Consider the following 114,821-nt stretch of genomic DNA (forward strand, 5'->3'; position numbering starts at 1 on the left):
CCACACGCCTGTCATCGACGCGCGGCTTGCCGTGGGGCTTCGGGAAGAAGGGCTCCAGACGCGCCATTTGCGCATCCGTAAGCCAGAAGAGGTCAGACTTGTTCACCGCTCGTTTTTGAACCGTGAATCACGCCGCAAAACGGAAATCCCAGGCTACGGATCTGACTGACGAATACGGCAAGATAAAAACACGACTGATCGCTCACTGCATATAGGATTAGCGTGATTTTGAGCCAACAGTGATAAATTTGGCTATGACGGCACGGCTGCCATTCTGCCAGATCGCGGTCAGCCATGAGGCGAAAGTCGCGGAAAAGTTTGTGCCGCTACGAAATGCTCCGTTGTACTGGTGTTGGTCGAGCCAAAGCTCTGGTTCTGCTTTGGACGCCAACGCTGTTTTTCGTAGGCTCTCCCATTGGGGGTCATTGGGCGCGATTTCAGATCCATCCTCTCGAACACCCGCACACATCCGGCACCAGAACGCTTCTGCCAACGCGAGTCCGTTTGCGGAAGAGCCAGACGAAAGTGCATCACCCAGCGACGGCAGCAGAAATCCAGGATGCCGAGCCGACCCGTCGAAAGCGACCCTGCGCGTCGTATCATGGATTGACGTGTTCGCAAATCGCCTCTCAACCAACTCAAGGTAATCTTTGGCCGTCGTTCCGGGGACGGCTTTGACATGAGGGAGAATTTCTTCAGCCTGAACTTTTCTGAAAAAAGCGAAGATGTCCTGGTCCTGCATACAATCCGAAATCGTCGGGACGTTCAGAATTTCCCCGACATTTGCGAGCAGTTGGTGCCCGCCGTTCAAAATGCGCAGTTTCATTGTCTCGTAGCTATGCACGTCGTGAGTCAGGGTTACTCCGACCTTGTCGAGCGGCGGCCGCCCGGCGCAGAAATCATCCTCGATCACCCATTGGCGAAAATTTTCATGCGAAACGGGCGCTCGGTCATCGATGCCAAGGGTTCGGCATTGCGAGAGTAATTGATCAGTTGTCGCGGGCACGATGCAATCGACCATCGAGTTGGGGAATGCCCCGTTCTCGTCAATCCAGTCGGCCAGATCAGGGTCGGACAGCCGCGCCAAGCCAACAACGCAGTTTCGCAGGATTGTCCCGTTGCCCTGCAGGTTGTCGCAGCTCAGCACAGTAAAGGGTTCTACTCCATTCCCCCGGCGCTGGCTAAGCGCGGAAACAATGGCGCCAAAAACCGTGCGAGGCTGGTTGGGGAATTCCGCATCATGGCGGATATCTTCGTGATCGATGTTGAAGGCGCCGGTGTTGGCATCGAGAAAATACCCTCCCTCAGTGACCGTAAGCGACACAATCCGAATGGATGGGTCGGCCATCTTGAGGATCAGCGCTGCGTTGCCCGCTTCTATTGGCAGATAGTCGATCATCGGGCCGATCACCTCGGCGGATGTCCCTTTCGGATCCAGTTCGACTAACGTAGTCAGGCAGTCCTGCGAAAGAAGCCTCTCTCGCATCGCGGCGTCATAGTTTCGTACACCGGCTCCGATGATCGCCCAGTCGTGGGCCTGACCCTGCTGCATCAGCTGGTGAAGATACCAAGCCTGATGCGCACGGTGAAAGTTGCCAAGTCCGATATGGACGATGCCCGGCGTCAGATCCGAACGCTGGTACACCGGAGTTCTGATAGTCGCTGGTAGGTTTGATAGGTTACTCAGCCGTAACCGTACCGGAGGGTTTGCATTCACGACAGGATCCATCAGCTCATCCAGTTTCCGCCGTCAACATTGTAGGTTTGTGCGACGATGTACTTGGCCTCATCGGAAGCCAGAAAAACCGCCATCCCGGTCAGATCTTCGGCACGGCCCATCCGGCCGTAGGGGACGGCAGCAGCCACTTCGCGTTTCTTCTGACCGAGTGGTTTGCCTTCATGTTTTGCAAAGAAGGCATCAACGCCGTCCCAGTGTTCGCCGTCGACAACACCCGGAGCAATTGCGTTCACGTTGATGCCATGAGAGATCAGGTTCAGCCCCGCCGATTGAGTTAGAGAGATAATTGCGGCTTTGCTGGCACAGTACACGCTGACCAAAGGCTCACCCCTGCGCCCGGCCTGAGACGCCATGTTGATGATCCGGCCATTGGTCCCGTGTTCGATCATGTGACGCGCGACGGCCTGCATCGTGAAAAGTGTACCCGCCACGTTGATGTCGAAGACGCGGGTATAGTCGGCGCGCTCGATCTCGACAATTGGGGCGGCGGTGAAGATGGCCGCATTGTTGATCAGAATGTCTATGGGACCGAAATAGGCCGCCGTTCGCGCGACGGCTTCATCTACGCTGCTCTGATTGGTTACGTCCATTTCGACGGCCATAGCGGCGTCCCCGATTTCGGTCGCTTCCACTTGCGCCCGAAGGCCGTCGATGTCGGCTATCGCGACACGCGCGCCTTCAGCAACATACGCCTTGGCAAAGGCCAACCCTATGCCACGCGCGGCCCCGGTGATGAGGGCGGTTTTGCCAGCCAGTCGGTTCATTCGACCCGCAGCCCTTGTGCGTCAAACCGGTGAATGACATCGGCGCGTGGGGTTAGGTGGACACGATCGCCGTGGCGGAATCCTACTTCTCCATCCGCACGGACGGTAATGGTTTCGGCCAAGCCGGTTTCGTGGATATGGAAAAACGTGTCCGATCCCAGATGTTCCGACACGCCGACGACACCGGACCATGCCCCATCGCTATCGGATACCGTGATATGTTCAGGTCGCACTCCGATGGTGTGGGCGCCGTGTTTTTTTGCCTCTGCGCCTTCTATGAAGTTCATCTTGGGTGAGCCGATGAACCCCGCAACAAACAGGTTACGCGGCGTACGGTAAAGCTCCAACGGGCTGCCGACCTGTTCTATAACACCGGCCTGAAGAACGACGATCTTGTCGGCCATCGTCATGGCCTCGACCTGATCATGGGTTACGTAGATCATCGTTGTGGCGAGGCGTTCGTGCAACTCGCTGATCTCCAACCGCATGCCGACCCGCAACGCTGCATCAAGGTTTGAAAGCGGTTCGTCGAACAGGAAAGCGGCTGGCTCACGGACAATCGCACGCCCGATGGCGACCCGTTGACGTTGACCCCCGGACAACTGACCTGGGCGGCGGTCCAGATAGTCGGTCAGGTTCAGGACGCTCGCCGCGCCTTCGACGCGCTTGTCGATCTCCGCTTGATCCAGCTTCGCCATACGCAGTGGAAAGGCGATGTTCTTGCGCACCGTCATGTGTGGGTAGAGCGCATAGGATTGGAACACCATCGCCAATCCCCGTTTCGCGGGCGGCACGTCGGTGGCATCCGCGCCGTCAATGTCGATGGAACCGGAGGTGATGTCCTCCAACCCCGCAATCAAACGCAAAAGGGTGGATTTACCGCAACCCGAGGGGCCAACGAAAACTGTGAACTCACCATCCCCGATGGTCAGGTCCAGCGGAGGAATGACCTGTACGTCGCCGAAGCTTTTGGTCACGGATTTGAGTTGAATGCGTCCCATACGGAGGGCTCCTTATTTCACAGCGCCGAAGGTCAGGCCGCGGACAAGTTGTTTCTGGCTGAACCAGCCAAGGATCAGGATTGGTGCGATTGCCATGGTCGAGGCTGCGCTGAGTTTGGCAAAGAACAAGCCTTCCGGGCTAGAATAGCTGGCGATGAAGGCAGTGAGCGGGGCCGCGTCGACGGCTGTCAGGTTGAGGGTCCAGAATGCCTCGTTCCACGCCAGGATGAAGTTCAGCAGCACGGTCGAGGCGATGCCGGGAATGGCCATAGGTGTCAGGACATAGAGGATTTCCTCTTTCAGCGTCGCCCCGTCCATCCGCGCAGCTTCCAGAATTTCACCGGGAATTTCGCGGAAATAGGTGTACAGCATCCAGACGATGATCGGCAGGTTGATTAGCATCAACACGACGACCAATCCCCCACGAGTGTCGAGTAGCCCAAGCCGAATGAACAGCAGGTAGATCGGGTACAGCACGCCCACTGCAGGCAGCATTTTGGTGGACAGCATCCAAAGCAGGATGTCCTTGGTGCGCTTTGAGGGCACAAAGGCCATCGCCCAAGCGGCAGGCACCGCAATGATTACGCCCAGAATAGTTGATCCGCCTGCGATGATAACCGAATTCCACAGGAACCGCATGTAGTCAGAGCGCTCCTGCACGATGGCGTAGTTTTCCAGTGTCCAGTCGAAGTTCAGGAACAGGGGCGGGCTCGCAATTGCCTGTGCTTCGGTTTTGAAGCTGGTCAGGATGGTCCAGAGGATCGGGAAAAAGATCAGTAATCCAACTGCCCAGGCAAGGGCAGTGTTCAGCGATTTGCGGCGGGTTGTGACGGCGCGGGTCATGGTTGTTCCTCCTCACGCGTCCAGGTTCTTGCCGACGATGCGCATCAGGAAGATGGCAACAATGTTGGCAAGGATGATGGCGTAGACACCTCCGGCGGATCCAAGGCCGACATTCTGGCTTTCCAGCACGCGCTGGAAGATCAGATAGGTGAGTGTGCGGGTGCCGAATGCGCCGCCGGTGGTTACAAAGATTTCGGCGAAAATCGACAGCAAAAAGATTGTCTGGATCAGGATTACGATCGTGATTGCGCGGCTCAGGTGTGGCAGGATGATATGGTAGAAGCGTTTCAGGACTGGTGCACCGTCCATCTCGGCGGCTTCCAACTGCTCACTGTCCAGCGATTGAATTGCGGTGAGCAGGATCAGCGTTGCGAAAGGCAGCCACTGCCACGACACGATCATGATGATTGAGGTCATCGACGCCTCGGATAGCCATGAAATCGGTTCGGCTCCAAAGAAACGCCATAGATGGGCCAGCAAACCGTTCACCGGATCCATGAACATGTTCTTCCAGACCAACGCGGAGACCGTAGGCATGACGAAGAATGGCGCGATCACCAGAATGCGGACAACACCTTGTCCCCACATCGGCTGATCCAGCAGCATCGCCAGAAGGATGCCCAGCACCACCGTTATCACCAGCACGCCGCCGACAATCACCAGTGTCGCCTGTACAGCGGGCCAGAAAGAGCTGGAAGATACGAAGCGGACATAATTGTCGAACCCAACCCAACCCAGATCACCGCCACGCAGGGGCAGGTATTTCTTGAAAGAAAAGTACAGCGTCATCGTCAGCGGTACGAGCATCCAGCCAAGCAGCAGGACCACTGCGGGTGCCATCATCAGGCGAGCAACGGATCGGGAATGTTGGGTTGCCATGACGCAAGACCTCTCTGTTCAGGCGTGTGCCAGCCTGCGAGAAAAAAACGGGTTGTGGAAGGGGAAGGCGGGGGGCAGTAGATTGCCCACCCGCGGGGAGAAGCCCTCAGTACCCTGCGGCTTCCATCTCTTCAGCGGTGAAGGCCTGCGCTTTCTCAAGCGCCTCTTCAACCGATTGCTGTCCGGCATAGACCGCCGAGAACTCCTGGCTCACCTGTGTGGCGATACCTGCGAACTCCGGGATCGCTGCAAACTGGATGCCAACATAGGGCACCGGTTTCACGGTAGGGTTGTTCGGATCCGCGGACAGGATCGAGTCCAGAGTCATCTTGGCAAACGGCACTTTCTGATACTCGGGGTTCTCATATAGCGAGGTGCGCGCGCCCGGCGGGACGTTGGCCCAGCCTTCGTTTTCCGCTACTAACTCAATGTAGTCTTTGGATGTCGCCCATTCGATGAACTGTTTCGCGGCATCTTCCTGCTGAGTACCCGCCGGGATGGCCAGCGCCCATGCCCAGAGCCAATTGGATCGTTTGTCGACACCGTCCGAGTTCGGCGCCAAAGCAAAACCGACCTTGTCCGCGACAGTCGAATCTTCCGGATTTGTTACAAATGACGCCGCAACGGTGGCGTCGATCCACATGCCACATTTACCCTGCTGGAATAGCGAGAGATTCTCGTTAAAGCCGTTTGTCGCATAGCCCGCAGGTCCGGATTCCGCCATCATGTCGACGAAGAAGGTCAGCGCCTCATTCCATTCGGGCTGATCGAACTGAGGCTTCCATTCCTCGTCAAACCAGCGCGCACCAAAAGAGTTCCCGGTCACGGTGATGAACGCTCCGCCTTCACCCCAGCCAGCTTTGCCGCGCAGGCAGATACCGTTGATATCATTGTCGCGGTCCGTCATCGCTGCCGCAGCTTCGCGGATGAATTGCCAGGTAGGTGCGTCAGGCATTTCCAGCCCGGCTTTTTCCATCAGGTCTGTGCGGTACATCACCATCGAGCTCTCGCCGTAGAACGGAGCTGCGAAAAGTGTGCCCTCATGGCTCAGCCCGTTACGCATGGCGGGCAAAATATCATCGACATCATATTCTGCAGACATGCCTTCCAGCGGCACCAGCCAGCCATTTGCACCCCAGATCGGCGTTTCGTACATGCCGATGGTCATGATGTCGAACTGACCGCCTTTGGTCGTGATGTCGGTGGTTACGCGCTGACGCAGCACGTTTTCTTCCAATGTCACCCACTCGACATCGATGCCAGTCGCTTCGGTGAATTTGTCGGTATAGCCCTGCATCCGGATCATGTCACCGTTGTTCACAGTGGCGATTGTAATGGATTGCGCGTGGGCTGCTGCCGTGGCGACGAATGTCAGTGCAGTCGCCGCACGAAGTGCGTGCTTCAGATACATCCCTGTCCTCCCTGAGCTTGGATGTCGTGCAGAGAGCGTAGGTCAAAAATTGTCGCGGCGTCAATAAAAACTTTACGCGCGTTAAAAAGCGGGGTTATGCAGAGTCCCTCAAAACAAGTCGCGCGGGGAAAAGTGTCTCTGTTCGAGAAGTAAACCTTCCCCCGTTTTCAATGAGTTCAAACAAGGTTTCGACACTTCGCCCGGCCACGTTGTCATAGTCATGCGCAGCCGTTGTCAGCGAGGGGCACGTAAACTTTGCGAATGGATGATCGTCATTTGAGGCCACGCGCAGCGTGCAACGCTCCTTTCGGCCAACCCGAATCCCCTGTTCGAAACAAGCGGCAAGAAAACCAATGGCAAGCCGATCATTGCTGCACAAAACCGAATCCGTCCTCAATCCACGCTCTTCCAGAACTTTCAGCGCGCCCCTGTGCCCGATCTCTTCAAACGCCCAGCCTTTACCATCGACTTTGATGATATGCGGCTCGAACCCGAGGCGCTCCATCACTTCAACATAGGCTGTTCTTCGCTTGTTGGCGTTCGGGTTCGCAGGCGTGCGCATTTCGAAGAAAGAAGGCGGCTCGCCTGTCCGGGTCATGTACTCCACGGTCTGAGACACAAAGCTGAAATTGTCTGAACCAACAAAGGCTGCACCCAGACCATCAAGATTACTGTCAAACAGAACAGTCGGCACATTTGCACAGAACTTCTCAATCGCGGATCTGTCTGAAACACGTCCCAAAGGTGCCAACAGAACCCCGGCGGGTTTCATGGATTGCAGGCCATCCAGAATTTCGTTTTCCAGCTTTTGTTCGCCGTGAGAGCTAAACAGGGAAGGGCGATACCCGGCCGCGATACAGCTTTGCTCCAGATAGCGCGCAATTTCGGCAAAGAACGGATCGGCCAGATAGGGCACGACGATGCCGATATTCTTGGTCAATTTCCGGTTCTGGTTCACAGCATAGATATTCGGGCGATAGTCGAACCGTTCGAGCGCCTCTTCGATGCGAGCCCTTGTCGTCGGACGAACGCTATCGGGATCGTGGAAATATTTGGACACCGTGGGTCGCGAGATGCCGCTGAGGGCTGCGAACTCTTCCATATTCTTAATTTTGGTCATGCCAGTCTGCCTGCGGATGTTAGCGGCCTTGATCTTATCATATTTTTACATATTCTTTGCGCGCGCTAAAAATCAATAGCCAGACAAGTTCCGCGTATCTGTGCAGGCAAGGGGTTTGAATGTATCTCGGGATCGATATCGGAACGTCAGCGGTCAAGCTTGTCTGTGCGGACACCGATCGAATTCTTGCGTCGTCTTCCGTCGGAATCCAGACCTCCTCGCCACAGCCTGGCTGGTCAGAGCAACACCCCGAGCTCTGGTGGCAGGCGACGCGTGATGCGCTGACCCAGCTTGCCGGGCAAATCACGCTCTCGGAGATCAAAGCCATCGGGTTGTCCGGCCAAATGCACGGCGCTGTTTTGCTGGATCGCGGTCTGCGCCCGATCCGTTCAGCAATCCTGTGGAATGACAGTAGGGCAGTACAGGAATGTGAGGACCTGCGCGCGGCCCAGCCGGAAATTGGCCATATTGCAGGCGTCATTCCCTTGCCGGGCTTTACCGCGCCCAAGATTGCTTGGTTGAAAAAACACGAGCCCGCCAACTATGCACAGCTTTCCCATATTCTCCTGCCCAAGGACTACATTGGGTTGTGCCTGCATGGAGAATTGGCAACCGACGCGTCCGATGCCGCCGGGACACTGTGGCTGGATCAGGCGTCGCGCAACTGGCATGCCGGAATTGCTGAGGCTTCTGACGTGGCACGCGATTGGCTGCCGCAGATTTTCGACGGCCACAGTGTCGTTGGCACTGTGACGGCACGGGCCGCAGCTGAGACGGGATTGAGACCTGATGTGCCCGTCGTGGCCGGAGGAGGGGACGCGGCAACCGGGGCGGTGTCTTTGGGTGCAACCGAACCGGGTCGAGGCTTCATCTCTTTAGGGACGTCCGGCCAGTTGTTCGTGGCGGATCGCGCTTACAAACCCAACCCCGAACGTTATGTACATGCTTTTGCGCACACGGTGCCGGGTCGTTGGTATCAAATGGCGGCGATGCTGAATGGCGCAAGGCCGATTTCGTGGATAGGTGGACAGCTTGGGCTTTCCGCAGCTGAAGTTGTTGCCCTTGCCGAAACGGTCAGCGGGGATCGCGTGCCGATTTTTCTGCCGTATTTGACTGGTGAACGCAGCCCCCTCGGCGATCCGCATATCCGGGCCTGCTTCTTTGGTCTTGAGGATTCGACAACACGTGCTGACATTTGCCGTTCCGTATTGGAGGCCATTGCGTTTAGCTTTGCCGATGCAGCGCAGAGTTTCGGCGACACTATGGATAAATTGCCGGAATTGGCTGCCATCGGAGGAGGCAGCCAATCAGATTTTCTGCTGAAGTTGATCGCGACGGTGATTGGGAAACCCGTAGTGCGCTCGGAAGGAGCCGATACTGGCCCGGCCTTTGGTGCGGCGCGGCTGGCAGCTTATAGCGACGATGTGATCACCGGAGCCGATCTCGCGTTTCAGCTGCCAACTGCAGATAGGTTCGAGCCAGCTGAAATGACAGTGCTCTTCGAGCGGTTGACACAGTTTCGCCGGCTTTATGCTGCCATCAAGAACGTTAACTAGCAGCCACCAACCAACCCTTCGCAACTCAAACTGCTTCCTGAGTGTGATGGAGGAGTTTTGTGCAGCAATTGGTAAACTGTGCGTCGCTCGACATTCCTGTAGAACGTCAAGTGCATCTTGCCTAACCGCCATAGTTGGAACGAGAAAAAGGTGAAAACCGAAATCGGAATGCGCCCCAAAATTTGGAGCAGTCTCCATAGACGGACGAATTCGAGTCCTGTGTTACGTGCGCACTGGTGTATGGGTTGCCGCAGTTCTGTTTGAAATTCAGGCCGTCGTGCGATGTGTCAAGCATCCGCCTTTATCAAATCGCTGGCCTTTTCGCCGATCATGATCGCTGGGGCGTTAGTATTGCCACTGACGATCTCCGGCATGATCGAGCAATCTGCCACTCGCAGGTTAGATATGCCGTGTACCTTTAGTTTTGCGTCGACAACGGACATCTTACTGCTTCCCATCGCGCAAGTACCGGTTGGGTGATAGATTGATGTGGAGTTGGATCTGGCCCAATCCAGCGTGCCTTCATAATCGTCGTGGCTCAGCTCAGCTGTCGGTCGAAATTCCTCTGAAATCTTTGAGGCCAGAGGGTTCTGTTCAGCAATTTTGCGCGCGATGTTCACACCGTCGACGATGGTTCGGCAATCCGTTTCCGTGGAAAGGTAGTTCGGGATGATTTTGATATATTTGGACGGATCCGGACCATTCAGGCGCAATTCGCCTCGGCTTTCCGGGCGCAGCTGACAGACCGACATCGTAAAGGCCGAGAAGGGATGTACACCTTCACCGGGGCTGTCGGCAGACCAGGGTTGGACGTGGAACTGAATGTCGGGCGTCTCTACATCCGGGCGGGTTTTCATGAATCCGGTGGCTAGGCTGGCGGCCATCGTCATAGGACCTGCACGAAACAACGCGTATTTTAGGGCGATGCGCGCCTGATTGAAATAGCTGCGCACTTCATCATTCAGCGTCGGCTCATTGCATTTGAACACCAGCCGCGCCTGCAAGTGGTCCTGCAAACCCTTCCCAACTCCGGGCAGGGCATGTTGGGGTTCGATGCCATTTTCCTTTAGATGATCCGGGTCACCGATTCCCGACAGCATCAGGATTTGGGGCGAGTTGATCGCCCCGCCTGAAAGGATGATCTCTCGTCGAACTTTCAGGGTTTGTTCGGCCCCGGTGCGATCCCGGTAAACCAGACCAGTTGCTTTTTTCCCGTCCAGAACCACGCGTGTCACCAGTGCGTTGGTGATGATGTTCAGGTTGTGACGTCCCCGGATGGGCTTGAGATAAGCCACGGCAGCGCTGCACCGGCGACCATTGCGGGTGGTTAGTTGGAAGTAACCCACGCCCTCTTGTTCGGCGCCGTTGTAATCTGGGTTGAATGGATAACCGGCGGTCTGCGCTGCGGCCACCCAGGCATCGCAGATAGGTCGTTGAATGCGCATATTGGACACAGACAAAGGCCCGCCGACCCCGTGATATTCGTCTTCGCCCCGCTCCTGATCTTCACAGCGCTTAAACAGGGGAAGGACATCATCCCAGCCCCAACCTTCATTCCCCATTTGCCGCCAGCGGTCATAATCCTCTTTCTGACCGCGCACATACAACAACCCGTTCAGCGAGGATGAGCCGCCCAGGACCTTGCCCCGTGGCCAGTCGATTGACCGCCCGTTCAACCCCGGATCGGGCTCGGTGCGATAGCACCAATCAACAGAAGGGTTATGCATGGTTTTGAAATAGCCGACCGGGATATGAATCCAGGGGTTTGTGTCACGGCCACCCGCTTCAAGCAAAGCAACGGTTGTATTGGGATCGGTGCTCAGCCGGTTGGCAATGACACAGCCCGAAGATCCCGCGCCAACAACTGCATAATCCACCTCCATGATCGCCTCCTTCCAACGTCGTTGAAAAAAACTCTATGCAGGATGCAAGAATTATACTAGCATTTTTTGATACAAAACGTCTCAATAATTGCGATCAGGGAGGTAAGCAATGGAGATCGGTAAGAAACTAAGTGGCATTTCCCGGCGGGATTTTTTTCGTGTGGCAGGGCGCTATGGCATGAGTTCGACTCTGCTGGCCGCAGGTGGCTTCGGTGGCGCGATGAGTCTGGCGAATCTGGCGCAGGCAGCCGAATCAACCTACGAAAAGCGCTTTTCGAAAGAACCGAAGCACACGCTGAAATTTGGCGCATCGGGGTTCAACACCCGCAATCTTCTGATCGAACGCGCGGGCGCGATCGAATTTGCGCGGGACTTGGAAGAACGCACGGACGGTGAGATTCGGATCGAATTCATTGGCGACAACCAGATCTGCGGCCAGTTGAGCTGTGTTGAAAAAACCCAGCAGGGGATTGTCGATATTTATGCGGCCTCAACGCAGAACTCGGCCGGTGGCGCGCCTTATCTGAACGTGCTGGACTATGCCTATATGTTCCCCAGCCGTGCGGCGCAGTATCACTTCTTCTATAGCCCCGCGAGCCAGCGTATCCTGCGCGAACCGCTGGAGAAACGGCACGGGCTGAAGTTCCTGTTTACCCATTGTGAGTTGCGCGGTTTGCAAATGGGATCGACTTTTGCGGACAAACCAACTGTCACCAAGCTGGAAGAATTGTTCGGTACCAAGAACCGTGTGACGGGTACGCAGTTGGGCAGAATTGCAATGCAGCTGTTGAACTTGAACCCGGTGCCGGTGGCTTGGGAAGAAACGCTGGATGCGCTCAAGACTGGTCTGATCGACGGGGCGGAAACCTGGGCGTCGGCCGTGGCTTACGCCAATATGGCACCTGTGGTTTCGCAGTCGGTCAACCTGAAATTCTTCTGTGGCACTGAACACACATCCATGTCGGCCAAGGTCTTTGACGGTCTGGGCGGAGAGTTGCAGGATGCTGTGATGGAATCCTCATATTTCACGCAAGCCTTGATCCAAGGCGCGAACGAGGCGGCGCTGCTGAACACTGTGGGCTTCTCGGACCCGCAATTGCCCAACACGATCTTTGCCGAAAACGGAGTGCGTCCGGCTTTCCTGGCGGACGATCAGATCAAATTAGCGGAAGAAATGTGCGCCCCGAACTACAACCCTGAACCTTGGGCGCAGTGGCGCGAACGCCTTAACAAATGGGCCGGCGGCATCGATACCTATCAGGAAATCTACGACATCGCGCGTGAGATCCCAGCGGACACGCTGCCCGAGAATGTCGAGCCGCGCCGTTGGTGGATGGGCCAGGCCTGATAAACTCACAGACCTGGCCTGGTACCGGGCCAGGTCAACCAATTACCGACTGGGAGGACGGGGTTCATGTCGTTTTGGGCAGACACAGGTGCGATCTTCAGCGCCTTTCTCAGCCAGGATTCGTTCGAGATTCAATCCGCGTTGGAATCCGATGCCACGTGGGTTTGGGGCGCGATTGTGTCGGCCCTCGGCGGGTTCGTGATCATGCTGATCTATCGGGCGGTGCCCTTCGTCGAACGGCATCTGGAACGCTCGGTGATGGTGTATTCCTACCTCGCGATTGCTTTGATTATCTTTTGGGGCGTGATCGACCGATTTGTGTTCAACGACCAAGAGCCGTGGTCAACCACCATTCCGCCTCTTCTGTTCATGGTCATGGCGTGGTTCGGAGCGTCCTACAACGTACGCCTGCGCACACATCTGAGTTTCAGCGAGTTTCGCACGGCCATGCCGCGCGGCGGGCAATTGGCTTGTCTTATCCTTGACGCGGTTCTGTGGTTCATCTTTGCGGTGATCGTCATTGTGACCACGACCCGGTTGGTGGCGCTGTCGGCGTCTAACTTTCAGATCGTTCTGGGCACCGACAATATCATGCAGTGGTGGTTCCTTCTGGCTGCGCCTCTATCCTTCTTTCTGATGGTCGGACGGGTATTTCAGAACCTTGCCGATGATTTGCACAACTGGAAAACAGGCGAGCCGCTGATCAAGCAGGCCGTGATCGGAGCAGACTAATGACAGACGGAACCATGGTCACACTGATCTCGCTTGGGGTCACTTTTCTATTCATGTTGGGCGTACCCGTCCTGCTGGTCATCGGCTATTGGGTCATCGGTTGTTCCTTTGTCCTTGGCCTGACGCTGGACAACATGGGGGCCGAACTTTTGAACGTGTTCAACAAAGGGTTCGCCCTGCTGGCGATGCCGCTTTTCATCCTGACCGGAGACCTGATCAACAAATCAGGCATCGCGAGACGGCTCAGCGATTTTGCGTATGCCTGTCTGGGTTGGATACGCGGCGGGCTGGCGATGGCGTCGCTGGGCGCTTGCGGATTGTTCGCCGCAATCTCGGGGTCGAACTCGGCGACAACCGCGACCATCGGTTCGATGCTGCACCCTGAGATGGTCAAAGGCGGCTACGACGAGCGGTTCAGCGCTGCGACCGCAGCGGCGGGCGGCACAGTGGGGATCATAATTCCTCCGTCGATTATTTTCATCGTCTACGGCTTCCTGATGAACCTGCCGATTTCCGAACTGTTCGTAGCAGGTATCCTTCCGGGCGCGCTGATGGTGTTTGGCATGCAATTTGCGTGCTGGATCATCTGCCGTATGAACGGATGGGGTCATCTGATTCCGCTGCAACTGAATCGGGTGCTAAAAACCGCGTTCGGAGCGTGGTTGGGTTTCTTCGCCATCGGACTGGTGCTTTGGGGCATCTATACAGGCAAGTTTTCTCCGACCGAGGCGGCGGGCGTGACGGTCGGCTTCTGCGTGATCGCAGGTTTGGTCAGCTATCCGATCAACCGGATCATGGGCGCAAGGAACGACATTTCACCCACCGAGAAGACCTTTGCCGAGATGTTCGTGGTCGAAGGCTTCACAATCCCTGAAATCCCGTCAATCGTGATCCGCTCGGCACAGATCACCGGCATCCTCGCGCCGCTGATTGCAATTTCTGTGGTGATGCAGCAAATCCTGTCGCTGCTTGGGGCGCAAGAAACCATTGGGAACTTTGTGACCTCGATGGGCGGTTACCACGCGGTTCTGTTTACCTCGATGGTTATCGTCTTCTTCTCAGGCATGGTGCTGGAAAGCCTTCCGGTCACGATCATTCTGGCCCCGATCCTGGCGCCGATTGCGGCCTCGGTCGGGATCGATCCGATCCATTTCTCGGTAATCTTCCTTGTGGGCGCATCCATCGGGTTCATCACACCGCCATACGGGTTGAACCTCTATGTGGCGTCAGGTGTGACCGGCGTGCCCTATTTCCGGCTGCTACGCTATACGGTGCCTTATCTGGTGGCCCTGTTGTCTGTCTGGATTTTAGTATCGCTGGTACCCGATCTGGCCTTGATCCTGCTGCCAAATAACTAGACTGTCACGTTATGGTTGAGACGGATACACAGGACAAGGAAACTCAGATTCCGACCAATTTGCGCCTCCTTCTCATCCTTGAGGAGGTGGCGCGAAGAGGAATTGCCGTCAAACCATCAGACCTTGTCGAAACACTGGGTTTGGCCAAACCAACCGTTCACCGCCTGCTGCAGACCGCAGAATCCGAAGGTTTCCTGCAGCGCGACCTTGATGGGCGCTCGTATGGCCCTGGGCATCGGCTACGGCTGCTTTCGGTTAATACGATGTCTTCCGAGCACCTGCGTACGGCGCGTTTGGCAATCTTGCGCAGCGTAGCAGAAGAGGTTGGTGAAACTTGCAATCTCGCCGTCCCGGACCGAGAGGGAATGATCTATCTGGACCGGGTGGAAACGAAGTGGCCGCTGCGAATTCAACTGCCGGTGGGTACACAGGTACCTTTTCATTGTACCGCCAGTGGTAAGATGTATCTCTCGACACTGCGGCAAAAAACGCTGGATGGATTTCTTGCAGCGGGTAACCTGAAACCGCAGACTGAACGATCTCTGACTGATCCCAAGGTATTGCGGGTGGAAATCCAAAACATCGCCAAGAACCGGTTTTCCACCGACGATGAGGAATTCATGGCTGGAATGACGGCCCTTGCTGTGCCCGTTTTGGATGGGCAGGGCAGGTTGGTGGCCACGCTGTCGGTGCACGCCCCGACACAACGTCACGACGTCAAAAGCCTAATGTCGTTTCTGGGAATACTGCAAAAAGCGGCGGACGAACTTTCGTCTCTTTTGAACGAGTGAATTGCGTCTGAGGTTGCCGTCAAACGTGAGCTTTTCCCACCAGCTGCTACGTCAATCATCGACTGGTTTTGGCGAGTTCTGGACCAAAGCTGACGAGAGCGTGATCAAGGTTCGGTATGGGCGTTTGCTAAACTTTGCAAAGTCGAAATTCTGTGCAGCGAGGCCTTAGGTGGGTAACGCAGCATTCGACACATTGAGCGCTTTTTGTGCCGTAGTCGCAGCGAGAGGTATGACCGAAAGTCAGATCGAGAGATACCGCAGGGATGGGTTCATTGTCCTCGAGCGAAGGGTCTCAGACGCAATCATCAGTTCCATTCATACCGAGACCGACTGTTTCACGAACATGGCCCGCGGGATGACGGCCTCGGATGAGCGGCTGGATCTGGAAGACTGCCATACGCCACAAAGCCCGCGCATCCGCCGGGTGAAACTGCCCCATACTCAGTCGAAGGTGATCGACGATCTGATGCGCTCGGACCATATTCTGGCGCCGGTTCGGGATTTGATCGGTCCGGACTTGCGGCTGCGGACGACCAAGCTGAACATGAAGTCTGCAGGTTTCGGTGCGGCGGATGAATGACATCAGGACTGGACGTTTTACCCCTACACCGATGACGACGTTCTGGCCGTCGGCATCATGATCGACGATATGCAGGACGGATACGGCCCGCTGCGGGTGTTCCCCGGTTCCCACAGAGGGCCGGTCTATTCACACCATCACTAAGGGGTCTTTGCTGGTAGAATGGATCTGGAAGCTTTTGGGCTGGACAGCGGCAACTCGGTGCAGCTGATGGGCCCCGCCGGTTCGATCTCAATCCATAACGCACGCATCATTTATAGCTTGGATCTTAACACCTCACCCAAGGATTGGCGGGTGATCTTTTATGAGACGATGGCGGCGGATGCTTTTCCGATTGTAGGCGGTTGCGGAACTTGGGAAGGAATTGAAGAGTTTGACCAGCGTTTGCTGTGCGGTCAGTCGACGCTGGAGCCGCGCATGGAATCCAGTTCACTGAGCGTAGCAGCGCCGGATGCTCCTACCCAAGGCTCGATCTATGAAGTCCAAAAGGCCATGGGAAAACGCGCTTTCACCATTGCTAATAGAAAAATGAAAATGTCCAACCGGCAACGCTTCTTTGCCTGTTTGGTACGTTGAAACGTGAATTCGCTCGCTGATCTTATCTATTGCGGATGGATGCACTTCTCACGTTGGCCGCGTGAGCAAGAGCCGAATAATTTTGAAGTATCCCGAAGCGGTAGGGCCTGAAGATCGTTGCAACTCCCGCCTGATACGCAAGTTGGGTGTGCAACAGTTTTTTGGTTAAACTCAAATCAATTCACTAAATGCTATTTATATATGAATTGCTTGGTATGGTGGCCTTATGAACTCACTAACCAGAATTACGCGAGGTGTAGGCGTCGCCTTTAAAGATGGCAGGGTGAAGGGCCTTCTTGCCTTCACAGCTGGTATGATCCTATGGGCGTCGGCGTTTTACCATTATGTCGAAGGGTGGAGTTGGCTCGATTCCATCTACTTTTCTGTCGTGACAATTTCGACTGTGGGGTTTGGCGACTTTTCTCCTGAAACCGCGGCAGGGAAGATCTTTACGATGTTTTACATCATCGTGGGCCTTGGCATCTTTGTGACTGCGGCTACCACGGTGGCGGATACAATTTTGTCTCAGGATGACAAAAAAGAGGACAATTAGGTTTTGCCCCTTTGAGCCAATGCGAGTTCATACGCAGGCATTAGTTTGACCAAACAGCGCTGTCCCAAACAGGTTTTACTGTGGTTTATAAGCAGCGGTAGGATCCTCAAAAGTTTAAACAATATACATATTACTTTTTTTGAGTGTATCGTTCAGCAAACTGATAACGGAGGGATGGTATGGAAAAGACCCAGGACGCGAAGATTGTCGATCTCGCGATAAGATTGCTGTTTCTTGGACTATTCCTCTACAGCGCTTTGGTAATGGTCGCTCCACTGGCAAGCGTGGTTATTTGGGCGACGATCCTGTGCGTCGCGCTCTATCCGGTTTTCGATTGGCTGCAATCTAAGTTGGGTGGACGGAAGAAACTTGCCACGACAATCTTAGTTTTGTTGGGCCTTGTTTTGACCTTGGGGCCGGTCGCAACGGCAGTATCCGGAGCTGCCGAACTTGGATCTGAATTTGCGGAACAAGCGGATAAGGGCGAGCTAAAAATCCCACCAGCACCCGAGGGCCTCAGTGAACTGCCGCTGGTCGGAAACAAGTTTGCCGAAGTCTGGGGCTTGTTTGAACGAAACTTGGATGGCGCACTCGCCAAATATGGCGCGCAGATTCTGGAGATCACCAAGTCACTGTTCGGAAGGGTGTTGAGCATCGGACTTGGGCTTTTAGCGCTGGCTCTGTCCGTGTTGATCATGGGCGCCTTGTTCAGCCCCGGGCCAAGTTTGGTGCAAGGCCTTCAGCGCTTTGCCAACCGAGTCTTTGCACCCCGTGGCGGCGAGTTCGTGACCCTGGCCGGCGCTACGATCCGCAATGTGACGAAGGGTGTGATCGGCGTGGCTGCCATTCAGGCGGTTGTCGTTTGGATATTGTTGGCGCTGTTCGGAATTGGCTCGGCCGCCACACTAGCGTTTATTTGCCTGATCCTCTCGATTATCCAAATCGGGCCCGGCTTGGTTCTTTTGCCGGTAATCATCTATGCCTGGAGCACGATGTCCGGTGGAACCGCGTTGATCTTCACCATACTGGCTATACCTGTCGCGATAATGGACAGTTTCCTAAGGCCTGTATTCATCTCGAAAGGGCTTGAGACCCCGATGCTGGTCATTCTGATCGGTGTTCTTGGTGGCATGATGGCGTACGGATTGATCGGCATCTTTATGGGTCCCGTCCTGTTCGCTGTCTTTTACGAGCTGTTCAAAGTTTGGATTGACGCGCCGGCAGAATCCGAAAGCGCCGCTGAAGGAACGGCGAAATGAGAAAGACCATATGGACCACTCTGGCCGTCATTCTTGTCTTTCTGGTCTGGTACCTTGTCGCTGACCGAAAAACGCCGTTTACCGGGAACGCCCGCGTAAAAGCTATCGCTACCCAGATCGTTCCACAGGTCACCGGAACAGTGACCGAGGTTCTTGTTGAAAACGGTCAAGTTGTCTCGGCCGGTGATGTTCTGGTTCGGATCGATTCCAGACCCTACGAAATTGAACGCGACAAGGCGGAAGCTGATCTTGAAGCAGCCACGCAGGAGGTGGGCGCGTCCTCGGCTGAGGTGAGGGCCGCACAAGCCAAACTGGCACGGGCCCAGAGTGATCTGGACACGATGCGCATTCAGACCGAGCGTGTTTTTACACTGGAAAAAAAGGGATTGATCGCTGTCTCAAAGGCCGATGATGCCCGAGGTCAATTGGCAGAGTCTGAGGCAAATTATGAAAACGCCAAGGCGGATCTGGAAAAAGCAAAGCAACGGCTGGGAGACGACGGGATTGAAAATCCGAAAATCCAACGCGCCCTGGCTGCCTTGGCGGATGCAGAGCTAAATCTTGAATGGACCGAACTGCGTGCTCCGGCAACGGGCGTCATTTCCAATCTGTTGATCGCTCCCGGAACTTATGCGCGATCCGGTCAGGATCTTTTGACGTTTCTGGATGCAACCGACGTATGGATCGAAGCGTATTTCACCGAAAACAACCTCGGCAGGGCTGTGGTGGGATCTCCTGTCGATGTCGTGCTGGATATGCATCCGGGCCAGATTGTTCCGGGCGTGATCGAAAGCTTCAGCTCGGCTGTATCCCTGAGTGGCGGAGATGAACCAGGCCAACTGGCGAGCCCGCCAAGCACCAAAGGGTTTCTGCGCGAACCAGAACGGTTCCCAGTTCGGATCGTGCTACCGGGATATGAGGCCGGAAGCGCCGAAGACGATCTGCGCTTCCAACTCAACGGGCAGGCCGATGTGATCATGTACCTGAGCGACAATTCCCTGTTGAACGTGGTTGGTCGAACCTATATCCGTTTGGTCTCAATACTGTCTTATGCCTATTGAGGATCGAAAATCCGTTCTTCGGCTCGCGCTGGGTGTAACCGGCGTTTTCGCCTTGGGTTTGTTTCTGGGGTGGCCATTGGCGGTTGTGGGGGCAGTTTTCACCGCTTTGTTCCTACAGGCCCCAGCCGCGCTGCCTTTGGCGGCATTCGCCAAGCTGTTTGTTTTCTCAATAGGATTGATGTCCATCTCATTCCTGTTGTCTTCAGTCTTCGCGCCCTACCCCGTGGTATTCCTTATTCTGGTGGCCATCGGGATCATCCTGTCCTTCATGTGGTCAGTTTCAGGGGCCGGTGTTTTACCCGGTGTCATAGCGCTTATGGGGGCGTTGATGATCCCGAACCTTGTTTTGCAATCGCAGGATCTGGCGTTGGTGCTCGTGTTTTGGATACCGATGAACCTACTCTTTGCCGGTTTCGTCGCGACGCTGATGTTTGTGCTGATACCAGCGGAACCTCAGACAACCGCTCAGAAGAAAGCTGACGCGCCACCAGACTTTGACCGCTACCGGCGGATCGTCAGAATGTCGCTAGTGACGGTTCCATTTGCCATGGCGTTTTTTTTGTCCGGCGCCTCAGCTTTGTTGGTTCTGTTCTTTGTTGCCCTTCTGAGCCAACAACTGGCGGCAATGCCGTCAATGGGCAAAGCCGTCGCCAAAGCCATGCTTACGGCAAACCTGCTTGGGGCAGCGGTGTCGATCATTTGCTATGAGGTAAACGTAATCGCACCGACTATTGTGACACCTGTTTTATTGTGTTTGGGCTTCTGCTTCGCACTCGGAGCGCTTGGAAAATCTCAGGTCCCGCTAGCAGCAGCAGCCGGTTCAGCATTGACAACGGTTCTGATCGTTTACGGAGGGTCGATTGCGCCCTTTTCGGACGAGGCTGACGTCAAAAGTATCACTCGCGTATTGCAAGTCGCCGGGGCCGCCTTCTTCGTGATTGTCGCTTACGTCATAGTAGACGAGTTCTGGCCGGAAAGGAAAAAGCAGGTTTCTTGAAGTGCCTGAAGTAAAGTGCCTGGTTGTCCATACCAGCAACAAATAAGCGGCATGTTTGCGCTTAGAAATCGTTGCTGCAATCCAAGCAAGCATCGACGATTGAGGCTACCGCCCCTCGGGGTATCACGATGCTGTTCGGACCGGCCGTCGGAGGTATCTTTGCCGAGTTTGGTATGTGGCGCATGGGATTTGGAGTCATGTTGCCTATCACTGTTTTGTTTGTTGCGTTGACCTTGAAGTTGCTGCCCCGCAGCGAACAAGACCACAAATCGACCGCACCCATTGCTTTCGGGCAGTTGGCGTTACTTGCCGGGTCGGTATTGGCGGTTTCCCTTGGCAGTATCGCCCCGTCTGTTGCGTTGGCAGCTGCTGCAGTACTTGCGTCTGTTTTTCTGCTTCTGACGCTGATGCGTCGTGAACAGACTGAGGCGGTGCGGTTGTTTCCCCGCGGAGCTACCGTTCCCGGGTCGCCGCTGTTTCTGGCCATATCGGTCATGGCGCTTTTGATATTCTGTATCAATGCCGAGTTCTTCATGCCGTTTTATCTGCAAAGACTGCATGAGCTCAGCCCGTTAATGGCAGGCTACGTGGCGGCGTTGGTCTCGATTGGATGGGCGGTGTCCGAAGTTTACTCCGCACGCTTTACAGGTCGACAGATGCACAAAGCGGTTCTGGCAGGGCCAAAGGTGATTTGAGGACCAGTGTGGAAACCCTGAGCATACCTTCCCAAGAGCTTGAGGCGCGTCCCGGCGGCATGATGGTCCACACCACAGAGACATCTGTATGACAGATTGCAACCCATGACCGCGATGGGAAAGGTATGCCGCCTGCCGGTTCGGCCCATGGCCATACGGGCAAAGGGCCAGCCGGAAAAACGAACCTGTGTCAAATGATCCGAAACACCTATGATGTTGAATGCCGCCTCCCGCCTCATGGGCAAGCGGATATCGCACTCGATGAGCGATGGCACCCTGACGGTTCGGGGTACGGTATTGCGGGCTGCAAGTGTCACGACTTACGGCGACCAAACCTCTGAGTTTTTCGGTTGCCCTGCCAAAGTAACAAGCTGCAGCGCGTTCAACCATACTGCTCGGCAGGAATCGCATGGCCCGCGCTTTCATTCATATTGTTTTTAAGTTGGGCGCAAGCAAGGCCGGGGTTTGAATTGTCGGAATGAACCGCCGGAATTTTGAACCCAACCGATCGACGTTAACTCCCTTTTGCAAGACTCGTGCCTGCCCGAAACTGAGTCGGTGTCATGCCCGTCTGACCTCGAAAAAACCGGGTGAAGTGGGACTTGTCTGAGTATCCCAGCAGAAGGCCGATTTCGGCGACGGTTTTTCGGTTCTGTTTCAGGTGTTCTTTGGCCACATCTATCTTCAGGCGTTTGATTTCACGGGGCAGTGTCGTGCCTTGTTGCTGCAGCACTTTCAAAAACCGATCCGTCTGTATGCCCAGCAGGCCGGAAACGATATGTGGCCCCAGATCCGCTTCATCCAGTTTGTCGCGCAGTACGGATCGTATGGCCGCGACTACAGTGATCTCTTCTTCGGGTTGGGCGGTGGTCGGGGGATTGGCTGTCACCCCGGGCGCCTGAGCCTTGAACAACCAGTCCACAGGAAAGCTGATCTGCATTCCGGGTGAGGTCCCGAGGCTAACCTCAATCCCTTTGTATCCAACAGGAACGCCGTTGATATAGCGGCTTTCCCATCGCACGACCGACGGGTCCCAGGCCTGTCCTACAACGGTTTGCAGCAACCTCACGTAAATCGCGGCCCCAAATCCAGTAACCTGCACAGGTGGCACGGCCGGTTCCTGCTGTCGTTCAATCTGGTAGGTCGCTTTGTCCGCGTCGACGATCAGCCGGTGCCGAACCGAGCTGGATTCTTGCGGGACAATTTGCACAAAGCGGGCAAAGAACTCAAAGAGCGACTTTGAGGACTGCCGGGCCTGAGCAAATGGCGGCCATGCCTGCAGATCGAATGTCTCTCCGACATGAAGGCCAAGGAAGCGGTCACTGGCCAGATCCGAAAAGGCGTTAATAAGCCCGAAGACCAGTTCGGAATGCACGTAAACGGATGGGTCGGACAAAAGCTCGGCGTGAAGACCGACTTGATCCAAAGCTGGTCGTGGGTCAATTTGGCGCTCGGTGAGGTATCGCAAAAACGGTGCCGCCAGGGCGAGCCGAATGAACCCTTCGCTTTGGCCTTGCTGGATCGTGTTGAGGGGCACGGGTAAATACCTCCGGTTCAGGCAATCTGTCTGGTGATGTTGCCACTTTTTGCTCCACATTCGAACATCCGAATAAAAATGTGGCAACCCGGTTGAGGGATTTCGAACTAGAATTACAACATCTGAATTTAATGAGGTTACCCATGACCGGATTTCGCAATGCTCGGCTTTCGGCCGCCTTCTTCGCAGTAGCGTATTGTTTTGGCTCGCCTGTGCTAGCACAGGATGCGGAGCCGCCTCAAACCTTGTTTACCAATGTGCATGTGTTTGACGGAGTGAATGAGCAGCGCATTGAAAATGCAAATGTGCTGGTCGAAGGCAACCTGATCAAGGCAGTTTCAACGGAAGCCATTGATGCGCCGGAAGCCACGATAATTGACGGCGGGGGGCGCACGCTGTCACCGGGCTTTATCGAGCTTCACGCGCACCTGATGCTGATGGGGCCGTCTCTTCCAGCCATGGAAGCCAACACGACCTGGGAAGATTTTGCGATCCATGGCGCACGGATGGCTGAGATGTATCTTATGCAGGGTTTCACCACGGTGCGGGACGCGGGTGGCGCAAACGGCGGACTGCGTAGAGCGATTGATGCGGGTCAAATTGCCGGACCTCGGCACTATGCTTCCGGAGCGTTTCTTGGAACCCGAGGCGGTCATGCAGACTTTGCCAATTTCACCGCGCCGCCGGGTTCCGAAACGAATATGGGTCGTCTGAATCTGGCTCAGGAAGTGGACAGTGTCGCCGACGTTCAGAAATTCGGCCGAAACAACTTTCGGATGGGCGCTACTCAACTGAAATACATGCAGTCCGGTGGTGTTGTCTCGGCATTTGACCCGTGGCAGTTGCTGGCTGGATCCCCGGAAGAAATTGAAGCTGCGGTGCAGGTCGCCAACGAATACGGTAGTTATGTGATGGCACATTCCTATCGCAAAGAAGCGATCCTGAATGCGTTGGAGGCCGGTGTGATGTCGATTGAGCACGGGTTCTCGTTTGACTGCGAAATCGCCGAGGTGATGAAAGAAAAGGGGGCGTATATAACGACGAACCTAACGGCTTTCGACCCGGGCTTGCTTGAAATCCCTGCCGTAGCAAATGTGCCGGCTAGCCTGGCCAAGGCAAAGTCGGCCTCGGCCACTTTTGCGGGTTATATCGACAACATGAAGGAATGCCCGGTCAAGCGCGGGTTCCAGACAGACTGTGTTGGATCGGTCGAAGCCTGCAACATACAGATCGCTTATGAAAAGCACCTCAATAATGAGTTCTTTGGACCCTACACGTCCATGGTGACCCTGACCTCGGTGGGTGGTGAGGTCGTCGCGCTTTCCGGTGATTTCATGAACCCCTACACCGCAGGCAAGCTCGGCGTGATCGAAGAAGGGGCATATGCAGATATCCTGCTGATCGATGGCAACCCGCTCGAGGATTTCTCGGTCGTGGGTACTGGAGATCAGTGGTTTGGCGCAGACCCAAGGCCCGATAGTCCCGAAACTATTCGACTGATCATGAAAGACGGTGTGATATACAAAAATACGCTGAACTAAATTAAGGTGGCTATACCGCATCGGGCAATGCGACGGAGGGCGCGGATGAGAACCATGTACGGGATTGTCGCTGTTATTGCGCTGGCTTTGGCCGGGTCTTCTGTGGATGCGGCCCCCGGCATGGCTGTTGACTGGTCCGATCTGCCGGACCCTTCTGTTCAGATTTTTGAAGATCCCTATCGCGATCTTAGCCCCGAACAGTTTGATGATGTGCTTTTTGTCGTGCGATTGCGTGGAAGGTTGCAACAGGACGGCGGCAACGCTGAAGAACGTCAGAAATGGCAGGAACTTCTGACCGAGACTGAAGACGCCCTGGCCGCAGGCGGTATCGATATCGACTGGCTGCTTGACCAGCGGCAAGTTGTGACCGAACGACGGAAGAAAGCTGGCACAGCCGGCAATCCGCAGTTCGACGGTCAGACAGTGACGTTGGCCGGTTTTGCTATCCCGGCTCCGGCAGATGCGGATGGTCGTCCTGTCGCTTATCTGGTGCCGGAAAGGGGGATGTGCAGCCACCTGCCTCCGCCCCCGCCAAATCAGATGATCCGGGTGCGGCTGAATGGTGACTGGGTGCCCAGCTATTTCCACGAGCCCGTGCGCCTGACCGGGAAACTGACCATTGATCCGTCGGATCAAAGAATGATGGTCGTTGATGGCCTGATGCCCATGCGCGCAACATTCACGCTGGACACCGACAGTGTCGAGACATTGGAAACTCGGGAAGACCGGTTGGAATGGACGCAGAGCGTGGCTGACCGCATTCGTGCCGCGGGCCACCGCAAGACGGGTGGAGCCAAGGCGTCAGAATGATACGTCTACTGATTGCTGTTCTTGTGCTGGCCTGTGCAGACATTGCGTCGGCGCAAGGCCTGTCCGGGCCTTCATCTGTTCAGGCTGAACTCGAACCCGGAGATGGCCTGACCGACCCGCAGTACCGCTCGGACTTCCCGCGCAACATCGCCCCCCGATGGTTTGCCTGGAAGGACCGATTGGCCGAAGACGGGTTTCGGTTCAATTTCGATTATCTGGCACTTGGCCAATCCACAAATGCCGATCTGGGACCCGGCGAAGCTGCCAGTGGGATCGCCCGTTTCTATGGCAACTGGCAGGCGACTGAACGCGGCTCTCTGACTTTCAAAGTTGAGCATCGTCACAGCTATACGGATGTCGCCCCTCAATTCCTTGGTCTCGATAGCGGTGCGCTGTCCATCACGGGAACGGCTTTCAACGACAGCGGCTTGCTGCTGACCAACCTGTTCTGGACGCAAAGGGCAGATGATGGCGCGTGGACTTTGCAAATTGGCCAGATCGACGTCACCGATTTCGTCGATGTGTATGGTCTGGTCAGCCCGTATAGCGGCTTCCAGAACCTTTCTTTCAATACTAACCCGACGATCAATGCGCCAAACCCGGGACTAGGGATTGCCGGAGGGCTTAAGCTAAGCAGCAACTTGTATGCTGTGGCCAGCTTGGCCGATGCAAACGCGGACCCAGCGGACCCGAATTTTGACGTGTTCAGCGATGGCAATCTGTTCAAATCGTTGGAGCTTGGGTACACATCCAGCTTTGACCGCATCTATTTTGACAACGTTCACCTTACTCTCTGGCACGCAGATGCGGCCGATGATGGCAGCCGCGCCGAGGACTACGGAGCGGCCTTTTCCGCCGCCTGGTTTGTGAACAACACATGGATGCCGTTCTTTCGAGCCGGAGCCGCGAAGGGAACAGCTGCGCTTTACGACCGGTCCGTCTCGGCCGGTATCGGCTATTATGGGCGTAACACGGACCTTGCCGGATTGGGTCTGAACTGGTCCGAAGCGCGTGGCATCAACGGTGATCAGTTCACTTTGGAAGCCTTCTATCGGTTCTCGATTTCACCGGGCCTTCAGATCACGCCGTCTGTGCAGTTCATTGAGAACCCATTGTTGAACCCGATGCAATCCAGCGTCACTTTAGTCGGCCTGCGAACGCGGATCGTGTTTTGATGCTGCGGGCGCGCGAAGGGTGCGCAAATCAGATGATCGTTGTGTTCGCTTGTTCGCGGGACGCGCTGGGCTGCGGTGCCATTTGACTAGTGAGCTGGTTCAAACAGGCAAACAGGAAGTATCGCATTGACGCTTTACGGAGGGGCGGCTTTTGACTAGGTGTCCGTGCATACGGTGCCGCTCCAGTTTTTGCCCAAATTGACGTCGGGCGAAATTCACGGTTAACCATTTGCCGGCAATCATATTTTGAGAGCGGCAAGCCAGAAATTTACAAAAAACTTGAATATTTGTTCATTTGTTTACACAACATTCTTTCATTTTTAACAGGTTATTGAGAATTTTTCAGAACCCCCTCCATACTCAAGATGCGCAGAACTGCGTTTTTTTCGTCCAGCGGAAGAGGAGCCAATGGACGAGAATTGGGAAATGGGAGGAATTAATGACTAATAAATCTGTCACACGCCGCGGCGTGTTGAAGTCTGGTGCCGTCGCGGGCACGGGTCTGGCCCTGCCAACGATCTTTACGGCTTCGTCGGCCGCCGCGTTCACCAATGAACCCACCGGGTCCTCGGTTGTATTGGGCTTCAACGTCCCGCAGACCGGACCGTATGCCGAAGAAGGGAATGACGAGCTTCTGGCGCAACAGCTGGCCGTCGAGCATCTGAATGGCGAAGGCGACGGTGGTTGCCTGAACACGTTCTCGTCCAAAGCGCTTCAGGGCAACGGTATCCTCGGCAAGAAGGTCGAGTTTGTTACCGGCGACACTCAGACCAAATCTGACGCGGCGCGCGCATCGGCCAAGTCGATGATCGAGAAAGACGGCGCGATCATGATCAACGGTGGTTCGTCCTCGGGCGTGGCCGTCGCGGTTCAGGGCCTGTGTCAGGAGGCGGGTGTGATTTTCATGGCCGGTCTGACCCACGCCAACGACACCACGGGCAAGGACAAGAAGGCCAATGGGTTCCGCCATTTCTTCAACGCTTACATGTCGGGTGCCGCGCTGGCGCCGGTGCTGGCAGCTGAGATGGGCAACGAGCGCCGCGCCTATCACCTGACCGCCGACTATAACTGGGGCTGGACTCAGGAAGAGTCGATCGTCGCTTCGACCGAAGCCTTGGGATGGGAAACGGTCAACACGGTCAAGACACCGCTCGCGTCAACGGACTTCTCGTCTTACATCGCGCCGGTTCTGAACTCGGGCGCGGACGTTCTGGTTCTGAACCACTATGGCGGCAACATGGTGAACTCGCTGACCAACGCGATCCAGTTCGGGCTGCTCGACAAGGTTGCCAACGGCAAGGACTTCAAGATCGTCGTGCCGCTGTATTCCGAACTGATGGCTGCAGGTGCCGGCGAGAACATCAAGGGCGTGCTGGGTTCGATGAACTGGAACTGGCAACTGCAGGATGAGGGTACCAAGGCCTTCGTGAAATCCTTTGGTGAGAAGTACGGCAAACCGCCGTCAAACTCGGCCCAGACCTGCTATGCGCAGACACTGCTCTATGCTGACGCCGTTGAGCGTGCGGGTACCTTCAACCCATGCGGTGTTGTCGAAGCTCTGGAAGATTTCGAGTTCGACGGGCTGGGCAACGGTCCGACCTGGTATCGCGGCGCGGACCACCAGTGCTTCAAAGACGTGCTGGTTGTGAGGGGCAACGAGAACCCGACCAACGAGTATGACACGCTTGAAATCGTCGAGATCACGCCGCGTGCTCAGGTCGAGTACGATCCCGAGCACCCTATGTTCGCCGGTGGCGAATTGGGCAAGTGCAATCCGGGTGCGTAAGCCCATTGGTTGACGTCTGACCGCCGGTCTCGGCGGCCAGACACCCTGTGGCCGGGGTCTCGGTCCCGGTCATATCCACACAATTCACGCTGACCAACCCTGAGGTGGGGCTAATGGACGCCATCCTACTGCAAATTCTCAACGGTCTGGACAAGGGCTCGGCCTATGCGCTGATCGCACTGGGCCTGACGCTGATCTTCGGGACGCTCGGCGTCGTGAACTTTGCCCACGGGGCATTGTTCATGATCGGTGCGTTCTGCGCCGTTACTTTGCAAAAGCTGCTGAACCTGAGTTTCGAAACTCTGGATGAAACCCAAAAGGACTTTCTGGGCAACCCGCTGAAAGTCGAAACCCCTTATGTCGAGGCCTGGTTCGGCCCCGAGGTCGGCGCAACCATCATCGACTGGTCGGTACCACTGGCCATCCTCTTCGCGATCCCGATCATGCTGTTGGTCGGCTATGTGATGGAGCGCGGGCTGATCAAGCATTTCTACAAGCGTCCCCACGCGGATCAGATCCTCGTGACGTTTGGTCTGGCCATCGTATTGCAGGAAGTGGTCAAGTACTTCTTCGGTGCAAACCCGATCCAGACGCCGCCACCGGACGCGCTGAGCGGATCTGTCGATCTGGGCACGATGATCGGCTTTGATCCCAACGCAATCATCTATCCGATCTGGCGACTGGTTTACTTCGGCTTTGCTGTGGCGATCATCGGAGCGGTGTTTTCATTCCTGCAATTCACCACATTCGGCATGGTCGTGCGTGCCGGAATGGCGGATAGGGAAACCGTCGGTCTGCTGGGCATCAATATTGACCGCCGCTTTACAATCATGTTCGGCATTGCAGCCGCAGTCGCCGGACTTGCCGGAGTGATGTACGGGCCGCTCAATCCGCCCAACTATCACATGGGGATGGACTTTCTGGTCCTCAGCTTCGTTGTGGTTGTTGTCGGCGGTATGGGCTCTTTGCCCGGAGCTGTGCTGGCCGGCTTCCTACTAGGCATTCTCGAAAGCTTTGCCTCGACGACCTGGGCTACGACAACGATCCCGGGCATCAACCAGATCATCATCTACCTAGTCGCCATCATCGTGCTGCTGACGCGTCCGCGCGGATTGATGGGACGCAAAGGCGTGATGGAGGAATAATCAATGTTGGGACTGAACAAAAAAGACACCAGCCTGCTGATCATCGTCGCGCTTCTGACTTTGCTGGCCCCCTTCATCCTGAATCCATTCCCCGAGGGCAGCGCCATGGCGCAGTTCAACGCGGGTTATCCGGATCTGATGCAACGCTTTGTGATTTTTGGCATCTTTGCCATCGGGTTTAACATACTGTTCGGTTTGACCGGATACCTGTCCTTTGGCCACGCGGCCTTTCTGGGTGTAGGTTCCTATTCCGCGGTGTGGATGTTCAAGCTGCTCAGCTACAACGTCATCCCCGCAATCGCGCTCAGCGTTGTGGTGGCGGGCCTGTTCTCACTGTTGATCGGGTTCATCAGCCTGCGGCGTTCGGGAATCTATTTCTCGATCCTGACTCTGGCCTTCGCGCAGATGAGCTTTGCACTGGCCTATTCGGTGCTGTCGAACCCCAAGTTCAACCTGACCAATGGCGAAACCGGCCTGCAGGTCTATGCCGACGATCCGCAAATTCTGCAGGGTGCGAACTCGCCAGACCTGCCGCACCTGTTTGGATTGCCCATGCGCGCGACTTACACGATGGATGTCGGCGCGTGGAGTTTTGACTTTAACGCAGGCTACTACTTGTGTGCGGTGATCATGATGGCGGTGTTCTACCTCGCCATTCGCATCTTCCGCTCGCCCTTTGGCATGATGCTGCGGGCAGTGAAGTCGAACCAGCAGCGGATGAACTATACCGGCCTGAACTCCAAGCCGTACACACTGGCGGCCTTCGTGATCTCAGGCATGTACGCAGGTCTGGCTGGAGGTCTGATGGCGGCAATGGACCCGCTGGCGGGGGCCGAACGGATGCAATGGACGGCTTCGGGTGAAGTTGTTCTGATGACCATCCTGGGCGGCACCGGCACATTGATCGGTCCGGTTCTGGGTGCCGGTTTCATCAAATATTTTGAGAACATCTTCTCGAAAATCAACGACAACGTTCTGCATAGCTGGTTTGCATTCCTGCCCGACGGGTTGGAGGACGCGGTCGTGTTCCTGATCCACCCCTTCATCGGCAAAGGTTGGCACCTGACGCTGGGCATCCTGTTCATGCTGGTCGTCATCTATCTGCCGGGTGGCCTTGTCGAAGGCGGTCAGCGGTTGCTGAACTGGTTCAAACGCAAAAAAACAGGCACCGACGACGCACCGTCGGGCAAAACAGAACCGGCGGAGTAAGGGGCACGACCATGGCAATTCTGAGAGTCAAAGACGTCAGCAAACGCTTCGGGGGCCTCAAGGCTCTGACCGATGTGAACCTGAGCGTCGAGGAAAACTCGGTTCACGCGATCATCGGGCCAAACGGGGCAGGAAAGTCGACCCTGCTGAACTGTCTGGTGGGCAAACTTATGCCAGATACCGGGTCGGTGTTGTTCGACAATAACTCGGTTTTGGGGCTTGAGCCGTATCAGATCAACCAGATGGGCATCAGCCGCGTGTTCCAGACGCCCGAGATTTTTGGCGAACTGACGGTGATGGAGAACATGTTGATTCCCATCTTCGCGATGCGGGACGGTGCGTTTCGGATGCACGCCTATGAGACCATTGCCAACGAAAAGGCCGTGGTCGAACAGGCCGAGGCGATGCTGGAAGAGATGAACATGGCTGACAAGCGCGAGATGCAGTCCGCCTCGCTGTCGCGTGGTGACAAGCGGCGGTTAGAGATCGGAATGTGCCTTAGCCAGAATCCGCGTCTGTTGCTGCTGGACGAACCCACCGCCGGGATGGCGCGAGCCGATACAAACAACACGATTGATCTGTTGAAACAGATCAAGGAAGAGCGTGACATCACCATCGCCATCATCGAGCACGACATGCATGTGGTGTTCAGCCTGGCCGAGCGGATCACCGTTCTGGCGCAGGGGACGCCGCTGGTCGAAGACACTCCGGAAAACATCCGTGGAAACCCCAAGGTCCGTGAGGCCTATCTGGGCGAGGCTGCGTAAGGAAAAGCTATGAACGAGAAACCTGACTTTTCAAAAAACGCCAACATGGCCAGCACCGCGCCCGCGTTTCTGTCAGTGTGGGATATGCATTCCTACTACGGCGAAAGCTACATCGTGCAGGGCGTCAGCTTTAACGTGCACGAAGGCGAAATTCTTGCCCTGCTAGGCCGCAACGGGGCGGGCAAAACATCGACTCTGCGGTCCATTGCCCGCGTCGCGGAGCCCGAGGTGCGCCATGGCGAGATTTGGTTGGATCACCAGCCGCTGCACAAAATGACGAGCTATGAGGCCGCTGCCGCAGGGTTGGGGCTGGTGCCCGAGGACCGGCGGATCATTCCCGGTCTGACCGTCGAGGAAAACCTGCAGCTCGCTCAGATAGCGCCGCCGGTCGGCTGGTCGCTTGAGCGGATATATGAGTTGTTCCCAAGACTGGGCGAACGCCGCAAGCAGGAGGGCGTGACGCTTTCAGGCGGCGAACAGCAGATGCTGTCGATTGCCCGTGCGCTGGCGCGGGATATCAAGGTGCTGTTGCTGGATGAACCTTATGAGGGCTTGGCGCCGGTGATTGTGGACGAGATCGAAAAGACGCTGATTCACGTCAAGCAGCAGGGCATGACAACCATTATCGTCGAGCAGAACGCCGTTCGCGCGCTTGAACTGGCCGATCGCGCGATCATCCTTGATACCGGGAGTATCGTATTCGACGGCTCGGCCAGCGAAGTGCTGGATAACGCGCAGCTGCGCGAAGAGTATCTGGCGATCTGATACCCGATCGGGAGGTCGATCGAAGGCGCAGTTCTGGAATGCAGATATGCGGGGTGGATTTTCCACCCCGTTTTTTCATCTGTAGGCTCCCGAAGTTCCTCGGCTATCCGAGCCGGTTGGCAGATTTTCCGCTGAAATTTCAAAAAAAGTAAAAAAAATGAACCCAATTTCAATTGGTTCGCTAGGTCTACGGGAAACCCCCAATTCCTAAAATCGAGGCGGTTCGTTAACTTTGAATCATCCAAGGAATTACCGCGGACAATACCACTTTTCCCCGATGAGGGGCTGGCTACTTACCCCCTCGGCCGGCCCCTCAATAACCGGCCCCCTCTTAACAGTTTGATCGTCCCGAAGGCCCTCAGGGTTCCGATACCAATCTCTGCACGGCCTGGATGACAAGTGCAGGCAGATTTCGCGTGTCATAATAGGTGAACATGCGCGGAATTTCTTTGATCGGTGTTTTTCGATAGCCCTCGGAAAACAGCAGGAAAGGAACATTTGCTCGCTGTGCTGTTTCGGCATCCACTTCGCTGTCTCCAACAAACAGGCGTGGTCCGGAAGGCGTGACCGCTTGGAAACTGGCCTCCAGATGCGCCGGGTCGGGCTTGCGTTTGGCCAGCGTATCACCGCCAATCACCGCATCGAAGTAGTGCGACAGGTCCAGCGCCTCCAAAACGTGCCGTGCCGGGGCCTCGGGTTTGTTTGTGCAAATGCCAAGAACGCAGCCCATTTCGCGCAGCTGAGTCAGCGCCTGCGGAACGCCGGGGTAGGGAATCGTTTTGTCGCTGGACGCGGCTGAGTAATGGGCCAGGGTCAGCTTGGTCAGTTCCCCGTGGCGCTCAATCGGCAGGTCATGATGACGGATCACGCGTTCGACAAGCTTTGGTAGGCCATTGCCGACAAACTGTTTGATCGTGCTTTCCGGCAAGGGGGCGATGCCGATATCCAGCAGTGTCCTGTTCGCGGCTGCAGCGATATCCGGAAGGCTGTCTACAAGGGTTCCGTCCAGATCGAACATGATGGTTGCCGTCATTGCGTTCCTCGTAGGTAGGTGATCATGAGCCAGACCTAACGCGCTTGATTTCCCGGCGCAATCACGCGGTTCGGGGGTGTTGCAGGAAGAGGGCTTGACATACCTGAGTAATTTAATCAGATTAACGCCAAGACCCCCTCAGCCAACCCAATTCGGGCTAGCCAGATCGTCGAAAACGCAAGCAGATTAAGGCCTTTCGCCCGAGAACCCACTGGAGTTGTCCTGATGAACGTGCAGAACCCGAATCCCAGCCAATCCTACGCGGTGTCCATGCTACCGTCCCACAAGGCTGAAGACCTGACCAAAGGCGGCAACCTGGCTCATATCGAATTGGGCGACCAACTCTACACCCTGCGTATCACGCGCGCAGGTAAGCTCATCCTGACGAAATGAGCACGCGACCCTCACGCGGCGGGGCGACTGTCGGGCGATTGTCCGACCTCAGCCCGATCGAAGCCGGCGCTGTGATGTACCTGCGTTTGTGGAACGAAAGCACTCAGGCCCGGTCGGACGCGGCCAGCGACTTTGAAATCGCGTTGGGCCTAGAGCAGGGATGTGCAGCGATGCTGACGCTGGATCGTCTGTGCGGGCTTTGCGCCAATCATGGCCGCCGCCCTTTGATCCGGCACGGACTGGGCTGTTCCTGCCTTGGCGCGGATGAGAATTGCTTTGCGCAAATGATCGCTGCAGCCTCAGAAGGCGCGCGCGAAGACGCCATGATGATGGCATCGCTGATCGTGCGGCCTGATTACGCCCCCGCTCTGGCGTCGTTGTCAGAAGAGCTTGGCATGGTGTTGCGCCGCATGACCGCTTCGGTGCCTTTGCCAACGACCGGGCATCAATCCCCCTCTGCCGTGCTGCACTAGGCAGCCAGCAGGCTTCAAAACCCCGGTTCCTTCGAACCGGGGTTTTGTCATTTCAGCAGCACCCGCAGCCTGCGTGGTGATGATCGTGATCGCAAATCGGGGCAGGGGTAAAGTCGCCGACCTCGGAAAGCACATCCCGCAGGGCCCATAGGATCATGTCGACATCTTCGGCTTCGATAGTCAAAGGCGGGCGAATTTTCAGGATGTTGTCCTTTGGACCTTCACTGCCGATCAATATGCGGTGGTCCCGCATCCGGTTCTTGACGTATTTGCAGATCTCGGTGCCCTCGGACTCATCCGGGTTGATCAGTTCCACGCCCAGGAAAAGGCCCATGCCGCGCACGTCTCCGACGCATGCAAAGTCGGCTTCGATCTGACGCAACCCATCCATCAACCGCGCACCCATGATGCGGGCATTGTCCTGCAAACCCTCATCATCGACGATGTCCAGGACCTCTTTGCCGATCCGACAGGACAGGGTCGAGCCGCCGAAGGTCGAGAAGAACTCGATCCCGTTGTTGAAGCTCTCCGCGATGGCTTTGGTTGTGACCAGCACGCCCAGCGGATGGCCGTTGCCGATTGGCTTGCCCATGACCACGATATCCGGCAGCGCGCCCTGATGCTCAAAGCCGAAATAGTAATCACCTAGGCGACCGAGGCCGGTCTGCACTTCATCCGCAATGCAAACACCGCCTGCGGCGCGGATTTTCTCATAGACGGCAGGCAGATATCCTTTGGGCGGAATGATCTGGCCGCCCACGGATGGGAAGGTTTCGGCAATGAACCCGGCCAGCCCTTGGCCCTTGTCCTGTAGCGCGGCAATAGCCGGATCAACCAGATCGGCGAACTTCTGCGCCCGATCAGGATCGTCGCGCTGGAACGAACCGCGATAGTCGTCGGCGACTTCAACCAGTTCAACCCAATCGGCCTGACCGATCCCGCCCGGCTTGTTGAACTTGTAAGCCGAGATCGCCACGGCTGCGTTCGTATTTCCGTGATAGCCATGATCCGGCGTCACAATGCCCTTGGCTCCGGTATGAGCCCGGGCCAGCCGCAGCGCCAGTTCGTTTGCCTCGGTGCCCGAGTTTACAAAGAAGCAGACCTCGAAACGATCGGGCAGCTTGGACAGGATCTTGTCGGCAAACGCTGTTTGCGCCGGATGAAGGTAGCGGGTGTTCGAGTTCATCCGCTTCAACTGATCCGCTGCCACGGCTTGTATGCGCGGATGCGCATGGCCTACATGCGGGACGTTGTTATAGGCGTCCAGGTAAGGGCGACCCCATTCGTCGAACAGGTGATGTTTCCAGCCGCGGACCAACATGACCGGGTCGTCATAAGTCAGACTCAGGTTCCCGCCGAAATGGTCGTGCCGCCCTTGCAGGATCGCCTGCTTGTCGGTCGGGCGATAGAACACCTTGTCGTCCGGCAGGTTCAGAAGGGCCGCAGGGTTCGGGCAGACGGCGTGCCACAACTCCATCTCATCCGGGCCACCGACACCGGGCCAGTCGTTCTGCATGCCGTCAGTTGTCAGAGCCAGTTGGAAGTGCACATGCGGGGCCCAGCCGCCGTTTTGCGTGGCATCCCCCAGCCGCGCGAAGGCTGCGCCCTGCGCTACAGGATCGCCGGGTTTAAGCCTGTCGCAGACTTCGGGGTCCAGATGGCCGTACAGCGTATAAAACGGATCGCCTTCGGGTGTTTCGTGGTGCAGGATTACCACGCCGCCATAGTCCAGATGCGCGTCCCGGTTTTCGACCGCCTCGACCCGGCCGCTCATTGGTGCATGCAGGATGCTCCCCGCCGGTGCGAATACATCCACAGCCAAATGCACCGTCCGCCGGTCAGAGGCCTTCCACGGCCCCTTGCGGAACGCAGGCTCGGCATAGATCAGGCGGGGTTCGTTGTAATAGCCCAGCCAGAAGCCTTCCCCAAACTCCCCACCGACGCGCGCGGCTTCGTCCAACGGCATGTGGAACGGGTTCTGAGGCCAGGTCGAGTTCTCGACTGACAGTGATCCCATCGGAACGTCGCTCAGGTCCTGACCAAACATCTCGGCGAACTGACCGCGATGTTCGGACAGATAGGCGTGGATGCGTTCCGCTCCGTCCGTCACCGGTAGTCCGCAGGCCGCGCGCAACCGAGCGGACATCAGGCCGCCATTGACCGCATCGCCCTCAAGGAACCGCCATGCGGGTGCCTGGCTGATTGTCACGTAAGAATCATCCGGATTTTCGGCGGCCATCAGGGTCGAGTTCACCACGGACACCGCGAGACGCATCCGCAGCAGCGGCCAGATCAGATCAACCTCGTCAGCACGCAACCGGTTGGCGGCATGATAACCGCGGACCAGCGCCGTCAGCGCGCGTTCGGGTTTTGGATGGTCCAGAACGATGTATGCGGCGGCAATCGCCAGATCACAGATGCGCGGAGCAGCGCACATATCGCCCAAGTCAATCAGACCCGAGACAGTCTGGCGCTGCCCCAACTCGCCCTCGACCAGGATGTTATAGTCGTTGGCGTCATTGTGGATTGCCTGTTTTGGCAGGCCAGCCAGACGGTCCGAGATCGCATCGAAATCCGTGCAGATCTCTGTCAACAGGGACTGCCGCGCTGGATCGACGATGGCGTCCAGCTTGTCCGCGATCCAGTCCGCCTGCGTGAGGTCCCATTTGAAATCCGGGCGGTGCAATCCATTGTGGGCAAACCGCTCCAATGCCCGGTCGGTTGCGCCCAGAACGCGGCCCAGCTTCATGATTAGTTCTTCGGATTTTGGCGCGGCCTTGGCATAGCATTGGCCCGGCAGGCATTCGAGCAGCCAAGCCAGCCGGAGTTGGCCGTCCTGATCCGCGATTTCGGGCAGAAGCGCGCCACTGATATCCGCGATTACACCGGGAAAGGGCAGCCCGGGTGCTTCGGCGGCGATGTGTTCCAGCGCCTTGACCTGCAGGTCGATGAACTCGGCTTCGCAGCCTGCGCGCATCACCTTGAGCACATAGTCCTGACCATTGGTGGCCTTGACCAGAAAGTTGAGGTCATATTCGCCGTCCAGCCGGGTCAATTTGGCCTCAAGCCCCCAGTGGGTGCGCAGGGAACGAGCCCAGAAATCCGTCAATTCAGCCATGTGTGCGAACCTTAGTCCTGTGCGCGAAGACGTTTGAACAGTGCAGATGTATCCCAGCGCCCGCCGCCCAGTTTCTGAACGTCCTTGTAGAACTGGTCGACCAGCGCAGTGACCGGAAGCGAGGCGCCGGTTTCATTGGCCGTATCCAGACAGATGCCCAGATCCTTGCGCATCCAGTCTACCGCAAACCCGTGGTCGAAATGGTCGTCCAGCATGGTTTCGTACCGGTTCGCCATCTGCCAGCTGCCTGCCGCGCCCTGACTGATCACTTCGACGACGGAACGCCCGTCCAGCCCCGCTTTCTCGGCAAAGTGCAGCGCTTCACTGAGGCCCTGAACCAGACCGGCAATAGCAATCTGGTTGCACATCTTGGTCATCTGACCGGCGCCGCTGTCACCGATACGGCGGCAGATTTTTGAGTAGACCTGCATCACCGGTTCAGCTGCGTCATAGGCCGCCTGATCTCCGCCGCACATGATCGACAAAACGCCGTTCTCTGCCCCTGCCTGTCCACCCGAAATCGGTGCATCCACAAACGCGGTACCTGCAGCCTTGCCAGCCTCATAAAGCTCACTGGTCACTTTGGCGGAAACAGTCGTGTGATCGACAAAAATCGCGCCGTCGGACATGCCGTGGAAAGCGCCATCTTCGCCGGTGCAGACCATGCGCAGGTCGTCGTCATTCCCAACACATGCCATGACGAACTCTGCCCCCTTGGCAGCCTCGCGCGGCGTGGTCGCCATTGCGCCACCGTGTTCGGCAACCCAGGCTTCGGCCTTGGCCGCGGTGCGGTTGTAGACAGTGACGTCGTGACCCGCGGCTTTTAGATGGCCAGCCATGGGATAGCCCATGACGCCCAGGCCCAGGAAAGCAATATTTGCCATTTGGTGATCCTCTCTGCTGTCCGGCGCCCGTCTGGTTCAGCAGGCCGGAATGTTTAGCAGAGACAAAGCAAAGCTGCGCCCAAAGGGCAACCCCGCGTCACGCCTTGCCGCCTAAATCCTGCAGGATCGGGCAATCGGGCCGGTCATCTCCCGCACAGGCGTCAATAAGGTGGCCAAGCGTGTCTCGCATCGCATTGAGATCGGCAATCTTGGCTTCGATTTGGGCCATATGCGCGCGTGCCACCTTTTTGACATCGGCGCTGGCGCGGGTTTCATCCTCGTAAAGCGCCATCAGGGTGCGGCAATCTTCGATGGTAAACCCCAGCGCGCGTGCCCGACCCAGAAAGTTCAGCTTGTGCACATCCTGGCTGCGGAACCTGCGGTACCCATTGTCATCGCGCAGGGGTTTGACCAATCCGATATCTTCATAATACCGGATCGTCTTAGCCGGCAGGCCGGTCTGAATTGCCACATCTCCGATATTCATGACGTCACCATTTGGGTTGAGTGGCCGTCCGTGCCCTCCGGCAAGGTGGCCCGAACGCGGCGCAGGCGCAGCGCGTTCGAGACGACAAAGACGCTGGACAGGGCCATTGCACCGGCGGCGAGGGCCGGGGACAGAAGATGTCCACTGAAGGGGTAGAGAACACCGGCGGCAACAGGGATCAGCAGAATGTTATAGCCAAAGGCCCAGCCGAGGTTCTGCTTGATGTTGCGCATGGTCCTGCGGCTGATTTCGACGGCATTGGCCACACCGCGCAAATCGCCGGACATCAGCACCACATCAGCGGTCTCAATTGCCACGTCGGTTCCGGTCCCGATTGCGATACCGACATCCGCTGCCGCCAACGCCGGGGCGTCGTTTATGCCATCCCCGACAAAGGCAAGCGTACCAAACTGTTCGCGCAAATCATTGATCGCAGCCAGCTTGCCATCCGGCAGCACCTCTGCCGTGACATGGTCGATGCCCAGCTTGTCGGCCAGAGCCTGCGCCGTGCGGGCATTGTCACCAGTTACCATTGCCAGCGCCAGTCCCATTGCGTGCAAGCGTTCCAGCGCCTGTTCCGTGCCGGGTTTGATCGGATCGGAGACTGCTAGCATCGCTGCGGCTTGTCCATCGATTGCGACGAACAATGGGGTTGCGCCTTCGGCTGCGCGTTGGTCGGCATCGGCAGACAGATCTGTCAGGTCGACGCCTTTTTGTTCCATCAAGCGGGGCGACCCGATCAGGACTTTGCGTCCCTCGACAACGGCGCGAACGCCCAATCCGGTCAGGGATTCAAAATCCGATAACTCTGGCAGCTCTGTCGGCCCCGCGCGAGTGATTGCCGTGGCAATTGGATGCTCCGAGCGAGACTCAACCGCCGCAGCCAGACGTAGAACATCGTTGTGGTCAAACCCGTTTGTCGTAGTCACGTGCTCCAATTCTGGTCGTCCCAGAGTCAGCGTTCCGGTCTTGTCCAGCGCAACAACCTGAGCCTGCTGCAATTGCTGCAAGGCATCGCCTTTGCGGAACAGCACTCCCAACTCTGCTGCGCGGCCGGTCCCCACCATGATCGAAGTCGGCGTGGCCAAACCCATGGCACAGGGGCAGGCAATAATCAGGACCGAGACGCCGGTGACCAGTGCCAGCGGCAAAGCCGGATCCGGGCCAAAGATCAGCCATATAGCGATAGTCAGCAAGGCCACGAAAATCACAGTTGGGACGAACTTTGCGGTTATCCGGTCGACCAGTCCCTGGATCGGCAGCTTTGCTCCTTGCGCCTGTTCGACCATATGAATGACCTGGGCCAGAACCGTGTCTGCCCCAACGCGTGTCGCACGGACACGCAACGCGCCAGTGCCGTTCACGGTGCCGCCAACAACCTGATCCGAGGGCGACTTGCCAACCGGCACAGGCTCCCCGGTGATCATGCTTTCATCTACATAAGACGTACCATCCAGCACCTCGGCATCTACCGGAACGCGCTCACCCGGGCGGATTTGCAGAACATCTCCCACAACAATGTCGGCGATCGGGCGGTCAATGAATGTGCCGTCCTGCTCGACCCGCGCCGTTTTCGGCTGTAGTCCGACCAGTTTGCGAATTGCGGCTCCGGTCCGGCCTTTGGCGCGCGCCTCCATGACGCGGCCCAAAAGGATGAGGACGACAATGACCGATGCAGCCTCGTAATACACATTGGCGCTTCCTTGCGGCAGGACCTGCGGCGCAAAAGTTGCGATCAGCGAAAATAAGTAAGCCGCTCCGGTCCCCAGCGCGACCAGAGCGTTCATGTCCGGCGAACCACGCAACAGAGAAGGAATGCCCTTGAGGTAAAACACGCGCCCAGGGCCAAACAGAATGACCGAGGTCAGCGCGAATTGGATCAGATAGCTGGTTTGCGTGCCGATCGTGGCATGAACCCAGTGGTGGAAGGCCGGGATCATGTGCCCGCCCATTTCCAGAATGAATACAGGCAGGGCAAGAACTGCAGCAAAGATCGTCGCGCGTGTCAGGGCATGCGCCTCTTCGGTTTTGGCATGATCCGCTTGATCTTCGGCAACGCCGCTTGCCACACGCGCCGGGTATCCAGCCTGATTGGACAATTCCGCCAGCTTCTGGGGATCCGTCGCACCGTCGATAAACGTAACAACTGCGCTTTCGGTGGCAAGGTTGACCTTGGCATCGATGACAGCGGGGTCCGCGGTCAGCGCCTTTTCGATCTTCGCCACACACGAAGCGCAGTTCATCCCACCGATTTTCAGGGTCGTCTGCTTGCTTGCTGCCGGATACCCCGCGTTGATCAGGGCGTCGGTCAGCGCGTTAACCGACCCCGCATGCGTAACCTGCGCAGTTTCCGTCGCGAAATTGACCGATGCATCGGCCACTCCGGGAACGGAGCGCAACGCAGTTTCCACCCGTCCCACACAGGACGCACAGGACATGCCCGAAATTTTCAATTGAGTTGTGATCGGCCCAGTCATTCGACTCACCCTAATGTGTCTTCTGCCCTTCAAATGGGGGTTCCAGTCACGGGAAGGTCAAGGGGCATCGTGAGTTTTCTTTAAAGTACCCTTAGAGGCTGTCATCTGTTCGCAAGTTTTTCCAGCAACAGTACGTTGTGGACAGTGGGTGAAGTTCTAACCGCTTGGGGTGAGGCGAAAAAACCAAGCGTAAAGGCAGTTATCGTAAGCGCAAAGCCGATGAGGATATAGCTGGCGACACTCAAAGTGGAACGCTTCATTGAGAATATCCTTGTTCACAACTGTTCATCCGTCACCGGCCGGGTGGGATCAGGACAGTCTTGCCAGCTTTTGCTTTAACTTTTCGTTTTCAGCCTGAAGTTGGGCCAATTGCTGTCCCAGCGTGTTGAGATGGGGGCGCAGTTCCGCTTCGGTAAAGCGAGGTGTGATGTGGCGCGGGCAATTCCAGTCCAACCCCTCGACCCGGATGATGACGGCGCGTTCGGCTGGGGCTTCGGCGCCTTCAGGGTAAAGACTGGCCGCGGCGGTCTCACCTTCTGTGAACTCGACCCGGCCCAGAATTTTCAGACGACGCTGATTGGCGTAATCCATCAGGATCATCGCGATCCGGTCATTTCCGTCCAAATTCCCGCGCGAGATGTATTGTTTGTTGCCTGAAAAATCGGCGTACCCGATTGTTTTCGGCCCCAGAACCTTGAGAAAGCCTACCGGGCCACCGCGATACTGAACATAGGGCCAGCCGGTCTCAGAAACGGTAGATTGGTAAAACCCGTCCCGCGCTTGGATAAACGCCTTTTCGGCTTCACCGATTTCATGACCCTGCTGCGGGCCTCCCTCAATGAATTTGGCGTAGGTATTGGCCGATCCCATCCGTTCCTGATGCGCGCGAACGGTGGGGGTGAATGTCAGTTCGGAAAAGGCGCGGGGCATGAGATGTCCTTTCAAAGTCCCAGTTCGGACAAGCCGGGGTGGTCGTCGGGGCGGGGGCCTTGGGGCCAGAAAAACAGGCGTTCGTCTTCGGATATCGGCAAGTCGTTCAATGACGCGTGCCGTTCAGCCATTCGGCCGTCTTCGGCAAACTTCCAGTTTTCGTTGCCATAGGATCGGAACCACTGACCGCTGTCGTCGCGCCATTCATAGGCATAACGTACCGCGATGCGGTCACCTGAATGGGCCCACAACTCCTTGATGAGCCGATAGTCCAGTTCCTTGCGCCATTTGCGTGTCAGAAATGCGTGGATGTCTTCGTGCCCGCTCAGAAATTCGGCCCGATTTCGCCACTGACTGTCGTCGGTATAGGCCGGGGTCACGACATCCGCGTTGCGGCTATTCCAGGCGTTTTCCGCCATGCGCACTTTCTGTGTTGCGGTTTCCAGCGTGAATGGGGGCAGAGGAGGGCGGTTCATTTGCGGGTCTTTCACGTCAATGAGGCTGCAATCAGGGCGATGGTCAAAAGCAAGGGGACGTACTGAGATGGAAAGGGTCTGGCGCGGCGTCGCATATGATTGCTCCGGGGTTTACTGATCGGTACATCTTTGCACATATGTGTACTGAACGGTAAACTTTTTCAAGTGCCAAACTGAAGATATTTGGCCTCTCAGTTGATGGATCTTCGGATGGTACAGCAAAAACAAAAGGTTGAGCCGACAGTGTTGCAGAAGCCGCTAAAGCACATTATGTACCGATCAGTACGCGTAGGAGCCAGAAAATGCGCCCAAACAAACGTGACGAGCTGGTCCGAAAGGCTCTGCAGGTCTTTTATCGTGACGGGTTTCACGCCACCGGTATGGACAAGCTGGTGGCTGAGACAGGCGTGTCCAAAACGTCGATGTACAAGCACTTTCGTACCAAGGAAGAACTAATCTTGGCCGCCTTGCGTCTGCGAGATGAGAATTTCCGCAACTGGTTTCTTCGCCGGGTCGAAGAGCTTGCGGATTCCCCGGCCGAGCAGCTGATTGCCAGTTTTGATGCGCTTGGCGAATGGTTTGAGGAGGACGGCTTTCGCGGTTGCATGTTCATTAAGGCCGGAGCCGAATACCAGGACAAGGATCACCCGATCCATGCGCAGGCGGCTGAACACAAGCGAGTGCTGCTGGAGTTTTTCACCGATTTGGCTCGTAAGGCGGGCGCGCGTGACCCCAATACACTGGGGTGCCAGTTGTTGTTGTTGCAAGAGGGCGCGATCGTCACCGCGGTTCTGGTCAAAAGTTGTGATCCAGCGCAAGACGCCAAGGCAGCGGCGCGGATTTTGGTGGAAAACGCCTTGGCTCGGTAAGGTTACAGCCTGCAAAATCTGGAATCCGGGCGGAAAAGACGTTGCGTTGCAATCCGTTGGATGGGTTGGTTTGCGGGGTGTCCAAAGTTACCCTGACCGAAATCTGAGTCGGGAGAAACCTACATGTCGCTTTTCACCTCCACAGCCAATTGGGTCACCGAGGAACACCAGATGTTCGCCGAAATGGCGAACCGGTTCATGGACGACGAGCTTGTGCCCAATATCGAGCGTTGGAACGAGAATGGCGTGGTCGACCGCGAGTTCTGGAACAAGGCCGGCGACATGGGGCTGATGGCTGGCGCAATCCCTGAGGAATATGGCGGCGTAGGCGGTGGGATCGGTTTCGACGCGGTCACGCTGTACGAGCAATCCGCGCGTGGGGACTCGGGCTGGGGTTTTGGGATTCAATCGATCGTTGTCCACTACTTGACCGCCTATGGTAGCGAGGACCAGAAACAGAAGTGGTTACCCCGTCTGGCATCAGGAGAACTGGTTGGCGCGTTGGCCATGACCGAACCGGGGACCGGATCTGACGTGCAGTCCATTCGCACGACGGCAGACAAAGATGGGAATTCCTATCGTCTGAACGGGTCCAAGATCTTCATCACCAACGGGCAGTCTGCAGACCTAATTCTGGTGGCTGCCAAGACCGACAAAACGATGGGGTCCAAGGGCGTGTCCCTGATCGCCGTCGAAACCGAGGGAGCGGAAGGATTCCGCCGCGGGCGCAACCTCAAGAAACTCGGCATGAAAGCCAATGACACGGCCGAACTGTTCTTTGAAGATGTCAAAGTACCCATGACCAACCTGCTCGGCCCGGAGGAAGGCCAAGGCTTCTATCAGATGATGAAGCAGTTGCCGTGGGAGCGTCTGACAATCGGCATCATGGCTCTGGGTGCGATCGATTTCGCGATATCCGAGACCGTGCGTTACACGCAGGAACGCAAGGCCTTTGGTCAACGTGTGATGGATTTCCAGAACACGCGTTTCAAACTGGCCGAGTGCAAGACCAAGGCCGAAGTTCTGCGCAGCTTCGTCAACGATTGCATCGCTCAGCTACAGGCGGGTACTTTGGATGCGGCGAAAGCCTCGATGGTGAAATACTGGGGATCCGAAGTGCAGAACGAGATCATGCACGAGTGTCTTCAGCTGTTCGGTGGCTACGGGTTCATGATGGAATACCCGATCGCCCGCCTCTATGCGGATGCGCGCGTCCAAATGATCTATGGGGGCACCAACGAAATCATGAAGGAACTGATCGCCCGTTCTCTGGACAAATAAGGCACCGACGGATCTCCCGCCCGTCGTCAACGTTTTTTGCAAAACGTCTCCTTCCGTTGGGCCAGGCAGACGCGGGCGCAGCCCGCGCCTGCCTGGCACTTCCCGCCGTCCGCAGGACGCACGGCCGAAGGCCGCGCAGGGTGAGGGGCTGGTATTGGGATTGCCGTCAGGTTTGCCCGACTTGGTCTTGGAGCCACAATCGAAATGATTTCAGCGGCTCGGATTCCGGTCGCGCGGTTGGCCAGACCAAAAAGAACTCTCCAAGGCTAACGCGTGGCCCTTCCCAGGCCGGAACCAGCCTGCCGGTTTTCAGGTCTTCTTCGATGAGATAGCTGGGCAGAAGCGCCACGCCCAAGCCGTGGATAGTAGCCTGTACCATGGTCGAGAATTGGTCAAAAAGCATTCCGCGCATCCCCGATGCGTCGTGCCCCTGAGCGGCAAACCATCGTTCCCACGCATCTGGTCTGGTTTCCAGGTGCAGGAGGGGCGCTTTCATCAGCCAGCTCAAATCCTGCCGCTCAGCGGGCAGAAGGTCCGGCGCGCATACCGGTAGTACGCCTTCGCGCATGATCGAAAGGTAGTTCACCCCCGCCCAATCCTTCTGACCAAAGTGAATGGCGGCGTCAAAGTGCTCAGCCTCGAAATCGAACGGCTTGAGGCACGTGCTCAGGTTCACGGTCACTTCCGGATGGCGGCGCGCAAAGTCTTGCAGTCGCGGGGCCAGCCAGTGCATTCCAAATGCGGGCAGGATCGACAGGTTCAGCGATCCGCCGGTTGGGTTGGCCTTTAACTTTAGGGATGCCTGCGCCAGTTGGTTCAACGCCGTGCGGGCGACCTGAACATAGTCTTTTGCTGCCGGTGTCAGGTGCAATCTCATTTGGTTGCGTTGAATAAGCGCGACACCCAGCTGTTCCTCCATGGACTTGAGCTGCCGGCTGATCGCACTTTGGGTTAGCGACAATTCTTCCGCTGCCGCCGAGGCACTACCGAGGCGGTCAACTGCTTCAAGGGCCAGCAGTGAGGGGATTGAGGGCAGGAACCGACGTGGCGCTATCATATGACTAATCCTCATACCTTTCACACGGAATATCACTGGCAATTGCCGCCTGCCAGCCCGATACAGACATAGACCCCAACAGTTCGGATGTGACCGATGACACTTGTGAGCAGCATTGAAGAGTTTCAGCCTTCGGAACGGCTGAAAGGGATTGAGCTATCGGAAATCGTCAGGATATCGGAACAGGCAGCTCGTCTTCGCGCGCAAGGCGTGGATGTGATTGCGCTCAGCACGGGGGAACCCGATTTTCCGACGCCACCGCATGTAGTTGAGGCTGCCCACCGCGCGGCGATTGAGGGCCAGACGCGTTACCCTGCAACGGCTGGAACGCAGACGCTCCGCGCGGCTATTGCATCCCAGGCTCACGTGCAGTCAGAAAACGTGATCGTGTCGACAGGTGCCAAGCAGGTTCTGTCAGGCGCGATGGTGGCGACTCTGAACCCCGGCGATGAGGTGATTACGGCCGCGCCGTTCTGGACAAGCTATGCGGATATGGTCAGGCTGGCAGGTGGAGTTCCTGTTGTGCTGAGCTGCCCGGCCTCGCAGGGTTTTAAACTGACGCCGGAACAACTGGAGGCCGCGATTACCCCGCGCACGCGGTGGCTGCTGCTGAATACGCCGTCGAATCCCACCGGGGCAGTCTACACGCAGGCGGAACTGCGGACGCTGGGTGCGGTCTTGCAAAAGCACCCGAAGGTTTGGGTGATTTCAGACGAGATTTACCGGCACCTTTCTTACGTCCCGTTCACACCGTTTGTGCAGGCCGTCCCCGAGTTGGCGGACCGAACCTTGATCGTGAACGGCGTATCCAAGGCCTATTCCATGACGGGCTGGCGTATTGGGTGGGGCATCGGGCCCGCCGCATTGATCAAGGCGATGATCGCGGTGCAGGGACAAATCACCTCTGGTGCGTGTTCAATCGCGCAAGCGGCTGCTTTGGAGGCGATAACCGGTCCGCAGGAGGTTCTGAAGGAACGTCGCCACGCGATGCAGGCGCGTCGGGATCTTGTTGCCGAGGGGCTGAATGCCGCGGGGCTGGAATGTGCTGTTCCAGACGGTGCGTTCTATGTCTTTCCCAAAACGCCTGAGAAAATGCCCGTAGATCACGAATTCTGCCGCTATCTGCTTGATGAGGCGGGTGTGGCGCTTGTGCCCGGGCGCGCGTTCGGGATGCCTGGACATCTGCGCCTTTCTTTTGCCTATGCCACTGAAAGCCTGCAAGAAGGGGTGCGCCGTATCGCGGACGCCACCGCCAAACTGTAATCAAAGGAGACCGGGATTATCCAATGGACCGCGCCCAGATCGTTCACGAGAATTTCCTGACACGGGTCGCCAAGCGCGACTTTCCCGAAGGGGCTAACCCTCAATCTGGACTGAGCAATACGGACGCCGTGTCGCTGTTTCGGTCGCAGGTTCTCAGCCGTGCGTTGGACCGGACCAGCCGCGCGATGCAGAAAGCCGGGCAGGGGTTCTACACCATCGGCTCTTCGGGGCACGAGGGGATGGCGGCCATCGCCCACGCCCTGCGTCCGACAGATATCGCCTTTCTTCACTACCGGGACGCGGCATTTCAGATAGCACGGGCAGAACAGGTGCCGGGCCAGCAGATTGCGTGGGATATGTTGCTCAGCTTTGCCTGCTCGAAAGAAGACCCGACGTCGGGCGGCCGGCATAAGGTGCTGGGGTCCAAGGCACTGACGATTCCGCCCCAAACCTCGACCATCGCCAGTCACTTGCCCAAGGCGGTAGGCGCGGCCTATTCACTGGGTGCGGCGCGACGGCATGCCCCGGAACACCGCGAGCTGCCCGAGGATGGGATCGCAATGTGTTCCTTCGGCGATGCCTCGGCCAACCATTCTACTGCGCAGGGCGCGATCAACACGGCAGGCTGGACTAGCGTGCAATCGACACCCTTGCCGCTGTTGTTCGTGTGTGAGGACAACGGAATTGGCATCTCGGTCAAGACACCGAAAGGCTGGATACAAGCGTCGATGGAGCATCGACCGGGGATCAGGTACTTTCAGGCCAATGGTCTGGACATCTATGACACCTACGCAGTGGCAAAGGAGGCAGCCGAATATGCCCGGACCCGCCGCAAACCGGCGTTCCTGCACCTGAAAACCGTTCGCCTTTATGGCCATGCTGGGGCAGATGTGCCGACCACCTACCTTTCCAAGTCCGAGGTTGAGGCGGATGAGGCCAACGATCCGCTGCTGCACACCGTGCGCCTGTTGGATCAGGCGGAGGCGCTGACTCCGGATCAGGCGCTGAAAATCTATCAGGACACGTGTGATCGGACCGACCGGATCGCTGCCGAGGCCGCAGCCCGACCGCATCTGGCCAATGCATCCGAAGTGATGGCCAGCCTGATCCCGCCAAAACGAACCTGCAAACCCACCAACGGTCCCAGCGCCGAAACGCGCGCCAAGGCCTTTGGCGGAGACATGCGTGCGATGGATGATCCACAACCCATGAGCCGCCTGATCAATTGGGCGCTGACCGATCTGATGCTGGAACATGGAGAGATCGTCTGCATGGGCGAAGATGTCGGTCGCAAAGGCGGCGTTTACGGCGTGACCCAGAAGCTGCAGCAACGTTTTGGCCCGGATCGGGTGATTGACACTCTGCTGGACGAGCAGTCCATTCTGGGGCTGGCTATCGGCATGGGGCACAACGGGTTTATTCCGATCCCCGAAATCCAATTCCTTGCCTATCTGCACAATGCCGAGGACCAGATCAGGGGCGAAGCTGCGACTTTGCCGTTTTTCTCGAACGGGCAGTTCACCAACCCGATGGTCCTGCGGATAGCCGGGCTTGGATACCAGAAAGGCTTTGGTGGCCACTTCCACAACGACAATTCGCTGGCTGTTCTGCGGGATATTCCCGGTGTGATCATAGCCTGCCCGTCCACAGGTGCTGACGCGGCGCAGATGCTGCGCGAATGCGTGCGCCTAGCGCGCGAAGAGCAGCGGGTGGTAGTCTTCCTCGAACCCATCGCGCTTTACCCGATGCGCGATCTGCATGAAGCGCAGGACGCCGGGTGGATGACCACTTATCCATCGCCAGATCAGCGCATCGCGCTAGGTGAAGTCGGCGTGCACGGCAACGGCACAGATCTGGCCATCGTTACCTATGGCAACGGGCACTACCTGTCCAAACAGGCTTTGCCTGAACTGGCGGCCGCCGGTCTAAAGCCCCGGATCATCGATATGCGCTGGCTTTCCCCGCTGCCCGTAGTTGCGTTGCGCGAAGCCACCAAGGGTTGCAAGCACATCCTGATCGTTGACGAATGCCGCCGCACAGGAAGCCAGTCCGAGGCTTTGATGACCTTCTTCAACGAAGACAACGGGGATATCCCGACGGCGCGCGTTGTGGCCGAAGACTGCTTTATCGCCACTGGCCCCGCCTATGCCGCACCGTTGCCGTCAAAGGATGGAATTGTCACAGCTGCGCTCAAACTGACCGGAGGCCGCGCATGACCCGCACTGCAGTCGTCATATGCCCTGGTCGGGGCACTTACAACAAACCGGAACTGGGATATCTGCACCGCCACCATGCGGATCGGATGGAGTTGTTCCGAGACTTTGATGCAATCCGCGCCGAGGTCGGGCAGGATGCAGTGACCGCGCTGGACGGCGCGGCACGTTACACAGTCTCCAAGTATTCCCGCGGAGATGTCGCCTCACCCTTGATCTATGCCGCCTCGCTGGCGGACGCGCAGGCGCTTGCGGACGATATCGAGGTGGTCGCGGTCACCGGAAACTCGATGGGTTGGTATATTGCGCTGGCCGCTGCCGGAGCACTGTCTCCAAAGGACGGATTCCGAGTTGTAAACACGATGGGCACGCTGATGCAGGATCACCTGATCGGTGGTCAGTTGGTTTACCCCTTTGTTGGTGACGACTGGGCTGACGACGCTGCCCGCAAAGCTGACCTGCTGTCGGATGTACGGGGGATCAATGCGATGGATGGGCATGATCTGGCGCTGTCCATTGATCTGGGTGGAATGCTGGTCCTGGCGGGTAACGAAAAGGGACTGAAGGCGTTCGAAGCCTCACAACCCACGGTGCAGGATCGTTTTCCGATGCGTTTGGCGAACCATGCCGCGTTCCACACGTCCTTGCAGGCTCCGGTCGCGGCTGAGGGGCGGGCGAGATTGGGCGCTGATCTGTTTGGTCAGCCCGAGCAAGCCTTAATTGATGGGCGTGGGAAGATCTGGTGGCCCGGTGCTACGGATACCGAGGCATTGTGGGATTACACGCTTGGGCATCAGGTGACCGAGGCCTACGACTTTAGCCGTGCAATTCAGACTGCGGCGCATGAGTTTGCACCCGATTTGTTCATTGTCACCGGCCCCGGCGCGACTTTGGGAGGTGCGGTGGCGCAGTCTCTGGTGCTGGCGGATTGGCGTGGTATGGGCGACAAGGCGGCGTTTCAGGCAAAACAGGATGCGCAGCCTTTCCTGATTGCCATGGGACGTGACGACCAACGGGTGCTTGCAACCGGCTGACGGTGCCCTGATGATCCGCGCAAACTCAAGGAGCGTGAAGTGAGCGACCACGACCAGTCCCTCTGGCTGAAAACCTGCCGCGAGCACGTCGACCCCAGCGTTTCGACCCGTGACGTCTCGGTTGATCTGGCGATCATAGGTGGCGGCTATACCGGTTGCTCCGCAGCTCTGACCGCCGCGAAATCCGGGGCGTCCGTCTGCTTGCTTGAAGCGCAGGAAATCGGGCATGGCGGGTCCGGGCGCAATGTCGGGCTGGCGAACGCAGGGCTGTGGTTGCCGCCCGCTGAAATTCGCGCGCATTTGGGAGATGAAGCAGGGGATCGCCTGATTGACCTGTTGGCAGCGGCGCCGTCAGAGGTTTTCGATCTGATCGACCAGCACGGGATAGACTGCGAGCCTGTGCGCAACGGCACTTTGCACTGTGCGCATTCTGCTGCGGGCTTTCGGGATCTGAAAGCGCGCCAAGCGCAGTTGAGCGCCGCTGGCGCGCCGGTTGAACTCCTGTCTGCCGAGCAGGCAAGTCAGCGCACAGGCAGTGCGGCCTTTCATGGCGCTCTGTTCGACCCGCGTGCGGGGACGATACAACCGCTGGCATACGTGTATGGGCTAGCCCGCGCTGCTGTTGAAGCGGGTGCGCAGGTTTTCACGCAAAACCCGGTTCAGTCGATGCAACACGTGGATGGCGTTTGGGTGCTGAATACGGCAAAGGGAACGGTGCACGCCAAATCAGTGGTGCAAGCCACCAATGCCTATCACCGCGAACTGACCGCCACGGCCCCTGCTTATGTGCCGGTCTATTACTTTCAGTACGCCACGGCCCCGCTGTCGGACAACCTGCGGGCCAGCGTCCTGCCGGGGGGCGAAGGTTGCTGGGATACCGGCCTTATCATGACCTCGTTCCGAATGGATCAGGAAGGGCGGTTTGTCATCGGGGCTATGGGTGATCTGGATCAGGCAGGCGGAACGATTCATAAAAGCTGGATCAAGCGAAAACTGGCGCAGCTCTACCCGCAATTGGCGGATCAGCCGTTGATCGAAGGATGGCATGGGCGCATCGCCATGACTTCGGATCATATTCCGAAGATTGCACAGATCGGCCCAAATGCCCTGTCAATTCACGGCTATTCGGGACGTGGGATCGGACCAGGTACCGTCTTCGGTCGCCTTGCTGCAGAAAGCCTGCTGAAAGACGACCAGAGTATATTGCCCGTGCCCGCAGTAACGGACCATCGCGAAAGCTGGACCGGCCTGCGCCGCGCGTATTTTGAAACCGGCGCGGCGCTGACCCACTTTATCAAGGCTCGGTTCTGACCTCAGACCGCGCGAGTGATGCCGCCGTCGACCCGGATGTTCTGGCCGGTGATATAGCCGCCGCCCTCGGAGGCCAGCATTGCCACGACCGAGGCGATTTCGTCATAGCTGCGTCCGTAGCGGCCCAACGGGATGCGGGCGCGGAATTCTTCTTTCTCAGGCAAGCTGTCGATGAAACCGGGCAGGACATTGTTCATACGGATGTTGTCAGCAGCATACTGATCCGAAAAGAGCTTGGTGAATGCGGCCAAACCAGCGCGGAACACGCCCGAGGTTGGGAAAACAGGGTCAGGCTCGAACGCGGCGAAGGTCGAGATGTTGATGATGGACCCGCCGCCCTGAGACTGCATGATCGGTGTTACCAGACGCGTCGGGCGGACAGCGTTCATGAAATAGATGTCCATACCGGTGTGCCAGTCTTCATCCGTTAGCTCCAGTACTGGCGCGCGCGGTCCATGACCGGCCGAGTTGACCAGAACGTCGACCCGCCCCCAATGGGCCATCGCCGCATCAACCAGCTTTTGCAGATCGTCGTTGGACTGGTTCGACCCGGTTACGCCCACTCCGCCCAACTCGTGGGCCAGGGCTTCGCCTTTGCCCGAGGAGGACAGTATTCCAACCTTGAACCCGTCCGCGGCCAACCGCCGGGCTGAATCCGCGCCCATGCCACTCCCACCAGCCGTAATCAGCGCCACTTTGGTCATGTGAATTCTCCATATGTCGATCGTACAAGAATGGGCCCTGCTGGTCGGATTGACCAATCAGTTCTGCTGGCCTTATGCTGTAGAAAAACTACTGGGTTCTGCGATGACCGCTCTTCCTCCACTGAACGCACTTCGGGCTTTTGAAGCGTCGGCGCGGCACCTGAACTTTCGTCTGGCTGCAGAAGAGTTGGGCGTTACGCAGGGTGCGGTTGCCCAACAGGTGCGGGGGCTTGAGGCCCGATTGGCCATCCAATTGTTTGACCGACTGCCACGCGGTCTAGCCCTGACCGAGGCAGGGCGGCGAATTCATGCGCCGATGCGGCGGGCCTTCAGGTTGATCGAAGAAGCTGTCGAAGACCTGTCCGGCGACCGACAAATTACCATCTCGGTGACGCCTAGTTTCGCGTCAAAGTGGTTGGTCCCGCGATTGCAGAACTTTACCGAGCAGCACCCGGACATTGCGGTTCAGGTCGACGCGCGGGAACGCCTGGCGAGTTTCAAAGGCGACGGCGTAGATATAGCGGTCCGGCAAGGGCGCGCGCCGTTCGGGGCCGATCTGACCGCAGAGCCGCTTTTCTCAACAACTTTCGTTCCGGTCTGCAGCCCCAAAATCGCAGCAGACATTGCCCAGCCTGCCGACCTGCTGAAGCATATGCTGTTGAATGACACGCACGGCTTTTGGCCGCTGTTCCTGCAGCGCGCAGGCGTCTCGGGCAAGCCAAGGATCATGAGTTTCAGCCAAACCAGCTTGGCAATTGACGCGGCAGTGTCGGATCAGGGGGTGGCGCTGGCCAACGAACCTCTGGTTTCAGCACAACTTGCCGCAGGGCAACTGGTGCGCCCGATCCCCGACGAATTGGTCGAGGATCTGGGGTTTTACATCATAACCCCCAAACAACCCCGCCAACCGGCGCTTGTCGCACTGATGAAAGACTGGCTGCTGTCTCAGGCCTGAAGTGTACCTGCGATCCTTTCGATCCGGTCCCGCAACCAACGATGTGCCGGGTCGTTGGATGACCGTTGGTGCCAGACCATGTAGATCGAGACAGGCTCACATTCGAAGGGCAGGGGCGCACAATCCAGCGATGCCAGCGGGCCATGTTTCATCAGCGCAGTGTCGGTTGAAATCAGATCGCTGCCCCTCACAAATGACGTAATCGCATTGAAATGCGGAAGGATCACGGTGGGTGGCCGGATCTGGCTTTGATCGACGCCTCGCATTACCGCGCGCGAGCTGCGCCCATCTGCAAATCGCACCTCGACATGTTCGGTGACACAATAGGTTTCCCAACTGCCCGGAGGAGATCGCCGCGCGCCATCAAAAAAGATCATCAAGGGGCTGCTAAGGATACGTTTCTGAAAGATGTCCGGCCCGTCCGGAGGGAGCGGGGTCAGCATCAACTGACACCGATCACTACGCAGCAGGTCCGGGTCCGGAACCCCGGACGGAATAAAACCTAGTCCCAACCGTACGCCTTCGGCCCGAACCTCTTGCAGCAGCTGCGGGAAGATCAGTTCCCTTGGCATGTCGTTTGTAGCGATCTGAAATGTCATCTCTTCTGAAAGCGGATCAAACGGGCGATCTTCAGTCAGCGCGCGCATTCCGTCCAGCACATGTTGCACCGGGTCTTTCAGCGATAATGCGCGCTCGGTCGGTGTCAGCCCTTGTCCGGATCGCACGAACAGCGGGTCGCCCAGAACCGACCGTAGCTTGGACAACGTATGGCTGATTGCCGATTGCGTCACGCCCAGTCGGTCGGCTGCCTTTGAGACGGAGCTTTCCTCGAGGATGGTTAGAAACACCCGCAGGACTTTTCCATCCAAATCCGTAAAATCAGTTTTGTTCATACTGTCTATGACTATTCATGAATGGATTTACTGTCCACTGCACATTAGGTGACAGTCAGAAACAGGAGGCGCGCAATGGGGATCCGCTTTTTCTCGGACAAGAACCGACCGGTCCACATGGGCCCCTATCCGCTGGAGCGGTTGGCGCGGCAAATTGCAATGCCGGACTTTTCGTCCCTAAAGCCTATGCCAGCGCTGAGTTTCCATCGCCCGGATCAGCCCCAAAGCATCGTCAACGCGATGGGCGAATTTCAGGCGATGATGGACGCCATCCGGGACGGTTTTGTAAACCCGGTTATGTCCGAGATTCCAGCGGACCCTGCCACACGCGCCGATCACCTCAAGGCGTTTGGATACTTCAACGATGCGTCGATGATGGGCTGCGGTCCGCTTCCGAACGATGCGCTGCTGCCCGAACCGCGGCGCAACCCTGATATCGACCGTCTGGCCCATGCGCTGCGCACTCGGCAGACCAAGACGCTGGCCTCGGGGATCGACCTGATCATGGCCGATCTCAAGGAAAGCATGGAGGCCGCGCCCAAGCCGATGGACACGCACCGCCATACCATCGTCTTTCTTTATGAGCACAACCGCGACCCCGACCCTGATGAGCCGGGCACGGATTGGATCATGGACGCGCAGGATCACCGTGCATGTTTGCTGGCGACCGAGAATGCCGTCGTGATAGCTAATTACATCCGGCTGCTGGGGTTCGACGCGCGAGCGCATACCTCGATGTCCTCGGAGGTCGATCTGGGTAAGCTGGCGGTGGCTGCGGGTCTGGCCTCGATTGAGGATGGCGAGGCCGTTGTCCCGTGGTTGGGCAAGCGTTTCGGTCTGGCGGCTGTGACCACCGAGATGGAGATTGCGCATGATCAGCCGTTGCGGCCGATGGCGCAACAGCCGTGGTTCCGTACGCAGGGCCCGTCGTGGTGGTTGGGAACAGGGTTTGCCAAGAACGCGCTGAACCGCGATGCCTACGCCAAACGACGCTATGTGGACGGGGCGCATCCGTTCGAGAAGCTCAGGCGCGTCGATGACCCGACAACTTATATTGACGAAGAGAATGTCGCTCGTGTGCCCAAGCGCGCTGACATGTTTGCCCGCGCACAATTCGGGGATATGGGCAAACCGCTGCAGGATGCAGCAAAGGGGGGGCACTATGTGCGCAAGGCCGCCCCCAGTTTCGCGCAACGTCGTTCACTTGGGGCATTTGTGTTGCTGCAGGATGGCGACAGCACAAATGGCCCGTGTCCGAGCGATGCGTCCCGAAATGCCGCGAACATCAAGGCTGCGACCTATTTCCTCGGCGTCGATGCCGTGGGCCTCAGCCGCTGCCCGGAATGGGCGTGGTATTCCCACGACGCCACCGGTGAAGTGATCAACCCGTCCCATGATCAGGCGATCAGCATGATCATCGATCAGGGCTATGAGACCATGGAAGGCGCCAGCGGTGACGACTGGATCAGCGTTGCCCAGTCTATGCGGGCCTATCTGCGTTTCTCGTTGCTTGGTGGTGTGATCGCACAGCAGATCCGTAACCTTGGTTACAAGGCTAAGGCGCATACTGTGATGGATGGAGAGGTGCTGCAGCCGCCCTTGCTGTTGCTGTCGGGATTGGGAGAGGTCAGCCGGATCGGTGAGGTTATTCTAAACCCCTATCTCGGGCCGCGCCTGAAATCCGGTGCGGTGACGACCGATATGCCGATGGAGCATGACAAGCCGATCGATTTTGGACTGCAGACCTTTTGCGAAAGCTGCAACAAATGCGCGCGCGAGTGCCCCTCGGGCGCGATTACCGCCGGGCCGAAACTGATGTTCAACGGCTATGAAATCTGGAAATCCGACAGCCAGAAATGCGCGACCTACCGCGTGACCACGCCCGGCGGGGCAATGTGCGGGCGATGCATGAAAACCTGTCCCTGGAACCTCGAAGGTATCTTCAAGGAAAGGCCGTTCCGCTGGGCGGCGATGAATATCCCTCAGGCCGCGCCGGCATTGGCGAAGCTGGATGACGCGGTGGGCAATGGCGGTCTGAACGACGTCAAGAAATGGTGGTGGGATATCGAGTTACAGTCGGACGGTGCCTATCGCCCGACGCAGCATCCGCTGAACCGGCGTAACCTGCGGACGGACCTGGACCTGAAATACGAAGATCAGACGCTTGCCGTTTATCCCGCCTATCTGGCCCCACATCCCTGGCCGTATCCCTTTATGATGGACCGCGAGGCCGGGATCGCAGCCTATCAGGCGATGGTAACTGCCGAGGAATACAAGTCCCGCAAGGCGGGCGGAGACATGTCTGTTGTGCATCGGTATCAAGTCGCCGGGGATGCGCCTGTCATGCGGGTCGAATTGACCAAAGCCGACAAGATGACTGCCGATGTTACGAAATACGAATTCTCATCGCTGGACGGTGCGCCCCTGCCGGGATGGACAGCGGGCGCACATCTGGATGTGCTGGTCGCGCCTGAGTTCCTGCGCCAGTATTCGATGTCGGGCGATCCGTCTGACAGGTCTGTCTATCAGATCGGCGTCTTGCGCGAGGATGAAGGGCGGGGTGGGTCTGCCTTACTGCATCGAATTTTCAACGAAGGGCGCAAGGTTTTCATCTCGAAACCCATCAACCACTTCGAACTGGATGAGGGTGCAACCAAGACCTTCCTTATGGGAGGTGGCATCGGAATCACGCCGATGATCGCCTTTGCGCATCGCCTGTACGCGCTGGGCAAACCGTTCGAGCTGCATTACTCGGCCAGCACACGCGCCGGGGCCGGGTATCTGGACGACCTTGCGGCAATGCCATGGGCGGACCACTTGCATTACCATTTCTCGGACGAAGGTACGCGCGCCGATTTGGATGCGATCTTGTCGAACTATCAGGAAGGATGGCACGTATACACGTGCGGGCCGGATCGCTACATGGACGCGGTCATCGCGGCGGCTGAGCGGCAGGGTTTCCCCGAGGAGGCGCGTCATCTGGAGTATTTCTCAGTTCCCGAGCAGCCGGAATACGAGAACCACCCATTCACTCTGAAGCTGGCAAAGTCGGGTAGGGAACTGACTGTCCCGCAGAACAGAGACGCCGCTCAGGTGCTGAACGAGGCCGGTATCCATGTGGATGTCAAATGCGCAGACGGCATCTGCGGGGTCTGCAAATGCGTGGTAATTTCCGGCGATATCGAACATCGCGACTTTGTCCTGTCGAACAAGCAGCGCGAGGATGCGATCATCCTGTGCCAAAGCCGCGCGGCTGAACCTGAAGGCGTGATTGAACTCGACCTCTGATCTGAAGTCTGAAAACGACTTCGTGAAACACAAAAATTGGTCGTTCCGGCCATGGACGCCGTGGGGTTGCTGCACTAACGTCCCCTGCGAACCCAGTGAATCCTGATCAACAGGTGCGAGGTATTTTCATGGATTATCACAGCCCCGCCAGCTTTGCCGAGGCGTCGGCCCTGGCTGCAAACGCGACGGGCATCACGCGGTTTTTGGCAGGCGGTACCGATGTTCTGGTGCAGCTGCGCTCGGAACTGGTGACACCCGACACGCTGATCGACATCAAAAAGATTGATGGCGTCAGTGACATCAATAGCAATGCCGATGGCAGCTGGACGCTGGGCGTCGCTGCAACCGGTGCAGAAATGAGCGAGCACCCCGAACTGGGCCGGGATTGGCCTGGCGTGGTTGAGGCGATGGATCTGATCGGATCGACTCAGGTGCAAGGGCGCGCGACGCTGACAGGTAACCTGTGCAACGGATCGCCTGCAGCAGACTCCGTGCCCGCTATGGTGGCGGCAGGAGTGACGGTCACGGTGACCGGACCGGAAGGCGACCGAGAGGTTGCGGTTGAAAACATCCCCACGGGCCCAGGCAAAACGTCCCTGGCAAAAGGGGAACTGATCTCGGCCGTCCACATTCCGGCCCGGGGCGAGAATGGCGGAGACGCCTACCTGCGATTTATCCCGCGCACCGAAATGGACATTGCCGTTGTCGGCGTTGGTGTAAACCTGCGTCTGGACGGCGACACTGTCATCGAAGCGCGCGTGTCGCTGGGAGCTGTAGCCCCGACGGTTCTGCTGGTCGACGACTGCGCCAAGGCCATTATCGGCAGCGCGCTGGATGAGGCCGCGCTGGATGCGCTGGCCGCTGCGGCATCTGCCGCCTGCAACCCGATCGACGACAAGCGCGGCACTATCGAGTTCCGCACCGAGGTCGCTGGCGTTCTGGCCAAGCGCGCCGCAAAAATCGCCTATGCCCGTGCGAAGGGAGAGCAAGCATGAGCAAGTTCCACGTATCTACTACCGTTAACGGGGACGCGGTCGAATACCTCTGCGATCCGCGCGAAACCCTGCTGGACTGCCTGCGCGACAAACTGAACCTGACCGGCGCGAAAGAGGGTTGCGGGACTGGTGACTGCGGCGCGTGTTCGGTCTCGGTGGACGGCCGTCTGGTCTGTTCCTGCCTGATGCTGGGCGTTGAGGCCGAGGGTAAGCAGATCGAAACTGTCGAAGGCATCGCAGATGGCGACGTTCTGCACCCATTGCAGAAGAAGTTCATCGAACATGCAGCGCTGCAGTGCGGTATCTGCACTCCGGGTATTCTGGTCGCGGCCAAGTCGCTGCTAGAGAAAAACCCCAACCCGACCGAAGAGGAAACGCGGTACTGGCTGGCGGGCAACCTGTGCCGCTGCACCGGTTATGACAAGATCATTCGTGCTGTGATGGAAACGGCTGAAGAACTGCGGGAGGCTTCGTAATGGCACTCGACGATCGCAAATCTGAATTCACATTTGTTGGCACGCGCCCGAACCGTCCTGACGGTTTGGACAAGGTCACAGGCCGCGCGAAGTTCGGGGCTGATGCCTATGCGCCAGGCATGCTTCACGGTGCGATCCTGCGCTCGCCTCACGCGCATGCGCGGATCGTGAAGATCGACACCTCGAAGGCCGAGGCGCACAAGGACGTCAAGGCCGTCGTGACCCGAACGGATTTTGCAGACGTTCCGTTCAAGCCCGGTCTGGAAGGCGAGTTCTGGAATGTTCTGGAAAACGTCATGGCGGGCGAAAAGGCTTTGTACGACGGTCACGCCGTTGCGGCTGTTGCGGCTACATCTGCCCTCGCAGCGCGGGATGCGCTCAAGCTGATCGAGGTCGAATACGAAGTGCTGCCCCACGTCACCGACGTGGATAAGGCGATGGCCCCGGATGCTCCGGTCATTCGCGAAGGTGCGGCGGACTATTCGGTTCCGGAAGGGATGCATCCGAACGTCGTGCGTTACCACGAAAGCGGTCACGGCGATGTTGAAGCCGGCTTTGCCGAGGCTGATCTGGTCATTGAGGACAGCTTTGTTACTGAGGCGACCCACCAGGGCTACATCGAACCGCATGCCTGTCTGGGTATGTTGGGCAATGACGGTAAAGGTGAGCTGTGGTGCACCACCCAAGGGCATTGGATCGCGCAAAAGACCTGCGCCGCACTGCTGGGCATTGAGACCTCGCAGCTGCGTGTAACGGCCTCGGAAATTGGTGGTGGTTTCGGTGGCAAGACAACGGTCTTTATCGAACCTGTTGCACTGGCGTTGAGCCGCAAGGCCAACCGCCCGGTCAAGATCGTGATGTCACGTTCAGAAGTGTTCCGGGCAACTGGCCCGACCGCGTCGGCGTCGATGGACATCAAGATCGGGATGAAAAAAGACGGCACGATTTCTGCTGCTCAGGGCGTGTTCCGTCTGCAGGGTGGCGCATTCCCAGGTGCGCCGGGCGATATGACCGCCATGTGCGCCTTCGCGCCCTACAACCTGACCAACGTCAAGCAGATCGGTTATGACGTCATGGCCAACCGCCCGAAACAGGCCGCATACCGCGCGCCGGGTGCGCCGATGGGGGCTTTTGCGGTCGAGTCCGTAATTGATGAGCTGTGCAAAAAGCTGGGTCTGGACCCGCTTGATGTGCGTCTGAAAAACGCCGCGCATGAAGGCTCCAAAGCCAGCTATGGTCCGACCTACGAACGCATCGGTCTGGTCGAGACGCTGGAAGCCGCCAAGGCGCATCCGCATTACTCAGCGCCGCTGAAGCCGGGGCAGGGGCGAGGGATTTCCTGCGGGTTCTGGTTCAACCACGGCGGCGAGACCTCGGTGTCGCTGGCGCTATCCGAAGATGGCTCGGCCCAGTTGATGGTCGGCACGCCTGATATCGGCGGCTCGCGCGCATCGATGGCGCTGATGGCCGCCGAGGTGCTGGGCATCCCATACGAGAATATCCGTGTAACCATCGCCGATACGGCCACACTGGGGTATAACGACGTCAGCCACGGCTCGCGCGTGACTTACGCCAGCGGTCTGGCCACCATCAAAGCGGCCAAACACGCGGTCGAACAGCTGTGTGCCCGTGCGGCGGCCAGCTGGGGAATCCCGACCGACGCGGTGAAATGGGAGAACGGCTGCGCCGTGCCCTCGGGCCCCAATGCGGGTGACTTCGATCCGCGCCCACTGGCGGAAATCACCGCACATATGGGGGCGACCGGAGGTCCGATCTCGGGCCATTTCGAAGCCACCCCCGAAGGCGCAGGCGTGTCATTCGGCACCCATATCGTGGACGCGGAGGTGGATCCTGAGACCGGCAAGACCTCAATCACCCGCTACACGGTCATTCAGGACGCGGGTAAAGCGATCCACCCGACCTATGTGGAAGGCCAGTATCAGGGCGGTGCTGCGCAGGGCATCGGCTGGGCGCTGAACGAGGAATATATCTATGGCGACGATGGTCGCCTGCAGAACTCGATCTTCCTCGACTACCGTATCCCGGTTGCCAGTGACTTGCCGATGATCGACACGGTGATCGTCGAAGTGCCCAACCCCGGCCACCCGTTCGGCGTTCGTGGTGTAGGCGAAACTGGCATCGTGCCGCCTTTGGCTGCGATTGCGAACGCGGTTTCGCATGCGGCAGGCGTTCGCATGCGGCAATTGCCCATGTCGCCGCCGCGTATTCTGGCGGCACTCAAGGACAATGGTTGAAGTTCATCTCTGGGCTGGTCTCCGGTCTTTGACCGGGGGCCAGCAGGTGGTAGAGGTTGACGCCAAAACCACCGGCGAATTGCTACGCGCACTGGTGCGCGTACACCCGCAGCTTCAGGGGCCGATTGATGCGGGCGTTTCCATTGCCATAGACGGCCGCGTCATCGCTACGGGGCTAACCGAACCGATCCCCGAAGGCAGCGAAGTATACTTGATGCAACGACTTAGGGGCGGTTAGCTTTCAGGCGACCACGGTTCGCGACCAACCATGCGGTCGGCTTCGGCAGTGATGTCATTCATGTGGTTCTCGAGGCTCTGGCGCAGCTCTTCAATCTGCTGTTCAGTAGCTTTGCGCGGTACGGTATCCGTCCATTCTCGACACAGAAACACACCTTCATTACGCCAGGGGCGCGGCATCAGCAGGCGGTCCCATGTGCCTGCTTCGCGCCCATGCTTTGCAGAAAAAGTGATCCCGAACACCCGCTTGCCTGAAGTCCGCGCCCAGATCAGCGGCACGGTCGAAGACACCCGTTCTGGTCCGCGCGGTCCATCAGCGGCAATCCCGATCGAGATCCCCTGTTTCATCTTGCCCAGCACCTCGCGTGACAGCGCGACATGGCGCTTGTGGCTGGACATCGCGATCGTGTCCATGCCGAACAGTTGCTGAACGCGCCCCACCATGCTGCCCGCCCGTGCAGAGGATGTGATCGAACAGATTCGCCCCTTATCCAGCGGAAAGAAGTAAGGCGATTGAGCCAGTCGCTGATGCCAAAGCACCACGATGACCGGCTCACCCTGTTCGGCCAACTGGTCCAATTCCTCGTAGCCAATGCGCTGCCAGCGGGTGTTACGATTGACCATCCGGATATAGCTGGCGATGCGTCGCGCTGCCCAGTTCAGGACGGTGTCGCTGTCGGCTATCTTGGTGCGGATACTCACGGATGGCTTTCCCTATGTTGACCAAACCGTGTCTTATAGAACTCATCGCAGCGCGCAACGTGTTTGTGGAATGGAATAGTGAGCGGGAATTTGAAAAAGCCTCTTGAGTCCGCCGCGCTGCTGGCATATCTGAGGCGCACCTTAGGGGTATAGCTCAGTTGGTAGAGCGACGGTCTCCAAAACCGTAGGTCGCGGGTTCGAACCCTGCTGCCCCTGCCATTTCCCAAAAATCCGAACGCAATGCGAGTGGGTAAGCCAGGCTGCTTAACCCGTGATTTTGGATTTTTGAGAAAACAACGTATCCTTCTCCAATTATTTCAGAAATTCTGATCGTGGGGGCGGTCAATGCGCGTTTTGTTCAAGCAAGGGTTGGTGGTCTTCTGGTTCCTGTGGTGGGTTATGGCCTTCCTGACCGATTTCGTAGGAGGGCTGGAACTGTTGGGCGTGACATCGACGCCTTGGTTTGACGGGCACAATTACCCATTTCTTGTGAAGACGCTTGAGCAATTTGGTTCCACAACAGCGATAAATGTCTCACTGTTCATTGGGATCATCCTGTGGGCGCTGCTGTCCGCAGGGCTGTTCCTGATCGCTTTGGCGACGCCTTACTCTCATAGCGAGCTGTGGTTCCGCCGAGTGGACAGGGCCTTTATAGTTTCGCTGGGGTTGTGGCTGGCGTTTTTTCTTTCGGACCAGACCGTCATGAAATTCGACCTAGAGGAAAACCACATGGTTCAGGGCGGATTCCAGCTTTTGTGTTACCTGACAATCTACATATTGCCGGACTGAGTGTTTTAAGGTTTTGTGAAATGCGTTAGAAATTCGTGTTTCAGTAGGAGCTTGCTGGATTTTGAGCGCGCGGCGTGACGATGTGTTGAGCTTCAGTCACGCCGAACGCACAGCACGGAATAAGGCTCCGAACTCAGCCCGAGAAGTAATGCCGGTAAACCATCTCGTGCATGTCACCTCGGCAATAGCCCAGGTCCATTAGTTCCTTGTCCGACATCCTGTCGATTTCGCGCCGTTTACGTTTGTACTCAGCTTTCTTTTCACGATTGGCTTTTCTTTCCTCTGCGGACGCAAAGAGGTTCGAAAAAATACCGTTTCCGGTGATGAAGTCTGCATAGGCCATCATAATCTCCTCCATTGCATGTTGGCTGTTCTTGATGTTCAGATTGGTGTCCGTGCTGAACCTTGCCTGTCGGAGAAATTAACGTTGGTTCAGATAAGATGTGGGTTCGGAACCGCGCAATTCGGTCAATCCCGGTTTCCTACGCCTTGGGAATGGCCTATGGTCCAGCCCACTACAGACAGGCGGAAGAGGATTCATGTCGCGCTTTGATGGTTATTTCCTGCGGCAATTGCTGATTCTGTTCGGCTTCTTCACTCTGGTTCTTGTTGGCGTGTTCTGGATTACCCGTTCCGTCAGCCTGTTTGACCGTGTGATCAGCGGCGGTCAGTCGGCGATCGTGTTTCTGGAATTCACGGCGCTGACCCTTCCCACCCTGATCAGAACCGTGATGCCGATGGCAGTGTTCGCCGCTGCCGTCTATGCAACTAACCGTCTCAGCCGCGAAAGCGAGATGACGGTGATGCTGGCCACCGGAACCAGCCCATGGAGGCTGGGCCGTGCCGTGTTCCTGTTCGGTATCGTGACGGGTCTGATGATGGCGGCCATCAGCGTTTTCCTGCACCCTGCATCAGTTGAACAGTTGGAAATACGTCAGGCCGAAGTGGCCGGAGACGTTACCGCTCAACTTTTGAATGAGGGCGAATTCCTCCACCCAGCGCAAGGGGTCACGGTTTACATCGGTAAGATCGATCTGGACGGTACACTGTCCGAGGTTTTTGTCTCGGACCGCCGGGTTGAGGAAAGCCCGGTCAGTTATTCCAGTAAGACGGCTTATCTGGTCAACAACGGTAGCGGCATTCACCTGGTGATGGTCGATGGGATCGCGCTGCGTCTGGATCAGCAGGGCCGCACGCTGTCTTCGACCTTGTTCGAGGATGCATCCTACGATATCTCCGAGCTCACAAGCTCGGATACCATGACCGCCCGCAGTATCGGTGCGATCCCGACGTTAGAGCTGTTGCAAAGCCGCGATGCCATTTTAGCGTCCGAACAGTTTTCGAAAGGGGAATTGATCGAGGAACTGCATCAGCGTTTCTCGTGGATCACGATCTGTGTCGCCGTGGCGATGGCCGGGTTTTCGACACTGATGCTGGGCAGCTTTTCGCGCTTCGGTCTGTGGCCGCAGATATTCGGAGCTTTCACGATTCTGGTCTTGCTCGAAGGTGTCCGAGGCTTTGTTTCGCCGGTTGTTATCGAAGACCCGAAACTGTGGATTCTGCTCTATTTGCCGGCCATTATCGGCATCCTGATCTCATGCGTATTCCTGCTGATCGCCGGGCGGCCATTGATACGCGCCCGATCACGGGGGGAGAATGGAGCCTTATCCCAGGTCTAATTGGACTGCCGAAGATCGGTCAGGCACGTCTTCACGTCTTCAAAGGCGTCGCTGTCCCGTCTGGTCACAAGGTAAAGCGGCAACATCAGGTCCAGCGCCCCGGCGACCGGAGTCAATTGCCCCGCGCTCAACTGATCCCGAATGACATATTCGGGAAAATAGCCTGTCCCACCGCGTTGCAGAACATAACGCAGGGCCATCATGCAGTTGCCCAGAAAGACCGTCTGCCCCGAGGCTTTTTGCGCCGTTGATCGCACGTGGTCCTGATAGATTTCACCCAGTTCCAGATTAACGAAAACCGGATCCTCAGGCGTGTGCGGTGTCTCGACCAACATTAAGCGTTCCGACACCAGTTCTTGAAACAGAACACGTTGATCTGAGGGTTTTTCGTGTGTGAGCGCGGCATCCAGTACATGTGTTGCGACGGCCTCGACCATATTGAGGTCGTGATCATAGTTGAGGGTAAGCAACAATTGGCCAAGGTGCTGTTCGTACCGGACAGCCAAGTCAACGAGCAAGGGATCCCACACACTCAGCTGTGCGCCTAGCCGCAGTGCGATTCTGTGCCGAGTTTGGTCCGGCAGATCCCGAGAGGCAAAGGACCACAGCGATATCATCTGCTCGGCATAGGGCCGAAACTGTCGGCCGAAGTCCGTCAGGTTGGTGCCTCCCGCACCCCGGGTAAATAGGGGTTTTCCGGTTTCCTTTTCAATCAGCTTGATACGAGCGCTGACGGCCGTCTGGGTCACGTTGAGCCTGCGCGCAGCGGCGTGGAACCCGCCGGTTTCCGCAACGCAGAGAAATGTTTCGAGCGCTTTGATCTGCATAGCGAAAGTATTTTTTGATCAGACCGATAAAATCAATTCGTTTTTTTGAACGCCAACCTTGGGCTAAGTTGGGACCAGCAGATCAGCCAGAGGAAACACCATGCTGGACAAAAGCCACAAACCAACCTGGACCAGTTTTGAAGAGGCAACCAAGGCCGACTGGGATGCTGTCATGGACTATGAAGAGGCGTATAACGCCGCGCTGCCGGACCGTATTCTGGATGCCATCCGGTCGCTCGACGAGGAGTGGACGCCTTATCCCGTGAACCGCTACCAGCACAGCCTGCAGGCCGCGACGCGCGCTTATGAGGACGGTGCGGATGAGGAACTGGTGGTCGCGGCGCTGATCCACGACACCGGCGATATCCTGTCACCCTACAACCATGGGGAGCTGTCCGCAGCGATGATGAAGCCCTATGTCAGCGAGAAAACCTATTGGATTCTCAAGCATCACTGCGTGTTCCAGGGCTATTACTACAACCACCATCTCGGCGGCGATCGCAACGCCCGCGACAAGTACCGCGACAGCCCGTATTGGGAGGACTGCCGCTATTTCTGCCATGAGTACGATCAGAAGGCATTTGACCCGGAATATCCGACCAAGCCGCTGGAGTTTTTCGAGCCCATGCTGCGCCGCGTTCTGAACAAGGGCGAGGGCCACATGGAACTGAACGAAACGTCCGAGGGTTAGCAGGCCGCCATCAGGCGATAGACGATTTGAGCTGCGGTAAAGTCCCAGGCGGCGTTGCCGTCCGGGGCAAGCTCAACAACGTCAAAACCCACGCATTTGCGGTGCTGCAGCGCGTGTTCCACCAACCGCAGCGCTTGATAATAGCCCAGTCCGCCGGGAACAGGTGTGCCGGTGGCAGGCATTTGCGAGGGGTCCAGCCCGTCGACGTCAAAGCTGACATAGACCAGCTCGGGGAAATCCTCGGGCAGGTCAACAGCGTGGATATTGCCCGTCACCAATTCTTCGGCATCCACGTGGAACACGTGGTTTTTCAGGCGGCTCTTCGCTTCTTCCGTAGAAAATGCGCGCACACCGAATTGGGCCAGTTTGATCCCTTCTTCTGCCAGCAAATGCATGACCGAGGCGTGGCTGTGTTTCTCGCCCTGATAAGCGTTGCGCAGGTCGGCATGTGCATCGACTTGGACGATCCCGATGGGTTGCCCCAATGCGCGCGTCACTCCCATGACGGCGCCGTAGCTGAGCGAATGCTCTCCACCCAGAGTGACCGGTATTTTGCCCGCCCGAACGGCGGCTTCGGTGCGCTGGGACAGGCGGTCCATGATCTCGGCCAGCGAGGCGTCGCAATCGATGGGGTCTTCGGTGAAAATACCCTCGACACAAGGTTCGGCATGGCCGGTAATGCGTTCCAGTTCGTTGCTGGCCTCTATAATCGCTTCGGGGCCTTTGGCGGTGCCCGAGCCATAGGACACGGTGCGTTCCAGCGGCACCGGGATCACGCGGAATCGAGCGTCCTCGGTGCGCTCGGATGCGGTCAGTTCACTGTCGAGAAAAATACTCATGAGAGTCGGTCCTTAAAGTCGTCATAGCCGAACTGTTTGATGATCTTCAGTTCGTCCGTTTCGCTGTTCCATAGCGCGATTGTGGGCAGGGGAACGCCGTTGAACGTGTTCGTCTTGACCATCGAGTAATGCGCCTGATCGAGGAAGGCAAAGCGCTGGCCGATTTCCAGCGGCCTGTCCCACGTGTAGTCGCCGATCACATCGCCCGCCAGACAGGACGGCCCGCCCAGACGGTAGGTGTGACCTTCCTCGGCTTCGTCCATAAGGGCGGGTCGATAAGGGGCTTCGATCACATCGGGCATGTGGCAGGTGGCCGAGATGTCGGTGATCGCGAGGTTCATGTCATTAGTCGGCAGGTCGAGGATTTCGCCCACCAGAATACCCGCGTCCAGCGCTACCGCCTCACCGGGTTCGAGATAGATGTCGAGGCCGTATGTCTCGCGGATGGATTTGATGAAGGCTACCAGTCCGTCGCGGTCGTAATCGTCGCGGGTGATGTGATGACCGCCCCCAAAGTTCAGCCATTTGAGCTGGCCGAGGAAGGGTTTGAGTTTTGGCTCGACGGCCTTCCACGTGCGCTGCAGTGGCTCAAAACCCTGTTCGCAGAGTGTGTGCATGTGCAGACCGTTAACGCCGGTCAAGGTCTCGGCGGTCAGTTGGCTGACCGGCATACCCAGACGCGAGCAGGGCGCGCAAGGGTCGTATTTCGCGACCTCGCCCTCGGAATGTTCCGGATTGATCCGCAGACCGACCTGTACGCCAGCAGCCCGGGCTTTGGCCAGAAAGCGATCCTTCTGGGCCGGAGAGTTGAAGATGATATGGTCCGACAGCGACAGGATTTCGTCCATGTCGGTATCTTTGTACCCGGCGCAGAAAGTTGCGACCTCGCCGCCGTATTCCTCACGGCCCAGACGCGCCTCGTAGATGCCGCTGGCGCAGGTGCCGTCGAGGTGCTGGCGGACCAGCGGGGCCAGCGAGAACATCGAGAACGCCTTGAGGGCACTGAGCACATGCGCACCGGACCGGGCGCCGATGTCAGCAAGGATCGTCAGGTTGCGTTCGACAGCCTTTTCATCGACCACGAAGCATGGGCTCGGCACGCGGCTCAGATCAAATCTGCGAAAGGCTCCGGCGTCGCCAGCCTGTGTGGTCATCATGTCGGACATAACCGGCGTCTCCGTATTAAGGAGGGGCCGGGGGCACTGCCCCCGGACCCCCGGGATATTTGTAGCCAGATGAAGCTAAAACGGATCAGAATTCGACGGGGCCGTCGAGTTCGTGGACCTGCCACGGCAGACCATGTTCGTTCAGCATGTCCATGAAGTCATCGGGGTCGAGTTGCTCCATGTTCCACACGCCTGGCTCGGTCCAGTTGCCTTTCAGAACCTGTGCAGCGCCGATCATGGCCGGGACGCCGGTGGTGTAGCTGACAGCCTGGCTGCCGACTTCGCGGTAGCATTCTTCGTGGTCGCAGATGTTGTAGATGTAATAGGTCTTCTCGCCCGAGCCGTCCTTGGCCTGACCCGTGGCGATATCGCCGATGCAGGCTTTGCCTTTGGTTTCCGCGCCCAGATCGCCGGGATCAGGCAATAGGGTTTTCAGGAACTGGATCGGGATGATTTCCTTGCCGTCGTGCATCACCGGATCGATGCGGGTCATGCCGACATTTTCCAGCACTTTGGCGTGGGTGATGTAAGCGTCGCCAAAAGTCATCCAGAAACGGGCGCGCTCGATTTCGGGGAAGTGGGTCGAGAGCGACTCCAGTTCCTCGTGATACATCAGGTACATGTTTTTGCGGCCGATGGCGGGGAAGTCGAACTCGACCTTATGGGTCATGGCGGGGGAGTGTTTCCACTCGCCACCTTCCCAGTGGCGCACTTCGGCCAGCACTTCGCGCAGGTTGATCTCCGGGTTGAAGTTTGTGGCAAATTCCTGATCGTTCGAGCCGCCATTAGCATCCAGAACGTCGATCTGGCGGATGGTCTCCAGCTTGTGCTTCTTCAGCCATTTGGCGAAGACGGATGTAACACCCGGATCGAAACCCGAGCCGAGGATGGCGGTCAGGCCGGCCTCTTTGAACTTGTCCTGATAAGCCCATTGCCAGTGGTATTCGAACTTGGCCTCATCCTCAGGTTCGTAGTTCGCGGTGTCGAGATAGTGGATACCGGCCTCAAGGCACGCGTCCATCAGCACCAGATCCTGATAGGGCAGGGCGAGGTTCACAAGAATTTCGGCCCCGGTGTCCTTGATCAGCTTGACGGTGTCTTCGACTTTGTAGGCGTCCAACTCGGCTGTAGCGATATCAACGCCCACACGCTCTTTAACCGATTTGGCGATGGCGTCGCATTTCGATTTCGTCCGGCTGGCCAGAGTGATTTCGGTAAAGATATCCGAATTCATTGCCATCTTGTGCACGGCTGCGTGCGAAACGCCGCCCGCTCCGACAACCAGTGTTTTGCCAGTAAATGAACCCATGGGGGTGATCTCCTCTCACAGGGGGTTATTCGTAATAGGTGTAGCCGTTGATCGAGTCGCGATAGGCGCTCATCAGGGTTTTGCGGTCTTTGGCTTTCAGAGTACCGGTCGAAATCGCCTCGTCCACCATTTTGCGAAAGGCCGCGACGCAGTCCTGCGGGTCAAACTCGACATAGGACAGAACTTCGGAGATGGTGTCGCCTTCCTGTTCGTGCAGCAGGTCGAAGCCTCCGTCGGCACGCAGGTCGATGGTGACGACATTGGTATCTCCGAACAGGTTATGCAGATCGCCCAGCGTTTCCTGATAGGCGCCGACGAAGAAGACGCCCATGTAGTATTCGTCTTCTTCAGGCAGCGAATGCACCGGCAGACTGGGCGAGACGCCATCGGCCAGAATGAACCGGTCGATCTTGCCGTCACTGTCGCAGGTGATGTCGGACAGAACTGCGCGGCGGTCCGGGGCCTGGTTCAAGCCTTGCAGCGGTACGATAGGGTGCAGCTGATCGATGGCCCAGACATCGGGCAGGGATTGGAACAGCGAGAAATTGCAGTGGTAGATGTCGGCCACTTTCTCTAGCTGGTCGTCTACATCCGTCTCCAGATCATCGCTTGCGGCCAGCGCCTTGAGGCGGGCCATCAGTGAAAGGTAAATTCGTTCAGCCCGGGCCATCTGGCGCAGGTCGACATAGCCGCGGCGGAACATGGCACGCAATTCGTTGCGATAGAAGGTGGCGTCGTTCCAACATTCCTGTAGGCGGTCGCTGCTGAGGTAACCGTGCACGGCCGCCAGGTCCGAGACCAAATGGTGGTCGTCGGCTTCGACCTCGGGTCCGTTGGGCGCATCGTACAAAGTGCTTTCCAGCACGTTGAAGACCAGCATCGAAGACGTGGCGACCACAGCGCGGCCACTTTCCGTGACCAGCGTCGGGTGGTCGACTTCGGCCTCGTCCATCGCGTAGGCCACGGTTTCCACGACGTTGGCGCAATACTCTTCGACCGTGTAGTTGATAGAGTTTTCGGCAGCCCTCTTCTCACCCGTATAGTCGACACCCATGCCGCCGCCGAGATCCAGATGAGTCAGCGGCACGCCCTCGCGGGTCAGTTCGGTGTAGTAACGGCAGGCTTCACCGACGGCACGGCGCACATCGTTGACGTCCTGCACCTGAGAGCCCAGATGCGAATGCTGCAGCTTCAGGCAATGCAGAAGGCCCGCGTCGCGCAGCTTGTCCACAGTGGCGACCAGTTGATCGGTGTTCATGCCAAATGCGGATCGATCGCCCGAGCTTTCTTCCCACTTGCCGCTGATCTGGTTGGTCAGTTTGACCCGCACACCAATCAGGGGTTCGATGCCCAGCTCGTTATAGACCTCGATCACCGTGTCAGCCTCTTTCGGGCTTTCCAGAACAATGACGGTGTTGAAGCCGATCTTGCGGGACAGGATCGCCAACTGAATGAACTCGGCATCCTTGACACCGTTGCATACGATCAGCGCCTCGCTGGCAAGACGGTGCGCTAGTGCGACCACCAATTCAGGCTTGGATCCGGCCTCGAGCCCGTAGTTGTACTTCTTGCCGAATTCGACAATCCGGTCCACAACCTGCGCCTGCTGGTTCACTTTGATCGGGAAGACGCCGCGATAGCTGCCCTTATAGCCTACGCGTGCAATTGCTTCGCGAAAACTCACGTTCAGATGCGCGATCTCATGTTCCAGATAAGACGACACGCGCAAAACCATTGGTGCTTTGATGCCCCGGTCGTCCAAGTCGGTCAGAATTCCCGGCAGGCTGATCGCCGCCGCTTCGGGCACCAGAGGGTTGCGCAGACCGATCTCGCCCTGCTCCGTCACCTCGATGAGGCCTTTGCCCCATTTCTCAACCCCGTAGATGGAATGCGGTGCGTCGGGCGTGTGTTTCAATCAAGTCTGTCCTTGCAATAGGGTGCCAGTTTCGCGCCCGCCAATACGGCAGCATTTTGATTCTTCCAAGTGTAATCTATGCGGCGGGATTTGCCGAATTTATGTGGACGTGCGAATTGGGATCAGATGGTTGTCCCATTGGCAATCAGACTGGGTCAAGATCCTGGCTGTATTGGCTGCTAACACTCCGATCAAACCGATGCCCGTCGTAAACACAAACCCGTTCTTCCCAGTGCAAAGGCCGCAGACGTCGTCGAAATTGAAAACACCATCAAGCTGGCCATCAGCAACGCGGAACCGATGCAGGGCATTGCCGCGCGGGCAGGTGATTGCAACGGTTTCGCCATCGCCGGAAAAGGCGATGCTGCCCGCATACCCCTGCAGCGTGCTTTGGTCGGTATCGGGCGCGCTTAGCAATCGGGCTTCCTCACCGCGACGGTGCAGCCCCAGCAGGGGAGGGTATTGCGACTTGTCTCCTTGCCACTGCATCGCAAGGCCGACCAGCCCGTCCGGCCGCACGGCCAGATGGCGGATCGAGTTTTTGTGCAGGGCATTTGGCAGTTCTATCTGCTCTAAAACCGCACCTGACAGATCAAGGTAGGTCAGGCGAGGTTGCATCACCGGCAGATTCAGCTTGGTCCGACCGGTTTCCGGATGGGTCTCGATCCCGCCGTTTGCAACGACCAGAGTTTGACCGTCGGGCATAAGGCGCATGTCATGCGGTCCGACCCCGCCCGAAGAGAACTCGCCAAGTCTGGAATAGCTGTTGGCATCCCAGATGCCGATCACGCCCTGACCGGCCTCGTAATCGTTTTCGGTGGTGAAAAGTCGGGATCCATCGCGCGAGAAAACGCCATGACCATAGAAGTGGCGACCTTCGGGCGCTGCCAATCGTGCGGTTTCCTTCCCCGACGCGCAGTCGATGACGATGGCAAAGGTTCCGGGGCGGCGCGCAAAGGTGACCGCCTGCGCACGATGAGGATGCGCGGCTGCGGCGTGACCACGGGCCGGCAGTGGCAATGAGAACAGAGTATCTCCGCCTGCGGTTAGCCCAACCAGACGATAACTACCGTCGGGAAACAGCGCGGCGGCCAGAAAATCCGGCGCTCCGACCGATGCCCAACCGCGCACAGGCGCAAGGCTAGCGGCAGCCAATCCTGCAAGAAATTGTCGTCGGCTGGTCACGGTTCAATCTCCGTCCAAAGAGTTGAAACCGGCGCTGATGCCCAGCTTAGGGCCAAGTTCGGTCGCGCCGATCGCATGGATGTCGTTGATCGATTGCTGCAGCGCCTCGACGCGGAACCGTCCCTGCGGCGTGGCCACGCCGGCAAATGCAGGATCTTCCAGCGCTTGGGCACGGTCTATGGCCGAGGCGAATGCGCTGTCCAGATCGGCAGCGATTTCAGGGTGATCCACCGACAGGCGTGCCGCAAGATCTCGCAGAGAAATCAGCGACAGCTCAACATGGCGCAGCGAGCGTTCTGAACGACGTGCCTCGGCGCGCTTGGGTCGCGGGCGGTCGAAGGTTCCCATCGGGCGGCCGAGGCGGGTTTCTGCAGTGAACTCCAGACCGGTCATCAGGGCTTTGTAGAGCTCCTGCATGGCTTCGTCTTCCGACCGATAGGGGCTGCCGTCGCCCGGGTTCATTAATGCCGCTGCATAGTCTGCCCAGTCAGAGTCGATTGCGCGGGCATTGCCGTCGATATCCGCAGCAATTGCTTGGATCAGGGCACAGCGATATTCTGCATTGCCCTGACCTGAAAACCGTGGATCGTAAAGCATCAGTTCCAGCGCGAAAAATCCGCGACCGGCTACGGAGGTTTCCGCAAAGGAAACAGATGATTGGACGGTCGAGTCTTCGTCTGTGATCAATCTCGACAGGGCCTTGGGCGTGAACCCTTTGGAGTCGGGCCAGAAAGCCAGTGCAAAGGCACGGTCCTCCGCCTCGGAAGGCCCGAAACGCAGATGGCTGACGGAAATCCAGTCATCAAAGGCGGCGTTGTACGCTTCCCGAAGTTGGGTCGAGTTGGGGTCGCAACCCGCCTGCGCCGCTTGTGTCAGCGCGCCGGTTGCGTCTGATAGTGCCGCGTACCCGGGCAGGATATGCGCCTCGACCGTGTCGGCCAGGATTGGCGTCCGATCCTGGGCGTGGGCGCAAAGGGGAAGCGACAAGGCCAGAGCAAAAGCGAAGATACGCATGGGTCAGAGGCTCTCCAAAAAGCGAACAAGGGCATCGCGGTCGGGCTTTGGCATCGAAACGACCGTGTCGCGTGCCACTTGCGCTTCGCCGCCATGCCACAGGATCGCTTCAAGCAACGACCGCGCGCGACCGTCGTGCAGGAATTGCGTATGTCCTGACACTTGTTCGGTCATCCCAATCCCCCAAAGCGGAGCGGTGCGCCATTCGCGACCTGTCGCGCGCGCCTCGGGGCGGTTGTCGGCCAGCTCTTCGCCCAAGTCGTGCAGCAACAGGTCCGAATAGGGCCAGATCAATTGGAAGCTTTGCTCGGGCCGATCTTCCAGGCGGTGGGTTACAAAAGCAGGCGTATGGCAGGATGCGCATCCGGTCTCATGAAACACCTGCTTGCCGCGCAACACCTGTGGGTCATCCACATCGCGCCGTGCTGGGACACCCAGATTGCGGCTGTAAAATGCGACGAGGTCCAAGCCGACCTGATCGATTTCGAATTCCCGCACGTCACCATCACCATGCGGCGCGTTCACGCAATCCACCTGTGCGTCGGTGCAATCGCCGTGACCTGCCGGGTACAGCGGGCTGGAAATGCCAATGTCACCGGCAAAGGCTGCAGCGGATTGCTCCATCACTGTGGGCATACCTGCCTTATGGCCGAACCGGCCCATCATCGGCGCGTCGTATTCAATTGCCCAGACAATGTTCGGGCGGCCGGAAATCCCGTCGCCGTTTTCATCCTCCGGGTCGGCGTTTGCCAGCAGATCCTCGACCGGAATCGCTTCGAGTAACCCCAGACCGATCATCTGCGGTGCAACACGTGGGCTGAGCATGGCGTCCGGGTGCAATGGGCCATAACCCAGATTAGCAGCCTCATATGCCGGGCGGCGAAGCGTAACAGTTTCCCCATCCGACAGGGTTACTGGAACGTCCTCATAAGTGATGTCCAAACGGTATTCTGCCGGGTGACCGGGCAGCGCCAGATCCTGCATCTGGCCGCCGTAATTCGGTTCGGGCAAGGTCGCGATATAGTCCTTGATCTCAGGATAACCGTCTTCGGTGGCACCGGGGACAGAGACCCGCAGGAACATCGATACTGCGTTGTCGTCGGGACCGTTCGGCGTGTGCCCGCGGCCGTCCTTGATATGACAGCGCTGGCAAGACCGGGCGTTATAGAGCGGCCCCAATCCATCCGAAGCCAGCGTCGAAGCCGGGGACGATACCCAGATTTTCTTGAATAGCCCGTTGCCGACCCTGAAATCCAATTCCTGCTCGAAAGTCAGATTGCCCGACGGCTGCGAAAACGCATCGGCATCGGTGCGTGCACGGACGGTGGCAGCCCCGGCGGGCAATTCCTCGAACGGTTGCGGCGCGCCGAAATCCTTGGGCGCTGCAGTTGCACCGGCGATGCGGGCGTTTTCGTCTTCGGTTCTGGGAATGTAATTGAGATGAAGATCCTGCAGCTCTGCTGACAGAGATTGGGTGGCCGTCAAGACGGCCACCGGAATAAGAACGAGCTTACTCGCCTTCGTCCATTTTCGATGCATTGAGTTGCGCATAATTGGCTTCGCCAATCCTTTCGTGCAGGTCGAGCTGCGTTTCCAGAAAATCGATATGGCCTTCCTCATCCGCCAGCAATCCCTCAAACAGAGACATAGTGACGTAGTCTCCGGCGCTCTGGCAGTATTCGCGGGCTTCCTTGTACAGGGCGCGTGCATCGATCTCAGCCGCGAGATCACATTCCAGCGACTCTTTCGGCGTTTGCCCGATGCGCAAAGGGTCAAGCTGTTGAAGGTTCGGATGCCCACCCAGAAAGATGATCCGCTCGATCAGTTTGTCCGCGTGCTGCATTTCCTCGATGGATTCTTCGCGGCTTTTCTTGGCCATGTGACCAAGGCCCCAATCCTCCTGCAGGCGATAATGCAGCCAATACTGACTGACGGCCGTCAGTTCATGCCGCAGTGATTTGTTGAGATATTCTATGACCTTTTGGTCGCCCTTCATCTGCATTCTCCTGTGTTGCTTCGCTGCGCAATGCACGAAGCTGCATCGGGACTTCCAACTTATCGCTAGACCGCATCGAGTCTAGGAAAAGCGGCATGCACCCGCCACAATCTGCAGATTTTCCAAGGGCATGGTAGATTTTACCAGGAGTGATGACTGCGTAGGGATCCGACGCGCGCATCCAGTCAATGGCGGACCGGATGTCGTGATCAGAGATGTTTGTACAGTGGCATACGATCATGGCAGTCAGGGCTCGGAATAATTTATCTTACCATATTAGTAAGTTATTTGCTGCAGGTCTAGAGGCAACACATCAATATGTCCCTCATAAGATCGGGAAGCGGCATGAAACTGCCGCCTCCCGCGATTTGGTTATTGGAACACCGCGTCAGGGTTATCCAAGCTGTCCGAACCTTCGAAATCGATCTGGTCGAGTTTCAGCGCGGCCACGATGCGCTCGATGGTCTTGGTCTGATCGACCAGGCCGTCCACGCCGCCCATGATCAGAACTTTGCCGCCTTCGTTGCCACGCTCCAGCATCTGATCGTAGGCGAAACCGGCTTCGGCTGTCGATTTCAGGCGACCCAGAGCTTGCATGGTGTTGGCCAGTTTGACCTTCATCTCGGCATCCAGCGACGGGTCGGTCGCGATGACAAGATCAGACAGCGATGCGCCGCTGACCGGGGTGCCGTCGATGCGGGTGTAGCTGCCCAGGTAAACGTTCTGAATGCCCAGACCGTCATAGTAATGGCTGTTATGCGTGTTGTCCGAGAAACAATCGTGCTCTTCTTCCGGGTCGTTCAGCATCAGGCCAAGACGCATACGCTCTCCGGCTTGCTCGCCATAGGACAGCGAGCCCATGCCGGTCAGGATCGCGCTGACGCCGGCGGCTTCGTTCGCGTTCAGGGCTGCGCGCGCCTCACCACCTTCTGCCCACTGAGAGGCCATCCATTCCAGATCGCTGATTAGCAGTTCGGTGGCTGCGCTCAGATATTGCGCGCGGCGGTCGCAGTTGCCACCGGTGCAGCCGTCGCCTTGCACGTAGTCGGTATACGGACGGTTGCCGGCACCTGCGCCATGGCCGTTCATGTCCTGGCCCCACAGCAGGAACTCGATTGCGTGATAGCCGGTGGCAACGTTCGCTTCGATTCCGTCCGCTTCATGCAGCGTTTCTCCCAGCAGTTCAGGGGTGATTTCGCTGGCGTCGATGGTTTGGCCCGACAGTTCGAAGCTGGGGTTCGCGATGACGTTCAGCGCAGCGAACTCGTTTTCGTCAGTCGGCCCACCATAGGAGGAATCCACATAGTCGATCAGGCCTTCGTCCAGCGGCCAGGCGTTCACTTTGCCTTCCCAGTCGTCGACGATCGCGTTGCCGAAACGATAAACTTCGGTCTGCTGATAGGGTACACGCGCGGTGATCCAGGCGGCGCGCGCAGCATTTAGCGTTGCGTCCGAGGGACCTGCAATCAGAGCGTTCACTGCGTCCTGCAGCGATTTTGCCGCGATCAGGCTGTCGTCGTACTTGGCTTCGGCAATATTCGCATACGTTGTCAGAACATCAGCTTTCGTGGGTGCATCAGCTGCAAAGGCTGCAGACGCAATGCCCAGGGTCAGTGCGCTGGTAGCAGCAAAAAATTTTGTCATGGGGGTGACACTTTCCTGTCAGAAACAAATTTACAGGCGTCGCTGGGCGACGCGTACGGCCAAAAACTGAGTGAAACAGTCAGATAAGTCAACCTGAGTTTTATTGTCGGAATTAAATGGCGCACCCATCCGATGATCCTCTATCCCCATAATTGGCGGGGAAACGAACCGTTGCTGCGATTGCGCGGGGTTTTAAACACATTAGAATGAACTTCGTGATTCCCAGTTGGATGGTGCCCTGTTTATGAGATGCGCAATCTTCGCTTTGTTCCTGACCCCGGCTTTTGCCCTGTCGCAGACCCAAAGCCCGGCGCATGTACATGGCACCGGCTATATGGACATTGCGTTTTCGGGTGAGGCGTTTTCCCTGTCGCTCGCTGTGCCTGCAGCCGACATCATCGGATTTGGAGGGCCGGCAGAGACAGACGAAGACCGCGCGCTGGTTGCTGTTGCAATATCCGATCTCTCCAAACCCCTGGGTCTTTTTGTCCTGCCCGAGGAGGCGGGGTGTTTCACTGCGTCGGCCAATGTCACGCTTTCGGGTGAAGGGTTGGGGCAAGACGCAAGCGGGCAGGCCGCCGATCAGGCAGAGCACAGTGAGTTTTTGGCCGATTACCAGATTCAGTGTCAGGATATGGCTGCGTTGGCAAGTATCCGGTTTGCCTATTTCGACCGTTTTGAAAATTCACAGAAGTTGATCGTTCGGATCGCCCGGTCGGGCGAGAATCGCACGTACGATGTGTCGCGCAACCAGCCGGATTTAATCATGTGACGCAACAAACACCTGTGCCGAAGCGTTGAGCGTTCAGCGTAAGGGGTCAGGTGGGCGGACCACACAGGCTGCCTCCGCACGCATAGGGCGACACCTCTTATTGTGCTACTATTGTTCGTGATTGTTATTTTGGAGGGCGATTAAGTGGCCTGGATCATGGCATATGCAGGGGCGGTTCCGACTGCAAAAAAAGCGGAATATGAGATGCACGCGAAACGGATGGCGCGTATCTTTCGCAAACACGGCGCAACGCGGGTTGTGGAAACCTGGGGCGCATCTGTTCCGCCCGGCGAGGTAACGTCGTTTCCGCTTGCTGTGCAGGCTGGCGCGGATGACACGGTGGTCACTGGTTGGCAGGAATGGCCGGATCAGGCATCGCAAGAGGCGGGATTTGCCGCTGCAATGCAAGACCCGGAGATGGGTGACATGAGCGACGTGCCCGTCAACGGAAAAACAGTTATTTTTGGCGGATTTGAGGTTCTTGCGGATATTTAACCTAGGTGCCGACGGCGGGCACTGTTTCGGCTTACTGGGGCGTGCGAATTTCTGTGTTCACATCCTTTAACGGTGTTCAGACGTTACTGAGCATCCAGTCGCGAACCCGTTTTGCGTTGTCGACCAGGGGCTTGTAGTCGGACCAGACCAGATAGAAGCCATAACCTGTTTCCCAGCGCCATTCTTCCATGGCTGACAGCAATCCACGCTCGGCCAATGGGGTCGTGAGGTGGCTCCAGCCCAGGGCATACCCTTCCCCCGCCAGAGTTGCCTGCAGCACAAGCGCGTAGTCATTCAACCGAAGCCCTGAAACCGGAGGCTTCTTGGTGACACCAAAGCTTTCGAACCAATGGGTCCAGCCCGGACGTTCGCGCGTCGGTTCTTCGAGGTGAATCAACCGGTGCTGTAACAGCTCTTCAACGCTTTTGGGGCGACCTCTGTTTTCTACTTCAATCGGGCTGGCGACGGGGCACAAGACCTCGTTTGCAATCAGAGCAGAATTACAGCCCTCCCACGTGCCTTTGCCGCGGCGAATGGCCAGACTGATGTTCTCGGCAACAATATCGGGTTCACGGTCGCTGGATTGAAGTCTGAGGTCGATATCGGGAAACGACTGGTGGAACTCCTGTAGCTTTGGCATCATCCAGAAAAAGTTGAAGGCCGAGGACGCGTTGAGCGTTACATGATCGTTCTGGGTGAACTGTCGAACCGCATTGACCGAGTTCAGTATCTGGTCAAATGAGCGGGACACATCGGAATACAGCTTTGACCCGGCTGACGTCAGGACAATCTTTCGGTGTTCACGATGAAACAGCTGCACATTCAGCGAGGCCTCTAGCTGTTTGATCGCGGCACTGACCGCTGGCTGTTTCACATTCATTTCATCGGCTGCACGTGTAATCGACTGAAGCCGCGCCGCGGCTTCAAAATATACGAGATGTTTCGATGATGAGATTGTTTTCCAGAGCTGATGCATAATCTGTGTTTATCCAAATCATCACCTTTTTCAACCGTCACGAACCTGTCGCGACGCGGTAGTGTGCAGGTCAAATGAATCGAGGAGTCACCCATGGCCAGACGCGCCCGCGCCTCGCGCGACCGCCAAAGCGCCGCTGCCGGAGCCCCGGCATCGCCGTACATCCAGCGGAGCCTGAGCTATTTCAACCCGTTGAACGAAGAGGATCTGGAGCGTCTCGAAGCCCAGGTTGACTGGATTTTCGAAGACGTTGGCATCGCGTTTCGCGACGACCCCGAGGCGCTGGAGCTGTGGCGTCGTGAGGGCGCGCGGATAGAAGGTGACATCGTGCGTGCCGATGCAGCGTGGATTCGCGATCTGTGCGCGAAGGCGCCGAAAAAATTCACCCAATTGGCCCGTAATCCAGAACGGTCCGTTGTCATTGGCGACGGCAATCAGGTTTTTGCTCCGGTATATGGCGCTCCGTTCGTGCGCGACCTTGAAGACGGGCGTCGATACGGCGACATGGATGCGTTCCAGAAGCTGGTCAAACTGACTTATCTGCATCCGAACCTGCATCATGGTGGTTTCGTCACGTGCGAACCCTGTGACATTCCGGTCAGCAAGCGGCATCTGGACATGATGTTCGCCCACATGACGCTCAGCGATAAGCCGCATCTGGGCGCGATCACCGAGATGAGCCGCGCACAGGACAGTGTAGAGATGGCCGAAATAATCTTTGGCGCGGATGTAATGGAGCAAAATTGCGTCATTATGGGCAACGTCAACACCAACTCGCCCTTGTTGGTGGATCGGGTGGTGACCGAAGCCGCGCGGGTCTATTCCACCCGGGGTCAGGGCATGATCGTGGTGCCTTTCATCCTGTCGGGGGCCATGGGACCGGTCAGTACGGCCGCAAGCGTCGCCCAAGCCATGGCTGAGGCGATGATGGTCTGCGCCTATGTACAACTGCTGCGTCCCGGCGCGCCATTCGTATTGGGCAACTTCCTGTCCTCCATGTCGCTGAAATCCGGCGCGCCGACTTTTGGTATGCCCGAGCCTGTGATGTCGAACTATGCAATTGGTCAGTTGGCGCGTCGCGCTGGTCTGCCGCTGCGCTGTGGCGGATCGCTGACGGCTTCCAAAATCGAGGACGCGCAAGCCGCATATGAATCCGCCGACTCGATGCACTCGACCATGCTTGCCGGGGCCAATTTCGTCCTGCATTCTGCGGGATGGCTCGAGGGCGGCCTCTGCACCGGGTTTGAAAAGCTTATTATGGATGCAGACCGGCTGGGGTCTTACCAGAAGGTTCTGAGTCAGGGTCTCGATACCAGCGAGGAAGCCTTCGCCCGCGATGCCTATACCGAGGTTGACGCAGGCGGTCATTTCCTCGGCTGCGCGCACACGATGCGAAACTATCAGGCAGCGTTCTATGAGCCGAAACTCAGCGACAGCGAGAATGTCGAAAGCTGGGAAGAGGGAGGTTCTAAGGACATGCGCCGCCGTGCCTACGAGCGCTGGAACGAAATGCTGAAGGAATACCAGCCTCCAGCTATGGACGAAGCCAAAAAGGAAGAACTGGCGGCCTATGTCGCACGGCGAAAGGAAGAAATCCCGGACGCTTGGTACTGACAAGGCGATCCCTTCATCTGGCCAAAAATACCTTCGGGGTGAATTGAGCCACAGGTTCAAGAGGGGGCAGACAGCCCCCTTTCCCCAAACATCACACACACATGACACAGGACTTTCCCATGCCTGAAATTCAAAAAGACGAAAGCACCGGCGGCAAACAGCTTCCCTCTCACGCCAAAGTCGTCGTGATCGGCGGCGGCGTCGTTGGATGCTCTATTCTGTTCCACCTCGCCAAATTCGGTTGGAAGGACGTGGTCTTGCTGGAACGTGATGAACTGACCTCCGGCTCGTCCTGGCACGCCGCCGGTCAGATCCATACGATCAGTTCGGACCCCAACATCTCGCGTCTGCAGAGCTATACGATTGATCTGTACAAAGAGATCGAAGAGACTTCGGGCCATTCCGTCGGCCTGCACATCACCGGCGGCTTCTATCTGGCCTCGACCAAGGACTGGTACGACTACCTCAAACGCGAACGGTCCAAGGCCCGCTACATGGGGCTGCACCAGGAGTTCATCAGTCCGAAAGAGGTGGCTGAGCGCCACCCCTTGATCGACCCCAAACACTATCACGCAGCGCTCTGGGATGATCAGGACGGCGACCTGGACCCATCCGGTGCGACCTATGCCTTCGCTAAATCGGCCAAGGTGCACGGGGCGCAGTATTTTACCCATTGCGGTGTGACCGGGATGAGCCAGCGTCCCGACGGCAGCTGGGACCTGACGACACCCAAGGGTCAGATCAATGCCGAGTATGTGGTGAACTGCGGCGGCCTCTGGGCGCGCGAGGTGGGGCATATGTCCGGTGTTCACCTGCCTGTGCAACCGATGGAGCATCACTACCTGATCACCGAAAAGATCGATGCGGTTGCCAAACACGGCACGCGTCTGCCTGCCGGGATCGACTACGAAGCAAACATCTATTTCCGTCAGGAACGTCAGGGCATGCTTCTGGGCACCTACGAGCCCAAGGGTACACCGTGGAAAGTTGATGGTACGCCTTGGGATTTCGGCCACGAATTACTGCAACCTGATCTGGATCGCGTCGCCGACCGGTTGGAGATGTCCTTTGAACGTATTCCCGCAATTGGAGAGGCCGGGATCAAGGATATCATCAACGGGCCGTTTACCTTCGGGCCGGACGGCAACCCGATGATCGGCCCGGTTCCGGGCATGAAGAACTACTGGGTCGCTGTAGGTGTCATGGCTGGTTTCTGTCAGGGCGGAGGTGTGGGCCTGACCATGGCCGAGTGGATGATCGACGGCGAACCCTCGATTGATGTCTGGGCCATGGATGTGGCGCGCTTTGGCGAGTTTGCGACCCCGGATTGGGGCACGATCAAGTCGACAGAGAATTACGAACGCCGTTTCGTGATGACCTTCCCGAACGAAACCTTGCCCAAAGGCCGGATGCAGAAAACAACGGCGCTCTATGACCGTCTGGTCGCAAAGGGCGCTGTAATGGGGCAGGGGTTTGGCCTTGAGAACGCTCTTTGGTTTGCAGGCAGCCCGGAAGACGCGCATGAAACACCCACGTTCGAGCGCAATCGCAGTCACGACTACGTGGCACGCGAGGTCAAAGCCGTGCAAGAGGCTGTCGGCGGCATCGAAATCGCCAACTTTGCTAAGCACGAATTCAAGGGCGCAGGGTCGCGTGACTACCTGAACAAGATGCTGGCCGGCTATGTGCCGAAACCGGGCCGACTGGCACTGACGCCGATGCTGACCGAAAAGGGGCGTCTCTATGGCGATTTGACTGTGGCGTGTCTGACCGAGGATCACTTTGTTCTGTTCGGCTCGGGCGCGATGCAGGACGCACATCGGCGCTGGTTTGAAAAGGACCTGCCCCCGGATGTTACTTATGCCAATGTCTCGGGCGACTGGCACGGGATCGCCTTGTCCGGACCGAAATCGCGCGAGTTGCTGGCCCGCATCACCCGTGAAGACGTCAGCCCTGTTGCGCTGAAGTTCCGCGACCTGCGCCAGACTTTCGTCGGCGGTGTTCCGGTGATCCTGAACCGGATTTCGTTCTCGGGCGAGCTGGGATATGAGATCTACTGCCGTCCGCAATACCTGCTTCGCCTGGCCGAAGCGATTGAAGAGGCCGGAGCCGATCTGGGCTATCGCTGGTACGGCGCCCGCGCGCTGATGTCTCTGCGTCTGGAAAAAGGCTGGGGCGTCTGGACCACCGACTTCCGCCCGGATTTCAACGCGGTCGAAAGCGGCATGGATGCCTTTATCAACTGGAAGAAGGATTTTGTCGGTAAAGAGGCCACGTTGAAATTCCGGGAAGACGGGGTTTCGCGCAAGCTGGTCACCATGACAATCGACGTCGACGGTATCGACGTTTCCAACGACGAGGCGATCCTGAAGGACAGTGAACCAGTGGGTTACGTTTCCTCTGGCGGTTATGGTCACCGTGTCGGCAAGTCGATGGCCATGGGCTACGTGGCGACGGAAAGCGCAGTGCCGGGGACTAACTTGCAGGTTGAAATCCTTGGCAATTTCTATGACGCCGAAGTGCTGGGCGGTCCGGTCTATGACGCCAATGGCGCGAACATGCGGGCGTGATGCCCAAGCTGGATTGCCTCTATGGCCGTCAAAACGGGCCATGAGGCGATCCGAGGCAGGTTCCTTAGGTCATGACAGGGATGGGGCGCAAAAGCCCCATCCGCAAAATCCTCAATGGACAAAGTGCAGTTCTGAGAAACTCTGACGCCATTCAGCAACCTCAGCGGCGATATCATCGCCTGCCAGTCCGGACGTAATCAGCGCCGCCAGTCCGCCTGCATCTTTGGACGTCATCCCCCACCGAACCAACTCGGGCGTACCGATCCGGAGACCGTTCATATCTCCGGTCACTTCTGGCGCGGGCAGACCGATTCCGCAGGCTAGGAACCCGGCACGGCGCAGGGTTTTGGACGCAGTTTGCCCGCCGCCATAGGGTGCAGCCAATACGGCAAATTGGTGCGATGCGGTAAACCCTTCGCGCCCGGCAAAGACCGGAACGCCGTTCGCATCCAGACCATCGGCCAATGCCTGCGCCATCGCGATCATCTCGGCGGCGTATTGCGAACCAAAATCCCGCCAATCCAGCATCGTCACGGCAAGGGCTGCCGACTTAGCCGCGTCGAAGTTTGCCGTCATGCCGGGGAATGCAATTGCATCGAGTTTTTCCGCGATCTCAGCATCATTCGTAACGATCAAACCTCCGGCAGGCCCGCCAAGGCTTTTGTAGGTACTCATCGTCATGAAATGAGCGCCCTCAGCCAGAGGATTTCGCCACGCCTTGCCCGCGATGATCCCACATTGATGGGCGGCGTCGAACATGACCTTGGCCCCAATCTCGTCGGCAATCTGACGGACCTCCTTCACCGGATGTTCGAACAGGTTCAGGCTGCCGCCGATAGTGATCAGCTTGGGCCGCTCTTTCAGCGCAATGGCGCGCAGGTGGTCAAGGTCGACGGTATAGCCGTAACCGTCCGTCGGGGCATCAACGGTACGCAGCCCAAAAAGACCTGCACATCCCGCCACGTGATGGGTCACGTGCCCCCCGATCGAAGCCGGTGGCGCAATGATCGTGTCGCCCGGTTTGCAGGTGGCCATGAAACCATACAGGTTCGCAATGGCCCCGGAAGGTACGCGGATTTCGGCGAATTTGGCGTCAAAAACCTCGGCGCAGAGTTCGGCAGCAATGACCTCGATCTCTTCGATGGCTTCCAGACCCATCTCATATTTATCGCCCGGGTACCCCAAAGATGGGCGCGATCCGATTCCGGAGGCCAACAGCGCTTCTGCCCTCGGGTTCATCACGTTTGTCGCGGGATTGAGGTTGAAGCATTCCTTTTCGTGGATTTCCTTGTTCCGAGTTGCAAGGTTCTCGATCTGTGCAAGCAGATCTGCCGACGATGTCTGCGACGTCTGGCTTGCGATTTTCTGAACGAGGGCCTCGGACGCAGCAGGGACCCAGTGCCGAGATTCAATTGTCATGTCTGTGACCTCCAAGTTGCCACCAGATTGAACAATCGGGGCGACATCGCAAATCAGATTTGCTATTTCTTGGCATAGAAAAACTGAGTCTTTGTCTATGGCCGTCTTACCTCGCCGACCAAAAGGGCCGCCCCTTAACGCTCTTCGTGCCTTTGAGGCCGCCGCGCGCCTAGGCAGTTTTGTCTCTGCGGCTGAAGAGCTTAGCGTTACGCCCGGCGCGGTTTCGCAACATATCAAAACTGTGGAGGCTTGGGCCGACGTGCCGCTGTTTCGACGAAATGCCCAAGGGGTCGAATTGACCTCGTCAGGGCGTCAATTGGCCAGCGAGTTCACCTTGGCGTTCGATCATCTGGCCGCCGCAACCCAAAGCTTGCGAAACCTGAGCCCGAGCGTCGAAATCCACATTGCCGCCTTGCCTTCGGTCGCGCAGCTCTGGTTACCTGCACGTTTAGGGCGGATAAGGGAATCCCGACCGGATCTGAAGTTCTCTGTTACTGCTCTGGAAACCCCGCCCAGACTGTCGCGTGAGCTGTTCGACCTGTCGGTGTTTTTTACTGTTCCCGACGGTGGGGCAAACCAGATTGTTGTCACCGAGGACGTCATATTCCCGGTTTGCTCACCGAAGCTGGCTGACAGATTTCGTTTTGCTTCTATTCCACTGCTTCATGATCAAACATGGCATGATGATTGGCGGCTGTGGTCAGAAGCAACAAGAGCAGACATCGCTGATCCGACCAAGGGCCCAAAATACTCGCTATACGGTCTCGCGGTCGAAGAGGCCAAATCAGGCGCGGGCGCCCTCATGGCGCATGCCTGTTTGGTTGAGCAAGCCTTGCGGGATGGGCACCTGTGCCGAATGTCCGCCGAGGAGTGTGCCACAGGTCAGGCATTGGTGATATTCCTTCCGCACCCGTCCAGACGACGTCCGGAAATTGATGAAATTGTCGGTCTGTTACGAGACACGGAGCGGTCCGGTCAGTGCTGACGCCGAGCAATCTAACGCCCCGCAACGATGTTAGGGTCAGGATACATTGATTTTCAAAGCGCTGCGTGATTCACGGCTCGAAAACCGGAGCGGTGATATGAGCGACCTTTTCTGGCTGACTGCTGAGCAGATGGCCAAACTTTCCCCTTTCTTCCTGCGGTCGCATGGCAAGCCACGGGTCGATGACAAGAGGGTGCTGAGCGGGATTATCTTCATCAATCGCAATGGGTTGCGGTGGCGTGACGCTCCCAAAGAATACGGGCCGCACAAGACGCTTTATAGCCGGTGGAAGCGTTGGAGTGAGAAAGGTATCGGCACCGCGCGATCCTTCCGGCTGGAGGTTGCCGGCGCCCGAACTGGAGGAAAAGGTTGCCACTCTTATCGGGCAGCATATGACACGCGCGGAGTTTCAGGCAGGCATTCTTCATGAAGCTACGACTGACGAGATTGCTGCAATCGGTGACAACCTGGCGCCTCCGAAAGAGTCGGGAAACGCAGCGGCAGGAGGTGTTTCTGGTACAGCACTGGATCTGGTTGAACGGATCGACATCTCTCCCGGTGAGGTTCGGATTTCGCTGTCAGCGGAACATCTCGCGGAGCGGATCGGCGTCGATGCAAACCGCATCGCCGAAGACCTCCTGACGTTCTCATCCCCGTTTCAACACCGCAAACGTGGGGTCGAGACAAAACTCATCATCGGCAGCGAGGTCGCGGAAACGGACGAAACCCTGCTTCGCAACATCGCCCGGGCCCATAAGTATTTCGACCTTGTGTGTTCCGGGAAAACCTTCGGCGAGATTTCTGAGGCTGAAGGCGTCTCAAAACGCCGTATTCAGCATCTGATCGAACTGTCGTTCCTGGCACCGGATATCATTCGTTCGGTTCATGAGGGCAAGCAGCCGATTGGCCTGACTTCCGAATGGCTAAAACGTCATGCCTTCTCGCCGCTCTGGGCAGAACAGCGCGAACAGTTTGCTGCCCTTTGAATACCTGCCCACGAGCTAATTCTTTCACGTTTCCAAAAACATGAAGATGATCCGGCCAATTCTCGACCGGGTCACCCCGGCTCCGTACATCAAAGCCGCATCATTGGAGATGCACCTGACATCGTTCACAGTCAAACTGCTACCGCGGAAATGGCGATTCCAGACTTTTCGCAGAAATCCCAAGTATTGCGCCGTCACTGGAGTCTGGAGTGTCGAGAAACCTCAAAACCGACCGGAAATTCCGGGCGAATTTCCGAAATTCTCCAGCGATAACAATATGTTAGCTGTGCTGGCTGGGGTGGTAGGAATCCTTGCCAACCGATGATTGTTATCGACTTTTTGGCGAAGCCTGAGAAACTGGGGCGGTTCCGGGGGCATTTTGGCTGCTAGAGGGGCCGTTCACTAGTGACGACGGGTGCTTACGACTGGTTCCGGGGGCTGACGGGTGGTCGCAGGTGCTGACGTGACAGCTTGGCCGAGAGAAAAACGTGATTTATTGAGACGCTAGAGAAATATCGCAAAAGTTCTTTCGATCGTCCAATAACTCGCAATGATACCGATTCCGTACACCACCGACATCCGAGCGTAGAATTCAGTACGTTCTGGAACTCGAAGCTGCAAAAGTATCAAACCGGCAATCAAAACTCCCGCAACGAAAACCAACTGTCCCACTTCAACGCCTATGTTAAAGAACAGCAAGGCAATTGGAACTTCTGAAGGTGGCAGTCCAATCTCAGATAGCGCGCCAGCGAATCCCAGACCGTGCAAAAGCCCGAAAGCAAATGCCACCACCCAAGGAGCTTTGCTCGCCAAAGGCGATCTTCCACGCGCTTTCCAGACAATTTCTGAGGCTAGGAAAACAATCGATAGGGCGATAGTTGCTTCTACAGGAGCTGCCGGCAATGACACAAAACCAAATGTTGCAAGCCCCAGTGTTATCGAGTGGGCAACTGTGAACGCGGTAACAGTTTTAATTAGCATCCACCATCCTTGAACAAGGAACAGAAGGGCCAACACAAAAAGAAGATGGTCCAGACCTGCCAGGATGTGTTCGATGCCGAGGATCGTGTACCGCTTGGCTGCGCGTATTGTTGAACCTGAGCCGGCCAGCCACTCATCTAGGCCAACAACCATTGCTTCTCCATCGCGTTTGACCAATCGCGTTACTGGATCTTGACCAAACCAGCGGACTGTCAGCAAAGCACCTTCACGCTTCCATGGCAGTAGCAGACTGTCTTCTGCCGTCATCGGCTCCGAGCAGCTAAACTCAAATGTTACTGAATATGATCCTCTTTCACCATTTGGGTTACCGACGAACGAGCATTGGGTTGGCAAAACTGGTGACAGTATGGCGGCCGAGATTCGACGGGGCACCTTCGAAGTTAAACGATATTCGCCCGGGATTGCTTCAACCAATTCGGCCCGATCCACACCCAGTGAATGCGCGTGTGTACCCTCGGCCGAAAATGCAAGCAGTATGGCCGACACTGCAGCGAAAAGACGAAATCTAATCACCTTCATTACCCGATGGAGGCACAATTTCGACGACGTAGTCGGATTCCACTGCCTGCAGTTCTTTGTCCATTAACTCTCGGAATTTGTCTGAAAGCCATTGTGTTCCCACCCAATCCTTAACTTCCAAGAAGTCGGGTAAACTCGGCGGATTTTCTTTGGACACTTTCAGAAAATGGACGGTTCCGGTTTGAGACAAAAATGGACCATGCCAAGATTCGCCCTTGTCCACTGTTTTTAAGATCTCTTTTGCCGTCTCCGCTCCAAACGCCTGGACGAGACGCCGTTGATCCATGTAACGAAGCGTACCACCACTATAAATGCCAGCATTGCCTTGAACTATTGCAGCGCCGGCTTCGTTCAGGTCGTTTATGACAGTTTCGGGAACATCGCCACTTGAGGCAAAAGTCACATGTTCAAAATCATAACTCAGAGGACTTTGGAACTTTTCGGAGTTGTTTTCAAAATACTCCTGCAGTTCTGCTTCTGTTGGTTCGGGTATATCCCCGGCGATAAAAAACCTCATGTTCTGCAATAAAAGTGCCCGTATGCGAGAACTGTCCGAAAAGCCGCGTTTCACAGCTTCTCGGACCAAGATTTCTTCTTCAATGAAATTTCTAACAATTTCCTTTTTTTCGACCTCGGTTAGTGGCCTTAAAAGAAGCTCAGCCTCCTGGTCAAAAAGGTATTGTTGAGTAGCTGTTTCAACCACGATCACTTCACGGTCGTCTTTTGCGAAAATTGTCTGCGCTGCGAACAATAAGCCTGCAATAATTAGGAATTGAAAGAGTGGTTCTCCGAAGATTGCTCGAACTATCTTTGTCGCGTCGGATTTGGGTTCGTTGACCGTTCTATCGGAATCATGATCTGAACTGCTTAAGGCCATGTTTGCATCCTTGAAAGTTCACCTGAAAAGCAGCCCGAAAAGAGGCATCTTCCCGCAAGTTAACAAGAGCGCCGAGTGCAACTCGGTAGATTGCCACCCCTCAATTTGTCTTCTGGTATTTCTGTGCGGCAGAGGGGAACACAAGAACGCGTGTCTCAAGTCTAACATCTTGATTCGCGCAAAGTTTCGCTTGGGTATTCTCCAAATTGCCGGCGGTAATTTCCGGCCATTCTTCCAAGGTCACCAAATCCTAGCCCAGTGGCCAAGTCGGTAACGGTACTGTCAGAAGGATCAGTCTTTCTTAGTTGCTTACGAAGTTCGATCAAACGACGTATTTCCAAGTATCCTCGCGGCGTCAAACCGAGAGACTGCCGTAAAGCGTAAAAGAGCGTGCGCCGCCCGACGCCCAACTCCCTGGAAATCAGGTCCAAATTGGGCAAGGCTTCTCCAGAGCTGTCAGCTAAGTCGTCGAATGCCTTCAACAACTTGTACCTACTGGTAAGTTGCAAATCAGCGGATGAGTCTTCGAGCCACGGATGCAAGACGGGTTCGAGGGCGTCCAATATAGCCTCTCGTGCATCAAATATTTTCGATAGGTTTGGAGGCTCATTTACGGGCGCCGCCAACTCAGTGGCGCGCTGGCACATGAATTTGAGCTGTTTCAAATGTTCAGTTGGTACTTTAGAAAGTGGCGCTCCGCGGAAATTCCACCCTAGATCGACAGAAATTTCTTTGGAGACACTGATTTCTAGCGTTTTCACAGGACCGAGAAACACATAGTCCATTTCTTGGCCAGGTCGAAACAACATTGCGTAACCTGGATCAAGTTCGCGACCTAGGGAAACTACACCCTTTGGTGCGTCAATTACGAAGCCAAAATGTACCCTTCCATCATCAGACATTTGATCTTGCCATCTGCAATGAGCAAATCCATGCGCCCAAAGCAAGGACACGCCATCTAATTCAACAACGCAGTAGCTCAATTTCGCCGAGCCCGGAGAAAACTGAGTGTAGCCAGGAATCATACCTGTGGTCTGATACAAAAACTCCGAAATATCTTCGGCTTCTTGCAGACAGATTTGTTGTACGCGCATGGGCCCTAATCGTACGGAAATTGGTCGGGTCGGCAAGATTTTTGTTAAATATTCCTATGTTTGCACAAATTACGTAGCCCACACACATGTTTGGGGGTCAAATCGAGATTAACTTTACAATTCTTCTGTTTAACAGTGCATCGGAAAGGGCAAGCGATGAAGTTCAGCGATTTGTTGATGACTAGTGCAATTGCGGCGGCATTAGGTGTATTCCCCGTTAAAGGCTCCGCGCAAATGCTAAAAGACATAGTCGATGCCGCTCCTCAGGAAGAGCCTGCTCCTATGCCGCATGTCGTTCCCGATGATCCTTCCAAGATGAATATCCGGCAAGACAAATCTACGAATATTTGGAGAGAGCTGAGAGATCCGGAAAGAAACCCGCAAGGGGCGGGGCCAATAGACATACAGCGGTACCAATTACAGATGGAGCCAATCGGAATTCAGACCTTCTTTAAGCTTCCAGTGGCTTTGACGCCAGAAGATTTGGTTGCCGGTGAAATCGACGTAGCAATTTTTGGAGCGCCGACCGGAGCTTTGCCTCACTCGGCTGGCAATATGTGGGCACCCGCAGAAGTGCGTTATAACAGAGACTACGGGGGCTATGGGGATCCAAAGTTCCCTCTGAGTTGGGTGGAATACGAAACTTTGATAGCGCCATTTTCAATCATCAACGCGGTTGACTACGGTGATGCCGGAATGAACGCATACAACCAAGCGCACACTTTAGAAGAAATTCGCAGAATGACGCGCGAAGTTGCTTCGATTGGGGCCGTTCCATTTATTGTTGGCGGAGATCATTCCGTTCCCAACGGTACTTTCCGCGGCATCGTTGACGTCTATGGGCGCAATAATGTTGCTTTCGTACATTTCGACGTCCATCTCGACCGAGGCCAGGGAAAGTTTGGCGCTTTCTACCATTCTGGCAGCTTTATGACCCTCGCTGTAGAAGAAGGATTGGTGGACGGAAGCAATGTCATCCAATACGGCATGGCCACTCCTGTTTTTGGAGAAGGCGACTGGGACCAAGTCCAAGCCGAAGGTGGGAAAGTCTATCATATTCATGAGATCCGCAGGGACGGTGTGGAAGAGACCTTCGACAAGATTTACGAGGATCTTAAGGATATTGATCTGGTGTATGTCTCGTTTGACATCGACACCTTTGACATGAGCTATGCACCGGGCACAGGATCATCCTCTCCTATTGGGTCACACCCAGAAGACCTGTTCCCAATGCTGCGGGAGTTCGCTGCACGAAAAACAATCGTCGGCGTGGATTTTGTCGAGTTCAATCCGTTTTATGACAATAAGGGCCAGCAGACTGCGCGACTTGTACGACGAACCATGTTTCAGTTCCTAACTGGTATCGCGATGAGAAAAGAAGGAATGGACCCTGAGTTTGTGCATCCGCGTATCTCGGGTGAACCCTAATTTGAGAACTTCACGGAGCTTATTTTGTTGACGCACACCGGGTCACAATGCTCCGGAGTGTGTCGCAGTTTGCAGTAAGGTCTCATGGTAATGGTCTTGTTCAAAACAACTGGTGAATATTTCGATGTCGGCAGCAGTCGATACACTTGAAACCTCTGCTCTCCGGGTGGGCATGGCCGGAAATTTGGCCATGGGATTTGCCGGAATCTTGGCTTCGGTCCTTTCGAACTCACAAGCATTGCTGGTCGACGGGTTGTTTTCATTGGTCGGCTTTTTTGCTGCTATCTTAGCAGTTCGTGTCGGTCGCCAATCTTCGGCCCGTCCGGATGAGAATAGGCCGTTGGGCTACGCAGCTGATGAAGCGGTATTCACGACTTTTCGCGCCTTGTCTCTTCTCGGCCTTGTGGTGTTTGCTTTTACCAATGCAGTTGCCAAGATCGCCTCCTATATCGGCGGTACGACGCCAGCCCCGGTTAAATTTGAGGTTATTGGTGTTTACACTATCCTGATTTGCCTAATCTGTGCTGGTTTGTGGGCAAACCACCTTCGATGTTGGAAGCAAACTGGTAAGCAAAGCGACATCTTAAGGCTAGAGTCCCGCGCGGCTGCATTCGACGGCGTCATTACTGGAACAGCAGGCGTGGGTTTCGCACTGGTGTTTTTTTTGAAGGACGGACCGCTGGCGTTCGTTGCGCCAATTGGAGATTCCATTATTGTAATTTGCCTTTGCCTTGTTGCCTCTGGAACATATTGGGCCGATTTCAAAAACAGTCTTGGAGAGTTGGTCGGAACGTCCGCTTCCAAAGACATCGTAGACGAAGTGCGCAAGACGGCAGAAGACTTATTGGCCAATAAGGACATCGAAATCCCAGATGTCATTGTTCTCAAAGCCGGCCGAACTCTCTCCGTTGTTGTGTTTATAAACCCACATGGCGCAGTTATGAGCTCCACAATTGATGAAATCTCCATCACACTTAACAGTGAACTGAACACCCGTTTCGCGCGCGCAGAGGTATTGGTCGTGGTCTCTGAGATCGGACGCCAAGTCTTTGGCGCCGCATCGAAAAATTAAATATCTGATTTATGTTTGTTAAAGGGACAATGTCCCAAGTCCGTGAGGCAACGTTTTCATTTTTCTCCTTCATTCAATTTTGTCTGCGGTATCGGTCGTTCAAATGAAATCTTATTTCTACTGCGCGGCGAATAACGGGTTTGTCCGCAAAACCGCCATCCGCGGAGAAAACCTGAACGTCCAGGCGCTGAAGCAGAGCCTCAAGACTGGAGATCGTAACACTGCCCGTGTCCGAGCCGCTGAAGTTAATGCCCGGTTCGAGACACTGGTTGAACAGGTGCGGTCCCAAGCAGAGGAGACTCTGTCTGCCCCAGAGAGCAACGCTGACGTTCCTGAATGGGTTGACCAGCCGGAGACTTCTGCTTCGGGAATTCACCCGCGTAAAGGCAAAGCTTGAGGAGGAAGGCAAGACTACGCTTTCCGGGGTTATGCATCGTCTTGCTCAAGAAAGACGAGAATTTCCATATACCCATGTTATCGTGGACGAAGCTCAAGATATCTCTACTCCAGAGCTTGTGCTGCTCTCCAGTATTGCCGGAGAGAAAGACAATGGTCTGTTTTTTGCAGGAGATATAGGTCAGCGCATATTCCGATCGCCTTTCCCCTGGAAGTCAGCCGGCGTTGATATTCGCGGGCGATCGAGGAGTCTGAAGGTCAACTACAGAACCTCCCACCAAATTCGTGAAAAATCAGATCAGCTTTTGCCGACGCGTCTGATCGAAGCTGATGGTGGAGAGGACCGACGTTTGGGTATCACTTCCGTGTTTCATGGGCCTCAGCCTGGTCTTCATGTATTTGAAACACAGGAAAAGGAAGCCCAGGGCCTGCAGAAATGGATTAACCAGCGATTGCACGATGGTTTTGACCCAAGCAGTATGGTGATCCTTGTAAGATCCGATGAACAGTTTGATCGAGCTCAGCGAGCAGTGCCAGAAGGGATTGAGATACCCATCATAAGTATGCACGAAGCGAAGGGTCGGGAATTTAGGGCGGTTGCCGTTATGGCGTGCGACGCGGATGTAATACCGAGTGAGCAGCGACTTCTTTCTGCCGCAGATGAACCCTCATTGAAGGAGGTATTCGACACGGAAAGGCACCTGCTCTATGTCGCGGCGACACGCGCAAGAGAGCAACTATGGGTCTCTGCCTGTGAGCCACCTTCTGAATTCCTGGAGGATCTTTTGGAGCTTTAGGCGGTGACCGTAGGTGATCCTTTGTTACGAGCTGCAAGTGGTGTCCAGGGCTGACAAGCGTGCACCTCTTTTCTCGGAGCGCTGAAAGACTACGCAGCGCCAGCGGACATCCACTCGCGAGTGTTCATCAAACAACGTGTGCGTAAGCCATCAGACTCTCGATAGCTTGACGACGTTGAGGCGTGTTTGGAAGGCAAAGGTGGTAGTCTTCGCTGATTTTGCGGAGCCTGACGGCCAGTTCCGTTGATGTGCAGCTTGTTTCCTTACCGATCTGGTATTTGCTGGGGTGCACACCAAAACTTTGCGCATGTACCAGAACTTTTCCGCACTGCGTGGATTTGATCCGAACTACTCTGGCGGTTTCATCGATATCAAGTTCAACTTCAACATCGGCGGTCGGTTTGGCGAGAAGGTCGCAACTCTTGATGATCGGGTGACCCAAAGATTCCGAAAAACCGACCGTCACCTTGAGATCAAACTTGTCCAGCTCGGACTTCAGCGTCGACACATTTCGTCGAGTGTAGGAGCGATTGATCGTGTTGCCCCCAGCGTGGCCGGCAATTGCCTGGCGACGGTTTTCAGGTACGCCGGCGTCTTCGAGCGCGCTGCTCATTGTCTTTCGCAGCGCGTAAAAGTCCTCATGCCAATCTGCGATACCCAAGTGGGTGAATAGTGTCTTCAGCTGCTTCCCGAAGTTTCCGGAGATGGCCGCAATGTCAGCGCCTTGCGCCGGAGAAGGAAACAGAAGGCGCTGTAGTGCGGGCAATGAATGAACCCACTCTACAAAGCCCATGTCGATCAGGAGTTGCGGCAGCGGTAGCACCCGTTTGGAGTCACTCGTTTTGACGCGATGTTCCGCCGTGATCCCCAGTCGAAGACTCAGAACACCGTCATGGACAATCAAGTCGGTCTTTTTAAGTTGCAGGACTTCTAAAATACGACTGCCGAGCGTCATGACCAATAACGGAACCCAATATTTGGCGTCACGAATGATCATTGGCCCGGGCTTCCAACGACGGGAATCGGAACTGCAGCCGGTGTAGACGGGTGACATGAGGAGTGTTTTCAGACGTTCTTGCGACCAGGAGTCACGCTCCTTTGGTTTCTCTTTTCGGAAGAACAGTGGGTCTTTGTTCTTTTCGTTCAGCACTTTGATGTGCTGTTGCATTTTGTTTTTCGTCAAAAACCGGATTTGCCCTTTGTATCCAAGCGTTTCCTGAGCGTTTCGAAAAATGGCGTGCAGCCGGTCGAGGTGGTGTCCGACCGTGGTCATGGCCAACCTTGGGATTAGGACTTCAGCGAGGCGAGCACGTTTTTCTGGTAGTGGGAGCAATTCGTCTGCTTCTATTTCGGCGCGCATTGCAGCATCATTGAGATCCGCTATTTCAACTTCTTCACGCTTCGTTGGATTCGGGCGATCTTTAACGAAGCGATTGTTGCCGTGCTTCTTCCCGTGCAGTGCTGGTATCCGTTGAACGAACCACATCAGGTCTTTGACGTGCTCAGTCGTGACTGTTGACAGAGCGATATCCCCCCAAAATTCGAGTGCGATGGCGCCTGTGGCCGCATATTTGTTTGCCATATCTTGTGAGGTTGCGTTGGCCACAGCGCTCTCAATAGCTCCGGACAACATGATTTCTCCCTCAATGAAGCGGTCAAAATCCCTGTTCTCGTCTTCTGTGAGAAGATTGGACGCGGCAACTCTAACGTCTTCACCGTCGAGCACGTCGATTTCAACCTCATTGATTTGTCGTTGCTGGGCGACTGCCCGTCGACCAAGATCTGCCGATACCGGCGTGGCTACAGGGATGGAAATTGTTTCCCCTGCCGCAAGCAGCGCTGGTTCGGTGCTGGACCAGTCGCGCTTTCGCATCGCTGCTTTGAGAACTTTATTTTCGTTTTCCAGTGCTTCGATGCGGGCGTTTGTCTCCTGATCAGAAAGCCCACAATCAGCATTTTGTTCCTTCAGAATACGATTGAGTTCAGCGCGGAGCATCTCTTTCAGTAAGGCAATTGCCTGTTCAGGTGTTATCTCTTTTTTGTTCAGTGCGTTCACGATTTCCGGTTCCCTCTGCTCGTAAACCGCGAGCAGGCATCCAGCCCGCACTACGGCGTCGAGCGGTAGGTCGGTTTGCAGTGAAAAACGCAGAAATCGGTTTGATGCGCTGTACAATATTTTTTTTGGCAGACGCTTCATGAAGTAATAAGTGCGGCCACGCCTCGTAAGATAGGGGCCGACACGAGCGCGTCGCCTGGGTCGAAATCCGATCTTGGAGTGGCGAGTGTGTATCCCACATTGTATCCCACCATCGGAGGCATGGGATACATGTCGGCTTGAAGGGGTGGATTTCCCCTTATTTTGTTGTTCTTTCGGAGAATGGTGGCTGGGGTGGTAGGATTCGAACCTACGATACACGGTACCAAAAACCGCTGCCTTACCACTTGGCTACACCCCAACAGTGAGGCGCTGTCTACGATTGTTGATCGGCGGGTTCAAGGCCTTTCCGACAAAAAATCAGCGCGGTTTGAAAAAAATCTGAAGGACACTTTTGACGGTCTACGAGTGGCTTGTTTTCACGGCTTCCTTGTTCGATCCTTCAGTCTGATTATCGCCTGTGCCCGCTCTTCTATTGCTGGGCAAAAGATGCGTGCACTTCAGTGAACTCTGTGGAGCACGGGTTTTGAATAATTTTTTCAGCGGGTTAGGCGATTTTGATACCGCTTCGGTGGACCATCGGAAGTAATCAGAAGGGAGTGACCATGGAGTTTTTGCGCACACCTGACGCTCGGTTTCAGGGGTTATCCGACTACCCGTTCAAGCCGGTTTACACGCAGATTGACAACACTGAGGGCGGCCAACTGCGGATACATCATGTGGATGAGGGGCAGAGAAATGCCGATCCAATTCTGATGATGCATGGTGAACCCAGCTGGTCCTACCTTTACCGCCATATGATTTCGGGATTCGTCGCGCGCGGGCGCCGGGCGGTTGCACCCGATCTGATCGGGTTTGGCCGCTCTGACAAGCCAACTGAACGCGGTGACTACTCGTATGAGCGACACGTCACTTGGATGGGCGAGTGGCTGCGCTTGGTTGACCTGCGCAACATCACACTGGTTTGTCAGGATTGGGGTGGCCTGATTGGGCTGAGGTTGTGGGCCGAAATGCCCGATCGATTTGCGCGCATTGTTGTAGCCAATACAGCGCTGCCGACCGGAGATCAGCCGATGGGTGAAGCGTTTGAAAACTGGCGAAGGTTCAGTCAGGACGTGCCGGAGTTTCCAGCCGGAGGAATTCTGAAAGGGGGAACGGTTTCGTCCCTGTCCGAGGAGGTCATCGCAGCTTATGACGCACCGTTTCCCGATGAAAGCTACAAGGCCGGTGCGCGGCAGTTTCCGATGCTGGTGCCAGCTTCGCCAGATGATCCGTCCTCGGGCCCGAATCGCCGCGCGTGGGACGTGATCCGTGGATTGCAGACCCCGGTGCTGACTGCGTTTGGGGCAGATGACAAAGTTATGGCCGGAATTGACAAGGTGTTTCAAAAGTTATGCCCGGGCGCTGCAGGGCAGCCGCATGTGATTTTGCCAAACGCAGGTCATTTTCTGCAGGAGGATGTCGGCCCGGAACTGGTGGATCTGACCTGCGACTTCATCGCGCGAACATCTTGATCCGCGGTGGTTATTCGCGGATTTCAGCGGGGTCCACGCCCCAGAGGTTCGATTTCAATGTCCAGCCGCGATAACCTCCGGCCGAGATTTGGCACCAATCCAACGAGCAACTGCCCAGCCGGGCCACGACGCCGGATTCGAATTGCGCGCTGACCGGCGCTTTGGGGTCGGGGTTGGAGTAAACAGGCAGCATTTCGGATTCGATCAACACGGTCCTTACGCCGGACAGCAACGCATAGTGGACCCACCCTCCGGCCCCGTCGCGATCCTGAACCTTGCGCCAGTTGCCGTATTCGGCGGTGATCTGCAGCGGCATACCCCGCCGTTTGAACACCCAATCGATTCGATGCGTTAGTGACGGACCCCGGCGCACGTTGCCTTCGGCTGCCTTCATCGAGACATATCGTGGCAGCGGGAGGTTGGTGACAGGCCCGCGTTTGTCCTGCGCGTTGGCAGGCAAACTGCTGAACACGGTCAGAAAAACGGTGAATACCGCCGGAACAAGGCGTTTTACGGGTAGAAAGCCACTCACTTACGGTCTGCTCTTGTGCCTGTTGATCTTGGTTCGAAAAAAGGTCGACTCAATGTCTATGGGGTTCTTGTGCCCCGCCTTATCCTGCGCCACGATGCCATGGCGCGCGAAGGTTTGCAAAGCAGTGGGAGTGCAGAGGTGCCAAGAGAACGTCTGAGTGTTGTCGTTACGCGACGGTTGCCCGAGGCGGTTGAAACCCGGTTGAGCGAATTGTTCGATGTACAATTGCGCGACGATGACAACCCAATGACCCGCGAAGAACTGGTTGCGGCGGTAAAAACAGCTGATGTGTTGGTGCCGACAGTAACCGATACGATTGACGGTGGTTTGCTGGGGCAGGCGGGTGAGAACCTGCGCCTGATCGCGAATTACGGGGCTGGGGTCGACAATATCGACGTCTCGACCGCCCGACAGAGGGGCATTCTGGTGTCCAATACTCCGGGTGTTCTGACCGACGATACTGCGGACATGACCATGGCGCTTATTCTGGCGGTAACCCGCCGAATTCCTGAAGGCCTGTCCGTGATGCAGAAAGGCGATTGGGCCGGTTGGGCACCGACTGCTTTCCTGGGTGGCCGGATCGGCGGGCGTCGCCTGGGTATTTTGGGCATGGGGCGCATTGGTCAGGCCGTTGCGCGCCGCGCCAGTGCGTTTGGAATGCAGGTACATTACCACAATCGCCGCCGTCTGCGCCCCGAAACGGAACAGGAGCTGGAGGCGACCTATTGGGAAAGCCTCGACCAGATGGTGGCGCGGATGGATGTCATTTCCATCAATTGCCCATCAACACCGTCGACCTTTCACCTGATGAACGCACGGCGGCTGAAGCTGATGAAACCGTCGGCTGTGATCGTGAATACCTCTCGGGGCGAAGTGGTAGATGAAAACGCGTTGACGCGTTTGATCCGCTCGGGCGAAATCGCCGGGGCAGGTCTGGACGTCTATGAACACGGAACAGATGTGAATCCGCGCTTGCGGCAATTACCGAACGTTGTCTTGTTGCCCCATATGGGATCGGCCACGATGGAAGGTCGGATCGAAATGGGCGAGAAAGTTATTATTAATATCAAGACATTCGAAGACGGGCACCGCCCGCCGGATCAGGTGGTTCCCGCGATGCTTTGACGGGGTTCCGCCTGCGCTTCAAGGCGGACCCGGCTTTTTGGAACACGCAATTTTCAGGAGGATACAATGAAACGAGGTCTGATTTCGGGGTTGTTTTTGTCGGCGATGGTTGTGGCAGCGCCATCCTTCGCTCAGGAAACCGCGGATGCGGTTGCCCCTGAAGGTGCGTCCGAAGGGCAGGTTCAGGGCCTTACCGAAGAGGTTATCGCCGCACTTGAGGCCAAGATGGCCGGACAGCCGGTCACCTCCGAGAATTGGATGGTTGCCGCAGCGAACCCATTGGCGGTTGAAGCCGGCGCAAAGGTGCTGCGGGCCGGTGGCTCGGCAGCAGATGCGATGGTGGCCGTTCAGGTTGTGCTCGGGCTGGTCGAGCCGCAGTCCTCGGGGCTTGGTGGCGGGGCGTTTCTGGTCTGGTACGACGCTGCGACGGGTAAGCTGACCACGCTGGACGGGCGCGAGACTGCACCGCTTGAAGCAAACCACAGGCTGTTTCACGATGAAAATGGCGAACCGCTGAAATTCTTCGATGCGGTCGTCGGCGGGTTGTCAGTCGGTACCCCCGGCACACCCGCCTTGTTGGAAGAGGCGCACCGGCGCTGGGGGCGCAGCCCATGGCCCAGCCTGTTTGCCGATGGCATTAATTTGGCCGATGAAGGTTTCCTTGTCTCGCCGCGTCTCGCCAGCTTGGTCGAGAAGGATGCCGAACGCCTGTCGCGGTTTCCTGTAACGGCAGAATACTTCCTGCCTGGAGGTAAGCCACTGGAGCAGGGGCAACGCCTGACGAACCCGGCTTACGCCAAAACGCTGCAGACTCTGGCAAGCGAAGGGTCTGCAGGTTTTTACGGTGGCGAAATAGCAGCGGGTATCGTCAGTACCGTTCGTGGTGCCGAGGGCAATCCTGGGGTTCTGTCGGGTATCGATCTGGCGTTGTATCAAGTGATCGAGCGCGAGGCGGTTTGCGCCACTTATCGCGCGTACGAGGTCTGCGGTATGGGGCCGCCATCGTCGGGTGCGCTGACCGTCGGTCAGATCCTCGGCATGCTGGATGGCTATGATCTGGCGGCCATGGGCCCCGAGGACGCGAATGCATGGCGTCTGATCGGAGATGCATCGCGTTTGGCTTTTGCGGATCGCGGCCGTTACATGGCGGATCACGACTTTGTCCCTATGCCGACACAAGGTCTGGTTGATCCTGCGTATCTGTCCGACCGGGGTGCGCTCTTGGGCGGTGAGGCTGCGCTGACAGAGGTCACGCCGGGCAACCCCGAGTTTGATCATGCGTCAAACTGGGCCGATGATGTCTCTATCGAGTTGCCTTCGACCTCGCATATCTCGATCGTCGACCAATATGGCAACGTCCTGTCGATGACGACGACGATTGAAAATGGCTTCGGGTCACGCCTGATGACCAACGGATTCCTGCTAAACAACGAGCTGACGGATTTCTCGTTCAAAACCCACAGCGATGGCGTGCCGATTGCCAACCGGCTGGAACCGGGCAAGCGTCCGCGTTCGTCGATGAGCCCGACGATTGTGATGCAGGACGGCGCGCCTGTCTTGGCCATCGGATCACCGGGCGGCAGCCGTATCATTGGTTATGTGGCCAAGTCGATCATCGCCTGGGCCGATTGGGATATGGACGTGCAGCAGGCTCTGTCGCTTCCGCATCTGGTCAATCGCTTCGGGACTTATGATGTCGAAGAAGGCACGGCAGCTGAAGGTTTCTCGGACGCGTTGATCGAGCTTGGGTTCGAAGTGAACCCACGGGATCTGACCTCGGGCCTGCATGCGATTGAAATTGGGGATGTGCTGGTCGGTGGTGCCGATCCGCGCCGTGAAGGCATAGCGCTGGGCGAATAGTCCTTCGTTTTAAAGGGGATAGACATGGTGCAGGCAGTGGATTTGCCGCGAAACGAGGTTGGGATTGAGGCCGCTGTCGGCATTCTGAAGCAGAAGTTTGGTGACAGGCTGCAAACCGGACAGGCGATCCGCGAACAGCACGGCCATACGACCACCTGGATCGAAAACCAGTCCCCGGACGCCGTGGTCTTTCCGCGATCGACGGAAGAGGTGTCGGAGATCGTCAAAACCTGCGCGACCCACAAAGTGCCGGTGATCGCCTTCGGCACTGGCACGTCGCTGGAAGGCCATGTGAATGCGCCCGCTGGCGGTATCTCGGTCGACTTGTCCCAAATGAACAAGGTGCTGGCCGTTCATCCCGGAGATTTGGACTGTGTGGTGCAGCCTGGTGTGACGCGTGAAGACCTGAATACGCATCTGCGCGACCAGGGCTTGTTCTTCCCAATTGATCCCGGCGCAAATGCCTCATTGGGGGGGATGGCCGCGACGCGGGCGTCCGGTACCAATGCAGTGCGCTATGGCACGATGAAGGACAATATTCTCAGCCTCGAAGCCGTCATGCCGGACGGGCAGATTATCCGAACCGGTCACCGGGCCAAGAAATCCTCGGCCGGTTATGATTTGACCCGTCTGCTGATCGGCGCAGAAGGGACGCTGGGCATCATCACGGAACTTACACTGCGCCTTCAGGGTATCCCAGAGGCGATCAGCTCGGCCCGCTGTTCATTCCCCACTGTGGATGCGGCGTGTCAGGCGGTCATGATGACCATTCAGTATGGCGTACCCGTCGCCCGGATCGAGCTGCTGGACGAAATGTCGGTCAAGGCCGCCAATGCCTATTCCGGCCTGAGCTTGCCTGAAACACCACTGCTGCTGCTCGAGTTCCACGGGTCGGAAAGCAGTGCGGTCGAGCAAGCCGAGACCTTCGGTCAGATCGCAGAAGAGTTCGGCGGCACCGATTTTGCAGCAACCTCAACGACCGAAGAGCGAAATAAACTCTGGCAGGCGCGGCACGACATGTACTGGGCTTGCCTGCAGTTGCGTCCAGGCGCGCGGGGGATTTCCACCGACGTGTGCGTTCCGATTTCCAGATTGGCCGAATGCGTGACAGCAACTCAGGACAAGGCGAGTGAACTTGGGTTGATGGCGCCCATGGTCGGACATGTTGGCGACGGGAACTTCCATACTCTGCTACTGATCGACATGGAGAACGCCGAAGAGGTGGACAAGGCCGAAGACTTTGTCGGATGGCTGAACGATCTGGCCATTTCGATGGAGGGCACTTGCACGGGGGAGCATGGAATCGGACAGGGTAAACGGCCCTATCTGGTCAAAGAACTTGGTCCGGCAGTTACATTTATGGAGGCCATCAAAAAGGCGCTGGACCCGGATAACATCATGAATCCCGGAAAGATTTTGCCAGTACCGTAACGCTTCGAAATTTCGTCTCGAAGCCACAAGTGCGCCCAAATTAATCATTATCAATTGCGGATAAGAGCAGTGATTGATTTTGGGGATTGAAATGGACGCATTAAGGTTCATTGGATTTGGGTTGATTGTGGTCCTGGTCGTAGCTGGCCTGGATTATTTTCAGCAGGACAAAAAGTCGGAAGGCACACTTTCCTTCAATGGGTATGTCGAAACGATCTCTGAACGATTCGACCGGAGCCAACAGAAGCGCGAGGCAAAAAAGGCTGATCGCGAGCGTCAGAAGCTGTGGGATGTGGGGGCCAAAAGCTATTTGCCCAAGCCACCGGTCGGGTGGACACAACATGCCATGACCGAAGCTGACAACAGCGCGGTTTCCACGGCTCTGACCGAGTTTGACCTGACACCGCTAATCAGTTCCGTCAGTGGCCCGGCTGAGTTGGTCGCGCTCAATAACGCTGGGGAAGAAGGCGTGATTCGTAAACTGGATGAGACTGGCGCGGTGTATTCAAACGATTCAGAGGTTATCTGGCTTGATATCTCGCTCAAACCAAAGTCCGCCCGCAATACTATGGCCGGGCTGGCTTTGAGTGCGCAGAGCGAATTCCTTGGAGGCATGAAAGTTGAGGAAGGCTATGCGGTGATCGACGGTGTGGCATTCATGGAAACCACTGGAAATCTGCTGGATAACGACAAAATGCCAAGGTATCGCGCGTTCACAGGTCGAATCGGTTTTGATCAGGAGGTCGTCATTCGCCTTCATACAGATGCCAACGACGCGACGATCCGCGACTTTCTGGGCCGGATCGATTACGCGGGCCTGAACGAGCTGTTGCCGCTGCCTGCCCTGGTTGTCGGCAAGGGGATTGATGTTCCTCTGGAACAACAGTCTCAGATCGCGGACGAAATGCACAAGCTCTACGAAGCGATGCAAAATGCGCAACTCAAACTGGGGCAGGAAAAGCTCAAAAATCTGGATGCTGCCTCTGTAATGGTTAACACTTTGGCCAGTTCTGGGTTCAATTCCGAGGGCGTGGTGGACATTACGAATGGCAAAGTGTTCGAAAACCAGGAATTGTCGCAGCTGGCTTACATTCGCACGCAGGATCTGTTGCTGGAATCTGCCCTTAGCAAGGCCGAACCCGCGGTGGCCAGCGCGGGTGGCGACGGTGGGTTTTTCCAGAGTCTCATGAACAAGGCGTTCAAGGCAAAAGCCGGAACAGATGGATCCCAGCAAAAGGCTCCATCGCAAGAGGTGAAGGTTCGCAAGGGCGGTCTGGGTACATCGTCCTGCGCAACGCTGGGCAGCAGCAAACGGTGTTCGGTGGGCGGCAACTGACACCTAATACGCAAAATCGACGACCCGTGCCGCGCGCGGGTCGTTTTTTTTCTATCACTGGTCGGATGAATGTCGCGCCGGGTCCCTCAAATGCGCCATATGGTGTCAACTGAATTCAAGGGGAGACGCCCGGTTATGAAAACCCAAGTCAAAGCACTGGTTGTTGGCGGCGGCGCCGTCGGGACTTCGATTGCCTATCATCTGGCCAAAGCAGGCTGGGACGATGTGATGCTGATCGAGCGGGACGAGCTGACGTCCGGATCCACCTGGCACGCGGCAGGCCTGCTGCCGCTGTTTAACATGTCCTACGCGACGACCCACATCCACAAGTACTCGGTCGATTTCTACAAGACGCTTGAGGAAGAGACCGGCCTGAACGCAGGCTTCGCCGTGGTCGGCAACCTGCGTATGGCGCAGACGCAAGAGCGTATGGATGAGTACATGCTCTATGCCTCCACCGCCGAAACCTGCGATGTTGCCTATGAGTGGTTGACCCCGGACCAGATCAAGGAACGCTGGCCGCTGATCGAGACCTCCGACCTGAAGGGCGCAATCTACCACACCGAGGACGGCTACATTAACCCTGCCGATGTGACCCAGGCGATGGCCAAGGGCGCCCGTCAGCGCGGCGTCGACATCGTCCGCAAGATGCAGGCCGACGCCTTCCACTGGAACGGCACCCACTGGGAAGTCACCTGCACCAAGATGGTCGAAAAGGGCGGTAACCTCGTCCCATCGGATGAGCAGGTGGTGATCACCGCCGAGCATGTCGTGACCGCATCCGGTAACCACGCGCAGCGGACTGCCAAGATGCTGGGTATCAAGATGCCTGCGATCCCGGTCGAACACACCTTCATCGTCATGGACAAAGACCCTGAGCTGGTCAAATGGCGCGAAGCAGGCAACCCCGAGCATCCGGTAGTGCGTGATGCCGACAACGAGTCGTATGCGCGCGAAGAACGCGGCGGTTGGATTCTGGGGATCTACGAACATGGCGCTCCTGCGCAGTTCGAACACGGCGTGCCGGACAGCTTCCGCGCTGACCTGTTCCCGCTGGATCTGGACCGGATTGCAGATCAGTACATGGCGATGGCCGAACGCGTTCCTTCTTGCGCTGAATCCGGCCTGAAAGACGATTTCAACGGCCCGATCTGCTACACCCCCGACGGCAACCCGCTGGTTGGTCCGGCTCCGGGTCTGCGCAACATGTGGCTGGCTGAAGGGTTCTCGTTCGGCATCACCGCTGCAGGCGGTACCGGCTATTATCTGGCGCAGATGATGGTCAATGGCGAAGCCGAGATCGACATGGCCTCGCTGGATCCCAAGCGCTATTCCTCCAACTGGATGACCACCGAGTTCGCGGCGCGCAAGAACGAAGAGTGCTATGAGCACGTCTACATACTGCACCACCCCGACGAAGAGCGTGAAGCTTGCCGCCCGTTGCGGACTGTTCCGGCTTATGACCGGCAGAAAGCGCGCGGCGCTCAGTTCGGCTGGGTCAACGGTTGGGAACGTCCAAACTATTTCGGCCCCGTCGATGCACCGGACAACTTCGACAAAGAAAGCCGTTCGTTCCGTCGCGGTGGCTGGTGGCAATATGCCGTCGAAGAGGCCAAAGCGATCCGCGAAGGCGTTGGCCTGATCGACGCGTCGGCCTTCACCAAGCATGTCGTCAAAGGCCCCGGTGCGACTCAGTTCCTGGATTGGTTCACCTGCAACAAGCTGCCCAAGGTCGGTCGCATCAACCTGACCTACGCGCTAACCTCGCACGGCACCACCCGCACCGAATACACCATCGTCCGCAATGGCGAGAACAACTACTACATCGTCTCTGCCGGTGCATGGACCGAGTACGACGCCGACTATCTGCGCAAGGCGGCCGAGGACAAGATGGAGGAGTTCGGCTACATCGAGATCCAGGACGTGACCACGCAGTGGGGCGTCTTCGCCATCGCTGGACCCAAGTCGCGTGACGTTCTGAAAGAGGTCATCAAAGACGCTGATCCGGAAACCGCTCTGTCCAACAAGCGCTTTCCGTGGCTGTCGGCCCGTCAGATCGAACTAGGCATGTGCCCGGTCAATGCGATCCGCGTGGCCTATACCGGTGAGCTGGGCTGGGAATTGCATCACCCGATCGAGATGCAGAACTACCTGTTCGACCTGCTGGAAAAAGCTGGTGAGAAGCACGGTATGAAGCTGGTTGGGGCACGGGCTCAGAACTGGCTGCGTCAGGAGAAATCCTATCGCGCCTTCGGCACTGAACTGGGACGCGATGCGACCCCGCTGGAAGCTGACCTGCCGCGTTTTGTCGACCTGTCCAAGGATTTTTATGGCAAGGCAAAGCTGGAAGAGACCGGCGTGCGCGTGAAGTGCTGCACTCTGCTGATCGACGGACCGGACGATGCCGATCCGTGGGGCCGTGAGGCGCTGTACACACCGGAAGGTGAGCGCGTAGGTCGCCTGACCTCGGGCGGTTACTCGGTCGCGTTCGAGAAATCCATCGGCATGGGCTACGTAAAGCCAGAGCTGGCGGTCGAAGGCACCAAGCTGCAAGTTAAAATTCAGGACAAGCTGTGGGACGCGGTCGTCACCTGCGACAGTCCCTACGATCCGAAGAACGAAACCATCCGCAAGGACGGTTGATCAAACAAAGGCCCCGGGTAAGTCCGGGGCCTTTTTTTGTTTACGCGGAGAGTTCGTCGAAACATTCCAACGCTTTGGCCGCGTACATCATCGACGGACCTCCGCCCATTTGAATGGCCATGGCCAGAACATCCGAGACCTCTTCCCGACTCGCCCCGGCTTTGATCAAGGCTTCGGTATGCAGCGTGATACAGGGCTCGCATCTGGCCGCGATTGACATGCCCAAGGCGACCAACTCTTTTGTTTTGTAGTCCAGCGTGCCGCCTTCCTTGACGGACTTTCCAAGCGCACCAAATGCGCGGGCTGTGTCTGGGATAGCGGAGTTGAGGTTACGCAGGTTTTTGCGTGTGTCCGAGAGCTTTTCTTGCCAACTCATGAGTAAGGATCCTTATATATATCACGCATTGAATATGTAGTCGGATCCCCTCAGACCTTGATTTCGATCAGGTCCCCGGCTTTTCCGAAATAAAAGCAAGATTGTTGGCGGGCATATCGACAATCTCAACCAAGGTCAGATTGCATTGACGCAGCAAGTCCCGGATTTCGCCGTCGTCTTTGTACCCGATCTCAGGGTCTTGTTGTGTCAGCGCCGCGTGAAATGTCAGGTCGCCCTCGCTGGTCAATTGGCCCGCGCGCATGAATGGCCCGTATAGAACAAGGCGGCCTCCTGGATTCAGGGACAGCGCGGCTTCGGTTACCAGAGTTTTGACCTCGGGCCAGCTGATCAAATGCAGCAGGTTGATCAAGACGATCAGGTCCTGCGCGCCATAGCTCGAATGCCAGCCCGGTTCGGTCGCATTCAATTCAACTGCAGGGGCTATGTTTTTGAGGCCATCGGCGTAGGCGTCAATCGAAATGCGCCGTTGGGGTTCAACTTCACTGGGTTGCCAACTCAGGCAGGGTAGGCGTTGCGAAAAGGCGGCAACGTGTTGTCCTGTGCCGCTGGCCAATTCTAGTGCGCGGCCTGTTGGTGGTGCGAACTGCGCCAACAGATCACAAAGCACTTTGACGTTTCGGCTGGCTGCCGGTGCCACCATTTTTCCCCCATCGGATGCGGTTGCGACACTGGCATTCTGGGGAAGCTTGCGTTGAGTCATGCGCGTAACCTTTCCGGTCTAAGGGTCGAAACATTGGCTTTATCCAACTCTGACTGATTTCCGGTCGTCAAATCCGCCACAAGCTGCGATGCGGCAGGCGCAGTTTGAAAGCCGTAACCGCCCTGAGCAGCCGACCAGATAAACGTTGGATCAGTGGGATCAGGGCCCAGAACCAGTGTTCCGTCCGGCGCAAAGCTGCGTAGACCGGCCCAGTTTGCCTCGACCCTTGTCACGGGTTCGGTCACCATCGCCTCGTATCGTGCCAGCCCTTCAGCCAGCACCATATCGTCGGCGTAGGCGTCATGGGGAAAACTCGGATCGGCCTCACAGGGTGAGACGATCAGTTTTCCGGCATCAGGTTTGGCGTACCAGCCCTCACCGGCACCCAGCATCATAGGCCAACCCGTTACATCATGTCCGGCGGGAGCAGGGATGCGCGCCACCGAGCGGCGACGCGGTTCAATACCGATCGGTGCGACACCTGCCATCGTTGCGACCTCGTCCACCCACGCGCCAGCAGCGTTCACAACGTTTCGGGCTTCGAAAACTTCGCGGGTTTCTACAACCCAATGCCCGGATTTTATGATGCTCTGCACCTTGTGGCGGGTCAAAACCAGACCGCCATTGGCCCGGATCACACGTGCAAAATCCTGCATCATCCGGTCGGTGTCGATGTCAAAGGCCGAGTTACTTGTGGCCACGTGCCCAACTGTCTGTGGGTTCAATATCGGGATCCGCGCAACGGCCTCGTCCACTGAAATCCCTTGAAGCCCAAGATCTGCCGCATCGTGCGAAAACAGCTCTTCTTGGCCATGTGCGGCGATCAGCATCAAGCCACGCGGTGACAGATAATCGTTCGAGGTGAGGTACGCCTCGCTGGCCGTGTTCAGGGCAACCACGGACGGCGGGCCATAACCTTTTTCGAACATTGCCGCAGATCGGCCAGAGGTATGATACCCCAATGCGTCTTCCGCCTCGAGAACGACAACATGGCCATGTTCGGACAACCGTGCGCCCGCGCTTAGGCCAGCTATGCCTCCGCCAATGATTAGAAAGTCGATCATGTCCGAAGCTCCGCGGGAGGACTCTCCCGAATATCCTGCTGATTTGCTTTAACGTGGCTCGTGCGCGAACACTTGCACGCGAAACACAGTTCGAAAAGAGGTGTAATTTCCGTAATGTAAACTTGATCCAAGGCTATCGGCCTGTTTTTAGTGCAGCCAACATCGGAATCGGAGAAAAACGTGACACCGGCAGAGTTACATCCAATGGCAACGGGTCATATCCCGTCTTACGTCACGCAGGCAGATGGCAGTGACTTCCTGCTGACCTTTATGTTTGTGTTTACCGTCCTTGTGATCGTGCTGATTGGTGTTGGCTATTTCACCCTGCATTCAATTCCTGAAAAAATTGCGCATGAATCCAACCATCCCCAGTTTCAGCTTGTGGGCATTTTGGCGCTGTTGGCGCTATTTACTCATAACGGTCTGTTCTGGGTAGCTGCCATTCTGGTGGCCGGGTTCCAGTTCCCGGATGTCGCAGCACCCTTGCGCGCTATTGCGGATGCGATCCGATCGCTGGGCAATCAACGCGGCGATGAACTGTTGCCTGCCGAACCGGCACAAACCACCGCGCAGCAGGAGCAGTAAACGATGCTAGAGACACTGATGTGCGCGCTGGTAACGGTGCTGCCCGATTACCTGTTCCGTCGCTTCGTGCAGGGCAAACGCATTGGGCAGGAGATCACTCTGTTCACGATGTGGTACGAGTTGCGCTGGGGCCTCACCACCTGTGCCATTCTCGCTCTGACTGTGATCACCACGCTGTTCTATTTCCACCCGGCCAGCAAAACGGCGGCGTCCTACTTTCGTACCGTAACGATCCTGCCGCAATTGGGGGGGCGCGTCTCTGAGGTCTATGTGAGCAATAACCAGCAGGTCGTTTCCGGGCAGCCCATTTTCCGGATCGAAGATTTCACCCAGACCGCAATGGTCGAGGCCGCGCATGCGCAGATTGCGCAGGTTCAGGCCTCGTTGAAAGTGGCCGAGACCGATCTGGCTGAAGCCGAAGCTGGCATCGCAGGGGCACGTGCCGCTCTGGACCAGTCGCTTGAGGATCTGGAGCGTAACACCACGCTGCGGGACGAGGGATCAAGCGCCGTTCGCCTGGCCGAGATTGATCGGCTTGAAAACCTTGTGGCCGAACGCGAGGCGCAGTTGACCGCGGCCCAGTCGCGCCGCGCCGCAGTCAAGCAGCAGATCGAACAACTGATCCCGGCGCAACTGGCCAGCGCAAATGCCCAATTGGACGCAGCGCTGACAGAGCTGGACAAAACTGTGGTCAGCGCGGGCGTGACGGGCCGGGTTGAACAGTTCGGCTTGCAGGTCGGCGATTACGTCAGCCCATTGTTGCGGCCGGCTGGTATTCTGGTCCCGTCCGCCTCGGGGCATGACAGGTTTCAGGCTGCGTTCAACCAGATGTCGGCACAAGTCATCAAGCCCGGCATGATTGGTGAACTGGGCTGCATGACCAAGCCGTTCACCGTGATCCCGATGGTCGTGGTCGAAATTCAGGACGTCATCCCCTCGGGGCAGATCCGCCCCTCGGACGAACTGCGCGATGTGCAGGCCAACAACAATCCGGGCTCAATTCTGGTGTATCTGGAACCTTTGTACAAAGGCATGGCGGACGACATTCCCCCCGGCAGCAACTGTCTGGCGAACGTCTATACCGACAACCATGAAAAACTGGAGCACGAGGACCTTGGGTTCTGGGAGGCTGCCTTCTTGCACGTGGTCGACACGATCGGGGTCGTTCACGCGGCGGGCCTGCGTCTGCGCCTGATCCTGATGCCAGTGAATACGCTGGTTCTGACGGGGCATTAAACGGTTCAGCTGATGGATGAACCGATCCGGTCGCGCGTCGCACCTACTGTGATTTGCGACTAGGTTAGTCATCTGGGGTAAGCGAGGCAAAGGAATAAGCCAGAACGCAGGCGGCAAACGCTGCGACAAAGCAGAAGACCATCGTGAACGAACCTGTTATAGCGAAAACGGAACTGCCCAAAGCCATGCCGACGGTTCCGCCCAACAACTGGAATGTCATTGAGATTCCGCTTGCTTGTCCGTGGAAAGCCTTCGGCACGGTTGACATAATGGCGCGCCTTGGGGGGACAAACAGAAACGGCACGCAGCATCCCCAAAGGAAATAACCGCTATAGATCAGCGCGGCGATGTCCAGATACATTCCCAAGGCGACCAAAAGAATGGCGATAGTACCCAGCGCTATACCAGTCAACGACGGGCCACGTGTGCCGAATTTGTCAGCAATTTTTCCCGCCATCGGGGCCACGAAAATCTGTGGGAAGGCGATCGGCAGCAAGGCGACGCCAGCGGTCAGCGGTGAGTACCCGAGCTGGGATTGAAAATACGACGCGCCAAAGACGAACAGGGCAATCTTTCCGAACTGGGCGGTAAACAGGATCATGTTCGAGGCCGCAAAGCCTGGGTTGGCGAAAAGGGATATGGCAATCAGGGGCGATTGTGCCCTCTGTTCAACGCGGACAAACAACACCAGTAAAGTAAGGCCAGTTGAAAGGGCCATCAGAACCTCGGGTTGTGCCCAGCCCCGATCCGGGCCCTCCATGACCCCGAAAACAATTGCTGCTAGCCCGGTTACCAGCAGCACAAGGCCTTTCGTGTCAAACCCGTTCTCTTTTTGGTGCGGTGGGTCTCGCCAGAAAATCCAGGCAACCAGTGCGACGACCAGCACGATTGGAGGATTGACCCAGAAGATCCAACGCCAGGACAGGTATTCGGTCAGCAAGCCCCCGACCAGCGGCCCCATCGACAGGAAAACGGTCCCGATCCCGCCATAAAGGCCCAGTGCCAGCCCTCGTTCCCTTTCGTCAAAGGACTGGATCAAAACCACCAGTGACAGCGGGAAAATCAGGGCCGCTCCGATGCCCTGAACCGCTCGGGCTGAAAGCAGAGCAAAGCCGCTTTCGGCAAACCCACCCAGCGCGGAGGACAGGCCAAATATCAGTAACCCCGCGCTAAGCAAAAAGCGTATGCCCAGAATATCGCCAAGTCGTCCCGCCGCTCCGGCAAAGCAGGCCAATACCAGTAGATAAATGTTCACTACCCAGTGTGCATCCAGCCGAGACAGGCCAAGCTCAGCACGGATGGTCGGAAGCGCGACGCTGACTACGGTTTCGTCCAGCAGAATAACACCCAGAATGGCCCCCATCGCGCCAAGTATCCACCAGCGGCTGCGATCCCGCGCAATGGGCTCTATAGGTTTTTTCGCTTCGTGTTGAGGTGGGTAAGCCATTGACCCCATCAGGTCCCGCACACCTGCGCGCGTCAAGGCTCCATCCAGTTTTCGAAGAGCGGGGTGTTCGCCCTGACACAAAAAAGGGCCAGCCAAATGGCCAGCCCTTTGGTGCGTTTGTGAGGTAAATTACTGCGGAATTTCGCCTTCCAGACCTTCGACGTAGAAGTTCATGCCGGCCAGCGTGCCATCATCAGCGGTTTCGCCTTCAGCCAGCCAGTCGCTGCCGTCCTGCTTTTTGATAGGGCCGGTGAATGGGTGGTATTCACCTGCGGCCATTGCGGCTTTCATTGCGAGTGCTTCTTCCTTGACGTCGGCCGGCACAGCATCTGTGATCTCGCCGATCTCAACCATGCCTTCCTTGATGCCATCCCATGTGTTCACGGTTTCCCACGAACCGTCCATCACGGCCTGCGTACGCGCGATGTAGTAGGGTGCCCAGTTGTCGATGATCGAAGATACGCGCGGGTGCGGAGCGTATTCGCTCATGTCTGAGGCCTGACCGAAGGTGATCACGTTGCCTGCCTCTTGCGCGGCCGCCTGTGGCGCGGTCGAGTCGGTGTGCTGCAGGATCACGTCAGCGCCCTGTTCGATCAGAACGGTGGCTGCGTCAGCCTCTTTCGCCGGGTCGAACCAGGTGTAGGCCCAGACGATCTTGAACTCGACATCCGGGTTCACCTTCTTGGCGTGGATATAGGCCGAGTTGATACCGCGGATCACTTCGGGGATCGGGTAGGAGCCGATATAGCCGATGATGTTCGACTCGGTCATCTTGCCGGCGATGTGGCCCTGAACGGCGCGGCCTTCGTAAAAGCGTGCCGAATAGACGGATACGTTCGGGGCGGTCTTGTAGCCTGTGGCGTGCTCGAACTTCACGTTCGGGAACTTCTTGGCCACGTTGATCGTCGGGTCCATGTAACCGAACGAGGTGGTGAAGATCAGGTCGGCACCTTCCAGTGCCATCTGGGTCATCACACGCTCGGCATCGGGACCTTCCGGAACCGATTCCACGAATACGGTTTCGACCTTGTCGCCAAAGTGCTCTTCCACGGCCAGACGGCCCTTGTTGTGTTCATAGGTCCAGCCGCCGTCGCCGACCGGGCCGACATAGACGAACCCGACTTTGGTCTTGTCTTCGGCCATGGCGCCTGTCGCCAGACCCAGCGCCATGGCGGCGCTTGCCAGAAGTAAATTGAATTTCATGTGGTTACTCCCCAAGTTGGTTCAGTTGGCCCCGTCTAATGCGAGGCATGGAAGGTCCGGCCCAGTGCGGCAGGTGCGCTGCTCTTGTCGGCCGAAAGGATCACAAGCACAAGGATCGTGATGATGTAGGGCGACATTGCCAGATACTCGACAGGAATGGCAACGCCCGCTGCCTGCAGATTAAGCTGCAACACCGTGATTCCGCCAAACAAATAAGCACCCAGCAATGCACGCCATGGCTTCCAGCTTGCGAACACCACCAGCGCCAGGGCGATCCAGCCGACACCGGCGGTCATGCCCTCGGTCCACTGCGGCACGCGGATCAGGCTGATATATGCTCCGCCCAGGCCCGCGCAGGCACCGCCGAACAGGATCGCCATGATGCGGATCTTGATGACCTTATAGCCCAACGCATGCGCGGCATCGTGGTTCTCGCCCACCGCCCGCAGGATCAGACCGACACGGGTGTATTTCAGCGTGGCCCAGACCGCTGCGGTCAGGGCGATGCCGACATAGAGGATTGGGTCATGCTGGAACAGGATCGGGCCGATGACCGGGATATCGCTGATCACCGGGATGTGGATGTCGGCCATGTCCGGGGGTTTCACGCCCACATAGCTCTGACCCATAAGGGCGCTGAAGCCGAGACCAAACAGCGTCAATGCAAGGCCACTGGCCACTTGGTTGGCCAAAGCCACTTGTGTCAAAAGAACGAACAGCAAGGACAGCACTGCGCCGCCAATGGCCGCGGCGATAAAGCCTAGCCAGGGCGAGCCGGTCTCGACCGAGATTGCAAAGCCGCTGATTGCGCCCACGATCATCATGCCCTCGACGCCGAGGTTCAGGACGCCTGCTTTTTCGACCACCAGTTCTCCGATCGCGGCCAATAGCAGGGGGGTTGCGGCCACCATCAACGAGGCGACCAGAAGTACGGGATTGATTTCACCTAGGTCCATGGGTCACGCCACCTCGCTACGGGCCGCACGGATGCGGTAGTTTGTCAGAAGATCGAACGCCAGGAGGAAGAACAGGAGCATCCCCTGAAAAACCTGAATGGCAGCGGCAGGCAGACCCAATTGGGACTGCGCGATTTCACCACCGATATAGGTCAGAGCCATCAGACCACCGGCCAGCAGGATTCCAACCGGATGCAGACGGCCCAGAAAGGCCACGATGATCGCGGTGAAGCCGTAGCCGACGTTAAAGTCGATGCTGACCACGCCCGAGGGACCGGAGACTTCGAACATTCCTGCCAGACCGGCCAGCGCTCCGGACAGGCCGAGGCAGAACAGGATCAGACGTGCCGGGTTCACACCGGCGAATTTCGCGGCGCGAGGGGCTTCGCCCGTCAGTCGGATGTGGAAGCCCAGCATGTGACGGTTCAGCAGGACATAGGCAAAGATCACGGCGATCAACGCTGTCACGACGCCCCAGTGCATGCCCGATCCGGCGATCAGCTCAGCGTTATGCGCGCTCTCGTAGGATTGCAGGTTGCGCGAGCCGGGAAAGCCGAACCCTTCGGGGTTCTTCAGCAGGCCCAACGAGACCGAGGCCAGCATCTGCTCGGCCACATAGACAAGCATCAGCGACACAAGGATTTCGTTGGTGCCGAAGCGAACCTTGAGGAAAGCCGGGATCATTGCCCACAGCCAGCCGCCAAACGCCCCGGCAATCACCATGATCGGAAAGATATAGAATGCGTCGAGAGGGTAGAAGGCCAGACCGGCACCAGCGCCAAAGATGGCACCCATGATGTATTGACCCTCGGCCCCGATGTTCCAGATACCTGCGCGGAAGCCCAACGACAGGCCAATGGCGATCAACACCAATGGCGCGCCTTTGACCAGCAGTTG

Annotated in this window: 101 protein-coding genes, 2 tRNA genes and 2 pseudogenes (1 of these 105 running past the window's edge); 58 read left to right on the forward strand and 47 right to left on the reverse strand. The window is 57.0% G+C overall.

The window, feature by feature from the left end:
- Window positions 1-217: 217 nt before the first annotated feature.
- The 7 genes from ACR0J0_RS05645 to ACR0J0_RS05675 form a co-directional block, all read right to left on the reverse strand.
- Complete coding sequence (locus ACR0J0_RS05645) at window positions 218-1,729, reverse strand: mannitol dehydrogenase family protein (protein WP_480661940.1); 1,512 nt, start codon at window positions 1,727-1,729, stop codon at window positions 218-220.
- Window positions 1,729-2,502 (reverse strand): L-iditol 2-dehydrogenase, encoded by a 774-nt coding sequence (locus ACR0J0_RS05650; protein WP_480661942.1) that lies wholly within the window; start codon window positions 2,500-2,502, stop codon window positions 1,729-1,731. Before ACR0J0_RS05650 ends, ACR0J0_RS05645 begins: the two co-directional genes overlap by 1 nt.
- Window positions 2,499-3,503, reverse strand: a complete 1,005-nt coding sequence (locus ACR0J0_RS05655) for an ABC transporter ATP-binding protein (RefSeq protein WP_480661944.1) — start codon at window positions 3,501-3,503, stop codon at window positions 2,499-2,501. The genes ACR0J0_RS05650 and ACR0J0_RS05655 overlap by 4 nt, the downstream gene beginning before the upstream one ends.
- Window positions 3,504-3,515: 12 nt before the next feature.
- Window positions 3,516-4,346, reverse strand: coding sequence for a carbohydrate ABC transporter permease (locus ACR0J0_RS05660; protein ID WP_480661946.1), 831 nt, complete (start codon window positions 4,344-4,346; stop codon window positions 3,516-3,518).
- Window positions 4,347-4,358: 12 nt separating this feature from the next.
- On the reverse strand, window positions 4,359-5,225 hold the full coding sequence (locus ACR0J0_RS05665; RefSeq protein ID WP_480431073.1) for a carbohydrate ABC transporter permease: 867 nt from the start codon (window positions 5,223-5,225) through the stop codon (window positions 4,359-4,361).
- 106 nt (window positions 5,226-5,331) lie between these two features.
- Window positions 5,332-6,636 carry an ABC transporter substrate-binding protein gene (locus ACR0J0_RS05670; RefSeq protein ID WP_480661948.1) on the reverse strand — a complete coding sequence of 435 codons (1,305 nt, stop codon included), beginning with the start codon at window positions 6,634-6,636 and terminating at the stop codon, window positions 5,332-5,334.
- A 94-nt stretch (window positions 6,637-6,730) separates the two neighbouring features.
- Window positions 6,731-7,756, reverse strand: coding sequence for a LacI family DNA-binding transcriptional regulator (locus ACR0J0_RS05675; RefSeq protein WP_480661950.1), 1,026 nt, complete (start codon window positions 7,754-7,756; stop codon window positions 6,731-6,733).
- A gap of 119 nt (window positions 7,757-7,875) precedes the next feature.
- On the opposite strand from ACR0J0_RS05675, the gene xylB reads away from it, so the two are divergent.
- Window positions 7,876-9,312 carry a xylulokinase gene (xylB, locus tag ACR0J0_RS05680; RefSeq protein WP_480661952.1) on the forward strand — a complete coding sequence of 479 codons (1,437 nt, stop codon included), beginning with the start codon at window positions 7,876-7,878 and terminating at the stop codon, window positions 9,310-9,312.
- Between the two features lie 287 nt (window positions 9,313-9,599).
- On the opposite strand, the gene ACR0J0_RS05685 is transcribed toward xylB, so the two are convergent.
- Entirely contained in the window at window positions 9,600-11,195 is a 1,596-nt protein-coding gene (locus ACR0J0_RS05685) for a GMC family oxidoreductase (RefSeq protein ID WP_480661954.1), read from the reverse strand.
- A gap of 109 nt (window positions 11,196-11,304) precedes the next feature.
- Between ACR0J0_RS05685 and ACR0J0_RS05690 the strand changes: the two genes are divergently transcribed.
- The 12 genes and pseudogenes from ACR0J0_RS05690 (at window position 11,305) to ACR0J0_RS05745 (ending at window position 21,145) form a co-directional block, all read left to right on the forward strand.
- Window positions 11,305-12,543, forward strand: coding sequence for a TRAP transporter substrate-binding protein (locus ACR0J0_RS05690; protein ID WP_480661956.1), 1,239 nt, complete (start codon window positions 11,305-11,307; stop codon window positions 12,541-12,543).
- Window positions 12,544-12,609: 66 nt separating this feature from the next.
- On the forward strand, window positions 12,610-13,275 hold the full coding sequence (locus ACR0J0_RS05695) for a TRAP transporter small permease (RefSeq protein WP_170467697.1): 666 nt from the start codon (window positions 12,610-12,612) through the stop codon (window positions 13,273-13,275).
- Window positions 13,275-14,633, forward strand: coding sequence for a TRAP transporter large permease (locus ACR0J0_RS05700; protein WP_480661958.1), 1,359 nt, complete (start codon window positions 13,275-13,277; stop codon window positions 14,631-14,633). The genes ACR0J0_RS05695 and ACR0J0_RS05700 overlap by 1 nt, the downstream gene beginning before the upstream one ends.
- An 11-nt stretch (window positions 14,634-14,644) precedes the next feature.
- A complete protein-coding gene (locus tag ACR0J0_RS05705; RefSeq protein WP_480661960.1) occupies window positions 14,645-15,424 on the forward strand; it encodes an IclR family transcriptional regulator in 780 nt (259 codons plus the stop codon).
- Between the two features lie 229 nt (window positions 15,425-15,653).
- Window positions 15,654-16,004, forward strand: coding sequence for a phytanoyl-CoA dioxygenase family protein (locus ACR0J0_RS05710; RefSeq protein WP_480661962.1), 351 nt, complete (start codon window positions 15,654-15,656; stop codon window positions 16,002-16,004).
- A 12-nt stretch (window positions 16,005-16,016) separates the two neighbouring features.
- Window positions 16,017-16,148: pseudogene (locus ACR0J0_RS05715) on the forward strand (phytanoyl-CoA dioxygenase family protein); the annotation flags it as partial.
- An 18-nt stretch (window positions 16,149-16,166) separates the two neighbouring features.
- Window positions 16,167-16,580, forward strand: coding sequence for a hypothetical protein (locus ACR0J0_RS05720; RefSeq protein WP_480661964.1), 414 nt, complete (start codon window positions 16,167-16,169; stop codon window positions 16,578-16,580).
- Window positions 16,581-16,863: 283 nt separating this feature from the next.
- Window positions 16,864-17,133: a potassium channel family protein gene (locus tag ACR0J0_RS05725; protein WP_480661966.1), complete on the forward strand. Its 270-nt coding sequence runs from the start codon at window positions 16,864-16,866 to the stop codon at window positions 17,131-17,133.
- Between the two features lie 179 nt (window positions 17,134-17,312).
- A complete protein-coding gene (locus ACR0J0_RS05730) occupies window positions 17,313-18,392 on the forward strand; it encodes an AI-2E family transporter (protein ID WP_480661968.1) in 1,080 nt (359 codons plus the stop codon).
- The gene (locus ACR0J0_RS05735) at window positions 18,389-19,453 is read left to right on the forward strand and encodes an HlyD family secretion protein (protein WP_480661970.1); all 1,065 of its coding nucleotides are present in this window, start codon (window positions 18,389-18,391) and stop codon (window positions 19,451-19,453) included. Before ACR0J0_RS05730 ends, ACR0J0_RS05735 begins: the two co-directional genes overlap by 4 nt.
- Window positions 19,443-20,450, forward strand: a complete 1,008-nt coding sequence (locus ACR0J0_RS05740; RefSeq protein WP_480661972.1) for a DUF2955 domain-containing protein — start codon at window positions 19,443-19,445, stop codon at window positions 20,448-20,450. The genes ACR0J0_RS05735 and ACR0J0_RS05740 overlap by 11 nt, the downstream gene beginning before the upstream one ends.
- A gap of 128 nt (window positions 20,451-20,578) precedes the next feature.
- Entirely contained in the window at window positions 20,579-21,145 is a 567-nt protein-coding gene (locus ACR0J0_RS05745; protein ID WP_480661974.1) for a hypothetical protein, read from the forward strand.
- Window positions 21,146-21,659: 514 nt separating this feature from the next.
- Here the strand turns inward: ACR0J0_RS05745 and ACR0J0_RS05750 are convergent.
- Window positions 21,660-22,682 (reverse strand): AraC family transcriptional regulator, encoded by a 1,023-nt coding sequence (locus tag ACR0J0_RS05750; RefSeq protein WP_480661976.1) that lies wholly within the window; start codon window positions 22,680-22,682, stop codon window positions 21,660-21,662.
- 143 nt (window positions 22,683-22,825) lie between these two features.
- Between ACR0J0_RS05750 and ACR0J0_RS05755 the strand changes: the two genes are divergently transcribed.
- The 8 genes from ACR0J0_RS05755 to ACR0J0_RS05790 all read left to right on the forward strand — a co-directional run bounded on the left by ACR0J0_RS05755 (window position 22,826) and on the right by ACR0J0_RS05790 (window position 31,880).
- Window positions 22,826-24,223: an amidohydrolase family protein gene (locus tag ACR0J0_RS05755; protein ID WP_480661978.1), complete on the forward strand. Its 1,398-nt coding sequence runs from the start codon at window positions 22,826-22,828 to the stop codon at window positions 24,221-24,223.
- 45 nt (window positions 24,224-24,268) lie between these two features.
- Window positions 24,269-25,033 carry a DUF3299 domain-containing protein gene (locus ACR0J0_RS05760; protein ID WP_480661979.1) on the forward strand — a complete coding sequence of 255 codons (765 nt, stop codon included), beginning with the start codon at window positions 24,269-24,271 and terminating at the stop codon, window positions 25,031-25,033.
- Window positions 25,030-26,208 carry a carbohydrate porin gene (locus ACR0J0_RS05765; RefSeq protein ID WP_480661981.1) on the forward strand — a complete coding sequence of 393 codons (1,179 nt, stop codon included), beginning with the start codon at window positions 25,030-25,032 and terminating at the stop codon, window positions 26,206-26,208. Before ACR0J0_RS05760 ends, ACR0J0_RS05765 begins: the two co-directional genes overlap by 4 nt.
- Window positions 26,209-26,647: 439 nt before the next feature.
- Window positions 26,648-27,994 carry a substrate-binding protein gene (locus ACR0J0_RS05770; RefSeq protein ID WP_239343006.1) on the forward strand — a complete coding sequence of 449 codons (1,347 nt, stop codon included), beginning with the start codon at window positions 26,648-26,650 and terminating at the stop codon, window positions 27,992-27,994.
- A gap of 113 nt (window positions 27,995-28,107) precedes the next feature.
- The gene (locus ACR0J0_RS05775; RefSeq protein WP_480661983.1) at window positions 28,108-29,139 is read left to right on the forward strand and encodes a branched-chain amino acid ABC transporter permease; all 1,032 of its coding nucleotides are present in this window, start codon (window positions 28,108-28,110) and stop codon (window positions 29,137-29,139) included.
- 3 nt (window positions 29,140-29,142) lie between these two features.
- Window positions 29,143-30,348, forward strand: coding sequence for a branched-chain amino acid ABC transporter permease (locus tag ACR0J0_RS05780; RefSeq protein WP_480661985.1), 1,206 nt, complete (start codon window positions 29,143-29,145; stop codon window positions 30,346-30,348).
- An 11-nt stretch (window positions 30,349-30,359) separates the two neighbouring features.
- Window positions 30,360-31,115, forward strand: a complete 756-nt coding sequence (locus ACR0J0_RS05785; protein WP_480661987.1) for an ABC transporter ATP-binding protein — start codon at window positions 30,360-30,362, stop codon at window positions 31,113-31,115.
- 9 nt (window positions 31,116-31,124) lie between these two features.
- Window positions 31,125-31,880 carry an ABC transporter ATP-binding protein gene (locus ACR0J0_RS05790; protein WP_480661989.1) on the forward strand — a complete coding sequence of 252 codons (756 nt, stop codon included), beginning with the start codon at window positions 31,125-31,127 and terminating at the stop codon, window positions 31,878-31,880.
- Between the two features lie 358 nt (window positions 31,881-32,238).
- On the opposite strand, the gene gph is transcribed toward ACR0J0_RS05790, so the two are convergent.
- Complete coding sequence (gene gph / locus ACR0J0_RS05795; protein WP_480661990.1) at window positions 32,239-32,913, reverse strand: phosphoglycolate phosphatase; 675 nt, start codon at window positions 32,911-32,913, stop codon at window positions 32,239-32,241.
- A gap of 225 nt (window positions 32,914-33,138) precedes the next feature.
- Here gph and hemP point away from each other — a divergent pair, with 225 nt between their 5' ends.
- Together hemP and ACR0J0_RS05805 are read left to right on the forward strand one after the other, a co-directional pair.
- Complete coding sequence (gene hemP / locus ACR0J0_RS05800) at window positions 33,139-33,306, forward strand: hemin uptake protein HemP (protein WP_239342994.1); 168 nt, start codon at window positions 33,139-33,141, stop codon at window positions 33,304-33,306.
- Window positions 33,303-33,779 carry a hypothetical protein gene (locus ACR0J0_RS05805; protein WP_480661993.1) on the forward strand — a complete coding sequence of 159 codons (477 nt, stop codon included), beginning with the start codon at window positions 33,303-33,305 and terminating at the stop codon, window positions 33,777-33,779. Before hemP ends, ACR0J0_RS05805 begins: the two co-directional genes overlap by 4 nt.
- 52 nt (window positions 33,780-33,831) lie before the next feature.
- On the opposite strand, the gene ACR0J0_RS05810 is transcribed toward ACR0J0_RS05805, so the two are convergent.
- From ACR0J0_RS05810 to ACR0J0_RS05835, 6 genes are all read right to left on the reverse strand, one after another.
- Window positions 33,832-36,897 carry an aminotransferase class III-fold pyridoxal phosphate-dependent enzyme gene (locus ACR0J0_RS05810; protein ID WP_480661995.1) on the reverse strand — a complete coding sequence of 1,022 codons (3,066 nt, stop codon included), beginning with the start codon at window positions 36,895-36,897 and terminating at the stop codon, window positions 33,832-33,834.
- Between the two features lie 11 nt (window positions 36,898-36,908).
- Window positions 36,909-37,781: an NAD(P)-dependent oxidoreductase gene (locus tag ACR0J0_RS05815; protein WP_480661997.1), complete on the reverse strand. Its 873-nt coding sequence runs from the start codon at window positions 37,779-37,781 to the stop codon at window positions 36,909-36,911.
- A gap of 97 nt (window positions 37,782-37,878) precedes the next feature.
- A complete protein-coding gene (gene cueR, locus ACR0J0_RS05820; RefSeq protein WP_480661999.1) occupies window positions 37,879-38,268 on the reverse strand; it encodes a Cu(I)-responsive transcriptional regulator in 390 nt (129 codons plus the stop codon).
- The gene (locus ACR0J0_RS05825) at window positions 38,265-40,745 is read right to left on the reverse strand and encodes a heavy metal translocating P-type ATPase (RefSeq protein WP_480662001.1); all 2,481 of its coding nucleotides are present in this window, start codon (window positions 40,743-40,745) and stop codon (window positions 38,265-38,267) included. The genes cueR and ACR0J0_RS05825 overlap by 4 nt, the downstream gene beginning before the upstream one ends.
- Before the next feature lie 309 nt (window positions 40,746-41,054).
- Window positions 41,055-41,675: a pyridoxamine 5'-phosphate oxidase family protein gene (locus ACR0J0_RS05830; protein ID WP_480662003.1), complete on the reverse strand. Its 621-nt coding sequence runs from the start codon at window positions 41,673-41,675 to the stop codon at window positions 41,055-41,057.
- An 11-nt stretch (window positions 41,676-41,686) separates the two neighbouring features.
- The gene (locus tag ACR0J0_RS05835; protein ID WP_480662005.1) at window positions 41,687-42,151 is read right to left on the reverse strand and encodes a nuclear transport factor 2 family protein; all 465 of its coding nucleotides are present in this window, start codon (window positions 42,149-42,151) and stop codon (window positions 41,687-41,689) included.
- Between the two features lie 302 nt (window positions 42,152-42,453).
- Between ACR0J0_RS05835 and ACR0J0_RS05840 the strand changes: the two genes are divergently transcribed.
- Window positions 42,454-43,020: a TetR/AcrR family transcriptional regulator gene (locus ACR0J0_RS05840; RefSeq protein ID WP_480662007.1), complete on the forward strand. Its 567-nt coding sequence runs from the start codon at window positions 42,454-42,456 to the stop codon at window positions 43,018-43,020.
- 123 nt (window positions 43,021-43,143) lie between these two features.
- Window positions 43,144-44,301, forward strand: coding sequence for an acyl-CoA dehydrogenase family protein (locus tag ACR0J0_RS05845; RefSeq protein WP_480662009.1), 1,158 nt, complete (start codon window positions 43,144-43,146; stop codon window positions 44,299-44,301).
- A 166-nt stretch (window positions 44,302-44,467) separates the two neighbouring features.
- Here ACR0J0_RS05845 and ACR0J0_RS05850 read toward each other — a convergent pair whose 3' ends face one another.
- Window positions 44,468-45,358: a LysR substrate-binding domain-containing protein gene (locus tag ACR0J0_RS05850; protein ID WP_480662011.1), complete on the reverse strand. Its 891-nt coding sequence runs from the start codon at window positions 45,356-45,358 to the stop codon at window positions 44,468-44,470.
- Window positions 45,359-45,454: 96 nt separating this feature from the next.
- Between ACR0J0_RS05850 and ACR0J0_RS05855 the strand changes: the two genes are divergently transcribed.
- The 4 genes from ACR0J0_RS05855 to ACR0J0_RS05870 are packed head-to-tail and all read left to right on the forward strand — an operon-like array spanning window position 45,455 to window position 51,179.
- On the forward strand, window positions 45,455-46,621 hold the full coding sequence (locus ACR0J0_RS05855) for a pyridoxal phosphate-dependent aminotransferase (protein WP_480662013.1): 1,167 nt from the start codon (window positions 45,455-45,457) through the stop codon (window positions 46,619-46,621).
- A 23-nt stretch (window positions 46,622-46,644) separates the two neighbouring features.
- Window positions 46,645-48,837 carry a dehydrogenase E1 component subunit alpha/beta gene (locus ACR0J0_RS05860; protein ID WP_480662015.1) on the forward strand — a complete coding sequence of 731 codons (2,193 nt, stop codon included), beginning with the start codon at window positions 46,645-46,647 and terminating at the stop codon, window positions 48,835-48,837.
- A complete protein-coding gene (locus tag ACR0J0_RS05865; protein WP_480662017.1) occupies window positions 48,834-49,868 on the forward strand; it encodes an ACP S-malonyltransferase in 1,035 nt (344 codons plus the stop codon). The genes ACR0J0_RS05860 and ACR0J0_RS05865 overlap by 4 nt, the downstream gene beginning before the upstream one ends.
- A gap of 39 nt (window positions 49,869-49,907) precedes the next feature.
- Window positions 49,908-51,179 (forward strand): NAD(P)/FAD-dependent oxidoreductase, encoded by a 1,272-nt coding sequence (locus tag ACR0J0_RS05870; protein ID WP_480662019.1) that lies wholly within the window; start codon window positions 49,908-49,910, stop codon window positions 51,177-51,179.
- 2 nt (window positions 51,180-51,181) lie between these two features.
- On the opposite strand, the gene ACR0J0_RS05875 is transcribed toward ACR0J0_RS05870, so the two are convergent.
- Window positions 51,182-51,883: an SDR family oxidoreductase gene (locus ACR0J0_RS05875; RefSeq protein WP_480662021.1), complete on the reverse strand. Its 702-nt coding sequence runs from the start codon at window positions 51,881-51,883 to the stop codon at window positions 51,182-51,184.
- Between the two features lie 13 nt (window positions 51,884-51,896).
- Between ACR0J0_RS05875 and ACR0J0_RS05880 the strand changes: the two genes are divergently transcribed.
- On the forward strand, window positions 51,897-52,838 hold the full coding sequence (locus ACR0J0_RS05880) for a LysR substrate-binding domain-containing protein (protein ID WP_480662022.1): 942 nt from the start codon (window positions 51,897-51,899) through the stop codon (window positions 52,836-52,838).
- Here the strand turns inward: ACR0J0_RS05880 and ACR0J0_RS05885 are convergent.
- Window positions 52,829-53,731, reverse strand: a complete 903-nt coding sequence (locus ACR0J0_RS05885) for a LysR family transcriptional regulator (protein WP_480662024.1) — start codon at window positions 53,729-53,731, stop codon at window positions 52,829-52,831. The genes ACR0J0_RS05880 and ACR0J0_RS05885 overlap by 10 nt on opposite strands.
- Window positions 53,732-53,806: 75 nt before the next feature.
- Between ACR0J0_RS05885 and ACR0J0_RS05890 the strand changes: the two genes are divergently transcribed.
- The 5 genes from ACR0J0_RS05890 (at window position 53,807) to ACR0J0_RS05910 (ending at window position 60,983) form a co-directional block, all read left to right on the forward strand.
- A complete protein-coding gene (locus ACR0J0_RS05890; protein ID WP_480662026.1) occupies window positions 53,807-57,019 on the forward strand; it encodes a reductive dehalogenase in 3,213 nt (1,070 codons plus the stop codon).
- Window positions 57,020-57,147: 128 nt separating this feature from the next.
- Entirely contained in the window at window positions 57,148-58,014 is an 867-nt protein-coding gene (locus tag ACR0J0_RS05895) for an FAD binding domain-containing protein (RefSeq protein WP_480662028.1), read from the forward strand.
- The gene (locus tag ACR0J0_RS05900; protein WP_480662030.1) at window positions 58,011-58,490 is read left to right on the forward strand and encodes a (2Fe-2S)-binding protein; all 480 of its coding nucleotides are present in this window, start codon (window positions 58,011-58,013) and stop codon (window positions 58,488-58,490) included. The genes ACR0J0_RS05895 and ACR0J0_RS05900 overlap by 4 nt, the downstream gene beginning before the upstream one ends.
- Window positions 58,490-60,745 (forward strand): xanthine dehydrogenase family protein molybdopterin-binding subunit, encoded by a 2,256-nt coding sequence (locus ACR0J0_RS05905; protein ID WP_480662032.1) that lies wholly within the window; start codon window positions 58,490-58,492, stop codon window positions 60,743-60,745. Before ACR0J0_RS05900 ends, ACR0J0_RS05905 begins: the two co-directional genes overlap by 1 nt.
- Window positions 60,738-60,983, forward strand: coding sequence for a MoaD/ThiS family protein (locus tag ACR0J0_RS05910; RefSeq protein ID WP_480662034.1), 246 nt, complete (start codon window positions 60,738-60,740; stop codon window positions 60,981-60,983). The genes ACR0J0_RS05905 and ACR0J0_RS05910 overlap by 8 nt, the downstream gene beginning before the upstream one ends.
- On the opposite strand, the gene ACR0J0_RS05915 is transcribed toward ACR0J0_RS05910, so the two are convergent.
- On the reverse strand, window positions 60,980-61,684 hold the full coding sequence (locus tag ACR0J0_RS05915; RefSeq protein WP_480662036.1) for a lysophospholipid acyltransferase family protein: 705 nt from the start codon (window positions 61,682-61,684) through the stop codon (window positions 60,980-60,982). The two genes, ACR0J0_RS05910 and ACR0J0_RS05915, sit on opposite strands and share 4 nt — an antisense overlap.
- A gap of 143 nt (window positions 61,685-61,827) precedes the next feature.
- Here ACR0J0_RS05915 and ACR0J0_RS05920 point away from each other — a divergent pair.
- Together ACR0J0_RS05920 and ACR0J0_RS05925 are read left to right on the forward strand one after the other, a co-directional pair.
- A tRNA-Trp gene (locus ACR0J0_RS05920) sits at window positions 61,828-61,903 on the forward strand.
- A gap of 126 nt (window positions 61,904-62,029) precedes the next feature.
- Window positions 62,030-62,473, forward strand: coding sequence for a hypothetical protein (locus ACR0J0_RS05925; RefSeq protein WP_480662038.1), 444 nt, complete (start codon window positions 62,030-62,032; stop codon window positions 62,471-62,473).
- Between the two features lie 133 nt (window positions 62,474-62,606).
- On the opposite strand, the gene ACR0J0_RS05930 is transcribed toward ACR0J0_RS05925, so the two are convergent.
- On the reverse strand, window positions 62,607-62,816 hold the full coding sequence (locus tag ACR0J0_RS05930; protein ID WP_480662039.1) for a DUF1127 domain-containing protein: 210 nt from the start codon (window positions 62,814-62,816) through the stop codon (window positions 62,607-62,609).
- 196 nt (window positions 62,817-63,012) lie between these two features.
- Here ACR0J0_RS05930 and lptF point away from each other — a divergent pair, with 196 nt between their 5' ends.
- Window positions 63,013-64,152 carry an LPS export ABC transporter permease LptF gene (gene lptF / locus ACR0J0_RS05935; RefSeq protein ID WP_480662041.1) on the forward strand — a complete coding sequence of 380 codons (1,140 nt, stop codon included), beginning with the start codon at window positions 63,013-63,015 and terminating at the stop codon, window positions 64,150-64,152.
- Here the strand turns inward: lptF and ACR0J0_RS05940 are convergent.
- Complete coding sequence (locus tag ACR0J0_RS05940) at window positions 64,149-64,979, reverse strand: LysR family transcriptional regulator (RefSeq protein WP_480662043.1); 831 nt, start codon at window positions 64,977-64,979, stop codon at window positions 64,149-64,151. The two genes, lptF and ACR0J0_RS05940, sit on opposite strands and share 4 nt — an antisense overlap.
- Window positions 64,980-65,079: 100 nt before the next feature.
- On the opposite strand from ACR0J0_RS05940, the gene ACR0J0_RS05945 reads away from it, so the two are divergent.
- Window positions 65,080-65,670 (forward strand): HD domain-containing protein, encoded by a 591-nt coding sequence (locus ACR0J0_RS05945; RefSeq protein WP_480662045.1) that lies wholly within the window; start codon window positions 65,080-65,082, stop codon window positions 65,668-65,670.
- Here ACR0J0_RS05945 and speB read toward each other — a convergent pair.
- The 10 genes from speB to ACR0J0_RS05995 all read right to left on the reverse strand — a co-directional run bounded on the left by speB (window position 65,667) and on the right by ACR0J0_RS05995 (window position 76,738).
- Window positions 65,667-66,509: an agmatinase gene (gene speB / locus ACR0J0_RS05950; protein ID WP_480662047.1), complete on the reverse strand. Its 843-nt coding sequence runs from the start codon at window positions 66,507-66,509 to the stop codon at window positions 65,667-65,669. The genes ACR0J0_RS05945 and speB overlap by 4 nt on opposite strands.
- The gene (nspC, locus tag ACR0J0_RS05955) at window positions 66,506-67,675 is read right to left on the reverse strand and encodes a carboxynorspermidine decarboxylase (RefSeq protein WP_480662049.1); all 1,170 of its coding nucleotides are present in this window, start codon (window positions 67,673-67,675) and stop codon (window positions 66,506-66,508) included. Before nspC ends, speB begins: the two co-directional genes overlap by 4 nt.
- A gap of 85 nt (window positions 67,676-67,760) precedes the next feature.
- Complete coding sequence (locus tag ACR0J0_RS05960) at window positions 67,761-68,984, reverse strand: saccharopine dehydrogenase family protein (RefSeq protein WP_480662051.1); 1,224 nt, start codon at window positions 68,982-68,984, stop codon at window positions 67,761-67,763.
- 25 nt (window positions 68,985-69,009) lie between these two features.
- Complete coding sequence (gene speA / locus ACR0J0_RS05965) at window positions 69,010-70,899, reverse strand: biosynthetic arginine decarboxylase (protein ID WP_480662053.1); 1,890 nt, start codon at window positions 70,897-70,899, stop codon at window positions 69,010-69,012.
- 99 nt (window positions 70,900-70,998) lie between these two features.
- Window positions 70,999-72,084 (reverse strand): DUF1513 domain-containing protein, encoded by a 1,086-nt coding sequence (locus ACR0J0_RS05970; protein WP_480662055.1) that lies wholly within the window; start codon window positions 72,082-72,084, stop codon window positions 70,999-71,001.
- A gap of 3 nt (window positions 72,085-72,087) precedes the next feature.
- On the reverse strand, window positions 72,088-73,098 hold the full coding sequence (locus ACR0J0_RS05975; protein ID WP_480662057.1) for an imelysin family protein: 1,011 nt from the start codon (window positions 73,096-73,098) through the stop codon (window positions 72,088-72,090).
- 3 nt (window positions 73,099-73,101) lie between these two features.
- Complete coding sequence (locus ACR0J0_RS05980; protein WP_480662864.1) at window positions 73,102-74,637, reverse strand: di-heme oxidoreductase family protein; 1,536 nt, start codon at window positions 74,635-74,637, stop codon at window positions 73,102-73,104.
- Entirely contained in the window at window positions 74,609-75,094 is a 486-nt protein-coding gene (gene bfr, locus ACR0J0_RS05985; RefSeq protein ID WP_480662059.1) for a bacterioferritin, read from the reverse strand. Before bfr ends, ACR0J0_RS05980 begins: the two co-directional genes overlap by 29 nt.
- Window positions 75,042-75,335 carry a (2Fe-2S)-binding protein gene (locus tag ACR0J0_RS05990; RefSeq protein ID WP_480662061.1) on the reverse strand — a complete coding sequence of 98 codons (294 nt, stop codon included), beginning with the start codon at window positions 75,333-75,335 and terminating at the stop codon, window positions 75,042-75,044. Before ACR0J0_RS05990 ends, bfr begins: the two co-directional genes overlap by 53 nt.
- Before the next feature lie 131 nt (window positions 75,336-75,466).
- A complete protein-coding gene (locus ACR0J0_RS05995) occupies window positions 75,467-76,738 on the reverse strand; it encodes an imelysin family protein (RefSeq protein WP_480662063.1) in 1,272 nt (423 codons plus the stop codon).
- Window positions 76,739-76,982: 244 nt separating this feature from the next.
- Here ACR0J0_RS05995 and ACR0J0_RS06000 point away from each other — a divergent pair, with 244 nt between their 5' ends.
- Together ACR0J0_RS06000 and ACR0J0_RS06005 are read left to right on the forward strand one after the other, a co-directional pair.
- Window positions 76,983-77,510 (forward strand): ZrgA family zinc uptake protein, encoded by a 528-nt coding sequence (locus tag ACR0J0_RS06000; protein WP_480662065.1) that lies wholly within the window; start codon window positions 76,983-76,985, stop codon window positions 77,508-77,510.
- A 144-nt stretch (window positions 77,511-77,654) separates the two neighbouring features.
- Window positions 77,655-78,005 (forward strand): DUF1428 domain-containing protein, encoded by a 351-nt coding sequence (locus ACR0J0_RS06005; RefSeq protein WP_480662067.1) that lies wholly within the window; start codon window positions 77,655-77,657, stop codon window positions 78,003-78,005.
- Window positions 78,006-78,081: 76 nt separating this feature from the next.
- Here the strand turns inward: ACR0J0_RS06005 and ACR0J0_RS06010 are convergent, their stop codons facing one another.
- The gene (locus tag ACR0J0_RS06010; RefSeq protein ID WP_480662069.1) at window positions 78,082-78,981 is read right to left on the reverse strand and encodes a LysR substrate-binding domain-containing protein; all 900 of its coding nucleotides are present in this window, start codon (window positions 78,979-78,981) and stop codon (window positions 78,082-78,084) included.
- 93 nt (window positions 78,982-79,074) lie between these two features.
- Between ACR0J0_RS06010 and ACR0J0_RS06015 the strand changes: the two genes are divergently transcribed.
- Together ACR0J0_RS06015 and ACR0J0_RS06020 are read left to right on the forward strand one after the other, a co-directional pair.
- Window positions 79,075-80,595, forward strand: coding sequence for a trimethylamine methyltransferase family protein (locus ACR0J0_RS06015; RefSeq protein ID WP_480662071.1), 1,521 nt, complete (start codon window positions 79,075-79,077; stop codon window positions 80,593-80,595).
- Between the two features lie 119 nt (window positions 80,596-80,714).
- Window positions 80,715-83,165 (forward strand): GcvT family protein, encoded by a 2,451-nt coding sequence (locus ACR0J0_RS06020; RefSeq protein WP_480662073.1) that lies wholly within the window; start codon window positions 80,715-80,717, stop codon window positions 83,163-83,165.
- A 111-nt stretch (window positions 83,166-83,276) separates the two neighbouring features.
- Here the strand turns inward: ACR0J0_RS06020 and ACR0J0_RS06025 are convergent, their stop codons facing one another.
- Complete coding sequence (locus ACR0J0_RS06025) at window positions 83,277-84,584, reverse strand: aminotransferase class I/II-fold pyridoxal phosphate-dependent enzyme (RefSeq protein WP_480662075.1); 1,308 nt, start codon at window positions 84,582-84,584, stop codon at window positions 83,277-83,279.
- Between the two features lie 97 nt (window positions 84,585-84,681).
- On the opposite strand from ACR0J0_RS06025, the gene ACR0J0_RS06030 reads away from it, so the two are divergent.
- The 3 genes and pseudogenes from ACR0J0_RS06030 (at window position 84,682) to ACR0J0_RS06040 (ending at window position 86,555) form a co-directional block, all read left to right on the forward strand.
- Window positions 84,682-85,569 carry a LysR family transcriptional regulator gene (locus ACR0J0_RS06030; protein ID WP_480662077.1) on the forward strand — a complete coding sequence of 296 codons (888 nt, stop codon included), beginning with the start codon at window positions 84,682-84,684 and terminating at the stop codon, window positions 85,567-85,569.
- Window positions 85,570-85,666: 97 nt separating this feature from the next.
- Window positions 85,667-85,882, forward strand: a pseudogene (locus ACR0J0_RS06035) (transposase); the annotation flags it as partial.
- A 79-nt stretch (window positions 85,883-85,961) separates the two neighbouring features.
- Window positions 85,962-86,555 carry a hypothetical protein gene (locus ACR0J0_RS06040; RefSeq protein WP_480662079.1) on the forward strand — a complete coding sequence of 198 codons (594 nt, stop codon included), beginning with the start codon at window positions 85,962-85,964 and terminating at the stop codon, window positions 86,553-86,555.
- Between the two features lie 504 nt (window positions 86,556-87,059).
- On the opposite strand, the gene ACR0J0_RS06045 is transcribed toward ACR0J0_RS06040, so the two are convergent.
- The 3 genes from ACR0J0_RS06045 to ACR0J0_RS06055 form a co-directional block, all read right to left on the reverse strand.
- Window positions 87,060-87,803 (reverse strand): HupE/UreJ family protein, encoded by a 744-nt coding sequence (locus tag ACR0J0_RS06045; RefSeq protein WP_480662081.1) that lies wholly within the window; start codon window positions 87,801-87,803, stop codon window positions 87,060-87,062.
- A 259-nt stretch (window positions 87,804-88,062) separates the two neighbouring features.
- Window positions 88,063-88,953 carry a peptidyl-prolyl cis-trans isomerase gene (locus tag ACR0J0_RS06050; protein WP_480662083.1) on the reverse strand — a complete coding sequence of 297 codons (891 nt, stop codon included), beginning with the start codon at window positions 88,951-88,953 and terminating at the stop codon, window positions 88,063-88,065.
- 161 nt (window positions 88,954-89,114) lie between these two features.
- Window positions 89,115-90,047 carry a helix-turn-helix domain-containing protein gene (locus ACR0J0_RS06055; RefSeq protein ID WP_480662085.1) on the reverse strand — a complete coding sequence of 311 codons (933 nt, stop codon included), beginning with the start codon at window positions 90,045-90,047 and terminating at the stop codon, window positions 89,115-89,117.
- Between the two features lie 156 nt (window positions 90,048-90,203).
- Here ACR0J0_RS06055 and ACR0J0_RS06060 point away from each other — a divergent pair, with 156 nt between their 5' ends.
- The 4 genes from ACR0J0_RS06060 to ACR0J0_RS06075 all read left to right on the forward strand — a co-directional run bounded on the left by ACR0J0_RS06060 (window position 90,204) and on the right by ACR0J0_RS06075 (window position 93,740).
- Entirely contained in the window at window positions 90,204-91,475 is a 1,272-nt protein-coding gene (locus ACR0J0_RS06060) for an arginase family protein (protein ID WP_480662087.1), read from the forward strand.
- A 124-nt stretch (window positions 91,476-91,599) separates the two neighbouring features.
- Window positions 91,600-92,547: a cation efflux transmembrane domain-containing protein gene (locus ACR0J0_RS06065; protein ID WP_480662088.1), complete on the forward strand. Its 948-nt coding sequence runs from the start codon at window positions 91,600-91,602 to the stop codon at window positions 92,545-92,547.
- A 103-nt stretch (window positions 92,548-92,650) separates the two neighbouring features.
- Window positions 92,651-92,944, forward strand: a complete 294-nt coding sequence (locus ACR0J0_RS06070; protein WP_480662090.1) for a DUF6538 domain-containing protein — start codon at window positions 92,651-92,653, stop codon at window positions 92,942-92,944.
- 31 nt (window positions 92,945-92,975) lie between these two features.
- Window positions 92,976-93,740 (forward strand): 3'-5' exonuclease, encoded by a 765-nt coding sequence (locus tag ACR0J0_RS06075; RefSeq protein ID WP_480662092.1) that lies wholly within the window; start codon window positions 92,976-92,978, stop codon window positions 93,738-93,740.
- A gap of 127 nt (window positions 93,741-93,867) precedes the next feature.
- Here the strand turns inward: ACR0J0_RS06075 and ACR0J0_RS06080 are convergent, their stop codons facing one another.
- Complete coding sequence (locus tag ACR0J0_RS06080) at window positions 93,868-95,937, reverse strand: site-specific integrase (RefSeq protein WP_480662094.1); 2,070 nt, start codon at window positions 95,935-95,937, stop codon at window positions 93,868-93,870.
- A 184-nt stretch (window positions 95,938-96,121) separates the two neighbouring features.
- A tRNA-Gln gene (locus tag ACR0J0_RS06085) sits at window positions 96,122-96,196 on the reverse strand.
- Window positions 96,197-96,500: 304 nt separating this feature from the next.
- Here ACR0J0_RS06085 and ACR0J0_RS06090 point away from each other — a divergent pair.
- Window positions 96,501-97,409 carry a haloalkane dehalogenase gene (locus ACR0J0_RS06090; protein ID WP_480662096.1) on the forward strand — a complete coding sequence of 303 codons (909 nt, stop codon included), beginning with the start codon at window positions 96,501-96,503 and terminating at the stop codon, window positions 97,407-97,409.
- A gap of 10 nt (window positions 97,410-97,419) precedes the next feature.
- On the opposite strand, the gene ACR0J0_RS06095 is transcribed toward ACR0J0_RS06090, so the two are convergent.
- Complete coding sequence (locus tag ACR0J0_RS06095; RefSeq protein WP_480662866.1) at window positions 97,420-97,887, reverse strand: SH3 domain-containing protein; 468 nt, start codon at window positions 97,885-97,887, stop codon at window positions 97,420-97,422.
- A gap of 192 nt (window positions 97,888-98,079) precedes the next feature.
- Here ACR0J0_RS06095 and ACR0J0_RS06100 point away from each other — a divergent pair, with 192 nt between their 5' ends.
- The 5 genes from ACR0J0_RS06100 to ACR0J0_RS06120 all read left to right on the forward strand — a co-directional run bounded on the left by ACR0J0_RS06100 (window position 98,080) and on the right by ACR0J0_RS06120 (window position 106,336).
- On the forward strand, window positions 98,080-99,066 hold the full coding sequence (locus ACR0J0_RS06100; RefSeq protein ID WP_480662868.1) for a 2-hydroxyacid dehydrogenase: 987 nt from the start codon (window positions 98,080-98,082) through the stop codon (window positions 99,064-99,066).
- Window positions 99,067-99,132: 66 nt separating this feature from the next.
- Complete coding sequence (gene ggt / locus ACR0J0_RS06105; protein WP_480662098.1) at window positions 99,133-100,926, forward strand: gamma-glutamyltransferase; 1,794 nt, start codon at window positions 99,133-99,135, stop codon at window positions 100,924-100,926.
- Between the two features lie 24 nt (window positions 100,927-100,950).
- Complete coding sequence (locus ACR0J0_RS06110; protein WP_480662100.1) at window positions 100,951-102,357, forward strand: FAD-binding oxidoreductase; 1,407 nt, start codon at window positions 100,951-100,953, stop codon at window positions 102,355-102,357.
- A 91-nt stretch (window positions 102,358-102,448) separates the two neighbouring features.
- Complete coding sequence (locus ACR0J0_RS06115) at window positions 102,449-103,693, forward strand: hypothetical protein (RefSeq protein ID WP_480662101.1); 1,245 nt, start codon at window positions 102,449-102,451, stop codon at window positions 103,691-103,693.
- 135 nt (window positions 103,694-103,828) lie between these two features.
- The gene (locus ACR0J0_RS06120) at window positions 103,829-106,336 is read left to right on the forward strand and encodes a GcvT family protein (protein ID WP_480662103.1); all 2,508 of its coding nucleotides are present in this window, start codon (window positions 103,829-103,831) and stop codon (window positions 106,334-106,336) included.
- Window positions 106,337-106,376: 40 nt separating this feature from the next.
- Here ACR0J0_RS06120 and ACR0J0_RS06125 read toward each other — a convergent pair whose 3' ends face one another.
- From ACR0J0_RS06125 to ACR0J0_RS06135, 3 genes are all read right to left on the reverse strand, one after another.
- Entirely contained in the window at window positions 106,377-106,712 is a 336-nt protein-coding gene (locus ACR0J0_RS06125) for a carboxymuconolactone decarboxylase family protein (protein ID WP_480662105.1), read from the reverse strand.
- A 67-nt stretch (window positions 106,713-106,779) separates the two neighbouring features.
- Window positions 106,780-107,433, reverse strand: a complete 654-nt coding sequence (locus ACR0J0_RS06130) for a DUF938 domain-containing protein (RefSeq protein WP_480662107.1) — start codon at window positions 107,431-107,433, stop codon at window positions 106,780-106,782.
- The gene (locus ACR0J0_RS06135) at window positions 107,430-108,497 is read right to left on the reverse strand and encodes an NAD(P)/FAD-dependent oxidoreductase (RefSeq protein ID WP_480662109.1); all 1,068 of its coding nucleotides are present in this window, start codon (window positions 108,495-108,497) and stop codon (window positions 107,430-107,432) included. Before ACR0J0_RS06135 ends, ACR0J0_RS06130 begins: the two co-directional genes overlap by 4 nt.
- A gap of 204 nt (window positions 108,498-108,701) precedes the next feature.
- On the opposite strand from ACR0J0_RS06135, the gene ACR0J0_RS06140 reads away from it, so the two are divergent.
- Window positions 108,702-109,082, forward strand: a complete 381-nt coding sequence (locus tag ACR0J0_RS06140) for a hypothetical protein (protein WP_480662870.1) — start codon at window positions 108,702-108,704, stop codon at window positions 109,080-109,082.
- A 3-nt stretch (window positions 109,083-109,085) separates the two neighbouring features.
- Complete coding sequence (locus ACR0J0_RS06145) at window positions 109,086-110,318, forward strand: HlyD family secretion protein (RefSeq protein WP_480662111.1); 1,233 nt, start codon at window positions 109,086-109,088, stop codon at window positions 110,316-110,318.
- 64 nt (window positions 110,319-110,382) lie between these two features.
- Here ACR0J0_RS06145 and ACR0J0_RS06150 read toward each other — a convergent pair whose 3' ends face one another.
- From ACR0J0_RS06150 to ACR0J0_RS06165, 4 genes are all read right to left on the reverse strand, one after another.
- Window positions 110,383-111,801 (reverse strand): MFS transporter, encoded by a 1,419-nt coding sequence (locus ACR0J0_RS06150; RefSeq protein WP_480662113.1) that lies wholly within the window; start codon window positions 111,799-111,801, stop codon window positions 110,383-110,385.
- 93 nt (window positions 111,802-111,894) lie between these two features.
- Window positions 111,895-112,968: a BMP family ABC transporter substrate-binding protein gene (locus ACR0J0_RS06155; protein ID WP_480662115.1), complete on the reverse strand. Its 1,074-nt coding sequence runs from the start codon at window positions 112,966-112,968 to the stop codon at window positions 111,895-111,897.
- A 35-nt stretch (window positions 112,969-113,003) separates the two neighbouring features.
- A complete protein-coding gene (locus ACR0J0_RS06160; protein WP_170686863.1) occupies window positions 113,004-113,924 on the reverse strand; it encodes an ABC transporter permease in 921 nt (306 codons plus the stop codon).
- Window positions 113,925-113,927: 3 nt separating this feature from the next.
- Window positions 113,928-114,821: the 3' portion of an ABC transporter permease gene (locus ACR0J0_RS06165; RefSeq protein WP_480662117.1), read on the reverse strand. 189 nt of this gene lie beyond the right edge of the window; only the last 894 of its 1,083 coding nucleotides appear in the window; its start codon lies beyond the right edge, outside the window; its stop codon occupies window positions 113,928-113,930.

It is taken from the genome of Ruegeria sp. BF12, from assembly GCF_056538705.1.

Excerpts from the sequence above, each read along its gene's own strand:
- ACR0J0_RS05645 (WP_480661940.1), bottom strand. The coding sequence starts at position 1,729 with ATGGATCCTGTCGTGAATGCAAACCCTCCGGTACGGTTACGGCTGAGT.
- ACR0J0_RS05650 (WP_480661942.1), bottom strand. The coding sequence starts at position 2,502 with ATGAACCGACTGGCTGGCAAAACCGCCCTCATCACCGGGGCCGCGCGT.
- ACR0J0_RS05655 (WP_480661944.1), bottom strand. The coding sequence starts at position 3,503 with ATGGGACGCATTCAACTCAAATCCGTGACCAAAAGCTTCGGCGACGTA.
- ACR0J0_RS05660 (WP_480661946.1), bottom strand. The coding sequence starts at position 4,346 with ATGACCCGCGCCGTCACAACCCGCCGCAAATCGCTGAACACTGCCCTT.
- ACR0J0_RS05665 (WP_480431073.1), bottom strand. The coding sequence starts at position 5,225 with ATGGCAACCCAACATTCCCGATCCGTTGCTCGCCTGATGATGGCACCC.
- ACR0J0_RS05670 (WP_480661948.1), bottom strand. The coding sequence starts at position 6,636 with ATGTATCTGAAGCACGCACTTCGTGCGGCGACTGCACTGACATTCGTC.
- ACR0J0_RS05675 (WP_480661950.1), bottom strand. The coding sequence starts at position 7,756 with ATGACCAAAATTAAGAATATGGAAGAGTTCGCAGCCCTCAGCGGCATC.
- xylB (WP_480661952.1), top strand. The coding sequence starts at position 7,876 with ATGTATCTCGGGATCGATATCGGAACGTCAGCGGTCAAGCTTGTCTGT.
- ACR0J0_RS05685 (WP_480661954.1), bottom strand. The coding sequence starts at position 11,195 with ATGGAGGTGGATTATGCAGTTGTTGGCGCGGGATCTTCGGGCTGTGTC.
- ACR0J0_RS05690 (WP_480661956.1), top strand. The coding sequence starts at position 11,305 with ATGGAGATCGGTAAGAAACTAAGTGGCATTTCCCGGCGGGATTTTTTT.
- ACR0J0_RS05695 (WP_170467697.1), top strand. The coding sequence starts at position 12,610 with ATGTCGTTTTGGGCAGACACAGGTGCGATCTTCAGCGCCTTTCTCAGC.
- ACR0J0_RS05700 (WP_480661958.1), top strand. The coding sequence starts at position 13,275 with ATGACAGACGGAACCATGGTCACACTGATCTCGCTTGGGGTCACTTTT.
- ACR0J0_RS05705 (WP_480661960.1), top strand. The coding sequence starts at position 14,645 with ATGGTTGAGACGGATACACAGGACAAGGAAACTCAGATTCCGACCAAT.
- ACR0J0_RS05710 (WP_480661962.1), top strand. The coding sequence starts at position 15,654 with ATGACCGAAAGTCAGATCGAGAGATACCGCAGGGATGGGTTCATTGTC.
- ACR0J0_RS05720 (WP_480661964.1), top strand. The coding sequence starts at position 16,167 with ATGGATCTGGAAGCTTTTGGGCTGGACAGCGGCAACTCGGTGCAGCTG.
- ACR0J0_RS05730 (WP_480661968.1), top strand. The coding sequence starts at position 17,313 with ATGGAAAAGACCCAGGACGCGAAGATTGTCGATCTCGCGATAAGATTG.
- ACR0J0_RS05735 (WP_480661970.1), top strand. The coding sequence starts at position 18,389 with ATGAGAAAGACCATATGGACCACTCTGGCCGTCATTCTTGTCTTTCTG.
- ACR0J0_RS05740 (WP_480661972.1), top strand. The coding sequence starts at position 19,443 with ATGCCTATTGAGGATCGAAAATCCGTTCTTCGGCTCGCGCTGGGTGTA.
- ACR0J0_RS05745 (WP_480661974.1), top strand. The coding sequence starts at position 20,579 with ATGCTGTTCGGACCGGCCGTCGGAGGTATCTTTGCCGAGTTTGGTATG.
- ACR0J0_RS05755 (WP_480661978.1), top strand. The coding sequence starts at position 22,826 with ATGACCGGATTTCGCAATGCTCGGCTTTCGGCCGCCTTCTTCGCAGTA.
- ACR0J0_RS05760 (WP_480661979.1), top strand. The coding sequence starts at position 24,269 with ATGAGAACCATGTACGGGATTGTCGCTGTTATTGCGCTGGCTTTGGCC.
- ACR0J0_RS05765 (WP_480661981.1), top strand. The coding sequence starts at position 25,030 with ATGATACGTCTACTGATTGCTGTTCTTGTGCTGGCCTGTGCAGACATT.
- ACR0J0_RS05770 (WP_239343006.1), top strand. The coding sequence starts at position 26,648 with ATGACTAATAAATCTGTCACACGCCGCGGCGTGTTGAAGTCTGGTGCC.
- ACR0J0_RS05775 (WP_480661983.1), top strand. The coding sequence starts at position 28,108 with ATGGACGCCATCCTACTGCAAATTCTCAACGGTCTGGACAAGGGCTCG.
- ACR0J0_RS05780 (WP_480661985.1), top strand. The coding sequence starts at position 29,143 with ATGTTGGGACTGAACAAAAAAGACACCAGCCTGCTGATCATCGTCGCG.
- ACR0J0_RS05785 (WP_480661987.1), top strand. The coding sequence starts at position 30,360 with ATGGCAATTCTGAGAGTCAAAGACGTCAGCAAACGCTTCGGGGGCCTC.
- ACR0J0_RS05790 (WP_480661989.1), top strand. The coding sequence starts at position 31,125 with ATGAACGAGAAACCTGACTTTTCAAAAAACGCCAACATGGCCAGCACC.
- gph (WP_480661990.1), bottom strand. The coding sequence starts at position 32,913 with ATGACGGCAACCATCATGTTCGATCTGGACGGAACCCTTGTAGACAGC.
- hemP (WP_239342994.1), top strand. The coding sequence starts at position 33,139 with ATGAACGTGCAGAACCCGAATCCCAGCCAATCCTACGCGGTGTCCATG.
- ACR0J0_RS05805 (WP_480661993.1), top strand. The coding sequence starts at position 33,303 with ATGAGCACGCGACCCTCACGCGGCGGGGCGACTGTCGGGCGATTGTCC.
- ACR0J0_RS05810 (WP_480661995.1), bottom strand. The coding sequence starts at position 36,897 with ATGGCTGAATTGACGGATTTCTGGGCTCGTTCCCTGCGCACCCACTGG.
- ACR0J0_RS05815 (WP_480661997.1), bottom strand. The coding sequence starts at position 37,781 with ATGGCAAATATTGCTTTCCTGGGCCTGGGCGTCATGGGCTATCCCATG.
- cueR (WP_480661999.1), bottom strand. The coding sequence starts at position 38,268 with ATGAATATCGGAGATGTGGCAATTCAGACCGGCCTGCCGGCTAAGACG.
- ACR0J0_RS05825 (WP_480662001.1), bottom strand. The coding sequence starts at position 40,745 with ATGACTGGGCCGATCACAACTCAATTGAAAATTTCGGGCATGTCCTGT.
- ACR0J0_RS05830 (WP_480662003.1), bottom strand. The coding sequence starts at position 41,675 with ATGCCCCGCGCCTTTTCCGAACTGACATTCACCCCCACCGTTCGCGCG.
- ACR0J0_RS05835 (WP_480662005.1), bottom strand. The coding sequence starts at position 42,151 with ATGAACCGCCCTCCTCTGCCCCCATTCACGCTGGAAACCGCAACACAG.
- ACR0J0_RS05840 (WP_480662007.1), top strand. The coding sequence starts at position 42,454 with ATGCGCCCAAACAAACGTGACGAGCTGGTCCGAAAGGCTCTGCAGGTC.
- ACR0J0_RS05845 (WP_480662009.1), top strand. The coding sequence starts at position 43,144 with ATGTCGCTTTTCACCTCCACAGCCAATTGGGTCACCGAGGAACACCAG.
- ACR0J0_RS05850 (WP_480662011.1), bottom strand. The coding sequence starts at position 45,358 with ATGATAGCGCCACGTCGGTTCCTGCCCTCAATCCCCTCACTGCTGGCC.
- ACR0J0_RS05855 (WP_480662013.1), top strand. The coding sequence starts at position 45,455 with ATGACACTTGTGAGCAGCATTGAAGAGTTTCAGCCTTCGGAACGGCTG.
- ACR0J0_RS05860 (WP_480662015.1), top strand. The coding sequence starts at position 46,645 with ATGGACCGCGCCCAGATCGTTCACGAGAATTTCCTGACACGGGTCGCC.
- ACR0J0_RS05865 (WP_480662017.1), top strand. The coding sequence starts at position 48,834 with ATGACCCGCACTGCAGTCGTCATATGCCCTGGTCGGGGCACTTACAAC.
- ACR0J0_RS05875 (WP_480662021.1), bottom strand. The coding sequence starts at position 51,883 with ATGACCAAAGTGGCGCTGATTACGGCTGGTGGGAGTGGCATGGGCGCG.
- ACR0J0_RS05880 (WP_480662022.1), top strand. The coding sequence starts at position 51,897 with ATGTCGATCGTACAAGAATGGGCCCTGCTGGTCGGATTGACCAATCAG.
- ACR0J0_RS05885 (WP_480662024.1), bottom strand. The coding sequence starts at position 53,731 with ATGAACAAAACTGATTTTACGGATTTGGATGGAAAAGTCCTGCGGGTG.
- ACR0J0_RS05890 (WP_480662026.1), top strand. The coding sequence starts at position 53,807 with ATGGGGATCCGCTTTTTCTCGGACAAGAACCGACCGGTCCACATGGGC.
- ACR0J0_RS05895 (WP_480662028.1), top strand. The coding sequence starts at position 57,148 with ATGGATTATCACAGCCCCGCCAGCTTTGCCGAGGCGTCGGCCCTGGCT.
- ACR0J0_RS05900 (WP_480662030.1), top strand. The coding sequence starts at position 58,011 with ATGAGCAAGTTCCACGTATCTACTACCGTTAACGGGGACGCGGTCGAA.
- ACR0J0_RS05905 (WP_480662032.1), top strand. The coding sequence starts at position 58,490 with ATGGCACTCGACGATCGCAAATCTGAATTCACATTTGTTGGCACGCGC.
- ACR0J0_RS05910 (WP_480662034.1), top strand. The coding sequence starts at position 60,738 with ATGGTTGAAGTTCATCTCTGGGCTGGTCTCCGGTCTTTGACCGGGGGC.
- ACR0J0_RS05925 (WP_480662038.1), top strand. The coding sequence starts at position 62,030 with ATGCGCGTTTTGTTCAAGCAAGGGTTGGTGGTCTTCTGGTTCCTGTGG.
- ACR0J0_RS05930 (WP_480662039.1), bottom strand. The coding sequence starts at position 62,816 with ATGGCCTATGCAGACTTCATCACCGGAAACGGTATTTTTTCGAACCTC.
- lptF (WP_480662041.1), top strand. The coding sequence starts at position 63,013 with ATGTCGCGCTTTGATGGTTATTTCCTGCGGCAATTGCTGATTCTGTTC.
- ACR0J0_RS05940 (WP_480662043.1), bottom strand. The coding sequence starts at position 64,979 with ATGCAGATCAAAGCGCTCGAAACATTTCTCTGCGTTGCGGAAACCGGC.
- ACR0J0_RS05945 (WP_480662045.1), top strand. The coding sequence starts at position 65,080 with ATGCTGGACAAAAGCCACAAACCAACCTGGACCAGTTTTGAAGAGGCA.
- speB (WP_480662047.1), bottom strand. The coding sequence starts at position 66,509 with ATGAGTATTTTTCTCGACAGTGAACTGACCGCATCCGAGCGCACCGAG.
- nspC (WP_480662049.1), bottom strand. The coding sequence starts at position 67,675 with ATGTCCGACATGATGACCACACAGGCTGGCGACGCCGGAGCCTTTCGC.
- ACR0J0_RS05960 (WP_480662051.1), bottom strand. The coding sequence starts at position 68,984 with ATGGGTTCATTTACTGGCAAAACACTGGTTGTCGGAGCGGGCGGCGTT.
- ACR0J0_RS05975 (WP_480662057.1), bottom strand. The coding sequence starts at position 73,098 with ATGCGTATCTTCGCTTTTGCTCTGGCCTTGTCGCTTCCCCTTTGCGCC.
- ACR0J0_RS05980 (WP_480662864.1), bottom strand. The coding sequence starts at position 74,637 with ATGCATCGAAAATGGACGAAGGCGAGTAAGCTCGTTCTTATTCCGGTG.
- bfr (WP_480662059.1), bottom strand. The coding sequence starts at position 75,094 with ATGAAGGGCGACCAAAAGGTCATAGAATATCTCAACAAATCACTGCGG.
- ACR0J0_RS05990 (WP_480662061.1), bottom strand. The coding sequence starts at position 75,335 with ATGATCGTATGCCACTGTACAAACATCTCTGATCACGACATCCGGTCC.
- ACR0J0_RS05995 (WP_480662063.1), bottom strand. The coding sequence starts at position 76,738 with ATGACAAAATTTTTTGCTGCTACCAGCGCACTGACCCTGGGCATTGCG.
- ACR0J0_RS06000 (WP_480662065.1), top strand. The coding sequence starts at position 76,983 with ATGAGATGCGCAATCTTCGCTTTGTTCCTGACCCCGGCTTTTGCCCTG.
- ACR0J0_RS06010 (WP_480662069.1), bottom strand. The coding sequence starts at position 78,981 with ATGCATCAGCTCTGGAAAACAATCTCATCATCGAAACATCTCGTATAT.
- ACR0J0_RS06015 (WP_480662071.1), top strand. The coding sequence starts at position 79,075 with ATGGCCAGACGCGCCCGCGCCTCGCGCGACCGCCAAAGCGCCGCTGCC.
- ACR0J0_RS06020 (WP_480662073.1), top strand. The coding sequence starts at position 80,715 with ATGCCTGAAATTCAAAAAGACGAAAGCACCGGCGGCAAACAGCTTCCC.
- ACR0J0_RS06025 (WP_480662075.1), bottom strand. The coding sequence starts at position 84,584 with ATGACAATTGAATCTCGGCACTGGGTCCCTGCTGCGTCCGAGGCCCTC.
- ACR0J0_RS06030 (WP_480662077.1), top strand. The coding sequence starts at position 84,682 with ATGGCCGTCTTACCTCGCCGACCAAAAGGGCCGCCCCTTAACGCTCTT.
- ACR0J0_RS06040 (WP_480662079.1), top strand. The coding sequence starts at position 85,962 with ATGACACGCGCGGAGTTTCAGGCAGGCATTCTTCATGAAGCTACGACT.
- ACR0J0_RS06045 (WP_480662081.1), bottom strand. The coding sequence starts at position 87,803 with ATGACGGCAGAAGACAGTCTGCTACTGCCATGGAAGCGTGAAGGTGCT.
- ACR0J0_RS06050 (WP_480662083.1), bottom strand. The coding sequence starts at position 88,953 with ATGGCCTTAAGCAGTTCAGATCATGATTCCGATAGAACGGTCAACGAA.
- ACR0J0_RS06055 (WP_480662085.1), bottom strand. The coding sequence starts at position 90,047 with ATGCGCGTACAACAAATCTGTCTGCAAGAAGCCGAAGATATTTCGGAG.
- ACR0J0_RS06060 (WP_480662087.1), top strand. The coding sequence starts at position 90,204 with ATGAAGTTCAGCGATTTGTTGATGACTAGTGCAATTGCGGCGGCATTA.
- ACR0J0_RS06065 (WP_480662088.1), top strand. The coding sequence starts at position 91,600 with ATGTCGGCAGCAGTCGATACACTTGAAACCTCTGCTCTCCGGGTGGGC.
- ACR0J0_RS06070 (WP_480662090.1), top strand. The coding sequence starts at position 92,651 with ATGAAATCTTATTTCTACTGCGCGGCGAATAACGGGTTTGTCCGCAAA.
- ACR0J0_RS06075 (WP_480662092.1), top strand. The coding sequence starts at position 92,976 with ATGCATCGTCTTGCTCAAGAAAGACGAGAATTTCCATATACCCATGTT.
- ACR0J0_RS06080 (WP_480662094.1), bottom strand. The coding sequence starts at position 95,937 with ATGAAGCGTCTGCCAAAAAAAATATTGTACAGCGCATCAAACCGATTT.
- ACR0J0_RS06090 (WP_480662096.1), top strand. The coding sequence starts at position 96,501 with ATGGAGTTTTTGCGCACACCTGACGCTCGGTTTCAGGGGTTATCCGAC.
- ggt (WP_480662098.1), top strand. The coding sequence starts at position 99,133 with ATGAAACGAGGTCTGATTTCGGGGTTGTTTTTGTCGGCGATGGTTGTG.
- ACR0J0_RS06110 (WP_480662100.1), top strand. The coding sequence starts at position 100,951 with ATGGTGCAGGCAGTGGATTTGCCGCGAAACGAGGTTGGGATTGAGGCC.
- ACR0J0_RS06115 (WP_480662101.1), top strand. The coding sequence starts at position 102,449 with ATGGACGCATTAAGGTTCATTGGATTTGGGTTGATTGTGGTCCTGGTC.
- ACR0J0_RS06120 (WP_480662103.1), top strand. The coding sequence starts at position 103,829 with ATGAAAACCCAAGTCAAAGCACTGGTTGTTGGCGGCGGCGCCGTCGGG.
- ACR0J0_RS06125 (WP_480662105.1), bottom strand. The coding sequence starts at position 106,712 with ATGAGTTGGCAAGAAAAGCTCTCGGACACACGCAAAAACCTGCGTAAC.
- ACR0J0_RS06130 (WP_480662107.1), bottom strand. The coding sequence starts at position 107,433 with ATGACTCAACGCAAGCTTCCCCAGAATGCCAGTGTCGCAACCGCATCC.
- ACR0J0_RS06135 (WP_480662109.1), bottom strand. The coding sequence starts at position 108,497 with ATGATCGACTTTCTAATCATTGGCGGAGGCATAGCTGGCCTAAGCGCG.
- ACR0J0_RS06140 (WP_480662870.1), top strand. The coding sequence starts at position 108,702 with ATGGCAACGGGTCATATCCCGTCTTACGTCACGCAGGCAGATGGCAGT.
- ACR0J0_RS06145 (WP_480662111.1), top strand. The coding sequence starts at position 109,086 with ATGCTAGAGACACTGATGTGCGCGCTGGTAACGGTGCTGCCCGATTAC.
- ACR0J0_RS06155 (WP_480662115.1), bottom strand. The coding sequence starts at position 112,968 with ATGAAATTCAATTTACTTCTGGCAAGCGCCGCCATGGCGCTGGGTCTG.
- ACR0J0_RS06160 (WP_170686863.1), bottom strand. The coding sequence starts at position 113,924 with ATGGACCTAGGTGAAATCAATCCCGTACTTCTGGTCGCCTCGTTGATG.